At 47.1% G+C, this 115,343-nt stretch carries 93 protein-coding genes, 11 tRNA genes, 3 rRNA genes and 2 other RNA genes (2 of these 109 cut by a window edge); 97 read left to right on the top strand and 12 right to left on the bottom strand.

Features of this window, described 5'->3' with window-relative positions; translation table 11 throughout:
- The 48 genes from fba to MHB84_RS12215 all read left to right on the top strand — a co-directional run.
- On the top strand, positions 1-327 hold the end of the coding sequence (fba, locus tag MHB84_RS12450) for a class II fructose-1,6-bisphosphate aldolase (protein WP_024628780.1). 528 nt of this gene lie to the left of the window's left edge; the window shows 327 of its 855 coding nt (coding positions 529-855); its start codon lies off the left edge, out of view; its stop codon occupies positions 325-327.
- Positions 328-476: 149 nt separating this feature from the next.
- Entirely contained in the window at positions 477-1,730 is a 1,254-nt protein-coding gene (locus tag MHB84_RS12445; protein ID WP_063567653.1) for a UDP-N-acetylglucosamine 1-carboxyvinyltransferase, read from the top strand.
- Between the two features lie 469 nt (positions 1,731-2,199).
- Positions 2,200-3,525, top strand: a complete 1,326-nt coding sequence (gene rho, locus MHB84_RS12440) for a transcription termination factor Rho (protein ID WP_076292185.1) — start codon at positions 2,200-2,202, stop codon at positions 3,523-3,525.
- 99 nt (positions 3,526-3,624) lie between these two features.
- Positions 3,625-4,899 carry a radical SAM protein gene (locus MHB84_RS12435; RefSeq protein ID WP_076292184.1) on the top strand — a complete coding sequence of 425 codons (1,275 nt, stop codon included), beginning with the start codon at positions 3,625-3,627 and terminating at the stop codon, positions 4,897-4,899.
- Between the two features lie 103 nt (positions 4,900-5,002).
- On the top strand, positions 5,003-5,200 hold the full coding sequence (rpmE, locus tag MHB84_RS12430; RefSeq protein WP_024628775.1) for a 50S ribosomal protein L31: 198 nt from the start codon (positions 5,003-5,005) through the stop codon (positions 5,198-5,200).
- 149 nt (positions 5,201-5,349) lie between these two features.
- An RNA gene (ffs, locus tag MHB84_RS12425) (signal recognition particle sRNA large type) lies at positions 5,350-5,617 on the top strand.
- Between the two features lie 173 nt (positions 5,618-5,790).
- Entirely contained in the window at positions 5,791-7,551 is a 1,761-nt protein-coding gene (gene dnaX, locus MHB84_RS12420) for a DNA polymerase III subunit gamma/tau (RefSeq protein ID WP_076292183.1), read from the top strand.
- Positions 7,552-7,599: 48 nt separating this feature from the next.
- Complete coding sequence (locus MHB84_RS12415) at positions 7,600-7,911, top strand: YbaB/EbfC family nucleoid-associated protein (protein WP_024628773.1); 312 nt, start codon at positions 7,600-7,602, stop codon at positions 7,909-7,911.
- A 34-nt stretch (positions 7,912-7,945) separates the two neighbouring features.
- Positions 7,946-8,545: a recombination mediator RecR gene (gene recR, locus MHB84_RS12410; RefSeq protein WP_062329683.1), complete on the top strand. Its 600-nt coding sequence runs from the start codon at positions 7,946-7,948 to the stop codon at positions 8,543-8,545.
- A 296-nt stretch (positions 8,546-8,841) separates the two neighbouring features.
- Complete coding sequence (locus MHB84_RS12405; RefSeq protein WP_076292182.1) at positions 8,842-9,117, top strand: DUF2508 family protein; 276 nt, start codon at positions 8,842-8,844, stop codon at positions 9,115-9,117.
- A gap of 38 nt (positions 9,118-9,155) precedes the next feature.
- Positions 9,156-9,425 (top strand): pro-sigmaK processing inhibitor BofA family protein, encoded by a 270-nt coding sequence (locus tag MHB84_RS12400; protein ID WP_063567659.1) that lies wholly within the window; start codon positions 9,156-9,158, stop codon positions 9,423-9,425.
- Positions 9,426-9,785: 360 nt separating this feature from the next.
- A 16S ribosomal RNA gene (locus tag MHB84_RS12395) occupies positions 9,786-11,337 on the top strand.
- A gap of 105 nt (positions 11,338-11,442) precedes the next feature.
- Positions 11,443-11,559 (top strand): 5S ribosomal RNA (gene rrf / locus MHB84_RS12390).
- Between the two features lie 37 nt (positions 11,560-11,596).
- Positions 11,597-11,673 (top strand) — tRNA-Ile (locus MHB84_RS12385).
- 22 nt (positions 11,674-11,695) lie between these two features.
- Positions 11,696-11,771 (top strand) — tRNA-Ala (locus MHB84_RS12380).
- Between the two features lie 138 nt (positions 11,772-11,909).
- Positions 11,910-14,835, top strand: a 23S ribosomal RNA gene (locus tag MHB84_RS12375).
- The 16S, 23S and 5S rRNA genes sit together here with 10 tRNA genes alongside, the layout of an rRNA operon.
- An 85-nt stretch (positions 14,836-14,920) precedes the next feature.
- A tRNA-Ser gene (locus MHB84_RS12370) sits at positions 14,921-15,012 on the top strand.
- A gap of 47 nt (positions 15,013-15,059) precedes the next feature.
- Positions 15,060-15,136: transfer RNA gene (locus MHB84_RS12365), tRNA-Met, on the top strand.
- A gap of 9 nt (positions 15,137-15,145) precedes the next feature.
- Positions 15,146-15,221 (top strand) — tRNA-Val (locus MHB84_RS12360).
- 5 nt (positions 15,222-15,226) lie between these two features.
- Positions 15,227-15,302 (top strand) — tRNA-Thr (locus MHB84_RS12355).
- A gap of 9 nt (positions 15,303-15,311) precedes the next feature.
- Positions 15,312-15,389 (top strand) — tRNA-Asp (locus tag MHB84_RS12350).
- A gap of 20 nt (positions 15,390-15,409) precedes the next feature.
- A tRNA-Phe gene (locus tag MHB84_RS12345) sits at positions 15,410-15,485 on the top strand.
- A gap of 9 nt (positions 15,486-15,494) precedes the next feature.
- Positions 15,495-15,580: transfer RNA gene (locus MHB84_RS12340), tRNA-Tyr, on the top strand.
- Positions 15,581-15,587: 7 nt separating this feature from the next.
- Positions 15,588-15,660: transfer RNA gene (locus MHB84_RS12335), tRNA-Lys, on the top strand.
- A gap of 161 nt (positions 15,661-15,821) precedes the next feature.
- Positions 15,822-17,018, top strand: coding sequence for a PucR family transcriptional regulator (locus MHB84_RS12330; RefSeq protein WP_076292012.1), 1,197 nt, complete (start codon positions 15,822-15,824; stop codon positions 17,016-17,018).
- 103 nt (positions 17,019-17,121) lie between these two features.
- On the top strand, positions 17,122-18,246 hold the full coding sequence (locus MHB84_RS12325; protein WP_076292011.1) for an ABC transporter ATP-binding protein: 1,125 nt from the start codon (positions 17,122-17,124) through the stop codon (positions 18,244-18,246).
- Positions 18,247-18,534: 288 nt separating this feature from the next.
- Positions 18,535-19,473: an HPr(Ser) kinase/phosphatase gene (hprK, locus tag MHB84_RS12320; RefSeq protein WP_076292010.1), complete on the top strand. Its 939-nt coding sequence runs from the start codon at positions 18,535-18,537 to the stop codon at positions 19,471-19,473.
- 126 nt (positions 19,474-19,599) lie between these two features.
- Positions 19,600-20,637, top strand: a complete 1,038-nt coding sequence (lgt, locus tag MHB84_RS12315; RefSeq protein WP_076292009.1) for a prolipoprotein diacylglyceryl transferase — start codon at positions 19,600-19,602, stop codon at positions 20,635-20,637.
- A 6-nt stretch (positions 20,638-20,643) separates the two neighbouring features.
- Positions 20,644-21,294 (top strand): pyrophosphatase PpaX, encoded by a 651-nt coding sequence (gene ppaX, locus MHB84_RS12310; RefSeq protein ID WP_076292008.1) that lies wholly within the window; start codon positions 20,644-20,646, stop codon positions 21,292-21,294.
- Complete coding sequence (locus tag MHB84_RS12305; protein WP_076292007.1) at positions 21,291-21,812, top strand: acyltransferase; 522 nt, start codon at positions 21,291-21,293, stop codon at positions 21,810-21,812. The genes ppaX and MHB84_RS12305 overlap by 4 nt, the downstream gene beginning before the upstream one ends.
- A 493-nt stretch (positions 21,813-22,305) precedes the next feature.
- The gene (locus MHB84_RS12300) at positions 22,306-23,499 is read left to right on the top strand and encodes an ATP phosphoribosyltransferase regulatory subunit (RefSeq protein WP_076292006.1); all 1,194 of its coding nucleotides are present in this window, start codon (positions 22,306-22,308) and stop codon (positions 23,497-23,499) included.
- A gap of 1 nt (position 23,500) precedes the next feature.
- Positions 23,501-24,160, top strand: coding sequence for an ATP phosphoribosyltransferase (hisG, locus tag MHB84_RS12295; RefSeq protein ID WP_064641175.1), 660 nt, complete (start codon positions 23,501-23,503; stop codon positions 24,158-24,160).
- Between the two features lie 106 nt (positions 24,161-24,266).
- Positions 24,267-25,571: a histidinol dehydrogenase gene (gene hisD / locus MHB84_RS12290; protein ID WP_076292005.1), complete on the top strand. Its 1,305-nt coding sequence runs from the start codon at positions 24,267-24,269 to the stop codon at positions 25,569-25,571.
- On the top strand, positions 25,564-26,193 hold the full coding sequence (hisB, locus tag MHB84_RS12285; protein WP_063566514.1) for an imidazoleglycerol-phosphate dehydratase HisB: 630 nt from the start codon (positions 25,564-25,566) through the stop codon (positions 26,191-26,193). Before hisD ends, hisB begins: the two co-directional genes overlap by 8 nt.
- 3 nt (positions 26,194-26,196) lie before the next feature.
- On the top strand, positions 26,197-26,820 hold the full coding sequence (gene hisH, locus MHB84_RS12280; protein ID WP_076292004.1) for an imidazole glycerol phosphate synthase subunit HisH: 624 nt from the start codon (positions 26,197-26,199) through the stop codon (positions 26,818-26,820).
- 308 nt (positions 26,821-27,128) lie between these two features.
- The gene (gene hisA / locus MHB84_RS12275) at positions 27,129-27,863 is read left to right on the top strand and encodes a 1-(5-phosphoribosyl)-5-[(5-phosphoribosylamino)methylideneamino]imidazole-4-carboxamide isomerase (protein ID WP_024634114.1); all 735 of its coding nucleotides are present in this window, start codon (positions 27,129-27,131) and stop codon (positions 27,861-27,863) included.
- A 67-nt stretch (positions 27,864-27,930) separates the two neighbouring features.
- A complete protein-coding gene (gene hisF / locus MHB84_RS12270) occupies positions 27,931-28,692 on the top strand; it encodes an imidazole glycerol phosphate synthase subunit HisF (RefSeq protein ID WP_076292003.1) in 762 nt (253 codons plus the stop codon).
- On the top strand, positions 28,685-29,413 hold the full coding sequence (gene hisIE, locus MHB84_RS12265; protein ID WP_076292002.1) for a bifunctional phosphoribosyl-AMP cyclohydrolase/phosphoribosyl-ATP diphosphatase HisIE: 729 nt from the start codon (positions 28,685-28,687) through the stop codon (positions 29,411-29,413). The genes hisF and hisIE overlap by 8 nt, the downstream gene beginning before the upstream one ends.
- Before the next feature lie 11 nt (positions 29,414-29,424).
- Complete coding sequence (hisJ, locus tag MHB84_RS12260) at positions 29,425-30,249, top strand: histidinol-phosphatase HisJ (protein WP_076292001.1); 825 nt, start codon at positions 29,425-29,427, stop codon at positions 30,247-30,249.
- Between the two features lie 309 nt (positions 30,250-30,558).
- Entirely contained in the window at positions 30,559-31,506 is a 948-nt protein-coding gene (locus tag MHB84_RS12255) for a ribose-phosphate diphosphokinase (protein WP_076292000.1), read from the top strand.
- 291 nt (positions 31,507-31,797) lie between these two features.
- Positions 31,798-34,050, top strand: a complete 2,253-nt coding sequence (locus MHB84_RS12250; protein WP_076291999.1) for a helix-turn-helix domain-containing protein — start codon at positions 31,798-31,800, stop codon at positions 34,048-34,050.
- A 335-nt stretch (positions 34,051-34,385) separates the two neighbouring features.
- The gene (locus tag MHB84_RS12245) at positions 34,386-35,987 is read left to right on the top strand and encodes an extracellular solute-binding protein (protein ID WP_076291998.1); all 1,602 of its coding nucleotides are present in this window, start codon (positions 34,386-34,388) and stop codon (positions 35,985-35,987) included.
- A 136-nt stretch (positions 35,988-36,123) separates the two neighbouring features.
- Complete coding sequence (locus tag MHB84_RS12240) at positions 36,124-37,020, top strand: ABC transporter permease (protein ID WP_076291997.1); 897 nt, start codon at positions 36,124-36,126, stop codon at positions 37,018-37,020.
- A 62-nt stretch (positions 37,021-37,082) separates the two neighbouring features.
- A complete protein-coding gene (locus MHB84_RS12235) occupies positions 37,083-37,955 on the top strand; it encodes a carbohydrate ABC transporter permease (protein ID WP_063566505.1) in 873 nt (290 codons plus the stop codon).
- 95 nt (positions 37,956-38,050) lie between these two features.
- Positions 38,051-39,805 (top strand): hypothetical protein, encoded by a 1,755-nt coding sequence (locus MHB84_RS12230; protein WP_076291996.1) that lies wholly within the window; start codon positions 38,051-38,053, stop codon positions 39,803-39,805.
- 192 nt (positions 39,806-39,997) lie between these two features.
- Complete coding sequence (locus tag MHB84_RS12225) at positions 39,998-41,731, top strand: tetratricopeptide repeat protein (protein WP_076291995.1); 1,734 nt, start codon at positions 39,998-40,000, stop codon at positions 41,729-41,731.
- Positions 41,732-41,901: 170 nt separating this feature from the next.
- The gene (gene trxB, locus MHB84_RS12220; protein ID WP_063566502.1) at positions 41,902-42,861 is read left to right on the top strand and encodes a thioredoxin-disulfide reductase; all 960 of its coding nucleotides are present in this window, start codon (positions 41,902-41,904) and stop codon (positions 42,859-42,861) included.
- A 160-nt stretch (positions 42,862-43,021) separates the two neighbouring features.
- A complete protein-coding gene (locus MHB84_RS12215; RefSeq protein ID WP_076292022.1) occupies positions 43,022-44,053 on the top strand; it encodes an AI-2E family transporter in 1,032 nt (343 codons plus the stop codon).
- Between the two features lie 178 nt (positions 44,054-44,231).
- On the opposite strand, the gene MHB84_RS12210 is transcribed toward MHB84_RS12215, so the two are convergent.
- The 4 genes from MHB84_RS12210 to MHB84_RS12195 are packed head-to-tail and all read right to left on the bottom strand — an operon-like array spanning position 44,232 to position 47,666.
- Positions 44,232-44,834 (bottom strand): response regulator transcription factor, encoded by a 603-nt coding sequence (locus MHB84_RS12210; RefSeq protein ID WP_076291994.1) that lies wholly within the window; start codon positions 44,832-44,834, stop codon positions 44,232-44,234.
- The gene (locus tag MHB84_RS12205) at positions 44,831-45,964 is read right to left on the bottom strand and encodes a sensor histidine kinase (protein ID WP_076291993.1); all 1,134 of its coding nucleotides are present in this window, start codon (positions 45,962-45,964) and stop codon (positions 44,831-44,833) included. Before MHB84_RS12205 ends, MHB84_RS12210 begins: the two co-directional genes overlap by 4 nt.
- Positions 45,965-45,973: 9 nt before the next feature.
- Positions 45,974-46,711 (bottom strand): ABC transporter permease, encoded by a 738-nt coding sequence (locus MHB84_RS12200; RefSeq protein WP_076291992.1) that lies wholly within the window; start codon positions 46,709-46,711, stop codon positions 45,974-45,976.
- Position 46,712: 1 nt separating this feature from the next.
- Positions 46,713-47,666, bottom strand: coding sequence for an ABC transporter ATP-binding protein (locus MHB84_RS12195; protein WP_076291991.1), 954 nt, complete (start codon positions 47,664-47,666; stop codon positions 46,713-46,715).
- A 362-nt stretch (positions 47,667-48,028) separates the two neighbouring features.
- Here MHB84_RS12195 and MHB84_RS12190 point away from each other — a divergent pair, with 362 nt between their 5' ends.
- The 7 genes from MHB84_RS12190 (at position 48,029) to MHB84_RS12160 (ending at position 54,764) form a co-directional block, all read left to right on the top strand.
- Positions 48,029-48,979: an ROK family glucokinase gene (locus tag MHB84_RS12190; RefSeq protein ID WP_063566497.1), complete on the top strand. Its 951-nt coding sequence runs from the start codon at positions 48,029-48,031 to the stop codon at positions 48,977-48,979.
- Between the two features lie 51 nt (positions 48,980-49,030).
- On the top strand, positions 49,031-49,930 hold the full coding sequence (gene rapZ / locus MHB84_RS12185; protein ID WP_053782949.1) for an RNase adapter RapZ: 900 nt from the start codon (positions 49,031-49,033) through the stop codon (positions 49,928-49,930).
- A gap of 13 nt (positions 49,931-49,943) precedes the next feature.
- On the top strand, positions 49,944-50,930 hold the full coding sequence (locus MHB84_RS12180; RefSeq protein WP_053782950.1) for a gluconeogenesis factor YvcK family protein: 987 nt from the start codon (positions 49,944-49,946) through the stop codon (positions 50,928-50,930).
- 6 nt (positions 50,931-50,936) lie between these two features.
- Positions 50,937-51,875: a DNA-binding protein WhiA gene (whiA, locus tag MHB84_RS12175; RefSeq protein ID WP_076291990.1), complete on the top strand. Its 939-nt coding sequence runs from the start codon at positions 50,937-50,939 to the stop codon at positions 51,873-51,875.
- Between the two features lie 254 nt (positions 51,876-52,129).
- Positions 52,130-52,399, top strand: coding sequence for an HPr family phosphocarrier protein (locus MHB84_RS12170; protein WP_017691248.1), 270 nt, complete (start codon positions 52,130-52,132; stop codon positions 52,397-52,399).
- Positions 52,400-52,546: 147 nt separating this feature from the next.
- The gene (locus MHB84_RS12165) at positions 52,547-53,302 is read left to right on the top strand and encodes an SIMPL domain-containing protein (protein WP_076291989.1); all 756 of its coding nucleotides are present in this window, start codon (positions 52,547-52,549) and stop codon (positions 53,300-53,302) included.
- A 364-nt stretch (positions 53,303-53,666) separates the two neighbouring features.
- Positions 53,667-54,764 (top strand): PdaC/SigV domain-containing protein, encoded by a 1,098-nt coding sequence (locus tag MHB84_RS12160; RefSeq protein WP_076291988.1) that lies wholly within the window; start codon positions 53,667-53,669, stop codon positions 54,762-54,764.
- A gap of 191 nt (positions 54,765-54,955) precedes the next feature.
- Here the strand turns inward: MHB84_RS12160 and clpP are convergent, their stop codons facing one another.
- Both clpP and MHB84_RS12150 read right to left on the bottom strand, forming a co-directional pair.
- Positions 54,956-55,552, bottom strand: coding sequence for an ATP-dependent Clp endopeptidase proteolytic subunit ClpP (gene clpP, locus MHB84_RS12155; protein ID WP_072735760.1), 597 nt, complete (start codon positions 55,550-55,552; stop codon positions 54,956-54,958).
- A gap of 179 nt (positions 55,553-55,731) precedes the next feature.
- Positions 55,732-55,806: transfer RNA gene (locus MHB84_RS12150), tRNA-Arg, on the bottom strand.
- A 483-nt stretch (positions 55,807-56,289) separates the two neighbouring features.
- Between MHB84_RS12150 and MHB84_RS12145 the strand changes: the two genes are divergently transcribed.
- The 13 genes from MHB84_RS12145 to MHB84_RS12085 all read left to right on the top strand — a co-directional run bounded on the left by MHB84_RS12145 (position 56,290) and on the right by MHB84_RS12085 (position 71,270).
- Positions 56,290-57,315 carry a sugar-binding transcriptional regulator gene (locus MHB84_RS12145; protein ID WP_076291987.1) on the top strand — a complete coding sequence of 342 codons (1,026 nt, stop codon included), beginning with the start codon at positions 56,290-56,292 and terminating at the stop codon, positions 57,313-57,315.
- A gap of 103 nt (positions 57,316-57,418) precedes the next feature.
- Positions 57,419-58,426 carry a type I glyceraldehyde-3-phosphate dehydrogenase gene (gap, locus tag MHB84_RS12140; RefSeq protein WP_056695277.1) on the top strand — a complete coding sequence of 336 codons (1,008 nt, stop codon included), beginning with the start codon at positions 57,419-57,421 and terminating at the stop codon, positions 58,424-58,426.
- 149 nt (positions 58,427-58,575) lie between these two features.
- Positions 58,576-59,757, top strand: coding sequence for a phosphoglycerate kinase (locus MHB84_RS12135; protein ID WP_076291986.1), 1,182 nt, complete (start codon positions 58,576-58,578; stop codon positions 59,755-59,757).
- A 33-nt stretch (positions 59,758-59,790) separates the two neighbouring features.
- Positions 59,791-60,543 (top strand): triose-phosphate isomerase, encoded by a 753-nt coding sequence (tpiA, locus tag MHB84_RS12130; protein ID WP_076291985.1) that lies wholly within the window; start codon positions 59,791-59,793, stop codon positions 60,541-60,543.
- Positions 60,543-62,087: a 2,3-bisphosphoglycerate-independent phosphoglycerate mutase gene (gene gpmI / locus MHB84_RS12125; RefSeq protein WP_076291984.1), complete on the top strand. Its 1,545-nt coding sequence runs from the start codon at positions 60,543-60,545 to the stop codon at positions 62,085-62,087. The genes tpiA and gpmI overlap by 1 nt, the downstream gene beginning before the upstream one ends.
- 240 nt (positions 62,088-62,327) lie before the next feature.
- Positions 62,328-63,614, top strand: a complete 1,287-nt coding sequence (gene eno / locus MHB84_RS12120) for a phosphopyruvate hydratase (RefSeq protein WP_076291983.1) — start codon at positions 62,328-62,330, stop codon at positions 63,612-63,614.
- Between the two features lie 216 nt (positions 63,615-63,830).
- Positions 63,831-64,064, top strand: coding sequence for a preprotein translocase subunit SecG (secG, locus tag MHB84_RS12115; protein WP_024629498.1), 234 nt, complete (start codon positions 63,831-63,833; stop codon positions 64,062-64,064).
- Positions 64,065-64,515: 451 nt separating this feature from the next.
- Positions 64,516-67,293 carry a ribonuclease R gene (gene rnr / locus MHB84_RS12110; protein WP_076291982.1) on the top strand — a complete coding sequence of 926 codons (2,778 nt, stop codon included), beginning with the start codon at positions 64,516-64,518 and terminating at the stop codon, positions 67,291-67,293.
- A gap of 180 nt (positions 67,294-67,473) precedes the next feature.
- Positions 67,474-67,956: an SsrA-binding protein SmpB gene (gene smpB / locus MHB84_RS12105; protein WP_024629496.1), complete on the top strand. Its 483-nt coding sequence runs from the start codon at positions 67,474-67,476 to the stop codon at positions 67,954-67,956.
- Positions 67,957-68,625: 669 nt separating this feature from the next.
- Positions 68,626-68,990: a transfer-messenger RNA gene (ssrA, locus tag MHB84_RS12100) on the top strand.
- A gap of 121 nt (positions 68,991-69,111) precedes the next feature.
- Complete coding sequence (locus tag MHB84_RS12095; RefSeq protein WP_076291981.1) at positions 69,112-69,381, top strand: hypothetical protein; 270 nt, start codon at positions 69,112-69,114, stop codon at positions 69,379-69,381.
- Between the two features lie 465 nt (positions 69,382-69,846).
- Positions 69,847-70,209, top strand: a complete 363-nt coding sequence (locus MHB84_RS12090; RefSeq protein WP_076291980.1) for a hypothetical protein — start codon at positions 69,847-69,849, stop codon at positions 70,207-70,209.
- A 440-nt stretch (positions 70,210-70,649) separates the two neighbouring features.
- Positions 70,650-71,270 carry a polysaccharide deacetylase family protein gene (locus tag MHB84_RS12085; RefSeq protein WP_076291978.1) on the top strand — a complete coding sequence of 207 codons (621 nt, stop codon included), beginning with the start codon at positions 70,650-70,652 and terminating at the stop codon, positions 71,268-71,270.
- A gap of 89 nt (positions 71,271-71,359) precedes the next feature.
- Here MHB84_RS12085 and MHB84_RS12080 read toward each other — a convergent pair whose 3' ends face one another.
- Positions 71,360-72,082 carry a hypothetical protein gene (locus tag MHB84_RS12080; protein WP_083679138.1) on the bottom strand — a complete coding sequence of 241 codons (723 nt, stop codon included), beginning with the start codon at positions 72,080-72,082 and terminating at the stop codon, positions 71,360-71,362.
- A gap of 199 nt (positions 72,083-72,281) precedes the next feature.
- On the opposite strand from MHB84_RS12080, the gene MHB84_RS12075 reads away from it, so the two are divergent.
- The 3 genes from MHB84_RS12075 to MHB84_RS12065 all read left to right on the top strand — a co-directional run bounded on the left by MHB84_RS12075 (position 72,282) and on the right by MHB84_RS12065 (position 76,033).
- Entirely contained in the window at positions 72,282-73,535 is a 1,254-nt protein-coding gene (locus MHB84_RS12075) for a mechanosensitive ion channel family protein (protein WP_076291977.1), read from the top strand.
- 223 nt (positions 73,536-73,758) lie between these two features.
- Complete coding sequence (locus tag MHB84_RS12070) at positions 73,759-75,009, top strand: macrolide family glycosyltransferase (protein WP_076291976.1); 1,251 nt, start codon at positions 73,759-73,761, stop codon at positions 75,007-75,009.
- A 169-nt stretch (positions 75,010-75,178) separates the two neighbouring features.
- Positions 75,179-76,033 (top strand): aldo/keto reductase, encoded by an 855-nt coding sequence (locus MHB84_RS12065; protein WP_076291975.1) that lies wholly within the window; start codon positions 75,179-75,181, stop codon positions 76,031-76,033.
- Between the two features lie 168 nt (positions 76,034-76,201).
- On the opposite strand, the gene MHB84_RS12060 is transcribed toward MHB84_RS12065, so the two are convergent.
- On the bottom strand, positions 76,202-77,353 hold the full coding sequence (locus MHB84_RS12060) for a glycosyltransferase family 2 protein (RefSeq protein WP_076291974.1): 1,152 nt from the start codon (positions 77,351-77,353) through the stop codon (positions 76,202-76,204).
- A 114-nt stretch (positions 77,354-77,467) separates the two neighbouring features.
- Between MHB84_RS12060 and MHB84_RS12055 the strand changes: the two genes are divergently transcribed.
- The 5 genes from MHB84_RS12055 (at position 77,468) to MHB84_RS12035 (ending at position 84,759) form a co-directional block, all read left to right on the top strand.
- On the top strand, positions 77,468-79,288 hold the full coding sequence (locus MHB84_RS12055) for an extracellular solute-binding protein (RefSeq protein ID WP_256716945.1): 1,821 nt from the start codon (positions 77,468-77,470) through the stop codon (positions 79,286-79,288).
- Between the two features lie 81 nt (positions 79,289-79,369).
- Complete coding sequence (locus tag MHB84_RS12050) at positions 79,370-80,296, top strand: ABC transporter permease (protein WP_076291973.1); 927 nt, start codon at positions 79,370-79,372, stop codon at positions 80,294-80,296.
- A 30-nt stretch (positions 80,297-80,326) separates the two neighbouring features.
- The gene (locus tag MHB84_RS12045) at positions 80,327-81,211 is read left to right on the top strand and encodes a carbohydrate ABC transporter permease (protein ID WP_072735774.1); all 885 of its coding nucleotides are present in this window, start codon (positions 80,327-80,329) and stop codon (positions 81,209-81,211) included.
- Positions 81,212-81,260: 49 nt separating this feature from the next.
- Positions 81,261-83,594, top strand: a complete 2,334-nt coding sequence (locus MHB84_RS12040) for a helix-turn-helix domain-containing protein (RefSeq protein WP_076291972.1) — start codon at positions 81,261-81,263, stop codon at positions 83,592-83,594.
- A 34-nt stretch (positions 83,595-83,628) separates the two neighbouring features.
- Positions 83,629-84,759 (top strand): glycoside hydrolase family 88 protein, encoded by a 1,131-nt coding sequence (locus MHB84_RS12035; protein ID WP_076291971.1) that lies wholly within the window; start codon positions 83,629-83,631, stop codon positions 84,757-84,759.
- A gap of 121 nt (positions 84,760-84,880) precedes the next feature.
- Here the strand turns inward: MHB84_RS12035 and pdxA are convergent, their stop codons facing one another.
- The 4 genes from pdxA to MHB84_RS12015 all read right to left on the bottom strand — a co-directional run bounded on the left by pdxA (position 84,881) and on the right by MHB84_RS12015 (position 90,098).
- Positions 84,881-85,882 (bottom strand): 4-hydroxythreonine-4-phosphate dehydrogenase PdxA, encoded by a 1,002-nt coding sequence (pdxA, locus tag MHB84_RS12030; protein WP_076291970.1) that lies wholly within the window; start codon positions 85,880-85,882, stop codon positions 84,881-84,883.
- Positions 85,879-87,174 carry a four-carbon acid sugar kinase family protein gene (locus MHB84_RS12025; protein WP_076291969.1) on the bottom strand — a complete coding sequence of 432 codons (1,296 nt, stop codon included), beginning with the start codon at positions 87,172-87,174 and terminating at the stop codon, positions 85,879-85,881. The genes pdxA and MHB84_RS12025 overlap by 4 nt, the downstream gene beginning before the upstream one ends.
- Positions 87,175-87,235: 61 nt before the next feature.
- Positions 87,236-88,222, bottom strand: coding sequence for a 2-keto-3-deoxygluconate permease (locus MHB84_RS12020; protein ID WP_064641229.1), 987 nt, complete (start codon positions 88,220-88,222; stop codon positions 87,236-87,238).
- A 166-nt stretch (positions 88,223-88,388) separates the two neighbouring features.
- Positions 88,389-90,098, bottom strand: coding sequence for a PrpR N-terminal domain-containing protein (locus MHB84_RS12015; protein WP_256716944.1), 1,710 nt, complete (start codon positions 90,096-90,098; stop codon positions 88,389-88,391).
- A 174-nt stretch (positions 90,099-90,272) separates the two neighbouring features.
- Here MHB84_RS12015 and MHB84_RS12010 point away from each other — a divergent pair, with 174 nt between their 5' ends.
- The 21 genes from MHB84_RS12010 to MHB84_RS11910 form a co-directional block, all read left to right on the top strand.
- On the top strand, positions 90,273-90,740 hold the full coding sequence (locus MHB84_RS12010; RefSeq protein WP_076291968.1) for a MarR family winged helix-turn-helix transcriptional regulator: 468 nt from the start codon (positions 90,273-90,275) through the stop codon (positions 90,738-90,740).
- Entirely contained in the window at positions 90,724-91,578 is an 855-nt protein-coding gene (locus MHB84_RS12005; RefSeq protein WP_076291967.1) for a class I SAM-dependent methyltransferase, read from the top strand. Before MHB84_RS12010 ends, MHB84_RS12005 begins: the two co-directional genes overlap by 17 nt.
- A gap of 142 nt (positions 91,579-91,720) precedes the next feature.
- Positions 91,721-92,425, top strand: coding sequence for a PspA/IM30 family protein (locus MHB84_RS12000; RefSeq protein WP_179087236.1), 705 nt, complete (start codon positions 91,721-91,723; stop codon positions 92,423-92,425).
- A 45-nt stretch (positions 92,426-92,470) separates the two neighbouring features.
- The gene (locus MHB84_RS11995; RefSeq protein ID WP_076291965.1) at positions 92,471-93,502 is read left to right on the top strand and encodes a TFIIB-type zinc ribbon-containing protein; all 1,032 of its coding nucleotides are present in this window, start codon (positions 92,471-92,473) and stop codon (positions 93,500-93,502) included.
- A gap of 23 nt (positions 93,503-93,525) precedes the next feature.
- Positions 93,526-94,305, top strand: a complete 780-nt coding sequence (locus MHB84_RS11990) for a TPM domain-containing protein (RefSeq protein WP_076292018.1) — start codon at positions 93,526-93,528, stop codon at positions 94,303-94,305.
- 71 nt (positions 94,306-94,376) lie between these two features.
- On the top strand, positions 94,377-95,393 hold the full coding sequence (locus MHB84_RS11985) for an SPFH domain-containing protein (RefSeq protein ID WP_076291964.1): 1,017 nt from the start codon (positions 94,377-94,379) through the stop codon (positions 95,391-95,393).
- Positions 95,394-95,593: 200 nt separating this feature from the next.
- Complete coding sequence (locus MHB84_RS11980) at positions 95,594-95,821, top strand: DUF896 domain-containing protein (RefSeq protein ID WP_063566529.1); 228 nt, start codon at positions 95,594-95,596, stop codon at positions 95,819-95,821.
- A gap of 129 nt (positions 95,822-95,950) precedes the next feature.
- Positions 95,951-96,913, top strand: a complete 963-nt coding sequence (locus MHB84_RS11975) for a ring-cleaving dioxygenase (RefSeq protein ID WP_076291963.1) — start codon at positions 95,951-95,953, stop codon at positions 96,911-96,913.
- A 62-nt stretch (positions 96,914-96,975) separates the two neighbouring features.
- Positions 96,976-98,064 (top strand): low temperature requirement protein A, encoded by a 1,089-nt coding sequence (locus MHB84_RS11970; protein ID WP_076291962.1) that lies wholly within the window; start codon positions 96,976-96,978, stop codon positions 98,062-98,064.
- Between the two features lie 222 nt (positions 98,065-98,286).
- On the top strand, positions 98,287-101,073 hold the full coding sequence (locus MHB84_RS11965; RefSeq protein WP_076291961.1) for a glycoside hydrolase family 3 C-terminal domain-containing protein: 2,787 nt from the start codon (positions 98,287-98,289) through the stop codon (positions 101,071-101,073).
- A 101-nt stretch (positions 101,074-101,174) separates the two neighbouring features.
- On the top strand, positions 101,175-101,363 hold the full coding sequence (locus MHB84_RS11960; protein ID WP_024629467.1) for a hypothetical protein: 189 nt from the start codon (positions 101,175-101,177) through the stop codon (positions 101,361-101,363).
- Positions 101,364-101,550: 187 nt separating this feature from the next.
- Positions 101,551-101,721: a hypothetical protein gene (locus MHB84_RS11955; RefSeq protein ID WP_175380898.1), complete on the top strand. Its 171-nt coding sequence runs from the start codon at positions 101,551-101,553 to the stop codon at positions 101,719-101,721.
- Positions 101,722-101,891: 170 nt separating this feature from the next.
- Positions 101,892-103,265 (top strand): alpha-L-fucosidase, encoded by a 1,374-nt coding sequence (locus tag MHB84_RS11950; protein WP_083679141.1) that lies wholly within the window; start codon positions 101,892-101,894, stop codon positions 103,263-103,265.
- A gap of 155 nt (positions 103,266-103,420) precedes the next feature.
- Complete coding sequence (locus MHB84_RS11945) at positions 103,421-104,287, top strand: sugar phosphate isomerase/epimerase family protein (protein ID WP_076291959.1); 867 nt, start codon at positions 103,421-103,423, stop codon at positions 104,285-104,287.
- A 259-nt stretch (positions 104,288-104,546) separates the two neighbouring features.
- Positions 104,547-105,605 (top strand): Gfo/Idh/MocA family protein, encoded by a 1,059-nt coding sequence (locus MHB84_RS11940; protein WP_076291958.1) that lies wholly within the window; start codon positions 104,547-104,549, stop codon positions 105,603-105,605.
- A gap of 275 nt (positions 105,606-105,880) precedes the next feature.
- Entirely contained in the window at positions 105,881-107,293 is a 1,413-nt protein-coding gene (locus MHB84_RS11935; RefSeq protein WP_076291957.1) for an alpha-L-fucosidase, read from the top strand.
- Between the two features lie 313 nt (positions 107,294-107,606).
- Positions 107,607-108,587, top strand: a complete 981-nt coding sequence (locus MHB84_RS11930; RefSeq protein ID WP_024629462.1) for an ABC transporter permease — start codon at positions 107,607-107,609, stop codon at positions 108,585-108,587.
- A 15-nt stretch (positions 108,588-108,602) separates the two neighbouring features.
- Positions 108,603-109,511: a carbohydrate ABC transporter permease gene (locus tag MHB84_RS11925; protein WP_256716943.1), complete on the top strand. Its 909-nt coding sequence runs from the start codon at positions 108,603-108,605 to the stop codon at positions 109,509-109,511.
- Between the two features lie 128 nt (positions 109,512-109,639).
- Complete coding sequence (locus MHB84_RS11920; protein ID WP_083679136.1) at positions 109,640-111,277, top strand: ABC transporter substrate-binding protein; 1,638 nt, start codon at positions 109,640-109,642, stop codon at positions 111,275-111,277.
- Between the two features lie 196 nt (positions 111,278-111,473).
- Positions 111,474-113,696, top strand: a complete 2,223-nt coding sequence (locus MHB84_RS11915; RefSeq protein ID WP_076291955.1) for a helix-turn-helix domain-containing protein — start codon at positions 111,474-111,476, stop codon at positions 113,694-113,696.
- 44 nt (positions 113,697-113,740) lie between these two features.
- On the top strand, positions 113,741-115,343 hold the 5' portion of the coding sequence (locus MHB84_RS11910; RefSeq protein ID WP_076291954.1) for a glycoside hydrolase family 3 N-terminal domain-containing protein. Its footprint extends 710 nt past the window's final position; 1,603 of the gene's 2,313 nt are visible here — the first part of the coding sequence; its start codon is at positions 113,741-113,743; the stop codon falls past the right edge of the window.

Here is a 115,343-nt window from a genome sequence, read left to right as displayed (position 1 = left end):
GGTTCTGTACATGGTCCTTACCATGGCGAGCCTAACTTGGGCTTCAAAGAAATGGAAGAAGTTCGCGATGCAGTTAACGTTCCATTGGTATTGCATGGTGGTACAGGTATCCCTAAACATGATATCGACAAAGCGATTTCTCTGGGAACTTCCAAAATCAACGTGAACACTGAGAACCAAATTTCGTTCTCCAAAGTGGTTCGCGAAGTGCTTGCAGCTAAACCAGATGCTTACGATCCACGTACATTCATCGTACCAGGCCGTGATGCAATCAAAGAAACCGTTAAAGGTAAAATTCGCGAGTTTGGTTCCAACAACAAAGCGTAATTTTTCTTTACCAGTTCCATACAGTGTAAGTGGAAAGAACACCGCCTAGCCGGTGTCTTTCCATTTTCACGCCTTATTTCTACATCGAAAGCCAACAGCACGTATTGCCGTTAACCGGCTGCAAAACACGTAGGGGGACATTAAGCTTTATGGAAAAATTGATGATTAGTGGCGGACGTCCGTTACAGGGAACTGTAACTATAAGCGGCGCCAAGAACAGCGCCATCGCGCTTATTCCTGCAGCATTGCTTGCCGAGTCAGAAGTCGTGCTGGACAACCTGCCGCTTTTGAGTGATGTGGCGGTTTATGCAGAAATTTTGGAGGAACTCGGAGCTCGTGTACACTGGGAAGGCAGTCAGATGAAGATCGATCCTTCCGATATTAAATCCATTCCCATGCCGAATGGTCCCGTGAAGAAGCTTCGGGCTTCGTATTATATGATGGGGGCACTGCTTGGGCGTTTTAAAGAAGCAACCATTGGTTTGCCTGGGGGCTGCAACTTTGAGCCTCGTCCGATTGATCAACATATCAAAGGGTTTGAAGCGCTTGGCGCAACCGTAACGAACGAACATGGCTCCATTCATTTGCATGCCAAAGAGCTGCGCGGAGCAAAGATTTATCTTGATGTAAGCAGTGTAGGTGCAACCATTAACATCATGCTGGCGGCTACTCGTGCCAAAGGCTCTACAATTATCGAAAACGCGGCTAAAGAGCCTGAGATTATAGATGTAGCAACACTTTTGAACTCAATGGGTGCCAGCATTAAAGGTGCCGGTACCGAAACGATCCGTATTGAAGGTGTGTCGGAGCTTAAGGGTTGCCGTCATTCTATCATTCCGGACCGTATACAAGCAGGTACGTATATGATCGCTGCGGCGGCGACGCGTGGCGACGTTCTGATCGACAATGTCATTCCCAAACATCTGGAGGCTTTGACGGCAAAGTTACTGGAGATGGGCGTTGGCATTGAAGAACTGGATGAAAGTATTCGTGTAATTGGCAAACCAAGCTACAATCATGTAGACGTTAAGGCACTCGTATATCCCGGTTTTCCGACGGATTTGCAGTCCCCGATGACCAGTGTGTTGACACAGGCAACGGGTGTGAGTGTCCTGAGCGACTTTGTATATAGCAATCGATTCAAGCACGTTCCTGAGTTGGTACGCATGGGCGCGAAAATCCGTGTGGAAGGGCGTTCAGCTATTATTGAAGGCAGTGCATTGAATGCGGCCAAGGTAAAAGCATCCGATCTTCGCGCTGGAGCAGCGCTGGTGATCGCAGGTCTCACCGTCAGTGAAGGTGTGACCGAAGTGACAGGCGTGGAGTTTATTGATCGTGGGTACGATCATCTAGTAACCAATCTGCGTCTGCTAGGTGCAGATGTGTGGCGAGAAACCGATTAATTCTGTATTGTATGACGAGTTTTACGGTATTCAAGTGATTATTTTTACAGAACTGCATATCCTTTCAGTAATTGGGTAAACCTGTTTTAATAGAGTTCTCAGTCTCTCCGGGATAAGACGAAATGTTCCTGTTTCCTTTACCGGAGGGTCTTTTTTTGAGTCAGACTTCATATGGCTTTAAGAACATCATTTCTTTTTCCCCAAACCCCGGTTTTGTTTGAACTGCGCTCCATAGCCGGTCTGCCCGGATCGAACGCCTCACGTATTCGTGTTCACTCACTAGCGGATCTTGCCGAAAGTTGGCTATCCCGCCCGGAAACTTACACTCAAAGACAAGTATTTGCATTATAACGGTTACATTCCGTACAATGGACAGAAGAGAAATGCAGAACGATGCTGCTCTTATAGCCGGAACATCAAGCGAAACTATCCATTTCACGGACTTATTAATTGAATAGGTGGTTATTATATGGATCTACAAATTTCCGATTTGGAAGAAATGAAACTAACGGACCTTTACAAACTGGCCAAAAAATATCAAATTCCCTACTACGGCACTTTAAAAAAGAAAGAATTGATCTTCGCTATATTACGTGCACAAGCTGAACAGAGTGGATTGATGTTCATGCAGGGTGTGCTCGAAATTCTACCTGAAGGTTACGGATTCCTTCGTCCGATCAATTACCTGCCAAGTACGGAAGACATCTACATCTCAGCCTCACAGATTCGCAAGTTTGACCTAAGAACAGGTGACCTCGTATCAGGTAAGTGTAGAACACCTAAAGAAAACGAGCGATACTTCGGTTTGCTGCAAGTCAACGCTGTAAATGGTGAGAATCCATCGGCAGCTGCGGAAAGACTTCACTTCCCGGCATTAACCCCATTGTACCCGCAGAAGAAACTGGTTCTCGAAACATCCCCCAACCATTTGTCCACACGCATTATGGATGTGCTCGCCCCGGTAGGACTGGGACAGCGCGGATTGATCGTAGCACCTCCCAAAGCGGGTAAAACACTTCTCCTCAAAGAAATCGCCAACAGCATCTCAACCAACAACCCAGAAATTGAACTATTTGTCCTGTTGATTGATGAACGTCCGGAAGAAGTTACGGATATGTCGCGTTCGGTTAAAGGGGAAGTTGTGGCTTCTACGTTCGATGAGCTGCCAGAAAACCACATCAAAGTTGCGGAATTGGTGCTGGAACGTGCGCTCCGTCTGGTTGAGGCGAAAAAAGATGTTGTTATTTTGCTGGATAGCATTACACGTCTTGCTCGTGCATACAACCTGGTCATCCCACCGTCCGGACGGACACTTAGTGGTGGTATTGACCCGGCAGCATTCCATCGTCCGAAACGTTTCTTCGGTTCTGCACGGAATGTAGAAGAGGGTGGAAGCCTGACGATCCTGGCTACAGCATTGATTGATACGGGATCACGTATGGATGATATCATTTATGAAGAGTTTAAAGGTACGGGCAATATGGAGCTTCATCTGGATCGTAAGCTGGCAGAGCGTCGTATTTTCCCAGCTATCGACATTCGTCGTTCCGGTACACGTCGCGAAGAAGTGTTGCTGAGCAAGGAAGAACTTGATACAATCTGGGCGATTCGTAAAAACATGAACGATTCCCACGACTTTGTCGAAGGTTTCTTGAAGAAGCTGCGTAATAGCAAAACGAATGCTGAGTTCCTTGCGGCGTTTGATACAGCTGGCAGCAGTCCGACCAGCAACTCCGGATCGACTACGACTCGGCGCTCGCCAAGACAGACTGCGGCGTCCGGTACAACCACCTAGATTTACGTCTTTGATTTAACTCGAATTTTGCAGCGTTGCTGCTGGATTAACAATATACTCGTCGTTTGGCTTTAACCCATTAGATGTGAGGAGAACATCATGTATTTAGTATACGCAGATGAAAAAGGTAATGTATTTGATCACCCATCCCTGTACGGGCTTGCCCGCAGTGGAGATATGATCGTTGAAATTATGGAGGATGAGCTGATTCCTTTACCGGAAGGTGCAACGCTGGTTGGACTGCCGAGTACACGTCCGATTGGTATGGACCCGGATACTGGCGAAATGCTGCCAATGCCTAGTGATACACAGGCCGTTGGGGCTTTGCTTCCGCAAGGATTCACTCGGTTGTGTCTGCCGGGGTATGTAAAAACCGATAAAGAGTACAAACTGCCTTTGTTCGGTTACTCGGCTGTTGTGTGGAAAGATGGTCAGTTTTACGTCACTGCCCGGATGTCGGATCATCCAGATCAATGGAATCCGCTGAACTGTGATCGGGATGACGTACGTGCGGGTGTTAAACGTTTAACGAAGCAATATCCCGAAAATCGTCTTTATACCCATTTGTCCAATTGTGCGCTCGGATATGAATGTCTGACTTCATCCAACACCTTCCTGAATCGTTGGGAAGGCGGAGTTCCAGTATCCTATTCCTGCAACGCAGGCTGTTTCGGATGTATTTCCGAGCAACCAGATGATAGTGGCTTCGTTTCCCCGCAGACCCGGATGAATTTCCGTCCACGTGTGGACGAAATCGTTGAAGTAATGCTGGAGCACTTGAAAACGCCGGAATCGATTATCAGCTTTGGCCAAGGTTGTGAAGGGGAGCCTTCCACACAGGCCAAATTGATTATTGAAGCTATCCGTGAAGTGCGTTCTATTACCGACATGGGATATATCAATATTAATACCAATGCCGGTTTGAATGATCACATGAGAGGTATTGTTGATGCAGGGCTTGATCTAATGCGTGTAAGTACAATCAGCGCACTGGATGACCACTATAATGCATACTACAAACCTCGCGGATATACACTTGCCAATGTAGAAAAATCGATGAAATACGCTGCTTCCCAGGGTGTGTATACATCAATTAACTATTTGATCTTCCCAGGAGTAACGGATCGTGAGGAAGAGATTGAAGCGATGATTGAGTTTGCTCGGAGAACCGATTTGCGTCTTATTCAAATGCGTAACCTTAATATAGACCCGGAGAGCTATCTGGAATTGATTCCTCCAGCACAAGGTGATATTTTGGGCATGAAGCAAATGATTGAGATCTTTGAGGAAGAGCTGCCAGATGTCGTTATAGGCTCCTATACGCACGTTCCCCCAGCTGGAATGGCACGTCCCAAACGTCTGATCACCTCATGACAATAATGGATTGCAACCGGCATTAGGCCGTGTTATAATCTTCGATGTTGTGCCATTTACTCTGGGTCCGCTTGAGGCTCAGGGCGGAAAGAGGTGAAAGGTAATGAAAGCAGCAATTCATCCTAAATACACGATTGGTCAAGTATCTTGCGCTTGCGGGAATACTTTTGAAACTGGTTCGGTTAAAGACGGACTTCGTGTAGAGATTTGCTCCGCGTGCCACCCGTTCTTCACAGGTAAACAGAAGTTTATCGATGCTGGCGGCCGTGTTGATCGTTTCAAGAAAAAATACGGAATCTAATTCAGCAATTCCTTGGGGATTGTCTGACTATTACATCCAAATCACCTCTGCCGTTCCGGCAGGGGTTTTTATATGTTTTTATATGATTATATTGCTGCTCATTTCGCTCTGGTTGCAATTTAGACAACCTTAAGTTATACTATTTCTTACCGTGCTAGATGGGGAGGTAGCGGTGCCCTGTAACTCGCAATCCGCTACAGCGAGGTTGAATTCCTGCTAGAGGTTTTGTCGATGTGAGGTTTGGTCCCTTAACGTGGTGTTGACGGTTGGGTCCTCCGCAATGAGTACTCATGAACCTGGTCAGGTCCGGAAGGAAGCAGCCATAAGTGAGATCACTCTTGTGCCGGAGGGTCGCCTAGCCCGAGCTGTTGTTAAGGGGTGCCGCTTGGATCGCAAATATCGATAGCAGGTGCACGGCTTACCATTTAAATGTAGAGACCTTTGCAGTTGTATGTATGCAGAGGTCTTTTTGATATGTCTAAAAAAACCACGTATGATGAGTCAGATAAAGTTTGGATTCACCCCGGAATATAGTATAATGGGGGAACGACAAAGGACTCGAATGCGAAGTGGAAGGAAGGTAACGCATCATGGAGCATATCGCGTTATACCGGGCTTGGCGTCCCCAGTCGTTTCAAGATATGGTGGGACAACAGCATATTATTCAGACCTTGCAGAACGCGATTCGTGAACAGCGGACTTCCCATGCCTACTTGTTTAGCGGGCCCAGAGGAACAGGGAAGACGAGTGCCGCCAAGATTTTGGCCAAAGCTGTAAACTGCGAGCGCGGGCCTGCGCCTGAGCCTTGTAACGAATGTGAAGCTTGCCGTAGGATTACGACTGGTGCTGTGATGGATGTGCAGGAAATTGATGCCGCATCCAACCGTGGCGTTGAAGAAATCCGCGATCTTCGGGAAAAGGTGAAATACGCCCCGACTGAAGTCCGGCAGAAAGTGTATATTATTGACGAAGTGCACATGCTGACGACAGAGGCATTTAATGCGTTGCTCAAAACATTGGAAGAGCCTCCGCCACATGTGATGTTTATTTTGGCAACAACAGAACCTCATCGTCTTCCGGCAACGATTATTTCTCGCTGTCAGCGATTTGATTTTCGCCGGGTGTCCCTGGAAGAACAGACAGCACGACTTACGCTGATTTGTGAACAGGAAGGCATGGAAGCCGATCAGGATGCGCTCCAGTATATCGCCCGCCTGTCTGATGGAGGGATGAGGGACGCACTTAGTGTCCTGGATCAGATCTCTTCCTTTACAGATGGAAAGGTAACCTATCAGCAGGTTATGGATATGACCGGAGGCATTCCTTCCGAACAGTTTGCAAAGTTGGCTGCTTCTCTGCTCAAAGGCGACGTAGGTCATATTTTGCAAATGATCGAAGGGTTCATGCATGAAGGTAAGAGTGCGGACAAGTGCATGGAAAATTTGCTTTATTATTTCCGTGATTTGCTTATGATTAAGATGGTGCCGGATGCAGATAAACTGACGGATCGGGTGCTTAATCCAGAGTCGTTCCGTGATATGGCAGAATCATTCACCAAGGAACAGCTGTTCCAGATGATTGATACCCTTAACCGGTACCAGAGTGAGATGAAATATGCAGTTCAGCCTCAGACGCTATTTGAAGTAGCACTTCTTAAACTGTGCAGTATTCCTGCTCAAGGGGCGTCATCAGGTCAGATGGCGGGTTCGGTCGGTGCGGCTCCTGCTGTAACCACACCAGCGGATGGTGGGGAGATCAACCGACTGAAGCAACAGCTTGCTGAACTGGAGAAAAAGCTGGATCGCGCGCTTAAGGGCGGTTTGTCTGGTGGGGAGGCTGCATCAAGTGCTCCTTCACGCCCGGCAACACGAGCTCCGGTGTCGAGAGGCAATTCGCCAGCGAAGCTGCCTGCACAGCTTGATCAGTACGTTGCACGTAAGGGATCTCCTGAGTTTGCGGAGGTTAGCAAGAAGTGGGGGCAGATCCTGCAGCGCGTCAAAGAAGAGAAAGTAACTGTTCACGCCTGGTTTATGGATGGTGAACCGGTATCGCTGCTGGAAGACAATGTTCTGGTGGCGTTTAAGAACAACATCCACCGTGAAACTACGGAGAAGCAGGCTAATCGCGAAGTAATTGAACGGGTGCTGTCTGAACAGCTTGGACGTTCAGCACGTCTTGTGACGATGATGCTCAAAGATTGGACTGGAGCGATGGAAGGAGCTACTGAAACGCCAAAGGAGGACTTTAAGCTTGAACCTGAGCATGAAGACGGCGGTTCAGGCAACAAGCAGCCTTGGATTGATGAAGCCATCCAGCTCTTTGGTGAGGACCTTGTAGTGATCAAAGAATAGATATACATGCGCTTGGCGCGATAACTATACCAAAGGAGATGAATATTCATGAACAACATGAACCAAATGATGAAACAAGTGAAGAAAATGCAGGAGCAAATGCTGAAGGCACAGGAGGAACTGGCGGACAAAACAGTCCAAGGTACTTCCGGTGGCGGTGTTGTAACTGCTGAAGTTAATGGACATAAGAAATTGCTGGCTATCACTATCAAGCCAGAAGCGGTTGATCCAGAAGATGTAGAAATGCTGCAGGATCTGGTTATGACAGCAGTCAATGACGCAATGACCAAAGCCGATGAAATTGCGAACCAGGATATGGGTAAATTCACAGGCGGCATGAAAATTCCGGGATTATTTTAATTAAAATTGATCCTATCAAAGGAGACGCAATCGATTGTATTATCCCGAACCGATAGCGAAGCTGATTGACGCCTTCACCCGTTTGCCGGGTGTTGGCCCCAAGACTGCAGCGCGACTAGCTTTTCATGTGCTTAACATGAAGGAAGATGACGTTATTGATTTTGCCAAAGCACTTGTCAGTGTGAAGCGGAATCTTCATTACTGTTCGGTGTGTTGTAATATTACGGATACTGACCCGTGTCGGATCTGTCAGGATAAGTCCAGGGATGTCTCGGTAATCTGTGTAGTTCAGGATTCCAAAGATTTGGTGGCTATGGAGCGTACCAAGGAATTTGATGGATACTATCATGTGCTGCAGGGTGCAATCTCTCCTATGGAGGGAATAGGTCCGGATGATATCCGTCTGAAGGAACTTTTGACCCGTTTGAGCGATGAGCGCGTTAAAGAACTGATTCTGGCTACAAATCCGAATATCGAAGGTGAGGCCACGGCGATGTATATTTCCCGTCTGGTCCGTCCGTTTGAGATCTCGGTGACTCGGATTGCCCATGGATTGCCTGTTGGGGGCGACCTAGAGTATGCGGATGAAGTGACTCTTTCCAAGGCGCTGGAAGGGCGCAGGGAGATGAGATAGCAATGCGTGTTTCTTAATAAGAACATGCGTTTATAATGATTGTTATCCTAAAAAGAAAAGAATAGATGAGTTTGGATTACTTAGAGAGCCTACTAGGCTCTCTTTTTTTGTTTTAATTCCCTTTCTAACGTTGCTTAATGTGAAGTCTCTCGTTTCTACTGATGTATGGTAATGAATTCATAGAATGTCGTTGAGATTAAAATAACGATTCAATAAATTATTTAGCTCAGTTCTAAGTTTGTCCTTTCCCTGATATGTATGAGAATATGCTGTGCTGATCAGGAAGGGGATGGCTTATGTTTACATGGCGAAATGTAGGAAGATCGGTGGAGAGACGTGAAAGAATGCTCAAGGAGATGGAAGAGGACCAGATTTATTCAGATATACAGAAAGCCAAGGCAGAGTGGGAACGGGCTGTTAGACAGTTTGAAGAGGCACAGGGGCAGGATGAGATCGATTATGCGATCTATGTACTGGAGGCCGCGGAGCGTAAATATCAGATTCATTTGAAGCGCGCTAAACGTGTGGGGATTAATAAGGCAGTTATAGGTGATCGGGGAGTGAGTATGTAGGTGGGGGTGTGACATTCAATTATGGAGGTGTTGAGAGTATGAAGAGTCTTATATTAGGCAGTGTGCTTGTTGTGTCGTTACTAGGACTGATAATCATCTTATTTAGAAAAAGAATTGGGCTATCTTTTTTTACATCATTCGGGATTCATCTCGTACTGGCTGCAGTGGGGATATATGTTGTTAATTATTCAGGTTGGATCACCGGAACTTACATTCCGCTGAACCCTGCCACAATAGGTACTGTAAGCATTCTGGGTTTGCCGGGTGTTGGTTTATTATTGGGTTTGAAAATTTCTTTGTTTGGGTAGTTGACTCCATCAATGTTTATATGGTACATTATATCTCGTTGCTTTGCTTGCTTGGTTAAATGCTTTTGACGAAATGATTGAGTTCGATAAGAACTCGAAAAAAGAATTTCAAAAAAAGCTTGACTGAAACAAACGAAGTATGGTATATTATAAAAGTCGCCGCTGAGAGAAAATGGTGACGAAAAAGCAAGAAAATTATCAAGTTTGATCTTTGAAAACTGAACAACGAGTGAGTAAACATTCTGCTTGCAGAATGAACGCGAAAGTTTGAGACAAGCCTTGGCTTGGATCGACTGGAGCATAAAATGAGATTTTTAATCTCGTCAGTTTCAAAATGAGCTTATCGCTCTTTTCAATACTTTATTGGAGAGTTTGATCCTGGCTCAGGACGAACGCTGGCGGCATGCCTAATACATGCAAGTCGAGCGGACTTGATGAGAAGCTTGCTTCTCTGATAGTTAGCGGCGGACGGGTGAGTAACACGTAGGCAACCTGCCCTCAAGCTTGGGACAACTACCGGAAACGGTAGCTAATACCGAATAGTTGTTTTCTTCTCCTGAAGAGAACTGGAAAGACGGAGCAATCTGTCACTTGGGGATGGGCCTGCGGCGCATTAGCTAGTTGGTGGGGTAACGGCTCACCAAGGCGACGATGCGTAGCCGACCTGAGAGGGTGATCGGCCACACTGGGACTGAGACACGGCCCAGACTCCTACGGGAGGCAGCAGTAGGGAATCTTCCGCAATGGGCGAAAGCCTGACGGAGCAATGCCGCGTGAGTGATGAAGGTTTTCGGATCGTAAAGCTCTGTTGCCAGGGAAGAACGCTTGGGAGAGTAACTGCTCTCAAGGTGACGGTACCTGAGAAGAAAGCCCCGGCTAACTACGTGCCAGCAGCCGCGGTAATACGTAGGGGGCAAGCGTTGTCCGGAATTATTGGGCGTAAAGCGCGCGCAGGCGGTCATTTAAGTCTGGTGTTTAATCCCGGGGCTCAACCCCGGATCGCACTGGAAACTGGGTGACTTGAGTGCAGAAGAGGAGAGTGGAATTCCACGTGTAGCGGTGAAATGCGTAGATATGTGGAGGAACACCAGTGGCGAAGGCGACTCTCTGGGCTGTAACTGACGCTGAGGCGCGAAAGCGTGGGGAGCAAACAGGATTAGATACCCTGGTAGTCCACGCCGTAAACGATGAGTGCTAGGTGTTAGGGGTTTCGATACCCTTGGTGCCGAAGTTAACACATTAAGCACTCCGCCTGGGGAGTACGGTCGCAAGACTGAAACTCAAAGGAATTGACGGGGACCCGCACAAGCAGTGGAGTATGTGGTTTAATTCGAAGCAACGCGAAGAACCTTACCAGGTCTTGACATCCCTCTGATCGGTACAGAGATGTATCTTTCCTTCGGGACAGAGGAGACAGGTGGTGCATGGTTGTCGTCAGCTCGTGTCGTGAGATGTTGGGTTAAGTCCCGCAACGAGCGCAACCCTTGATCTTAGTTGCCAGCACTTCGGGTGGGCACTCTAAGGTGACTGCCGGTGACAAACCGGAGGAAGGTGGGGATGACGTCAAATCATCATGCCCCTTATGACCTGGGCTACACACGTACTACAATGGCCGGTACAACGGGCTGTGAAGCCGCGAGGTGGAACGAATCCTAAAAAGCCGGTCTCAGTTCGGATTGCAGGCTGCAACTCGCCTGCATGAAGTCGGAATTGCTAGTAATCGCGGATCAGCATGCCGCGGTGAATACGTTCCCGGGTCTTGTACACACCGCCCGTCACACCACGAGAGTTTATAACACCCGAAGTCGGTGGGGTAACCGCAAGGAGCCAGCCGCCGAAGGTGGGATAGATGATTGGGGTGAAGTCGTAACAAGGTAGCCGTATCGGAAGGTGCGGCTGGATCACCTCCTTTCTATGGAGAATCGTTTCCCGCGTGGAAACATTCAAATACAAAATCTAGCCAGGTCGGCTAGTTACTCACTCGTTGCTCAGTTTTGAGAGCTCAAACTCTCAAACGTTTGGTGGCGATAGCGAAGGGGTTCCACACGTTCCCATCCCGAACACGACCGTTAAGCCCTTCAGCGTCGATGGTACTTGGACCGCAGGGTCCTGGGAGAGTAGAACGCCGCCAAGCGTAAACCCATTACGGGTTTCAATATGATATATAATGTGGGCCCTTAGCTCAGTTGGTTAGAGCGCACCTCTGATAAGGGTGAGGCCGGTGGTTCGAGTCCACCAGGGCCCACCATGTATACCTTAAAATCTAATATGGGGCCATAGCTCAGCTGGGAGAGCGCCTGCCTTGCAAGCAGGAGGTCAGCGGTTCGATCCCGCTTGGCTCCACCAACAAGATTTTACAAGCTTGTTCTTTGAAAACTAGATATCGAAACGAAAATTGCGAATTAGAACATTCCTTTTTAAGCTGGACTTGTGTAAACAAGTTTCAATAAAAACGGTAGATTGCATTTGCTCATCTGAGCAATTGGTTAAGCTACTAAGAGCACACGGAGGATGCCTAGGCGCTAGGAGCCGATGAAGGACGTGGCGAACAACGAAACTGCCTCGGGGAGCTGTAAGCAAGCTTTGATCCGGGGGTGTCCGAATGGGGAAACCCAGCTGGGGTAATTTCCAGTTACTCATAACTGAATACATAGGTTATGTAGAGGCATACCAGGGGAACTGAAACATCTAAGTACCTTGAGGAAGAGAAAACAATAGTGATTCCGTCAGTAGCGGCGAGCGAACGCGGAGAAGCCCAAACCAGAGAGCTTGCTCTTTGGGGTTGTGGGACATCTCACATGGAGTTACAAAGGAACCGGTTAAACGAAGAGGTCTGGAAAGGCCCGCCAAAGAAGGTAAAAGCCCTGTACTTGAAAGTCTGTTCTCTCCGAGATGTATCCCGAGTAGTGCGGGGCACGTGAAACCCCGTATGAATCCGGCAGGACCATCTGCCAAGGCTAAATACTTCCTAGCGACCGATAGTGAAGCAGTACCGTGAGGGAAAGGTGAAAAGCACCCCGGAAGGGGAGTGAAATAGAACCTGAAACCGTGTGCTTACAAAAAGTCAGAGCCCGTTTTAGGGGTGATGGCGTGCCTTTTGTAGAATGAACCGGCGAGTTACGTTCCCGTGCAAGGTTAAGGTGAAGAGCCGGAGCCGCAGCGAAAGCGAGTCTGAATAGGGCGACATAGTACGTGGACGTAGACCCGAAACCGGGTGATCTACCCCTGTCCAGGGTGAAGGTGCGGTAACACGCACTGGAGGCCCGAACCCACGCACGTTGAAAAGTGCGGGGATGAGGTGGGGGTAGCGGAGAAATTCCAATCGAACTCGGAGATAGCTGGTTCTCCCCGAAATAGCTTTAGGGCTAGCCTCGGAAAACAGAGTCGTGGAGGTAGAGCACTGATTGGGTGCGGGGCCCGCAAGGGTTACCAAGCTCAGTCAAACTCCGAATGCCATAGACTTACTTCCGGGAGTCAGACAGTGAGTGCTAAGATCCATTGTCAAAAGGGAAACAGCCCAGACCATCAGCTAAGGTCCCCAAGTGTGTGTTAAGTGGGAAAGGATGTGGAGTTGCACAGACAACCAGGATGTTGGCTTAGAAGCAGCCACCATTGAAAGAGTGCGTAATAGCTCACTGGTCGAGTGACTCTGCGCCGAAAATGTAACGGGGCTAAACACACCACCGAAGCTATGGCTTGATGCTTTGCATCAGGGGTAGGGGAGCGTTGTATAAGGGTTGAAGGTGTACCGTAAGGAGCGCTGGACATTATACAAGTGAGAATGCCGGTATGAGTAACGAAAAGATCAGTGAGAATCTGATCCGCCGAAAGCCTAAGGGTTCCTGAGGAAGGCTCGTCCGCTCAGGGTAAGTCGGGACCTAAGGCGAGGCCGAAAGGCGTAGTCGAAGGACAACAGGTCGAAATTCCTGTACCACCGTAAGCCGTTATGAGCAATGGGGGGACGCAGCAGGGTAGTGACGCGGACTGATGGATGTCCGTCTAAGCAGTGAGGCTGATGTGTAGGCAAATCCGCACATCATAAGGCTGGGCTGTAATGGGGAGCGAAAATTATAGTAGCGAAGGTCATGATCTCACACTGCCAAGAAAAGCCTCTAGCCAGGTGATGGTGCCCGTACCGCAAACCGACACAGGTAGGCGAGAAGAGAATTCTAAGGCGCGCGGAAGAACTCTCGTTAAGGAACTCGGCAAAATGACCCCGTAACTTCGGGAGAAGGGGTGCCCCGGTAGTGTGAATAGCACGAGGGGGCCGCAGTGAAAAGGCCCAAGCGACTGTTTAGCAAAAACACAGGTCTGTGCGAAGCCGTAAGGCGAAGTATACGGGCTGACGCCTGCCCGGTGCTGGAAGGTTAAGGGGAGCGGTTAGGAGCAATCCGAAGCTGTGAACCGAAGCCCCAGTAAACGGCGGCCGTAACTATAACGGTCCTAAGGTAGCGAAATTCCTTGTCAGGTAAATTCTGACCCGCACGAATGGCGTAACGACTTGGGCGCTGTCTCAACGAGAGATCCGGTGAAATTTTAATACCTGTGAAGATGCAGGTTACCCGCGACAAGACGGAAAGACCCCATGGAGCTTTACTGCAGCTTGATATTGAATTTGGGTACGATCTGTACAGGATAGGTGGGAGCCTTTGAAGCAGGAGCGCAAGCTTCTGTGGAGGCACCGTTGGGATACCACCCTGATCGTATCTAGGTTCTAACCTGGTACCGTAATCCGGTGCGGGGACAGTGTCAGGTGGGCAGTTTGACTGGGGCGGTCGCCTCCTAAAGAGTAACGGAGGCGCCCAAAGGTTCCCTCAGAATGGTTGGAAATCATTCGAAGAGTGCAAAGGCATAAGGGAGCTTGACTGCGAGACCTACAAGTCGAGCAGGGACGAAAGTCGGGCTTAGTGATCCGGTGGTACCGCATGGAAGGGCCATCGCTCAACGGATAAAAGCTACCCTGGGGATAACAGGCTTATCTCCCCCAAGAGTCCACATCGACGGGGAGGTTTGGCACCTCGATGTCGGCTCATCGCATCCTGGGGCTGAAGTAGGTCCCAAGGGTTGGGCTGTTCGCCCATTAAAGCGGTACGCGAGCTGGGTTCAGAACGTCGTGAGACAGTTCGGTCCCTATCTGTCGTGGGCGTAGGAAATTTGAGAGGAGCTGTCCTTAGTACGAGAGGACCGGGATGGACGTACCGCTGGTGTACCAGTTGTTCCGCCAGGAGCACCGCTGGGTAGCTATGTACGGAAGGGATAAGCGCTGAAAGCATCTAAGCGTGAAGCCCCCCTCAAGATGAGATTTCCCAGTATGTAAGACCCCTTGAAGACGACGAGGTAGATAGGCTGGGGGTGGAAGTGCAGCAATGCATGGAGCTGACCAGTACTAATCGGTCGAGGGCTTATCCAATATGCAAGTTGTAAATCGCACATTTCGTTTCGGATCTAGTTTTCAGGGAGCAATCCTTGTAAGCATTGTTCATGATTGTCTATTTGGAGAGATACCCAAGTGGCTATAAGGGGACCCTCTGCTAAGGGGTTAGACTGCGTAAGCGGTGCGAGGGTTCGAATCCCTCTCTCTCCGCCATCTTTACCTTAAGATGGACAAGCAATCAAGATCAATATTATTAATATGGCGGTGTAGCTCAGCTGGCTAGAGCGTACGGTTCATACCCGTGAGGTCGGGGGTTCGATCCCCTCCGCCGCTACCATATTACCCAGGAGGCTTAGCTCAGCTGGGAGAGCATCTGCCTTACAAGCAGAGGGTCGGGGGTTCGATCCCCTCAGCCTCCACCATATACGCCGGTGTAGCTCAACTGGTAGAGCAACTGACTTGTAATCAGTAGGTTGGGGGTTCAAGTCCTCTCGCCGGCACCATTAATGCCTGGAACCGTGGTGTAGTTGGCCTAACATGCCTGCCTGTCACGCAGGAGATCGCGGGTTCGAATCCCGTCGGTTCCGCCATTAATCTAAAAATTTAATAAGGCTCGGTAGCTCAGTCGGTAGAGCAGAGGACTGAAAATCCTCGTGTCGGCGGTTCGATTCCGTCCCGAGCCACCATGTAATCCTGGAGGATTAGCGAAGTGGCCAAACGCATCAGACTGTAAATCTGCTCCCGTACGGGTTCGGTGGTTCGAATCCATCATCCTCCACCAGTTTTTCGAGTCATTAGCTCAGTTGGTAGAGCACCTGACTTTTAATCAGGGTGTCGAAGGTTCGAGCCCTTCATGACTCATCTTTTAAAAAGAGTGATTGATCATTAATTTGATTAATCACTCTTTTTTGTTGTAGATAAATAAATTAATAATGTGGAAACTCTAATAAAGACTGAAAAAGGCGATGCTGCGCAAGATATGATAAAATAATAGAAAAAAGCAGAGTGGTGGCGTTCATTATATGAAGCTCATACCTGATCTAAAACAACAAATCGAAGCAATTATAGGTACTACATTGGACGAATCCGTGATAACTATAGAAGAATGGAATCAATATGGATTAAGCTCAGCTTATCGTAGAACTGTTCCAGTGGCTCATAATACTCTTACAAAAGAGGCCGAAGGTTTCATAGGTGATGATGAGAAGATGGTTGGTTTGGCTAAGGATGTAAGCAGTTGGCGTACACAAGACCTTATATATTTTAAAGTCGGGATGAACGAGGAAGAAGGTACTCTTTTATATTGGGCATGTTCTGTTGATGCCGTTACGCTGGAAGTTCAGCGTTTAATTGAACTTCTCATTAGTAGTCATAAGGAATCTTTAGATGAAGAACAGCCTGTGATATATGAAAATGATAGAGAACAACAGCTTGCTGAATTGGGACAATGGCTTCGCAAACAGATTGAGCAAACAGTCCAGCAGGAGCCTATTCCAGATCGTTTTTCACTGGATGGAGAATTGAATACAGAGAAAATCCCATTTCTACTTCAATGTGAGACACCTGATGCCCATCGCATACGTTCGAAGGAATTGAATAAGTTGCTCGAAAGTTATTTCGGTGAAGAGATTATACTGATTCCTGTGGGAGCGCAGGAGTGGGTGTTTCTAGGTGATGAACAGATTGTCACTGGCGAAGCTGAAGAGGATACGACGGAAGCCAGAAAGGATTTACTGAATGCCTTTTGTCAGGGGCTCTATGAATTGGTGGCCAGTGAATGGGCGGGCGTATTTCATTTGTCTGCATCCTTACCATGTACCCCTGCAAAGCAGCTATCTCCTGTCACGGCACTTCTTCAAGAGAGTGTGCACTTGGGCAGGGCTTTCCATGTCGCACAACACATCCATCTCCCTTGGGATCTGCAACTCGAACGTTTGGTAGATAGCATTCCTGTGCAACAACGTCTTCGTTTTATACAGGAAACGGGCAAAGGTACTGTGTTATTTAGTGATAGTGAGACACTGGCTACGCTGGAGACCTTCTTCAATCTCGATTGTAATGTGAGTGAGACGGCAAAGCGACTCTTTATTCATCGTAATACTTTGGTATATCGTTTGGATAAGATCAAACAGGAGATCGGATATGATGTCAGAAACTTCGAAAGTGCTGTTCTGGTAAGGCTTTTACTGCTTATGTACAAAGTGACGAAAAAGCTTTGATATTTTTGTGCAGTTTGCGAATAGTCAAACATCATGCAAATGGGTTAATATAAAACTACAAAATGTATTCGATTACAAAATGATCTCTGAGGAGGCAACAATCATGGCTGGTGTACGTTTAGAGCATATTTTCAAAAAATACCCGGGTTCTGATAAAGCAACAGTAGTTGATATTAACCTGGACATTAAAGATAAAGAGTTTCTGGTACTGGTAGGTCCGTCCGGTTGTGGTAAATCAACAACACTGCGTATGATCGCAGGCCTTGAGGAAATTTCTGAAGGTAAACTCTATATCGGTGACCGTGTCGTTAATGACGTTGCTCCTAAAGACCGCGATATCGCGATGGTATTCCAATCCTATGCCTTGTATCCGCATATGAGCGTATACCAAAACATGGCGTTTGGTCTGAAATTGCGTAAAGTGAAAAAAGATGAGATCGACAAACGTGTACGTGAAGCAGCTAAAATCCTGGATATCGAGCATTTGCTTGAGCGTAAACCTAAGGCATTGTCCGGTGGTCAACGTCAGCGTGTCGCTTTGGGACGTGCGATCGTCCGTGATCCACAAGTGTTCTTGATGGATGAGCCTCTCTCCAACTTGGATGCTAAACTTCGTGGTCAAATGCGTGCTGAGATCACTAAACTTGCGAAACGTTTGGAAACAACCGTTATCTACGTAACGCATGACCAAATCGAAGCAATGACAATGGGTGATCGGATCGTTGTTATGAAGGATGGTATCATCCAACAAGCAGCTTCTCCAGAAGAGCTTTACAACCACCCTGCTAACCTGTTCGTAGCTGGTTTCATCGGTTCCCCGACAATGAACTTTATCTCGGGTAAATTGGCTGAGCAAGGTGCTAGCCTGCATTTCGTAGCTCCTGGTGTGGACGTTGAAATCCCACAAGGTAAAGCACAAGTGCTGAAATCAAGAGGATACATTGGTAAAGAAGTCATTCTGGGTGTTCGTCCAGAAGACATTCACGAAGAGCCAGTATTCCTGGAAGCATCGCCGAACTCTGTATTCTCTACACACGTAGACGTAACAGAGAACTTGGGTCACGAAATGCTCCTCTACTTGAGCGGTGTAGGTAACGACACTACAATCGCACGTGTAGACGGACGTTCCAACACTCGTGATGGTTCCACAGTTAAAATGGCAATTGACATGAACAAAGTTCATATCTTTGACAAAGAGACTGAAGCAAACGTTCTTCTTCAAGACTAATAGTACTGAGATTCATCGGTAACGATGGAATCTATCAGTTAACGCAATTATACATTGTAATCTGAGCCCCTTCCGTTATTGCTGGAAGGGGCTTTTTTGATTAATGGGCGGCCATGGTTCACGATTGCATTCAACACTGAATTCATTTAAGATTATTTGAAGGCTGGTTTTGTTTTGTAAAATCTGTAACCTGAAACAAACAAAATGAATGCGCTAATAATGGAATGGAATTGACGCAAAAATGCTGATGTACATAGAGAGGCAGCGAATGCTGAAAGGAAGAGACAAATGGCGAAAAAAGTGAAAGTATCTGAATTGGTACAGCAGTTCCAGCTTGAGGTCGTTTCCGGAGCTCAAGGTTTGAAGAGAGTCATTACTGTAGACGACTTAAACCGTCCTGGCCTCGAAATGGCCGGTTATTTTGAATACCATCCACAAGAACGGGTACAGCTGCTTGGGAGAACAGAGCTGGCCTTTTTTTCCATGTTGCCTGAGGCCGAGCGTCGTGATCGGATGCAGCGCCTATGCACGGAAGAAACACCTTGTATCTTGGTGACTCGTGGACTGGAAGTACCACAGGAACTGATCGAAATCAGTGAGGAGCAGAATCTGGCCGTGCTTCGCAGCAACATGGCTACAACCATTTTATCGAGCCGTATTACCGGATTCCTGGAGCGTAAGCTTGCGCCAACGGCAACGATTCATGGCGTACTGTGTGATGTGAATGGAGTCGGTATGCTAATTACGGGCAGTAGTGGTATTGGTAAGAGTGAAACGGCACTTGAATTGGTGAAGCGTGGACACCGTTTGATTGCGGATGATGCAGTTGAAATCCGGCAAACATCAGACTTCCAGCTGCACGGAACAGCACCAGAGCTCATCCGTCACCTACTTGAGATTCGGGGAGTCGGGATTATCAATGTGATGACATTATTTGGTGCAGGGGCTGTGCGTAATAATAAACGGATCACCCTGGTAGTGCGTCTAGAGGCTTGGCAGCAGGATAAGCAGTATGATCGCCTCGGTCTGGATGAGGAGACAACACGTATCATCGATACAGATGTACCTCTGGTAACCATTCCTGTTCGTCCGGGACGGAACTTGGCTGTAATTATTGAAGTTGCGGCGATGAACTATCGTCTTAAGCAAATGGGACTTAACGCTGCGCTGCAATTTACGAACAAGCTGACAGCAACGATTTCGGAAGACATGGAAGACATGGACTAAGAAGAGAAGGCTCTATTATATCATTAAAGGCCAATTGTTGATGTGTTCTACTCCTGTATAGCGTGTTGGAGACATGCAGCAGTTGGTCCTGCTTGTGAATGAGTCAATTTATAGGAGTGTGAATGAATGGATACATTATTACTGTTGAACCCCATTGCGTTCTCCATTGGAGCGTTAAAGGTTCACTGGTACGGGCTTATTCTCGGTACAGCGGCACTTGTAGGTTTGCTGCTCGTCATCCGGGAAGGCAAACGGTATAACATTCCGCAGGAAGTGTTTATGGACATGGTCCTGCTTGGTGTGCCTTCTGCCATTATCGGTGCCCGCATATACTACGTGGCATTTCGATGGGACGATTATAAGGATAATTTCTGGGATGTCTTTAAAATATGGAATGGTGGAATCGCGATATATGGCGCACTGATTGGTGCGATCATATGTGCAGTCATTTTCTTCCGTCGTAAAGGGTATAACTTCTGGCGTATGGCCGACATCTGTGCGCCTGGACTGATCGTTGGACAAATGATCGGACGCTGGGGTAACTTTGTAAACCAAGAGGCTTATGGTGGTCCAGTAGAAGAATCATTTTTGAGAGACAAGCTTCATTTGCCAGACTTTATCGTTAATCAGATGAATGTGGAAGGTGTATTCCATCATCCTGCATTTTTGTATGAATCGATGTGGAGTCTTGTTGGTCTGGTCATCTTGCTGGTGCTTCGTCGTCAGAAGTTCCTGCGTGCTGGTGAGCTGTTTATGTCCTATTTTATCTGGTACTCGATCGGTCGTTTCTTTATCGAAGCGCTTCGTACCGACAGTCTGGGATTCCAGGCTCCGCAATGGGTTGCCTCCATGGTTAATGGGTTATGGTCACCGATGACAGCTATGGGATTCGAGCAAGGATATCTTGATCCGGCCTACGGTAACGTAAGAATTTCGCAGTTGCTGGCTATTGGGATCATTATTGTTGCGATAGTCTTCATCGTTGTGAGAAGAATGACAGGCAAGGCAGATGTAAGGTATAGCGATCCAATTGTATCTTCCAAAGTTCCTTCAGAATCATCGGATGATATGGTGCACACAGGCCCGGTTGCAGGCAAAGAGGACACGGTAACTCCAGTCTCGACCAAAGAGGATCTGAAGCAAGCTGAAGAGAAAAAGGAGTAATGCAACATGGTTGACACGGTTTTGTTTGATCTGGATGGAACGATTATTGATACGAATGAACTAATTATCAACTCTTTCCTTCATGTGATGAAGGATTTGCAGTTATCTACCCCTTGGACACGCGAACAGATCATTCCTCATATGGGGGGGACACTGGAGAATCAGATGCGTACGTTCTCTGGGAAAGAGGATGTTGCGGAGTATGTCAAAGGATATCGGGCGTATAACGACGTTCATCATGAGGCGATGGTTCAGCCGTTTCCTCACGTGATTGAGGTCGTTGAAGCTCTTCATGAGGCAGGAATCGTGATGGGTGTTGTCACAACGAAGATTCGTCCATCTACACTTAAGGTGCTGGAGCGTTTCGACCTGTTGAAGTATATGAAATCGATTGTGACAGTTACGGATGTAACCAATCCCAAACCGCATCCTGAACCAGTCCTGAAGGCGATCGAAGAGTTGGGTGCGGATCCTTCCAAAACATTGATGGTGGGTGACAGCCCAGTCGATATTCAATCGGCACAGAACGCGGGTGCGCTTTCGGCAGGCGTATCCTGGTCCCTTAAGGGAGAGGCCGTATTGAGCGGCTATAACCCGGATTACATTTTGCACGACATGAAGGACTTGCTTAAGCTGATTGAAACGGAACGTTCATGAGAAAAGTAACCCGCTATCCCGTAGAAGGCCATAACGCACTTTGGCATATCTATAAGACTGTGAGTCCGTGGAAAGGCGTGCGCAATTTTATCTGGATTCAGTTGTCACGGTACTGCCCGATTCTATCGGTCAAGAATTGGATCTATCGTCGCATGCTCGGCATGAAGGTGGGTAAACATACGGCTTTTGGATTGATGGTGATGGTTGATGTTTTCTTTCCGGAGAAAATTACGGTAGGCGAAAATTCCGTGATTGGCTACAATACCACGATCCTGGCTCACGAGTATCTTATTAAAGAGTACAGACTCGGTGAGGTGATTATCGGGGAAAATGTACTGATCGGTGCAAATTCAACCATCCTGCCAGGTGTGACCATCGGAGACGGTGCGGTTGTAGCTGCAGGAGCAGTTGTTCATAAGGATGTAGCTCCGGGAGCTTTTGTTGGAGGGAATCCACTTCGTGATCTGTCTCGCTCGAATGCATCAGCGGAGGAGATTGTCATAAAGGCTGATGAGTAATGATTTTGGTTGACGGCCGAGACGGCCCACGGATATATCTGTAAAAGATCATCACAAAGAATACACGGACGAAAATTAACCTGAATGGGTTCAGTCAAGGGGAGTGCAATAAGTCGAATTGACTGGAGTAAGGAAGCTGCTGATGGCAGCTTTTTTCGTATACAAATAGTTAGACTCATGTTCAGCAATGGGATCAAAATGGAGGATATAGTACAAGCCCCCAAAGGGGCTGTATTGTTGACGATGGATAGTCATTCATGTTATCATATCCCATATCCTTTAGTTTGTTAGCACTTTACCATGTTAAAGAAAAAAGATAGAAGTAAGTATAATTAAGAATAAGTGAACACGTACTAAACATTTTCTGAAGGCTGCCTGGCAGCAACAATAAAAATTCAGGTTACAAGATAGAATGGGGATTTACATTACATAAATCCTGTTGAAATAGAACGTCTACCAATCTTAAATTACTGACTCGGGGTGAATAATACCAATGTCCAAACCAAAAGGCTTTGAAAAACCGACAGGTTTTCGTGACTATACACCACATGTGGTGACCAAGCTGCGAACCATTGAGCGGAATGTATTGGAATGCATGGAACGCTGGGGTTACCGTCAAATCATTACGCCAACGATTGAATACTACGATACCGTAGGTGTAGCGAGTTCCACATCGGATCGCAAGTTGTTTAAATTATTGAACAGCCGCGGGACTACGCTCGTACTAAGATCAGATCTGACAGCTCCGATTGCACGGGTGGTCTCTTCTCTATTAAAGGATGAGGAGCTTCCTCTGCGTTTGTCCTATCATGCGAATGTGTTTCGTTCCATTGAAGAGGAAGCGGGGCGTGAGGCGGAATTTTTTCAAACAGGTGTAGAGCTTGTCGGTGATGATTCGCCAGAGGCAGATGCAGAAGTTGTAGCACTTGCGATCGCTTCTTTGCAGGCAGCGGGTGTATCTTCCTTTAAAATTGCGATGGGTCATATGGGATTTCTGAACGGGTTACTGGAAGAAGTCATTCCGGGCCAAACGGTACAACAGGAGCAGTTGAAAGAAGGATTGCTGGGACGTGATTATGTCGGTTATCGCCAATCCATTGAAGCATTGAATCTGGAACCGAAACTGAAGGAGCAGCTTGAAGCCATTTTGCGTCTGCGTGGCGGTAAAGAAGTATGTACACACGCAGCAGAGCTGAGTTCAAGTACTGAAGCAGCACAGTCCATTGCACATCTCTGTGCAGTATTCGAAGTGTTGGAAGCGTACGGTGTTTCTGAGCATGTGCTGATTGATCTGACGATGATTGGTGATTTCTCCTATTATACAGGCATGACGTTTGAAGGGTATGCGGCAGAGCTCGGATCCCCGGTATGCAGTGGCGGACGATATGATAATCTGTTACAACAGTTTGGCCGTTCATTACCGGCTACAGGATTTGCACTCAAAACAAACCGTATTATCGATGGTGTTCATGGAATTACGATGGAAGAGAAGAAGCCTGTACTTATTCAATATACTTCGGAACACCGAGCTGAGGCTCTAACAGAGGCGGCGAGACTACGCAGCATTGGTCAGAATGTAGTAACATACCTCCTTCCTAAAGATGGGGCAGAGGCTCTAACAGGAAACAAATCAATTCAGGCTGAGCAGGTTATCACGTACGGATCTGAAAATGGAGGGGAACGCTAAGATGTCGGATATTTTGAAGGTAGCTATGCCGAAGGGCCGAATCTATAAGAAAGCCTCCAAACTGTTCCGTGAAGCAGGGCTTGATATTCCGGTAGACGTGGACGATACGCGCAAGCTGGTCATCGAAGTGCCGGAAGCGGGGATGGAGTTCATCATGGCGAAGCCCGTAGACGTGCCAACGTATGTGGAGTATGGAGTAGCGGATATAGGGATTGTGGGTAAAGACGTTCTGCTTGAGGAAAATCGGGACGTGTACGAATTGTTGAACCTGGGAATCGCCCAGTGCCGCATGTCTGTTATTGGACTACCGGACTGGACACCTGGCATTCAGCAGCGTGTGGCAACAAAGTACCCGAGAATCGCTTCCCAGTATTTCCGCGAGCAAGGACAGCAGGTGGAAGTTATCAAACTGAATGGTTCGATCGAACTGGCGCCGCTGATCGGGCTGGCTGACCGAATCGTCGATCTGGTAGAGACGGGACAGACGCTGCGTGAGAACGGACTCGTGGAGATGACGGGCATTCTGGATATCACAAGCCGCCTTATTGCCAATCGGGTCAGCTATCGGATGAAGAACGCACGAATTCAGGCATTATGCGATGCTCTCCAACAGGTCATTCCAGCCTCGAATGAGGTGTCGGCGGGGATTTTTCGAGGATAAATCAAGCATGTAAGATGGACGGAAGTAACTAATCGCTGATTGATTATATAGCATAAACGGGTTTTAGTCGCATCACAGGCACTACAGGGATAGGGAGGATGTACGCATGAAAATTGTACCTGCACGGGAATTTGATCTGAAGCGGGAAGTGGAATATGGTACACCGGAGCAAAATGAAACGGTACGGCGCATTGTCAGCGACATTCGCCGGGAAGGAGATGCGGCACTGCTGCGTTACACAGAGCAGTTGGACCGCACGAAGCTGACGGCCGCGGAGCTGCGCGTGCCGCAGGAAGAGCTGCAGGCAGCTTATGCAGCCGTAGAGCCTTCCTTCGTGACGGCGATCCGTCAGGCCGCCGCTAACATTCGTGCTTTTCATGAGAAGCAGAAACGCAACTCATGGATGGATTGGCAGCCGGACGGCAGTCTGCTGGGCCAGGTGATCCGGCCGCTGAAGCGGGTCGGCGTGTATGTACCTGGCGGCAAAGCAGCGTACCCTTCGTCGGTGCTGATGAATGTGATTCCGGCACAGGTGGCTGGCGTGCCGGAGATTGTGTTGGTGACGCCGCCGTCAACGAACGGCGGCGAAGGCATTAACCCGTACATTCTCGTGGCTGCTGCGGAAGCAGGCGTGAGCGAGATGTATAGGGTTGGCGGCGCTCAGGCGATCGCCGCCCTCGCTTACGGCACGGAGAGCATTGCCCCGGTCGACAAGATCTGTGGACCGGGCAATATATACGTGGCGCTCGCGAAGCGCGAAGTGTACGGCGCAGTCGATATCGATAGTATCGCCGGGCCGAGTGAGATTGTGGTGCTCGCCGATGAAACGGCGAATCCGGTATATGTCGCCGCCGACCTGTTGTCGCAGGCGGAGCATGACGAGATGGCATCGGCCATTCTCGTCACAACCTCGGCTGTGCTGGCGGAAGCCGTGCAGGCCGAAGTGCGGCAGCAGCTAGAAGTGCTGCCGCGGCGTGATATCGCTGCTGCTTCCGTGGAGCAGTATGGCGCAATTATTGTGGTCGATTCCATCGATGAGGGAATCGATGTGGTGAACAGGCTCGCACCGGAGCATCTGGAGATCATGGTGCAGGAGCCTATGGCTTACGCTGGCCGAATCGAGAATGCCGGAGCGATCTTCCTCGGCCCGTATAGCTCGGAGCCGGTAGGGGATTATTTTGCGGGACCGAATCACATTATTCCGACAAATGGAACAGCCCGATTCAGTTCACCTGTGGACGTGGATGATTTTATCAAAAAATCGAGTTTGATCTATTACAGCAAGGAAGCATTACTCCAAAATGGATCGGCTATTATAGAGCTGGCCCGGCATGAAGGGCTCGAAGGACACGCCCGTGCGATCTCTGTACGGTTAGAACAGGAAGGAAAGGCGGAATCGGATAATGGATAAGCAGAATAATGGTTTGGACCTTCAGAACAAGGGTGCTGTACGTCAGGCAGAGGTAGACCGCAAAACAAATGAAACGAACATTCAGCTTTCTTTTGCCGTAGATGGAACCGGGCAATCCGAGATTGAAACGGACGTACCTTTCCTGAATCATATGCTCGATCTGTTCACAAAGCATGGACAATTCGATTTGAACGTACAGGCGCGTGGCGATGTTGATATTGATGACCACCACACGGTGGAGGACATCGGGATCTGTCTGGGACAGACTCTTCGTGAAGCATTGGGTGACAAGCGGGGCATCAAACGTTATGCGAGTGTTTTTGTGCCGATGGATGAGGCTCTCGCTCAGGTAGTCATCGATGTCAGCAACCGCCCTCACTTTGAGTACCGCGCACAATACCCGTCTCAGCAAGTGGGCAGCTTCTCAACCGAGCTGGTACATGAGTTTCTGTGGAAACTGGCGCTGGAAGCGCGCATTACATTGCACGTTATCGTGCACTACGGACAAAATACGCACCACATGATCGAGGCGATCTTCAAAGCACTGGGACGTGCATTGGATGAGGCAACAACGATTGATCCACGTGTAACGGGTGTGCCTTCCACGAAGGGAGTGCTGTAGACGATGGCGATTGCAATTGTCGATTACGGTATGGGGAACCTGCACAGCGTCGGCAAAGCAGTCGAACGTCTTGGCTACGAAGCGCTGGTCACAGGTGACCGGGATGCGATTCTTGGTGCAGATGGTGTGATATTGCCAGGTGTAGGTGCATTTGGCGATGCCATGGTTCACTTGAGAGAGAGTGGTTTGGACGCAGTGGTGAAGGAAGCGGCAGCTGGACCAACACCGCTACTCGGCATCTGTCTGGGCATGCAGCTGTTGTTCAGCTCTAGCGAGGAGCATGGCGAGCATGAAGGATTGAATATTTTGCCGGGTAAAGTTGTGCGATTCGCACCGGGAGAATTAAAGGTTCCGCATATGGGCTGGAATCGATTGCAGTTCCTGCACCCGGAAAATCCGCTATTCGCGGGGCTTGAGGCAAGTCATGTCTATTTTGTCCATTCATATCATGCACGTACGGACGTAGAGAGCGATCTATTGGCAGTAACGGATTACGGACATCCGGTTACGGCGATTGTTGGCAGAGGCTCCAATTTCGGCATGCAGTTCCACCCGGAGAAGAGCGGGGAGCTGGGGATGAAGCTGTTTGGAAACTTCCTGGCGTTGACTGGACGACCTAATGCGTAACCATAATTCGCGATCCTATGATTTTTTAATTTCATCCTTATAAAATAATACGTAGCTAAACTTATATAAAATCTAATCTATATAAATTGAACTAATCATTTACACGATAACGGAGAGGACAGAAATAACCTGAAGAAGCGAGGCGTTCGCCTTTATCCCCGGATTTTCCCCTTTAAATAAGGGATTCAAAAAAAATCTGGGGATAACAGCGATCGGAAGGTTGTTCTGTCATCGGAGTGGCAAGTGTAAATATTCTCTAGTTTCAATTTATATAGAGCACAAATATGAATATATTCAGGAGGCCTTGTATGTCATCTTTTATCATATATCCGGCAATTGATATCCGGGACGGCAAATGTGTAAGACTGGTGCAGGGAGATTACAATCAGGAAACGGTATATAACGATGACCCGGTTCAAGTTGCTCTTTCCTGGGAGAAGCAAGGTGGTACATACGTTCATCTGGTAGATCTGGACGGTGCAAAAGCAGGTCATCCCGTGAATGATGAGCTGATCGGGCGTATCGCTTCGGCCGTAAACGTGCCTGTTCAGGTCGGTGGAGGCCTTCGTACAGTGGCTGATGTAGAACGCCTGCTGGGTCTCGGCGTGAGTCGCCTTATTATCGGAACAGCTGCGATTGAGGATCGTGCTTTTACAGAAGAAGTACTGGGACGATATGGAGACAAAGTAGCTATTGGTATCGATGCACGCAATGGCTATGTGGCGACACGTGGATGGCTGGAGACATCGGAGGTCCAGGCTGAGGTACTGGCAAAGGAGTTGGCGGCATTCGGTGCCGAAACCTTCATCTTCACAGACATCTCTCGTGATGGTATGATGCAGGGCCCTAACGTGGAAGCGATCGTATCTCTTGCGAAGGCAAGTGGCCGTACGGTGATTGCTTCCGGTGGAGTTAGTGTTATGGATGATCTGCTTCGTTTAAGCAAACATGCGGAAGATGGTGTCGGAGGAGCAATCGTAGGAAAAGCGCTGTATACTGGCAGTATTGATCTGTCTGAAGCGGTACGTGCGGTAAATAAATAATAGCGATACTATATAGGCTCAAATAACATTTGCACGATAACGATCATCAGGAGAGAGGAAGAGGAGCATGCTGGCAAAAAGAATCATTCCTTGTCTGGACGTGAAGGACGGCCGGGTTGTCAAAGGCGTTAACTTCGTCAATCTCCGCGATGCGGGTGATCCGGTGGAGCTGGCGGCGCTATATGACCGCGAGGGTGCGGACGAACTGGTGTTTCTCGATATCTCCGCTTCGGTGGAAGGCCGCGAAACGATGGAAGAAGTGGTGCGGCAAACCGCAGGCGAGATCGCCATTCCTTTTACCGTAGGCGGAGGGATCTCCAAGGTGGAAGACATGAAGCGCATTCTGCGTGCAGGAGCGGACAAGATTGCGATAAATACGGCAGCTGTGCTTAATCCTCAGCTGATTGCAGAAGGAGCACGCCGCTTTGGTTCCCAGTGTATCGTCGTTGCAATAGACGCCAAGTATAATGAGGCTTGGGGCGAATGGGAAGTGTACACGCATGGTGGACGTAAACCTTCAGGAATTAAGGCGCTGGACTGGGTTAAACAGGCGGAGACCTTAGGCGCTGGCGAAATTCTGCTGACAAGCATGGACGCGGACGGAACGAAGGACGGATTCGATCTGAAGCTGACTGCAGCGGTATCCGAATCGGTACGTATTCCGGTCATCGCTTCAGGCGGTGCAGGAAAGGAATCCCATTTCTATGATGTGTTTACGACAGGCAAAGCGGATGCAGGTCTAGCAGCAACGATATTCCATTACAAAGAAATCGCCGTTCCGGCGTTAAAACAACATTTGAGAGAGCAAGGGGTGGAGATCCGTGACTAATGTAAGCAATGAGATTAAGGAGCAGTTATCCTTGGAGCAGGTTGTGGAACACATTCGTTGGAGCGATGGTTTGGTACCTGCCATTGTGCAGGATGCAGAGACACGCCAAGTTCTGATGATGGCTTATATGAATCGTGAATCCCTGAAATTGTCGCTTGAATCCGGTGAAACGTGGTTCTGGTCACGCTCGCGTCAAGAGCTGTGGCACAAGGGCGCAACTTCAGGCAACGTACAGACGATTACTTCATTGAAATACGATTGTGATGGTGACACCTTGCTAGTTGAAGTAAAACCGAATGGACCTGCTTGCCACACCGGAGCGGTGACGTGTTTCCATAATGAAATCGTGGGCTTGCCAGAGCAATCAGCAGACCAGGCTTCAGGCGATTTTAGTGCAACTACTGCAAGTGCTAGCTCCGGAAGTCGTTTTGAAGTACTGGCTGAACTGGAATCGGTCATTGCAGAGCGTGAACGTGAGCGTCCGGAAGGTGCATATACGACGTACCTTTTCGATAAAGGCGTTGATAAAATTCTGAAAAAAATCGGTGAAGAAGCGTCCGAGACGATCATTGCCGCCAAAAATAAAGACAATGACGAGCTTCGTCTTGAGGTCAGTGACCTGATGTACCACTTGCTCGTTCTGTTGCAAGAGCGCAAGCTGCCGCTGGATGACATCATGTCAGAGCTGAGCCGTCGCCACGAGCGGCCACGCCGCGATTAGGAGGCGAGCCTGTGCGTATAGACTATCATACACACCATGAGCGGTGTGGTCATGCGGTTGGCAAGCTGGAGGCTTATGTACAGCGTGGGGTGGAGATTGGGCTGTCGCAGATCGGGCTGTCGGATCACATGCCTTTGCTGCATGTAGACCCCGCTCACTATTATCCTGAGATGGCAATGCCCATGGATGAGCTGCCGCGTTACGTGGAAGAGTGTTTTTCTCTGAAAGAGCGGTACCGTGGTCAGATCGATGTGCGTGTCGGCCTGGAAGGCGACTATATTGAAGGCTGGGAGACCGAAATCCGGGCCATTATTGAACGCTACCCATGGGACTATGTGATTGGATCGGTTCATTTTCTCGGGGAATGGGACATTACGGATTTTCGCCAGACCCATCATTGGGAAGGCAAAGACGTACTAGGAGTCTATCGTCAGTACTATGATGCTGTGAGCAAAGCGGCAGCGACGGGAATGTACGATATTATGGGTCATACAGATGTGATCAAGCGCTTTGGCTTCACTCCGGCACCAGAGCAGACTGAAGAGCGTATAGCCCTTGAAAACGCAGCACTACAAGCTATCGCAAAAAGTGGCTGTGCTATGGAGCTCAATGCATCAGGATTATCGAAGCCCTGCGCAGAGATGTTCCCTGGTCGCCGGATGTTAACGGAGGCCATTCGATTGGGAATTCCGCTGACCCTTGGCTCCGATGCACATGATCCGCTGAAGCTAGGGGATTATCTACCTGAGGCCGAGGCGCTCTTGCATGAGCTGGGCTGTACGGAGGTAGCCGTTTTTGAAGGCCGACAGCGCTCGTTCCTTTCTTTAAATGTATAAGGCAGTGGAGTATAATGAGGGTAGGAAATAACCTTTTTAGAGGTAGTTCAAAAATGTCCGCTTTTGATTACGAAGGATGCCTAATGGCATCATCAGCATCGAAGCTGGAATTCAGCCGAAATAAGTGGGAGGCTTACGAAGAATGTTTCCTTCGGAAACTTTGTGGTTGCTCACGTAGTTTTGCCTACGCTCCGCTACTCCATTTCTAGCTTTATCCCATCTTCTCGGTACTGAAAACCGGCCTTTTTGAACATTCACTTTTAGACTGATAAAGGATTATATTGGGACTTCAACCCTCGGGAGGGCATTATGCAGCATTCGTTACGTATTTTTTCCGGTTCATCGAACCCTAAGCTGGCAGAACAGGTATGCGACAAGCTGGGTGTACAACTAGGCAAGATCAAACTGTCCCGGTTCAAGAGCGGAGAAATATACGTTCACTACGAAGAAACGATCCGCAACTGTGATGTGTTTCTAGTTCAATCATTATCTCATCCGATCAATGAGTTGTTCGTAGAACTGCTCGTCATGATTGATGCAGCTAAAAGGGCTTCTGCCCGTACGGTAAATATTATTGTTCCTTATTACGGATATGCCCGTCAGGAACGCAAGTCTGCTCCGCGTGAGCCGATCTCTGCCAAGATGGTTGCGGATGTGTTAACTACTGCTGGGGCAAACCGGGTAGTTACCATTGATCTGCATGCAGCGGCAATTCAAGGATTTTTCAATATTCCTGTGGATCACATGACATCATTGGATCTCATCAGTGATTATTTGCTGAGTAAAGGGATTGAAAATCCGGTGGTTGTTTCCCCTGATGCGGGACGAGCCTCGATGGCAGAGAAACTGGCGAATCGTCTGGATTCACCTTTTGCCATTATGATTAAGAAGCGTCCAAGCCACAATGAATCGATTATTACGCACGTTATTGGGGATGTTGAAGGTCGAACTCCAATTATTATTGAGGATCTGATCGATACCGGAACGACAATTCTCAATGTTGTTGAAGGGTTGAAGGAGCGAGGCTCCAAAAACGTATATGTATGCGCAACACATGGTCTGTTCTCGGACGGAGCACTAAGTAAGCTCAATCACCCGTCTATAGCCGAGGTGGTAGTCACAGACTCCATCGCACTGCCGGATGACCATCCCGAATGCTTCAAAGTGTTGCCCGTAGCTCCAATGCTTGCGCGTGCTGTTCGCATTATTGTGGATGGTGGCTCCATGGCGACATTGTTTAAAGATTCAGGGATTTAATCATGACCACAGATTTGTGCGAATTCAGGTGTATTGTACCGTGTTTGAGTAGTTTGCTGCTCAGCACGGTTTTTATTTTTTATGATGGATTAGGATAGAGATGCGGATGAGTCAAGGAGAAAGAGGGAATCGATTACTCATTTGCTGCCTAGGGGCTTGTGCTATAATAACTTAAAATTGATTTTATGGCTGCGTATATAGGGAATTCAATCCCAGAGATGTAACTGATGTGATGAACAGTAGAACCACGGCTATTATACAACGGTGTCGTGGAGTGAGGAGTGGGGTTTATTGTCCCGGACTTGGTATTATCGTTTACTGTTTTCTTATTTTCCTATTTTCTTTCTTACCATGACCGTACTCATTTTTATCGCTTTTGTTTTCATTAATGACATCTCCAGGGAAGAAACAAGGAAAGCAGACCGTATCTCCTCCAGCTATTTGGTGGACAGTCTGGATCGGACGATCCGGGATATTGAGTTGTCGGTTATGGAAGCGGTGCAGAGTGAGCAGGCCTATAAGTACTATTTTAATAGCCAGAACCAGGTGGGCGAAGAAACCGTGTATAGCATTGCTCAAAGCTTGCGCGAGCTGACGAGTTCCAACCCTTGGATCCAATCCATTTATTTGTATGACAAGAAAAATGAAAGCGTTTTAACCTCAAGTGGTTCTAAGGATGTAGACAGCTTTTCAGACAAGGCGTGGATCGACCGAATCGACTCTGGTTCTCTTACTTCAGGCTGGCAGCCTGTCAGGGAATTCGATGCAGGAGTTAATCAGCGTACGCCTATTCGGGTGTTGACGGTGGATAAGGATATGCCCTTGCCATTTGGCTCCGATGGGGCGCTTGTCATTAATATCAAGATGAGCAGCATCGAGCAGAGCATTGATAGTATGGTTAATGGGCAGCTTTCATTCATGAGCATTCTTGACCGTGACGGTCAGATTGTTTACGATGCGCATTCAGATCGTGAAGGTGCTGTAGAAGGCCAAGAGCTGAACACTCTTTCGCTGGAAAGATTGGGTTGGACGATCTCCAGTGGGATCAAGGAGGGGAACTTATATGGTTGGGTCTCGGTGGTTTCCTATGTATGGGTGATTATTGCGGTTGTTACCGTCATTTGTGCGATCGTTTATATTATCTATATCACTCGTCGCAACTATAAACCCATCCAGATTATTATGAATCGGATTGAGGCGCATCAGATTCGGGTGCTAGAGCAATCAGGCTCACGGACCGATGAGATGAAATTGATTGATGGCGTGTTGGAAAACCTAATAAACCATATGATGGATTCGGATAAAAAGAGCAGGGAAAACGTGCTGCTGCAGCGCAGCAAACTATTTAACGATCTGCTGAATGGGGAGAATCTGGATCATGCGGTAGAGCGATTAAAGGATCTTTCCCCGTTAACTGGCGTGGATACTTCGTCATGCTTCGCTGTTGTGGTTGGCGAAATCAACCGATATGAGAAGGGATTCCAGGAACGGTTTACGAGAGGTGAGCAGAATACACTCAAATTTGCGTTAATGAATGTGCTGCAGGAGCTCTCACGCAATGCGGGTATGCAATGCTGGACAGAATGGGTCAGCTCGGATCAGATTGCGATTCTTTTCCTGTCCACAGACGGTAACCTGGATATGACGGAGCAAATTCGCTTAGTTGCGGAGGAATGCCGATCCTGGGTTGAGCAGAATCTGCGTATATCATTGAGTTTCGGTATCGGACCGATCGCGGAGGGCATCAAGGCTATTCGAGAATCATACGTGGCGGCTGAGACTGTGATGCACCGCAGATTGCTGAGAGACGGTGATGTTGCTCTGGCTGGATATGGAGAAACTCAGCAGCAGCTGCTTGATACCTATACCTATTTGCAGATGATTGCTGATTTTGTTAAACGGTTTCGGATGTCGAGTAGTCAGTGGCGTGATCAACTGGAAGAGATCTTTGCGGCTTTTGAACGTGATAAGCTGCCAGATGATGAGATTCACTCCTTGATTCAGGCGATGCTACAGATGCTCAGCCGGGAAGTAGCGGTCATGTCCGAACAGCTGCAGGAAAAATTATCGGAGGAAAACATAAACAAGTGGTTGATGCTGATGAAAGAAGCGGAGACACTTGAAGGTGTGAAAGACATTCTGTTTGATGACCTGACGGACTTGTTCAGAACTTATGTGTCGGTAACCGAAACCAAGAGCTACAAAGCGATGGTCAATGAAATGAAAAACTATATCGAGGAACAGTTTGCGAATCCTGATCTTTCGCTGAAACATCTGAGCGATCGATTCCAGATTACCGGCAAACATGCAAGTTATTTGTTCAAGACAGAGTTCAATATGAAGTTTGTAGACTTCCTTACAGAATTGCGGATGAAGGAAACGGAGCGTCTTCTGCGGAGTACGGATCTTTCCCTACAGGACGTTGCCTTGAAGGTGGGGTATGCCAATGGAATAACCTTGGGACGTGTATTCAAACGGGTTGAGGGTATTACACCGGGAGACTATCGCCGTATGAAACGTGAACAACACGATCCCGAGTCGTAATTCAAAGGCTCATGCTACGCATTATACCGTGCTAAGCACAGGGTGGAATTCATGCAGGTTTTTCTCAGGAGAAGCCATGTAGGAGTCCGCCTTTTTTTGCTGCTAGTGTATGCCTGTATTCCGTCTTGGAAGCTTGCGCTTATGCAAGAAACCCTTGATTTACGCCAGTTTTCGGGTCCTTTACGAATATAGTCAGTCTGCGAAAATCGTCGCTCGGGATAAACCATTATCCTTATGTAAGCGTTTCCGAAACGAGTTTATTGCCAGAGCACGGAAAGATGTGGAATACTCTGGGCAAGCTTTAAACATTCACGCAATGCTAAGGAGATGACAAAATGACAGGAAAAGCAACCAAAGGGAGTCTAAAGAAATGGATGGGATTGGCGCTTACTATGGTAATGGGAGTTTCCTTGCTAGCCGGCTGTTCATCTGCATCGAATCAGGAATCAGAAGGCAGTGCATCAGGTAGCGGCGAGCGTGTCACTTTAAAAGTGGAGGTGTTTGACCGCGGGAATAGTCCTTCGCCTTATACCATTACGAATAACTATTTGTCCAAGCTGATCCAGGAACGGTTCGGCGACCCGAATAACATTGATATACAATTCGTACCGATTCAGCGCTCGGAGGAAGTAACCAAGCTGAATGTCCTAATGGCGAGTAATACGGATGTTCCGGATATTGTATTTGTTTATGACTCAAGTGTATTTTATCGTTACGCTGAACAAGGTGGTCTGACTGATGTGGGAGAGTTGATTGATCAATACGGACCGAACCTGAAAAAATTCCTTGGCGAGGACACCCTTAAGTTTGGTCAATTAGAGGGCCAGCAGTTCGCAGTTCCTGGCAAACGTGCCATCACAGGCAGATATAGCTCTTATATTCGTCAGGATTGGCTCGATAAACTGGGATTGCCAGTACCGAAGACGACGGATGAATTGTATACCACTTTGAAAGCATTTAAAGAGAAGGACCCTGGTGGACTTGGCAGCAAAAACATTCCAATGGGAATGGCACTGGCGCCAGCTCAGTTCGAAACATTAATTTACTCATTCATTAAGCCGATCAGCGGGGATCTGACTTATGCCCAACGTTATGAATTGCCTCTCCATGAAGGCTTCAAGGATGCGATGAAGTTCATGAACAAGTTATACAATGAAGGTTTGATCAGCAAGGACTTCAGTTTGGATGAAGATAAGGCTCAACTGGTGAAGGATGTACAGAACGGTAACATTGGCTATTGGTCTGAGGATGTCGACGCCATTTTCTATGCGGATGGCACTCTGGATAACTTGCTTAAAAATACGCAGGGCAGTAAGGTGCTTCCGGTCGATGCGTACACCAACGCAAACGTAGACAACAAACATATCAAATCCCGTTACGGTTCAAACGGCATGTACATCATGATTCCGAAGAGCAGCAAACGTTCAGTGGAAGCAATCAAATATTTGGATTGGATGGCATCAGAAAATAACCTGATTGATATTTACAGCGGCGTGGAAGGAGAGAACTACGATCTGGTAGACGGAATTCCGGTTGTCAAAGAGGATGCTTCACAGGAAGCGAAAGATCGTCTGTTCAACGCAGGGGATACAGCTATTATTTCAAACGGTAAAAATATCGGTGATCAGGCTACCAACGAAAAAGCGTGGGTCATGGGCTTCCCGCAAAACAATCAGGAAATGCTTAAACAGTCGATTAATATTGCTAACACCGACACGGTAGGACCCATCATTTTTGACAAACCGATTCAGGCAGAGATGAAGTACAGTACAGCGCTCAAAGATAAGCTTAATGTCATTATCGTAAAAACAGCAATGGCTAAACCCGAAGAATTCGACGCAGTGTATGAACGGGAAATGAATGATTTCATGTCCCTGGGCGGCACAGAACTGAAAAAGGAACTGGATCAAGCGGTTCAGGAGCTTGCTACGAAATAATAGTCGGAGATATGAATCTATGAACGTACGAATCCAAAGAACACAAGCTTGAAATTGCATCATTCATGAAGGGACTTGTGCCGTCGGCTGAGGTTAAGGCGGCACAGTGTTTCTTCGTTGTTAGGAGGAGACCGACTTGACCGCATACTTGAAGAGGTATTGGCAATTATACGCGTTGATTTCACTGCCCCTCATCTATTTCGTGGTGTTTCGCTACGGACCGATGTATGGCGTTCAGATCGCATTTAAGGATTTTAATCTGTTTCAAGGTATTAACGGCAGTGAGTGGATCGGTTTTGATGCCTTTCGTGAGGTATTCGGGATGCGAGATTTCTACACCACGTTGCGCAACACCTTTATGCTGAATTTTCTTGATCTGATCGTTTCGTTTCCTGCTCCCATTATATTAGCCATCATGCTCTATGAAATCCGGTTTAAATGGTTTCAAAAAATATCGCAGACGATTCTGTATATCCCTCACTTTATTTCGTGGGTCATTATTGGGGGCATTGTGTACCAGTTATTCGGTAACCAATCCGGTATGGTAAACGGTGTACTTGAAAGTATCGGCTTAAATCCGATTCCATTTTTGACGGAGAAAAATCCCTGGCTCGTGACTTACCTGTTCACAGGTGTCTGGCAAAGTGCAGGTTGGGGAACCATTCTGTATCTGGCTGCGCTGACGGGTGTTAATAAGGAACTGTTCGAAGCGGCAGAGATTGATGGAGCGACACGGCTGAAGAAAATCTGGCATATAACCCTGCCAAGCATCAAGCCTACCATCGTAACCCTGCTCATTCTTAATTTGGGTCATATGGTCAGCATCGGCTTTGATCGTCCTTATATTATCGGGAACACGGCAGTACGTGAATACTCCGATGTGCTCAGTACCTTTGTATACCGGGTCGGGCTGGAATCGGGACAATATACGCTGGCAACCGTCGTTGGGCTGTTCCAGGCAGTCGTTGGACTTATATTTGTACTCGGTTCGAACTATATATCGAAAAAGACAACAGGTGAAGGAATTCTTTAAAACAACAGAAGGTACGCTAAGCTGCTTTATATGTATACCATCAGTAAAGGAGTTGTGCGCATATGAGTGAACGCACCTCAAACCGGATTTTTGATACCGTTATCATCCTGTTTATTAGCTTGTTCGTCGTGTTCTGTCTCGCTCCGTTTCTGCACACGATTGCCATATCATTAAGCTCCAATCGTGCCATTACATCGGGTGAAGTCACCATTTTTCCTAAGGAGTTCAATTGGGATGCGTATGTTAAGGTGTTCTCCGATCATTCGATGCTGTATTCCTTGGGATATACGACCCTGTTAACGATTGTGACAACGGTGTTATGCATGGTGTTCACAATCGCAGCTGCATACCCATTGACCAAGAAAAAAATGAAGGGCCGCAAGCTTTTCATGTACGTGATCATCATTACGATGTTCTTTAGCGGGGGGATCATTCCCGAGTACTTGCTCATTCGTGACCTGCACTTGCTTAATTCGCCGTGGGCGCTAATTCTGCCAGGTCTGGTCAGTCCGTTTAACCTGATTATCCTGATCTCATTTTTCAATGGTATACCAGAAAGTCTGGAGGAGTCCGCTGAAATTGACGGCAGTTCACATCTGCATACACTGTTGAAAATCATATTACCGCTGTCAATGCCGGTCATGGCAACTTTGGCGTTGTTCTATGCTGTTGGCCGCTGGAATGGCTTTCAGGATTCCCTGATGTACATTAATGATCCTAAGCTGTATCCACTTCAGCTCAAACTGTTCCAAATGGTGCAAAACAACATGGTGAGTGAGCTCACACAGATGGAAGGTGCCAATCGCGCTCCATTAACCCCTGAAAGTCTCAAGGCGGCCACCGTTATTTTTGCAACCGTACCGATTCTGCTCGTCTATCCATGGCTGCAAAAATATTTTGTTAGCGGTGCCATGCTTGGAGCAGTTAAGGGCTGATCATAGGTTTTCTTAAGCCAATCGTGATTAACCAGATGACAAGAATTATTGCGCCGAATATTCCGTTCATCGGCATTTGTTTGGAGGGACTGGACATGTACAGACAACTGGTGGAAAGCAATGACAGAGCAGTGCAAAAAGGGATATCGCGGCAAGCGCTTGATCCGGACAGCCGCTATTATGGAGGAACGATTGACCCCTCTACAGGTATCGCCTGGGTCAACCATACGACCGGAACACCTACGGACATGTGTTACTGGGGAGCTGCACTCGCAAATCCGGATTCGATCTATTATCGGGATGAAGATCTGTTAAATCGTCTTCAGCTTGCATCGGAGTACGTACTCCGGAATCAGCATGCAGACGGCTCCATCTCTCCTGGTTGGACCAATTCCCATTCTCCACCGGATACCGCATTTCTTGTCGTGGGATATGCCCAGTTATATCAACTTCTTCAGCAGCAGGACTGGGAGCCATTGCAACCTGTACTGGACAATGTGCGCCTGTTTCTGGAACGAACTGTTCCAGTCTTGCTGACTGGAGGCTGTCATACGCCGAATCATCGCTGGGTGCTATGCGCGGCGCTCGGTTTCCTGCATCAATTGTTTGACCTGGAGGAAGCTGTGCAGCGTGCAGAGCAGTGGCTGGCTGAAGGTATGGATATTACGCCTGATGGGGAGTGGACTGAACGAAGCAACGGAATCTACAGCGCGGTTAGCGACATCATGCTGATTCATGCGGCACGCCTGTTGAACCGCCCTGAATTGCTGGACCCGGTGAGACTCAATCTTCGCATGATGGTGTATTTAGTACATCCAACAGGTGAGGTTGTTACGGATTACTCAGGTCGCCAGGATCTGGGGAGCGTGCATGATTTATCACCGTATTACTTGCCGTATGCCATTATGGCCCGGTTGGACGGTGATCCGATCTTTGCCGGCATGGCGGATTGGGCTGGAGAAATGTTAACAGATCCCGGCGTCTGCTCGGTCAATGCGCTCGTCCGGCTGCTGCTGGAGCCTGATCTTCAGCAGCAGGCAGGTAAGACACGCGAACAGCTGCCTGAGCTGTACGAGATCATACTGAACGAACGATTTGTGCGAGAGGACTATTTACAGCGAATGGATTCGGCAGGTCATCATGGACACATCTCACACAGCCGGTTGCATACGGACTTCGGCGCACCTGTAGCACGTATTCGTTCCGGTAATACAAGTGCGACTGTAATGACGGAGGTGCCTTCATTCTTTGCCCTTCGTCATGGTGCCGTACGTCTACTGGCCGTTCAGTTGGCCTCCTATTTTAATCCAGGATATGTGCCGATGCAGCACATGTCTCGATTGCCAGCAGGTTACCTTCTAACGGGCGAACAGAAGAAAGGCTATTACGGTCCGATCCCGGATAGTCAACTGCCTGAGACGGCGGGAACAGCTATCAGTCCGTGGTATTTGTTGCCCCATCAGAGTCGAGATCTCACCCATGAACAGACGTTCCTTGTACAGACGGAAGTGTTACGAACGGAAAATGGCTGGACCCTGAAACTGGCGGGAGAGCAGCCGGAGCCGCTTATGGTGCAGCTTTCTTTCGTGTTCGGAAGCGAGGGCGAGCTTTCCCATGGGGAATTGCTTGAGACAAGTGAAGGCCATTATCTGTGGAAGAGCGGCACGTTGCGTTATTCCTGTGGAGATGACTGGATTGAGCTGATCGGAGGCGAGGTAGGGCATTTGGCAGCAACCGTACGTGAGGCAAAGCTGCCTAATAAGTGTAAGGTTGTACTGGTTAACTTTATGACTCCTTTCCACAAGACAGTTCATATCTCTCTTTCGCCATCCATGGCTTTAAAGCTGTAATTCTGATGAATCTCTCCTTAAGGAAGAGTACATGAAGCAAAAAGATGACATTTCATTCGAAAGGGATGAGAAGTGTCATCTTTTTTGCGCATTTTTGGCATAAACGACATGAAACTACATATTGAGAAGTGGGCCTTAAGATGTGGTATACTGGAGAGTATGAATGAAAGCAAAGAGGAGGTGCCTTGGAAGATGAAGGGCAAGCTACTGCGGGCTGAGGGACACCTTGCCAATGTAATACCGATTCACTTGGATGCTTCTTTCTTTTTTGAGAGAGCTGTCCGCTCGCTGGACCGTAATCACGTCGACAAGGCATTAAAATATTTTCGTAAAGCTGTTGAATATGAGCCGGAAAATCCGGTGAATCATTGTAATATGGCGGGTATATTATCAGAGAAGGGGGATTACGAGGCTTCCAATGCCGTTCTTGCGCATGTGCTCGACGTGGTAGATCCGTCCATGACGGAATGTTATTTCTACATGGCGAACAATTATGCGAATATGGATCGGTTTGAAGAAGCTGAGCAAGCGCTTGTTACGTATTTGGAGGAGGATACCCAAGGTCAGTTTATGACGGAAGCCGAAGAGATGATGGAGCTTCTGTACTACGAGCTGGATCGACCAGCCAAACTGAACCGGATCAAATCACGTAAGGGTGTCGTTGAACACGATCAGGCGCGGGAATTGTTGGAACAAGGGAAGTTTGCACAGGCGGCTGAGCTGCTGGAAGGCATGTCACCCGAGTATCCTGATTATTTAGCTGCTCGCAACAACTTGGCGCTTGCCTATTATTATATGGGGCTGTTTCCCAAGGCGAAAGAGACGATTGCCGAGGTACTGGAGCAGGAGCCTGGTAATTTGCATGCACTGTGTAATCTGGCGATCTTTCATCAGAACGAGAATCGAGCCGACCAAGTGCTGCTTCTGATCAAAAAATTGCGTGTCATCGTGCCTTTCCAGCACGAACAGGTCTACAAGCTGGCTACCACGATGGGTATCCTAGGTCAACATGATACGGCTTATGTACATTTCCGTCGGCTGTTGAAGGATGAAGAAACCGCTGCGGATCCGGCTCTCGCACATTATGCAGCAGTCGCAGCTTATAATACCGAACGTTACGATTCCGCTGAACGTCTGTGGCGTCATGTGGGCAAGCTGGATCCGGGTTCGGAAGTATCCCGGTACTATCTGTCGGGTCTTGAGGCAGTGAAACAGGGAGAAAAAGATCCGGAGAAACTAAGTTATCACTATCATCTGCCATTTGACGAGCAATTCAGACAATGGGAGAACTATGGCAATGGCATACCTGAAGAGATGAAAAATGATCCATTGATCCGTTCCTCTTTCTTCTGGGCGTTGCGACATGGGGATCGGGCTACCAAGCTCCAGGTCATTCATGCTCTTGGCATGATTGGTGATTATGAGGTGCAGCAGGCACTGCAATCCTTTATCGAGGAACCTGGTGAAGATCAGGAATTGGTGGAAGCCGCTCGTTCCGTGTTAAACGGTCTTGGTTCAGAAGGAGCTGAGCAGGATGATTCTCCTGTTCTGCGACCGTTAACTGCATTGAGCCAACGAACCATTCCGAAGATGGAATCGTTGACGGAACAAACGGAGGCGAAAGCTTCTTCGCATTGGCAGGCGGTCGTGGACCGTGCATTACAGATGTCTGAAGCCAAAGCCGAATTGCAGCAAGAAATGGAGCGGCTGTGGAAAGACTATGTATCTCGCGTGCACCCGGAAGTACCTGGCACAAAGCAAATTGAAGGTTTGGCTGCGGGATTGGAATATCTGGCTGCTAAGATTCATAGTCGTCCAGTGACCTACCAAAGCATAGCCGACCGGTACGGCATATCAGCTGCCACCGTCAGCAAATATGCACGGCAAATCAATAAAGTGTGCAATTCCAACCCACCGGTCCAGTAAATGTTCCTTGAAAATCTCGCTTTGGGATAGACTTCATTGCGTGAAGGATACATAAGCCTGGAAAACGGGTAAACTTAACGAATAGGTCTCGACATGCCTGTAGGATATCATCATAGCAAGTTAATCGCCACTCAACACACTCTCAACCTTATTAAGGAGGCTGTATCTATATGTCTAAATACAGAACGATTGTGATCGGAACCGGACCTGCGGGTCTGACAGCAGCGATATATCTGGCTCGTGCTAATCTAAACCCACTGGTTATCGAAGGTCTCCAGCCGGGTGGTCAGTTGACGACGACAACGGAAGTTGAGAATTTTCCTGGTTTTCCGCAAGGCATTATGGGTCCGGAACTGATGGACAATATGCGCAAGCAAGCGGAGCGTTTTGGAGCTGAGTTCAAAAATGGTTGGGTGGAAGAAGTGGATTTCAGCAAACCGCCCTTCAAGGTTAAAGTTGGAGGCATCGGTGAACTGGAAGCCGAATCGATCATTATCTCTACCGGCGCTTCGGCCCGTTATCTCGGCATTCCCGGAGAGCAGGAGAATGTGGGACGTGGGGTAAGTACATGTGCCACCTGTGACGGATTCTTTTTCCGTGGTAAAAAGATCGTCGTTGTTGGCGGTGGAGACTCCGCAATGGAGGAAGCCAGCTTCCTGACCCGTTTTGCAACAGACGTTACCTTGGTTCACCGCAGGGACGAATTACGTGCCTCGAAAATTATGCAGGATCGGGCTCGCAGCAACGAGAAGGTGAAATGGGCTTTGAACCGCACACCGCTCGAGGTTGTGCCTGAGGCTCTTGGTGTTAAAGGGCTTAAGGTACGCAATAACGAGACTGGACAGGAAGAATTGCTTGAAGCGGATGGCGTATTCATTGCCATTGGGCACACACCGAATACGGGTTTCTTGAGCAACCAGATTACTTTGGATGAACACGGCTATGTTGTCGTTAAACCGGGTACAACCGAGACCAACATTCCGGGTGTGTTCGCCTGCGGTGATGTTCAGGATACGAAGTATCGTCAAGCCATTACAGCAGCAGGTTCAGGGTGTATGGCTGCAATGGACTGCGAGAAATTTCTTGAAGGCAGTATTGTGCATGACTGGAGCGAAACACTGGATAAGTAAGCATGAAAAGGGCATGGTTTGGCATAAATTAAGTAGAAGAGACAACGGGAAGTCTCATGATGTGAGAAGCCGGAAGGCTTCTCTTTTTTTGAAACCAAAGTGGGCATGAGATCGTATACATAATGGGCATATTAGCTGTGAGGTGAAGACTTTGGGGGAAATGATAAAAGATTGGTTACAAAATGCAACAGTGCGGCGTTTTCTCATTCTGCTGTTGTTTTGTTTGGTTCTATTCAGCATGGGGAGTATGCTGCACATGATTTTGCTGTTATTCCTGGTGACGTATGTCATGAACAGGTTGCAGCATTTTATCACAGAGAAGTTGAATCGTTTATTTCCGGTTAACTATAAAGTTGTAGTCATCCTGCTCTATCTTATCGTTATTGCAGCCATTGTACTGGGCATCTCCAGGTATTCACCACGGATTGTGGATCAGGTCGTTCAGTTGACGAATGAGATCATGAAGTTTCTTGATACTGCTGACGGAGATAATTTTGCTTCCAAAATTGCAGGTTATCTTCAATCGTTCGATATCAAAAACTATACCAACGATGCTTTAAAGTATATTTTTGCGTTAAGCAAATGGTTGGAGTTCATTCTGCTGGTCATCATTCTGAGTCTGTTCTTCTTGTTGCAGAAGCGGGAGATTTCCAAGTTCACCGCCAAGTTCAAAACAAGCAAGATCGGCTGGTTCTATAATGAAGTGGCTTATCTTGGAGATAAGTTTGTATCTTCTTTTGGTAAAGTGATCGAGGCACAATTGTTGATTGCGGTCTTTAATACAGCTTTGACGATTCTGGGATTATGGATACTCGGTTTCCCATATTTGTTCGCTCTGACCATTCTGGTATTCATGCTGAGTCTGGTACCCGTTGCGGGGGTTATCATCTCACTGATTCCGCTGTGTCTAATCGGTTATCAACTGGGTGGGTTACAGCTCAGTGTGATCGTGATCATTATGATCGTCATCATTCATGCGTTGGAGACGTACTTCCTGAATCCGAAGCTGATGGCGCACAAAACCAAATTGCCGATGTTCTACACGTTTATCGTACTGATTCTGTCTCAACATTTTCTGGGGATCTGGGGGCTTATCATCGGTATTCCGATCTTTGTCTTCCTGCTCGATATTCTGGACGTCAACAAGATGGAAAAAACGGAAGAGCCTGTACGAGTGGAAACGAAGTTGTGACCAGTAGCTGAATAGCTGCTGAAGGATAGGTTTAGGTACAGGTAACGTTCATAAAAGTAGAGAAAAACGCCTCCCGTTCCCGGAAGGCGTTTTTCTCTGCCCATATTCACTGGATGATGTATGTAAGTGGATGTATTTAGTACATTTGTTGGTACTTATGAACCGAGCGCGCTATTCTCTACAACCATCCTTTCTGCTCTGCAATGCTGACGGCTTCCATACGGTTCTTGGCATCAAGCTTGTTAAAAGCTTCAGACAGGTAGTTGCGCACAGTACCATAGGAAAGATGAAGCGAGGCAGCGATATGATTGGCATTCATACCCGTGGCTGCGAGCTTAAGCACTTCTTTTTCACGTTCAGTTAACGGATTCGTTTCTTTGGCGGCACCAAAAACGAGCTCTGGGGAAACCTCTCGTCCACCATTCATGACCCGACGAATAGCTCCTGCCAAACGATCGCTCGGCTCGTCCTTAAGCAAATATCCTTGTACTCCAGCCTGGATGGCACGCTCCAGGAATCCCGGACGGGCAAAGGTAGTGAGGATAATAATACGACAGGGCAGTCCGAGTTGTTGTATGCGTTCCGCTACGTCCAGGCCGCTCATCACAGGCATCTCAATATCCATAAGACATATATCCGGATGGAGGGAACCAACTTGCTTCAGAGCTTCGTCTCCATTACCTGCTTCACCGATGACCTCAAAATCATCTTCAAGGTCTAACAGTGAGGCAAGTGCACCTCTCAGCATGCGTTGATCTTCAGCAATCAAAATACGAATCATGCTCGAATTCCTCCTTGGTGTTCAGTGGCGATCAAGGGAAAAGAAAAGACAAGAACAGTTCCTCCAGAGTCCGAGGAAATATGGAGGGAGCCGTCGATAAGGTTCAGTCGTTCAGACATGCCTTTTAGGCCATTGCCTTGATGTTCACCAGGACTAATGCCATTACCGTTATCTTTAACCCGTATACTTATGCCATCATGCGTTCGTTCCAGCTTAATTACACAGCAAGTGGCTTTGCTGTGTTTTACAATATTCGTTACGGCTTCAAGCAGACAGAGGCTCGCCATGTTCTGGGTTAGATCGGGAACATCATGAAATAGGCCCTGTTCTCCTATTAATTGAAGCTCGATATCAGCACTCTTCAACATTTCTTTGGCATCGGCAAGTGCTTCAACCATGCTGATTGCCCGCATGTCAGAGACAAGCTGGCGTACTTCCCGCAATGCCGCGCGGGAGGTGCGCTCAATCTCCCGTGCTTCCTGTAAGGCACGTTCGGGATTTTTGACAATGAGTTTGGCAACCAGCTCACTCTTCAGTGTGATCAGCGAGAGCGTATGTCCCATGGTATCATGCAGATCCCTGGCAATTCGCATTCGCTCTTCACGTTTGATTAGTTCCTTGATATGCTGCTGGGCTTCATCCAGCTGGGCCTCCAGCTTTTGTCGATCCAGCATGGAACGGATCCCGAAGGGTGAAGCAAGCATAATAAGGTAAAATGGTGCAAAAAAAATGAGTTGATAAGCGCTAAGGTATTGAATTTTTAAAGCAATTGGAATGGTCTGGACAATGGCGAATATGACCAAAAACATTCGGAACTGACGTTTTTCCGTGTACCATCCGATAAAATTGGCTGTGAAAAATCCGAGGAAAAACATATTGGGATCGATCACCAGGCTTAGTACCAGAACGCAAAGCATCTGTAGGCTAAGCCAATAGGAAAAGAGTGAGGCACCTGATGTCATGTAGAGTTGCCGATAAGTCAGGATAAATACGATGAAGGAGGTTACGCCGATGTACGACTCATGTCCCTGTGCATTCCACAAATAATAGATTGGCATAGCCAGATAGATCATCCATATATACGGGTAAAAGCCATATCGCTTTGGGAAAAGCTCGAAATGCTGAAGCATATTTGAAGATTACGCCTCCCTTTGTTTATTACGGATATATGTGGATAGTAACATAAAACCCACCAGATATGCTGCCAAAAGTAGGATATCGCGCAGGGCAGGCACGCCTCCGGCTATAATAACCCACGCTCCATTGCCAAAGCTATGGGAGGGCAGCCAGTTGCCGATCTGTCGTAGCCAGCTCGGCATAATGTCAAGAGGCATCCACATCCCACCCAGCAAGGCCAGAGATAGATAGAGAGCGTTGCTCAATCCACTGGCGGTGTCCACCCGTCGGAATGTTCCTATACAGGTACCAAGTGCAAGAAAGGGGAGAGAACCAGCCAGAATCCAAAGGGCGGAGCCGATCCATTGAGCAGGAGGAAGTGATACACCATTAATCAGGAATCCAGCTGTAAAGATGACGATGATGGAAAACAGGTGCATTATCGTTTGTCCCACCATTTTGCCTCCAAAATAAATCGAGTTGGGTAACGGAGTCACTTGCAAGTAAGCGACCCAACCCTGTGCTCTTTCTTGGACAAGTCGGATACCGAGTGTCATGATCGAGGATCCCATGATGCTGAAGCAGGTCATAGACATCAAGTAGTGGGCATTCCATTGTTCTGAATCTGTTGTTCCTGTAGTGAAGATGCGCGTATAAAGAAAATAGAAGGCGACGGGCATCATCAAGGACCAGAAAATAAAGTAGACATTGCGGGACATGCGGAGCATTTCAACACGAGATTGAGCGAGAAGCATCAACATATCAAATTTCCTCCTTCATGCTTTCCATCAGGTTTGCATAGGCATCGTCCAGCTGTCCGGTTTCAATTCGGATGTCACTAACGGGAATCCGGCGTTCAATGAGGTGACGGAGCAGCACATCTGTATTTTTGGTGTGAAGAATGCAACGATCTTTGTGATATTCGATCCCGTCTACATCAGGCAGCTCTTCGATTTGTGCACGGACATCGACTACGGATGCCATCTCCGTGTTGGACACATCATCATTGGTGAACATGCTATGCGTAGTTGAAAAGGAAATCGTTCGTATGGTGATTCCGGCCTTGATATTCCCTGGTGTTCCGTCTGCAACAATGGTACCTCGGTTCAAGAGAATGATTCGATCCGCTATTTCATCTGCTTCATGGAGGTAGTGCGTTGTGAAGATTACGGTTTTACCCTCCTGTGCCAGCTGGCGGATTCGTTCCCAGAAATGTCTCCTTGTTTCCGAATCCAGTCCGACTGTAGGTTCATCAAAGAATAGAATTTCGGGATTACCTGCCATGGCGAGGGCAAAATTTAGGCTACGCTTTTGTCCGCCGGACAGCTTCTCTGCTCTTTTATTTAAGTCGGCTGGAGGGAGTCCCGTCAGTTCTTCGATATGGTCTGCATGAAGCGGTGCGGGATAATAGCTGCGTACCATGCTTATAATCTCTCGAACGGTAAGCCCATCCATTACACTCACATCCTGCAGCATGACACCAATTTTCTGTCGAACCTGTGTGTGATTCGGTTTTTGGCCAAGCACAGTCACAAGTCCTGATGTAGCAGTGGACAAGCCGAGCATCATTTTCATGGTTGTTGTTTTGCCGGCGCCATTAGGGCCAAGGATCGCAACAACCGAACCACGGCTGATCTCTAAGGAGATATTGTTGACAACTTCTTTGTTGACATACCTTTTGCTTACCTGTTCAAGCTTTATAACGGGTGAGCTCATCTTGAATCACGTCCTTGTTCTGTTCTATAAGATATTTCCATCTTATCGAACTGCCTTAGACGTGATTAGTAAGGAATGTCATGAGATTCAGATGACAATTGTCATCTTTTACGCATGGAACGAGTGGATATGCAATATCATGAGTTGAGGCCTCCTCCTCTATGGAGGAAGGAATAAAGCCTGCGTTTTTAATAGAGACAAATGAGGTTGTATACGTATTCAAAGATAGCCTGTGATGTTGTTCACAATAGCGAGGAAGCTAATCGCAGCAAAGGTCTTATCGTCTTGACCCAGGCGTATCCTTCAATTATAGTTGGTACGTAGGATTAAACTATTATAGATAGATAAAGGTGGCTTGTAGCATGTCTGAGAAAATCTACGTTGGGGTCGATCTCGGCGGAACAGCAATCAAGGTCGGTATATGTGATGAACACGGTCAGCTTATGCATACGTATGAAGGACCGACTGAAGTGGATAAGGGCGTTGACACGGTCATTGCCAACATCGAAAAGTATGTCCGTCATATCGTTGCCGAATCGCCTTACAGCTGGGAACAGCTTGAAGGTGTAGGAGCAGGAGTGGCTGGGTTCACCAATGTACGCGAGGGAATTATCGTTCTTGCCCCTAACATTGGATTTCGGAATGTAGCCATTCGTTCGATTTTGGAAGAACGTCTGGGCAAGCCAGTCAAAATAGATAACGATGCAAACGTGGCTGCACTGGGTGAAGCTTGGGCAGGTGCTGGCAAGGGCGTGGACAACTGTGTATGCTATACGCTTGGTACAGGCGTTGGTGGTGGACTGATCTTGAACGGCAAGATCTATCAAGGTTTCTCCGGTATGGCTGGTGAGCTTGGTCATGTCAGTGTTGTTCCTGATCTGGAAGCAATTCAATGCGGATGCGGCAAAATGGGATGCGTGGAAACTGTATCTTCAGCAACCGGAATTATTCGTATGGCCAAAGACGCTGTAGAGCGTGGAGACCATACATCACTGGCACTCGTGGATAAGATTGCAGCTAAAGAAGTATTTGATGCTGCTAAAGCGGGCGATGAAGTTGCTCTTCGTATCGTCAATCGTGCAGCATTCTATCTGGGCAAATCGATGGCGGCTGTAGCGGCTGTGATTAACCCTGAGATGTTCATTATCGGTGGCGGTGTATCCAAAGCGGGTAATATTTTGTTTGATGAAGTACGGACTGTGTTTGCGAAACTGACACCTGAACCGCTGCAAGAAGGGGTTAAAATTCTTGAAGCAACGCTTGGCAACAATGCAGGTATTGTTGGCGCGGCTGGTCTTCTCTTGCGTTCCTAGTAACCTCGTAACAGTATAATCCGACAGCAATATGATAAGGAGGGGACATTTATGCTTGAAGGTGAAGTTTCACCGGGCACAGGCGCCACGCTCATTATCATTACGGGCATGTCCGGAGCAGGCAAGACGATTGCAGTACAAAGCCTGGAGGATCTTGGTTTCTTCTGTGTGGATAATCTTCCGCCGGTATTGATTCCGAAATTCGCGGAGTTGATTGAGCAATCGAACGGCAAAATTGGCAAGGTCGCACTGGTTATCGACCTTCGCGGTCGTGAGTTCTTTACGGCTTTGTCCGAGTCACTGAACTATATTAAAGATCATTTTACCATTCATTGTGAAATACTATTCCTGGACGCGACAGACTCTGTATTGGTCCAGCGCTATAAGGAGAGCAGGCGCAGACATCCACTGGCTCCTGAGGGCATGCCGCTTGATGGCATCCGGCTGGAACGTAAGATGCTGGAGGAACTCAAAAATTCCGCCACTCAGGTACTGAATACCAGTACGATGAAGCCTGCTCAACTGAAAGAGCGCATCATATCCCGCTTTTCTCATCTGGAAAGCCATATGCTGTCGGTAAATATTACATCGTTTGGGTTCAAATACGGTATTCCGATCGATGCGGATCTGGTGTTTGACGTTCGTTTCTTGCCAAATCCGCATTATATTGAACATTTACGTCCGAATACGGGACAGAATAGTGATGTATACGAATATGTTATGAAATGGCCGGAGACGCAGGCGTTTCTGACCAAGCTGCTGGATATGCTGCATTTTCTGATTCCGCAATACCGGAAGGAAGGCAAAAGCCAGGTTATTATTGGAATCGGCTGTACCGGAGGCAAGCATCGTTCGGTAGCAATATCGGAATATTTGGGCAAAATGTTGGGAAGCAGCGAAACTGAGGCTGTTACCGTGAGCCATCGCGACGCCGACCGGGACCGTCATTGAAGAGGGTGAAGGGATGAAAGAAGCCGGACCACGAAGAGAACGTCCGAGAATTGTAGTCATGGGCGGCGGAACCGGATTATCCGTGATGCTGCGCGGTTTGAAGGAAAAGCCGCTGGACATCACGGCCATCGTGACGGTGGCGGATGACGGAGGAAGTTCGGGCATCCTGCGTAATGAGTTGCAAATGCCGCCTCCGGGCGACATTCGTAACGTACTTACAGCGCTGGCTGATGTAGAACCGTTGTTGTCGGATATGCTGAATTATCGCTTCAATACAGGCGCGGGGCTTGCAGGCCACAGCCTGGGTAACTTGATTTTGGCTGCAATGACGGATATATCGGGCGACTTCGTGACCGCTGTGCGGGAACTTAGCCGCGTGTTTGCCGTTCGGGGTGAGGTATTGCCCGCAGCCGGGCAGGCCGTTATACTGCATGCAGAGATGGAGGACGGCTCGATTGTTACGGGCGAGTCCAAGATCCCTGAAGCTGGCTTACGGATCAAACGCGTTTTCCTTGAACCGGATCACGTGGAGCCGTTGCCAGAGGCTGTTGAGGCTATTCGTCAGGCAGACGCCATTCTGATTGGGCCAGGTAGTCTCTACACGAGCATTCTGCCCAATCTGCTTGTACCTAAGCTGGCTGAAGCTGTCGTTGAGGCTGACGCAGTAAAAATGTTTATTTGTAATGTGATGACACAGCCGGGAGAAACGGATAATTACACGGTGAGTGACCACCTCAAGGCGGTACATGAACATGTAGGACACCAAATTTTCGACTATGTCATTGTAAATAATGGTGATATTCCGCTGCAGGTGCAGAATAAGTATGCGGAAAAAGGAGCTAAACCGGTTGTGCTGGATATGAATGTGCTGAAGAGTGCCGGCTATCAAGTCGTTGCGGATACGTTGGTCCTATTCCGAACTTATCTGCGCCATGATGCCGACAAGCTGAGCCATCACATCTATCAACTTGTACAAAATTGGATGTTACGGAAGAGGTGAAGTCCCATGTCGTTTGCAGCACAGACCAAAAAAGAACTAACGATGATCGAAAGCGAACCGTGCTGCGAAAAGGCGGAACTTTCAGCCCTCATCCGTATGCTTGGTGCGGTGCAGTTATCGAATAAAAAAGTCATCTTGGATATTTCGACGGAGAATGCCGCCATTGCAAGACGGGCATACTCTCTGCTTAAAAAGCATTTTCAAGTGCATACGGAATTGCTTGTCCGCAAAAAAATGCGGCTGAAAAAGAACAATGTATATATTGTTCGGATTCCAACCATGGTACAGGAGATTCTAAAAGATCTGTACATTGTTTCCGAAGGATTTCTGTTTACTCCCGGGATCAGTGGAGAACTGTTCAATAATAACTGCTGTAAACGTGCTTATCTTCGAGGCGCATTTATGGCAGGAGGCTCAGTCAACAATCCCGAAGGTTCATCCTACCACCTGGAGATTGCGTCCATGTATGAGGAGCACTGTCAGGCCCTAGTGGACCTGGCGAATGAATTTCATCTCAATGCCCGGTGTATAGAACGCAAAAAAGGATTCATCCTATACATTAAGGAAGGCGAGAAAATCATTGAGCTGCTCAGTATCATTGGTGCACATCAGGCCCTTTTCAAGTTCGAGGATGTGCGTATTATGCGAGATATGCGTAATTCCGTCAACCGAATCGTCAATTGTGAGACAGCGAACCTGAATAAAACGATTGGAGCAGCCGTCAGACAGATCGATAACATCAGACTGTTGCAAAAGGAAGTTGGTCTGGAGTCGTTGCCCGAAAAGCTTCGTGAAGTGGCTGAAGTCAGACTCGCCCATCCGGATATCAACTTGAAGGAAGTAGGCGAACTGCTTAAAGGTACAGTCAGCAAGTCTGGAGTGAATCATCGGCTCCGCAAAATTGATGAGCTGGCAGAAAAGGTTCGTACCGAGCGTTACGGTTAAATTAAGATTAAGGTAGTCTGGGAATTGATTGTTTTGGTTTTCGCCAAAAGGTCAGTATAAAGTCAGCCCATAAGGATCAGGAGAGCTGCTCAGGTGTAATGAGGTGATGTAAAAAGGCTAAAATGGGTCATAATAATGACATCCCAATCACCCTGAGTTTTTTCTTCTAGTGTCCTGCTCTGGTTATATGGTATAATGTTATAAATATAATTGTGTATTTAATGTCCAGATTTCATAATAGGGGGTAAGTTTCCATGACAAAGCACCCGGTAGTTGTCCGTTTGAAAACGGGTCTCCATGCCAGACCTGCGGCACTGTTCGTTCAAGAAGCGAATAAGTACTCATCTGAAGTGTTCGTCGAGAAGGACGACAAAAAAGTAAATGCAAAAAGTATCATGGGGATCATGAGCCTTGCAATCAGTACTGGTACGGAAATCCAGATTAGTGCAGAAGGCGCGGACGCCGAACAGGCTGTAAACGCTTTAGTTAGTCTGGTAAGCAAGGAAGAGCTTGAGAACCAATAAGATATGATTTGAACCCAATGAAGAAGTCCCGAAAGGGGCTTTTTTGCGTTTTAAGGCTGTCAAGTGCAACATTATGGAATTAAGCCCGTCTGTTAGGTATCAAATCGATTTGAGTTTGAGATGTTAAAACTTAAGGAGGCTAACGTAATGGGTAAATTATGGTTGAAACCGCTGGGCGCGGTGATGGTTGCAGGTACATTGCTTGTAGGAGGTACTGCGTGGGTAGCACCTAGTAATTATGCGTATGCTGCTGAGGTACAGGGGGTACAGCAAAACGTGATCAACGTTGTGGGTACAGGTGAGATTCAAGTGAAGCCGGACATCGCTTATCTTTCCATTGGAGTGAACAGTACAGCAGATACTGCAGCCTCCGCTCAAAAAGCGAATGCAGCGAAAATTCAAAAAGTTAGCAATCTGCTGAAAAGTACGTGGAAAATCAGTGCGGATGATATTCAAACCAGCCAGTTCTACGTACAGCCTAACTACACGTATAGTGAAAAAGACGGACAGAAGATCAAAGGGTACACAGCTCATCATACATTGACTGTAACGTACCGGGAGATGGACAAGATTGGTGAACTCCTGGATGCTGCATCCCAAGCTGGTGCCAATAATATTGAGAATGTGCGTTTTACGGTAGAAAAACCGGAGAGCTTTGAAGCTCAAGTGATTGAAAAAGCTGTTGCCAATGCTGATGTGAAAGCTGGAGCTATTGCAAAAGCAGTTAAACGTCAACTGGGTGCTGTTCTCTCCGTGAGCCAAGGTGACGCTAATGTACCTGTGTTCTATGCAAGTGAGGCTCTGATGTCCAAAGCAACAGCTGATTCTGCTGGTAGCACAGAAATTGAAACAGGACAGGTTAAAGTAAGCACAACGCTGAATATTACGTATGAAATGAAATAAGTAAAGTAAATGAAGGCTGGATGTCCGTTAAAGTTATGCTTGAGCGGGCGAAAGGCAATAATGACAAAGACGTTGTCCATCGGACAGCGTCTTTTTTGTTATAAAGGCGGACTTTGATGAAGTTTGGAAAGAAGAGGTGAAATATGACGAAATGAATTGCTGGTTTTTGGTATCTTTTTTGTCCATTTGTTCGTAACAAAACCTTCATTATAGGCATCTGGATCGAACAACATTGTAACTGGGGCTGTAAACCTTTCCGGAATTGGGTTAATTATAATAAAGAGGTGAGCGTATGAGGCATACGATCAAATCAGGATACATACGCAATGACACTCAATTTGAATTCGAGAGAGGAGTTTTATATATGACATCATGGAAAAAATGGACAAGTGCACTACTGGCGGCAGGAATTATTGTGGGGAGCGGGACTGTATGGCAGGATAGTTCTGTACAGGCAGCTTCAGTATCGACGAAAGTGACAACACCTACTGAGGTAACTCTGAAATCGGGAGGAAAAACGCTTACTCAAAAAGGACTGCTTCAAGGTGGCTCCACTTGGGTTTCGCTTACCGCAGTGAAAGATGTAGCAGGTGGAAGTTTGAAATATGATGCTAAGACTAAAGAATACTCCTTAACGGCAGCTAATAATACGATGACCATCAGCCTGATTGATGGGGCACCGAGTGTTAGAATTAATAACTACTATCCACAAGTGGAAGCGAAGCTGATTAATGGCCGATTGTATATTCCGTTTTCTGCAATGAGAGATTATTTGGGTGTTCAGGGCAGCTGGGATGGAAAAGCCAAGACACTGACGCTGAGTAAAGTGAAGCAAAATAGCGTAACAGTCAAAGCGGCAACAGTGAAGGTCAGCATCAAGAACGCTGAAGTCGATATTCAATATCCTCAGGTGAGCGGACTGGCTAACGATAAAGCAGAAGCGGCTATCAACAAGGTGCTGAAAGATGAAGTCGATGCTTTCGTAGCGGATTTTAAAAAACAAACCAAGGAATTTGGTGACGCAGCAGCGAACCGTCCATACGCATTTGAGAGTTCTTATGTTGTGACGTATAACGAAAATGGTGTGCTTGGGCTCATTACGCAAAGTTATCAAGATTATGCGGGCGCACATGGCATGACGTTCCGTACAGGTCACACCTTTGCTCTGGATTCCGGTAAAGAATTGAGTCTGGATGATGTGATCCAAAATAACAAAACCGTACGTGAGACAGTAAGTAAAAAAGTGGGAGATCAGCTTAAAGCAAGTGGTGGTTACCTTGAAGGCTATAAAGGTCTGAATAAAGATCAGGATTTCTATGTAACACCAACAGGTGTAGTTGTATTCTTCCAGTTGTATGAATACACAGCTTATGCGGAAGGCTTCCCGGAATTCCCGTTCACATACAAAGAGCTACTTCCTAAAGGCACAGAACCGTTCAGTGGCTTAACAGCAGACAAGTAAAGTATTAGATTTTCTATGAAAGTTAAGTGAATCGATTGAATTTGTATTATGCACTCTTAAATTATCATCAAAAAAAGGACGCCCTCGTCATATTGACGAGAGCGTCCTTTTTTCATACAGCCAACTCAACTGAGCGTTGCCGTTTGAGTTGGCTATATGGTATATCCGTTTAATTGGCGATTCGGCTCGGCTTAGATGCCTTGGGAACCTACGTTTTCGATAACTTTATCGATGATACCGTAATCAGCAGCTTCAGCAGCACTCATAAAGTAGTCACGATCTGTATCTTTCTCGATACGCTCCAGCGGTTGGCCTGAGCGCTCAGCGATGATGCGGTTCAACGTATCACGCATTTTCAGGATGCGGCGGGCACGAATTTCGATGTCCGAAGCTTGACCTTGCGCACCACCAAGTGGTTGGTGAATCATGATTTCGCTGTTAGGCAATGCAAAACGTTTACCTTTGGCACCTGCGTTCAACAGGAATGCACCCATCGAAGCCGCCATACCTACACAGATGGTAGATACATCCGGTTTGATGAATTGCATAGTATCGTAAATCGCCATACCGGCTGTAATGGATCCGCCTGGGCTATTGATGTATAAGTGAATGTCTTTCTCCGGATCTTCCGCAGCTAGGAACAACATCTGTGCCATGATGGCATTCGCCACAACGTCATTTACATCACTGCCAAGGAAGATGATACGATCCTTCAGCAATCTGGAATAGATGTCATAGGCGCGCTCACCGCGGTTGCTCTGTTCAACGACCATTGGAATATAACTCACGTGAAAAACCTCCTCGGAAATGTAAATGTTAAATTGGTGTTTATATATAAACTGTTACCGTATTACCCACATCATAAACAATTTCAAACAAAAAGTCAAAGAAAGTCAAACTAAGTTTGAAAAAAAAGAAACCTATTCGGTTTCATTGGTTAAGAGTGTTATGAGCTACTAATTAAGAATGGCGCGCCCGCCAAGAATCGAACTTGGATCTCAGGCTTCGGAGGCCTACGTCATATCCATTGGACCACGGGCGCACATTGATTATTGCTGCGAGCATAGTTGCTTAAAAGCAGTTTTGAAATAAAAGTTTCAAATATGTGACAGCAATAATGATTATAGCTCATGAACAATTGAATTGCAAGCAGATGTTCGCTGTTTTGGTTTGGAATACCCTGAAAATGATCATGATGAAGATAAGTGGATAAAGAGCGCAAATAGGTAAATGCTAAAAGAGGTTTTGGACATGCCATATGAAAGACAATAGCAAGCAATATGTAGATGAGAATTTTACTTTGCTTCTATATATGGTATCGAACAGGTTGTTCTCGATCATGGGAGATTGACATTGTGAAAATAGGCGCGTACAAACGCCTGAAACGTGTCGAAATAACGCTTCGAAACACTTGCATGTCGCGTCAGTTTTAGGTAGAATAGACGTGGGACTTAAAAAGTTAACCCGGGACGTTTTAGGGCCATGAAAGAGAGCTTGGAACGAGAAGCTTGCGGGAGTGGAAAGCATGCGAACGATTTTAGAAGTGCAAAAGCAGCTTCTGCCTGATCTCATGGATGTCTTGAAGAAGAGGTATACGATTCTGCGCCAGATCATGTTATCGGATGTGATCGGACGAAGAACGTTAGCTAATTCCATGCAGATGACCGAGCGGGTTCTGAGGGCTGAGACCGATTTGTTAAAGGCTCAGGGACTTATTGAAATTGACAGTGCAGGGATGAAGATCAGTGAGGCAGGGCATGAATTGCTGCAGCAGTTGGAACCCGTCGCCAAAGAGCTGTTCGGATTATCCGAACTGGAAGAGCGCATCAAGCAAGCCTACGGTCTGCAAAAGGTAGTTGTGGTTCCTGGCGATTCGGACATTTCTCCATTTGCCAAACGGGAGCTGGGCAGAGCCGGAGCGAAGGCTCTGGGTAATATTATGAGTGATAACGATGTTGTCGCCGTTACTGGCGGTTCAACAACGGCTGAAGTCGCAGAGCAACTGACTCCGCCAACTTCGCTGAAAGGTGTCTGGTTTGTACCGGCACGCGGTGGGCTGGGAGAAAGCCTCGAAATTCAGGCCAACACGATAGCATCCACGATGGCAAAACGGGTAGGAGCCCAATACAAACTCCTGCATGTACCGGATTTGCTTAGTGATCATGCCTACGAATCACTAATCCAGGACCCGAGTGTTCAGGAGATTCTGCAGCTGATCCGAAAATCCCGGATTGTCATTCATGGAATCGGTGATGCCGTAGAGATGGCACGGCGCCGCAAACTTGCGACAGAGATCATAGATGAACTCCAGGAGCAAGGGGCCGTATCGGAATCCTTCGGTTATTACTTTAATGATCAGGGTGAGGTGGTACATACCATGCTTACGCTGGGCATGCGACTCCAGGATATTGAACGAACCGATGTCGTGATTGGGATTGCAGGTGGCAAGAGCAAGGCTGCTGCCATACATTCTGTTCTTCGATTTGGTCAGGAAGATATTCTGATTATTGATGAGGCTGCTGCTGAAGTCATCGTCGCTGAAATGGAATAAGGTTTTATGCACCACAACCATTGTTGTCTTGACGGACTTCACCGTCTGTCTTGAATATATAAGCTTCATAAAAAATTAATCAAAACTTGGGAGGAACTTACTCATGATTAAAGTAGGTATTAACGGTTTTGGACGTATTGGTCGTTTGGCATTCCGCCGTATTCAAAATGTAGAGGGCATTGAAGTTGTAGCAATCAACGACTTGACTGATGCTAAAATGCTGGCTCATTTGCTTAAATATGATACAACTCAAGGTCGCTTCGATGGCGATGTTGAAGTACACGATGGCTTCTTCAAAGTGAACGGCAAAGAAGTTAAAGTATTGGCTAACCGTAACCCAGAAGAACTTCCTTGGGGCGACCTGGGCGTAGATATCGTTCTGGAATGTACTGGTTTCTTCACAACTAAAGAAGCAGCTGAGAAACACTTGAAAGGTGGAGCTAAGAAAGTTGTTATCTCCGCACCAGCTACTGGCGACATGAAAACCATCGTTTACAACGTAAACCATGAAATCCTCGACGGTACTGAAACTGTAATCTCCGGCGCATCTTGCACAACTAACTGCCTGGCACCTATGGCAAAAACACTGCAAGACAAATTCGGAATCGTTCAAGGTTTGATGACTACAATTCACGCTTACACTGGCGACCAAAACACATTGGATGCTCCACACCCTAAAGGTGACTTCCGTCGTGCTCGCGCAGCAGCTGAAAACATCATCCCTAACACAACTGGTGCTGCTAAAGCAATCGGTTTGGTTATTCCAGAACTGCAAGGCAAACTCGACGGTGCAGCTCAACGTGTACCAGTAGCTACTGGTTCCCTGACTGAGCTCGTGACTGTATTGGGTAAAAAAGTTACTGCTGAAGAAGTTAACGCAGTAATGAAAGAAGCTTCCGATCCACAAACTTTCGGATACACAGAAGACGAAATCGTATCTTCCGATATCCAAGGTATCACTTTCGGTTCCCTGTTTGATGCAACTCAAACTAAAGTTCTGACTGTTGGCGACCAACAATTGGTTAAAACTGTAGCTTGGTATGACAATGAAATGTCCTACACTGCTCAACTGGTTCGCACTTTGGAGCACTTTGCAAAAATGATCAAGTAATATCTGCAATAACATAGAGCGGAAACAGATGCTATTGTTTCCGCTCTTTATATATCAACATTTTGCAAATTTCTCAAAAACACCAGGATTGACAAGGGATTTGGGCCCTTGATTGATCCACCAAATACATGGGTGCGGAGGAAATACAGATGAACAAAAAAAGTGTACGTGATATCGAATTGACAGGAAAACGGGCTTTTGTCCGTGTAGATTTTAATGTGCCGCTCGAAGATGGTAAAATTACAGATGACAAACGTATTCGTGCCACGCTTCCTACGATTAACTACTTGATCGAAAAAGGCGCTAAAGTTATTTTGGCAAGCCACATGGGTCGTCCAAAAGGCGAAGTGGTTGAATCCATGCGTTTGACTCCAGCTGCTGAGCGTTTGTCCGAATTGCTCGGTAAAAAAGTCGTTAAAGCGGATGATTCCGTTGGCGAAACAGTAAAAGCTCAAATCGCTGAACTGAACAACGGCGACGTATTGTTGCTTGAGAACGTTCGTTTCCACGCAGGCGAAGAGAAAAACGATCCGGAACTCGCTAAACAATTTGCAGAACTGGCTGACGTATTCGTTAACGATGCATTCGGCGCAGCTCACAGAGCACACGCTTCGACAGAAGGTATCGCTCACCTGTTGCCAGCAGTATCCGGTCTGTTGATGGAGAAAGAACTTGAAGTGTTGGGCAAAGCAATCTCCAACCCTGAGCGTCCTTTCACAGCAATTATCGGTGGTTCCAAAGTTAAAGACAAAATCGATGTGATCGACAACCTGTTGAACATTGCAGACAACGTAATCATCGGTGGCGGTCTTTCCTACACATTCATGAAGGCTCAAGGTTATGAAGTAGGTCAATCCCTGCTGGATGAGTCCAAACTGGATGTAGCTCTGGGCTTTATCGAAAAAGCGAAAAAACTGGGTAAAAACTTCTATCTGCCAGTTGATATCGTTATCTCCGACGACTTCAGTGCGAACGCAAACACGAAGATTGTTGAAGTTGGCGACATTCCTGCAGATTGGGAAGGTATCGACATCGGTCCTAAAACACGTGAGATCTATGCTGACGTTGTTAAAAACTCCAAACTCGTTGTATGGAACGGACCAATGGGCGTATTCGAAATCGAGCCTTTCTCCCACGGTACTCGTGCAGTAGCGGAAGCTTGCGCTGAGACATCGGCATACACCATCATTGGTGGCGGTGACTCCGCAGCAGCAGCTGAGAAGTTTAAATTGGCTGACAAAATGGACCACATCTCTACAGGTGGCGGTGCATCGCTCGAGTTCATGGAAGGCAAAGTGCTTCCTGGCGTAGTTGCATTGAACGACAAGTAAGCTTTAAGCTATAGCATGAAGGAGTTGAAAACCATGAGAACACCGATTATCGCAGGTAACTGGAAAATGTTCAAAACGGTTTCCGAATCCAATGACTTCATTCAGGAAGTTAAAGGAAAAGCGGAAGTTGAAGGCGTAGAGACTGTTATCTGCGCACCGTTTACGAATCTGCCATCTCTGGTAGAAGCCGTTAAAGGCACAAACATCAAAATTGGTGCACAAAATCTTCATTTTGAAGACAACGGTGCATTCACAGGTGAAATCAGCGGCGTTATGCTGAAAGACCTGGGCGTGGATTATGTCATTATTGGTCACTCGGAGCGCCGTCAATATTTTGCGGAAACCGATGAGACTGTCAATAAAAAGTTGCATGCAGCATTCCGTCACGGATTGACTCCAATCTTCTGCCTTGGTGAGACGCTTGAAGAGCGCGAAGCGAACCAAACAAAAGACGTATGCAAAGTGCAAACAGAAGCTGCTTTGGCAGGTCTGTCTGCAGAGCAAGCGGTACAAGTGGTTATCGCTTATGAGCCAATCTGGGCGATTGGTACAGGCAAATCCTCCACTTCCCAAGATGCGAATGAAGTTATTGCTTACATCCGTACACTGGTGAAGGATCTGTACAACGAGACGGTTGCGAGTGCAGTTCGTATTCAATACGGCGGCAGTGTTAAACCTGAGAACGTAACAGAATACCTCGGACAAAGCGACATCGACGGCGCGCTTGTTGGCGGTGCCAGCTTGCAGCCGGCTTCGTTCATCGCGCTTGTTGAGGGGGCGAAGTAATGACAGCTCCAAAACCTGTAGCACTGATCATTATGGACGGCTTTGGTCTTCGTAACACGGAGGAAGGCAACGCGGTAGCGCAAGCCAAGAAACCGAACTATGACCGTTTTATGAGCCAATTCCCACATACAACTCTCACTGCTTGCGGTGAAGCTGTAGGTTTGCCGGAAGGGCAAATGGGGAACTCCGAGGTAGGTCACCTGAACATTGGTGCCGGCCGGATCGTATATCAGGATTTGACTCGTATCTCCAAATCGATTCGTGACGGTGAATTTTACGATAATGAGACACTCGTTAAAGCTGTTCGCGAAGCGAAACAAAACGGTAAAAAGCTTCACTTGTATGGTTTGTTGTCCGATGGCGGCGTACATAGTCACATCGACCACTTGTTCGCTATGCTGGATCTTGCCAAAAAAGAAGAAATGAATGACGTATACATTCATGCCTTCATGGATGGCCGTGATGTTATGCCAGATAGCGGTAAAGAGTTCATGCAGAAGCTGATTGCCAAAATCGAGGAAGTCGGTGTAGGACAAATCGCAACGGTTCAAGGTCGCTACTATGCGATGGACCGTGACAAACGTTGGGAACGTGTTGAGAAATCATATCGTGCCATCGTTTATGGTGATGGACCGAAATACACTGATCCACTCAAAGCGGTTGAAGAATCGTATGAAAAATCCGTATTTGACGAATTCGTTGAACCAACGGTTATCGTTAAAGCGGATGGCCAGCCGGTAGGTTTGGTGGAGAGCGGCGATTCCGTCATTTTCCTCAACTTCCGTCCTGACCGTGCGATCCAACTGTCGCAAGTATTCACGAACCAGGATTTCCGTGGTTTCGACCGTGGTCCGAAGTTCCCTGTGGGCTTGCACTTCGTGTGCCTGACCTTGTTCAGCGAGACCGTTGAAGGATATGTGGCGTACTCGCCTAAAAACCTCGACAACACGCTGGGTGAAGTTCTGGTACAGAATAACAAGAAACAATTGCGTATTGCAGAAACCGAGAAATACCCGCACGTAACCTTCTTCTTCAGCGGCGGCCGTGATGTTGAGCTTCCGGGCGAAACACGCGTGCTGATCAACTCACCAAAAGTTGCAACGTACGACTTGCAACCGGAGATGAGCGCGTATGAAGTAGCTGACGCATGTGTTCGCGAGATTGAAGCAGACAAACATGATGCCATCATTCTGAACTTTGCTAACCCTGATATGGTTGGGCACTCCGGCATGCTGGAGCCTACGATTAAGGCAGTAGAAGTAACAGATGAATGTATGGGCCGTGTTGTAGATGCAGTACTCGCTAAAGGCGGCGTTGTGTTGATTACTGCGGATCATGGTAACGCGGATATGGTGTTCGATGAGCAAGGACGTCCGTTCACGGCTCACACAACGAACCCAGTTCCATTCATCGTTACAGATGCTAACGTTACCCTGCGTGAAGGCGGAATCCTCGCAGATATCGCTCCAACGATTCTTGACTTGATGCAATTGCCTAAACCGGAAGAAATGACAGGTACATCCGTCATCGCTACCCGTAAATAAGTTGCTTAGCCACAATATATGAAATTGGGAAGTTTGGCGTTTACCCTGAACGAAGGCAGCAGAAATAGTCTGAAGAAGCGGAGCGTTCGCCTTTATCACATGATTTCAACTTATGACGATAAGTTCAAAGAAATCAGGGGATAACAGAGATCGGAAGACGATTCTGCTAACGTAGTGAAAAGGGAAAACACAAGTGGTCCTAATTTTTAATAAATTTAAATTTAAAGGAGATTATCACTCATGACTATTATTTCTGACGTGTACGCTCGCGAAGTCCTCGACTCCCGCGGTAACCCTACAGTTGAAGTTGAAGTATACCTGGAGTCCGGCGCAATCGGACGCGCTATCGTTCCATCCGGTGCATCCACTGGTGCCCACGAAGCTGTTGAGCTTCGCGATGGCGACAAATCCCGTTACCTGGGTAAAGGCGTTCTGCAAGCTGTTAAAAACGTAAACGAAACAATCGCTCCAGAAGTAATCGGTATGGATGCATTGGATCAACTGGGTATCGACAAATTGATGATCACTTTGGATGGTACGCCAAACAAAGGTAAACTGGGTGCTAACGCAATCTTGGCTGTATCCATGGCAGTAGCTCGCGCAGCTGCTGACGCTCTGGACCTGCCATTGTACGTTTACCTGGGCGGATTCAACGCTAAAGCACTGCCAGTACCAATGATGAACATCATCAACGGTGGTGAGCATGCTGACAACAACATCGACGTTCAAGAGTTCATGGTTCTTCCAGTTGGAGCTCCAAGCTTCAAAGAAGCTCTTCGCGTAGGCGCGGAAATCTTCCACAACCTGAAATCCGTACTGAGCTCCAAAGGTTTGAACACAGCTGTAGGTGACGAAGGTGGTTTCGCACCGAACCTTGGTTCTAACGAAGAAGCAATCACTACAATCATCGAAGCTATTGAAAAAGCTGGTTACAAACCAGGCGTTGACGTATTCCTGGGTATGGACGTTGCTTCCACTGAGTTCTACAAAGATGGTAAGTACACACTTGCTGGCGAAGGTAAATCTTACACTTCTGCTGAGTATGTTGACCTTCTGGCTTCATGGGTTGAGAAATACCCAATCATCACAATCGAAGACGGTATGTCCGAAGATGACTGGGATGGTTGGAAATTGCTCACTGAGAAATTGGGAGACAAAGTACAACTCGTTGGTGATGACCTGTTCGTAACGAACACAGAGCGTCTGGGTAGAGGTATCGAAGAAGGTATCGGTAACTCCATCCTGATCAAAGTTAACCAAATCGGTACATTGACTGAAACATTCGATGCAATCGAAATGGCTAAACGTGCAGGATACACTGCTGTAATCTCCCACCGTTCCGGTGAGTCCGAAGACAGCACAATCGCTGACATCGCTGTTGCAACTAACGCAGGTCAAATCAAAACGGGTGCTCCTTCCCGTACGGACCGTATCGCGAAGTACAACCAATTGCTCCGCATTGAGGATCAACTGGGTGAACTGGCTCAATACAATGGTCTCAAAGGTTTCTACAACCTCAAAAAATAAGTTGTCTTACGACAACTCACGGGCAAGCCGGGTAACCGGCTTGTCTTTTTTATTAATTTTATTTTAATTACTTAAGATTAAGGGCTTGAAAATGTTTGCTGTATCTCAGTAATTGATGAAATGCCACTACTTGTATCACGTTAATAGCTGTGTTACAATTAAAGTAACTGTTTTTATGGTGAGATGTTATGCCCACATGGGTAGGAGGTGGAAAGAATGGATATTGCTTTGAAATTGCTGCTCGTGGTGTTTTCGATCGGTCTAATCACTGTAGTATTGCTGCAGCACGGGAAAAGCGCTGGTTTGGCGGGTGCCATCTCCGGTGGTGCGGAACATCTTTTCGGTAAAACGAAAGCGCGCGGACTGGATCTTTTCCTGCAACGTGCAACAGTTGTACTGGGTGCAGGATTCTTCATTTTGTCTATCATCGTTACGGTTGTCTCCAAGTAAGAGCTGGAGTGCCTGATGTAACGCGATAGTTTCGAGCATGAACGCTTGAATGATTAACCTTCGTTTCGAGAAGAAACGGAGGTTTTTTAATAAATTCATCCATGACCAGTCTTTTCCAATGAACCACATGATTCCGATCTTCGATTTCTTCTCACTTCTGTTCGGTAACCTTCCTACATATTCGCCCTGTTCTGGGCCGATTCTTTTCTGTCTTTTCGAGAGCAAAACACATGTAGCATAAATGCTGTTATGATGCATGAAAGCGCGGTTATGCAAGGGGCCATGAATGCTTGGTTTATTTTGCAGGGTACGGATGCGCCGGATTGAATTCGTGTATACTAGGGTATGAGATAGTGAGGCCTGTGTTAAATGGCTTTTCTATTTGTAAGGTTTCCGATACATAGAGAGATGAGACAAGATTACACTTTTATGTTTCCCGAGGTGAATATTAATGATAACAGAACAACAATTGCTCGACTTTATGCGGGAAACCGCTTATAAACCGATGACTTATCAGGAACTGGAACAGCACTTCGAGATTGAAGATGCGGCTGATTTCAAAGCCTTTTTAATTATGCTTAATACGCTGGAGGAATCCGGCAAAGTTTTGTTGACCCGCAATAACCGCTACGGTATGCCAGAACGTATGGATTTGGTGCGCGGACGTTTGCAGGCTCATGCAAAGGGGTTTGCTTTCCTCATCCCTGAGGATCGGGAACATCCGGATGTGTACATCCACGCCAATGACATGAAAAGCGCGATGAACGGAGATACGGTGTTTGTTAAGGTTACTTCTCAAGGGCCTTCTGGTGGGCGTTTGGAGGGTGAGATTGTCCGTATTGTTACCCGTGCGGTCACGCAAGTGGTCGGTGTATTCCAAAGCCACGAGGTTTATGGTTTCGTCATTCCGGACGATAAGCGGATTAACCGAGATATCTTCATCCCACGTACGAACTTTAATGGAGCTGTAGATGGGCAAAAAGTTGTTGCAAAAATTATCAGCTATCCAGAGGGTCGGGCAGCAGCAGAAGGTGAAGTAATCGAGATCCTCGGTCATAAGGATGAACCGGGTATTGATATTTTGTCCGTAATCCGTAAACATCAGCTGCCTGAAGCCTTCCCCGATGAAGTGGTGGAAGAAGCGGAAAAAGCACCGGATGCCATTACGGAAGAAGAAATTATCCAGCAAGGTCGCCGTGATCTGCGTGGACTTAATATCGTTACGATTGATGGCGAAGACGCGAAGGATCTGGATGACGCTGTCAACGTGGAGAAACTGCCTAACGGTAACTACCGTCTGGGTGTTCATATTGCCGATGTAGGCTATTACGTGCAGGAAAACTCCAAGTTGGACCAGGAAGCTTACAACCGTGGATGCAGCGTGTATCTGGTGGACCGTGTTATTCCTATGCTTCCGCAACGGTTGTCCAACGGGATCTGTAGTTTGAACCCACAAGTAGATCGCTTGACCCTTTCTTGTGAGATGGAATTCAACGACCAGATGAAGGTTGTGAAACACGACATTTTCACAAGTGTGATCAAGACCAAAGAGCGTATGACGTATTCCAATGTTCGTAAAATTCTTGAAGGTGAAGAGCCTGAATTGTTGGAGCGTTACAAGGACCTGGTGGATGATTTCCACTTGATGAAAGAGATTGCCTTGAAGCTTCGTGCGATGCGTATGCGCCGCGGTGCGGTTGACTTTGATTTTGAAGAATCCAAAATCATCGTGGATGAAGAATGCAAACCAGTGGATATCGTGAAACGGGAGCGTTCGATTGCGGAGCAAATTATTGAGGAATTCATGCTGGCAGCCAATGAAACAGTAGCGGAGCATTTCCACTGGTTGAAGGTTCCGTTCATCTATCGTGTGCATGAAGATCCAGATCAGGAAAAACTGCAAAATTTTCTCGCCTTTGCGGCGAATTTCGGACACCACGTCAAGGGACGTGGCAACGCGATTCATCCACGGGCGCTTCAATCCCTTCTTGAGGATATCAAAGAAACGAAAGAACAGACGGTTATCAGTACAATGATGCTGCGTTCCATGAAACAGGCGAAGTATGATTCTGAGATGTCCGGTCACTTTGGTCTGGCGGCAGAGTTCTACAGTCATTTCACATCGCCGATCCGTCGTTATCCCGATCTCGTCATTCACCGTGTTATTCGGGAAGTAATTGAGAACAATGGGGCTTTGCCTGAGAACCGTCAAGAGTATCTGGCTGCACGTATGGCCGATATTGCACAGCAATCTTCGGAACGTGAGCGTGTGGCGGTTGAAGCTGAGCGGGATACAGAGAAAATGAAGAAAGCCGAGTACATGCTCGATAAAGTCGGCGAAGAGTTCGAAGGCATGATCAGCAGTGTTACCAGCTTCGGTATGTTCATTGAACTGGAGAATACGGTAGAAGGTCTGATTCGCCTGAGTGCGCTCACAGACGACTATTACCATTTTGACGATCAACATATGGCTCTGATTGGCGAACGCACCTCCAAGGTCTTCCGCATCGGTGATGAGGTGAAGATTCGTGTGGCGCGTGTGAGCATGGAAGAGTACACGATTGACTTTGAAATGGTCGACATGAAACCTCGCGGTGAACGTCCTGGTGGCTTCAGTGGTGGACGTGGCGGTAAAGGTGGACGTCCTGCTGGTGGCGGCGGACGCGGCGGCGCGAAGAGTGGTTCCGGTGGATTCAGTGGCTCGCGTGGTGGTAAAGGCACCCCTACTGGTGCTGGAGGCAGCCGTGGTGGCAGATCTGCCGATGAGAGCAGCAAAGGCGGACGTGGCGGTCGTAGCGGAGCTTCGAACACAGTAGGAAGCGCAGGTGGCAAAGGTGGCGGCAAACCGAGAGGTGAGCGTCGTGCTGGAGATACTGGCGGATCAGCTGGCCGGAGCAAGGGAGCGGTAAGCTTTGGTTTTGGATCTGGCAAAGGTGGTTATAGCTCTACCGCAGGTGGTCAGGAAGGCACTTCAGCTAGTGGACAAGGGAATGCTCTGAACAGCGGCAGCAGTCGTGGTGAAGGAAGCTTCAAATCCGGTAAAGGCGGAGGTAAAGGTGGCAAAGGCGGTAGTGGACGCAAAAACACCTCACCTAGCGGTGTGTTTATTGGAGAAGGAGCTACACCAGGCGGTGTTCAGGAAGGTGGAGCACCACGTCGTAAGCGCAAAAAGAATAAAGGTGCACCTGCCAACGGAACGGCGGCTTTTGTACGGAAGAAGAAAAAGTAAACGCGTTTCGCTGAACATGAAATGAGTGTAATGAGAAGGGGCGGCGCAGACCGCCTCTTTCTTGATTTTAACAGCGGTCCTTGCTACAATTAAGGTCTGGCATGTGGTACCTGAGGAAATGTGTGGTGCGCTGCTGTAGAGCATAGGTACCGGCTTATTTTACGGAGAAGGAGTGAGGACATGGGCAAGAATGATGGACAGAGTAAAGTGCTTGCACAGAATAAAAAGGCTTCCCATGACTACTTCATTGAAGATACGTATGAAGCGGGCATGGTGCTTACCGGAACGGAGATAAAATCTCTTCGTAACGGCCGTGCGAATATTGGCGATGCATTTGCCACGATTCGGAACGGTGAGATTCATATTCACAATATGCATATTAGTCCTTTTGAACAAGGGAACCGTCATAATCCAATTGATCCAACCCGTACGCGCAAACTGCTGATGCATAAAGTGCAGATTCACAAACTGCTAGGGCTGTCGAAGCAGGACGGATACAGTATAGTGCCGCTGAAGATCTATATTCGTAACGGGTATGCGAAGCTCTTGCTTGGACTGGGTAAAGGTAAGAAGCAGTATGATAAGCGGGAGTCTGCCGCAAAACGCGATGCACAACGTGATATTCAACGGGTACTGCGCGAGAAGCAGAAGGTGGCTCGTTGATTGGGATTTGCGGATTGCTATGTGTTGATTTGCTCATGGTAAGTTAGTTAGTGATGCAGGTTATGTTAGAAATTAGGATCTCAGGTTTTACCCGTAGTTGGGTGGAGCTTGGGATTTTTTGTTTTGATTAGAGGTTCCTTGTTAAGGGGAAGCGGTGTAATGAGTTTGGCGCAACACGCTCATTTGCCGAGCGCCAGTCAAATTATTGTGCCGGTTATGATATGAGATACACCAGTTGTTGCCACGTATCCTGTCTATTAAGATGTTAGGTTAGTAAAAGTTAAAACTGTATGGTTTATTGGCAAGGTTGATGGAGTAAGTTTGCAGATGGCTGCGTAGTTTGTTCGGATCGTGGGTAAGATAGTTAAGTGGAACTGTTTGTGAATCGTTGGCATTCGGTACTCAACTTTACTTCCCTTGAGGGACGCGGTATAATATGTAGACGCTTGAGCTTCATATGTGTGTTGGTTAAACTTGCACAGTTGCTCAGTCTGCTGGAACGTCTTCCAGCAATCTGTACTATATCGGTGATTGTTGCTGTGTTATGATGTTCTAGTAGCAGACAGGAATGCCGAGTTTGAAAGAAGCATCTTTTTACCTTGGAGGAAAAAGATGTGCAGCACCTTTGCTCCGTATTCACGGATTAATCCTGGAGCCCTTCTTATATGAGGGGGCGTTTATGGATTCGACGGGGATAGTACGAGCATGGGTAGCGGGTAGTGGGGACGCGTCCACTTCATCAACGCTAAAGCCTATTAAACGGCAAACAACAAACAAACTACGCTTTCGCAGCCTAAGAAACTGTGTGCGTGCTTCTAACCTGCATCGCCCATGTGACAGGATTAGGGGCTAACAAGTAGTGGGATACGCTGTCACATCTCCGCCTGGGGTGTGCTGAAGAAGACAATCAGGCTGACCCAACGTATAGCCGGTTACGGGGCGATACTCGGGTGACATCAAAACTGTGACTACACCCGTAGAAGCTTATGTGTCGTTATCTTCGGACAGGGGTTCGACTCCCCTCGCCTCCATTAGAGTCAAAAACCACCAACCAGCGTTCTGGTTGGTGGTTTTTCTGTTTATGATATAATCTTTGTGAAATAAGCTGATGCAAGCCCGATATACTCTGTAATCTCCCAAAGGAGGCAAAAAAGCATGAACCAAACGCAGCAACAGATCCGCGAGTTTGTTGCAGGGATACAAGCATATGTCTCGCCAGTAAATGTGATTAATCCTTGGAGAGATTATGTGACGGGCTATGATATCGGCACCGAAGCGGTGGGCTATCAAGGGGCGAGGTTCTTCGGCGTACCTTTGACGTCCGAGTGGATGGTTACAGGGAATCACTCGCTGGTGAATCACCAGATGATTTTTTCAGGTGAGGCCGGGCATCCGAACAAGCCTGCCCAGTATCGTCAAACCTAACCGGAGTCAGGAACTGTATGGATTCGCAGAACCGGCAGTATCCATCATATGGTGCGAAGTGTTATCCAGTCTAAGGTGGAAACCAACGGACTTTATTTTTTGGAACATCTATCCCTTTCATCCTTATCAATCTTCTGAAAACAGGATGACGAATCGAACGCCGACTTTGGCAGAGTTGGAGGATGGTGTTTATTTCGCCAGACAGCGTATGCAACTCAATTCTGATGCTCAGATCGTGGCTATTGGCAGAAAGTCAGCAGACACGTTAAGCTCCCATCTCATTAAACATCACCATGTTCCTCATCCTGCAAATGGAAGGGCAGTACAATTCCAAAAAGCAGTAAGGTCAATTATCTAGCCCATTTTGAACTGGAGGAATGTAAGGCTAACATATGCACCTTATCGTCCAAGTGCTGTACACATAACGTAATGCCCTATCATATAAAGATTGGTTGGTGAAGCTGAATGAGTGAAAAATACTGGCTTGTGGTGCAATATCCGCTGAAGAGTGCGCAGGGCAGTAAACGAGATTATTGGTTGAAGGAAAAGGTGATGGAATATCTGGAAACCGTTCTAACTCAGGCGGATTTGGGAGAGGTGGATGGATGTGATCTGGGTAGCCGTGTGGCTGATCCAAAGGAATATGTAATGAACATTTTTTGTGTGGTAACGGACGAGGATCGGAGCATAGCGCTAATTAAAAAAGTGCTGAGAGAGAGTCGGCTGGATTACACACGTATCCAAATCGCTACGATGCCATACGGCATAGAAGGAAGCTACACACTGAAATATGCCTCCAAAAAAGGCGTTACCGAATTCTCGCTTTGATCACGATTCGCTGTTTCTTACCATAACGTACTGTCAGTAGCAAGAATTATGCTCGTACATATCGTAATTTTGCTCAAAAGTATGCACATATCGAGGTAGATGTTTATCAGCGTCTTTTGTGTATTAAGAACCTCCGCATCCCGCGCATCACTCTCCATCCGGCACAAACCACAACTTATTTTCTGTACCTCCAAAATTTTATAAATCAGTACTCCTTGCGGGGTATAATTGGTGCGGGACTGATGATTACGACGGTGCCAACGGTAGTCATCTATCTGCTGTTGAACAAACAGGTGCAGAAGAGCATGATCGCAGGTGCGATCAAAGGTTAGATTAGAAGAGCAGGTAAAGGTGTGATCTCTGAACTAGACCGGAGTATATAATCATGGAATAATAAGGGAGAATGTAGACAGACAGTTGCAGAGAGGGGGCATTGCTTTATGGTTAATATCGCGTTGGTAGAGCAGGAATCTGTTCGGGAAAAGGTTGTGGCGTTCACGTTTGATGATGGTCCTCATCCGATATATACACGTCAAGTGCTTGAGATATTCCGCAGTGCGAGTGGGCGGGCGACGTTTTTCATGATTGGCAAAGAGATGAAGGCTCACCCGGAGATTGCGGCGGAGGTGCACCGTGAAGGGCATGAGATCGGAAACCATACGTACACGCATCCGGACCTGACAAAGCTGACGCTGAAAGCAGCCGGAGAGGAACTGCAACGTGCAGAAAGTCTTGTTCAAGAAATTACGGGGCAACCTACCCGCTGCTTCCGCCCGCCTTATTTTGGCGTAAACGATGACATTCTGTCTCTGGCGGCGGAGCGCGGATATCAAACGATTGGTGCGGTAAACGGTGATGCGAAGGATTGGGACAATCCCGGCGTTGAGCACATTCTAGAGCATACCCGGTCTGCGGTGAAACCCGGGAGTGTGTTAATATTCCATGACGGGTATGGGGATCGCTCCGAGACAGTGGAGGCGGTTCGAGTGTTGGTGAATGAACTTGTCGCGGAAGGGTACCGATTGGTCACGGTAAGTGAATTGTTGAGATTTTCTAAGTAATCGATAAACAGAGAATTATTGATTGGGCCCATCATTCATTGGAATGATAGGGTCCTCTTTCTTGTCCAGTATCGACCAGCCCCAGAAGTTTAATTATTGAACAAGGGTTCCGTGCGAAGCAAATAGTTACCCCGTACTTCCGCCGTCCAATTAGCAAAGACCTCTCTCCATTGAACACTGTTAAAGAAATCGTCTACGGATTGGTTATCGGAATCCCAGTCAACAAATATGTTGAGAGGTGTGATTCCTCCAGCCCAAATCCCATTACTGACGTCCGTTCCCTTCTCTCTCACTAATAAGATTGGAATGCCGAATTGAAAGGCCATGGCAGGCTCGATTTGAGAAAAGGTCGACCCTTCCCAGAACGGAGTGGTCGTTGGGGGCTCCCCTACATTGGATTCAAGAATTTGAACATAAAATCTGCGGAAGTTGATTGCGAGCAATCCATAGCTTGAAAAAACCAGGCGTCGTATATTCGTTAGAATGTTTTCCGGGTATTGTTCACTAACGGGCAATGTGCGGGGGAAGAGCAGTGCATCTTCAATTTCCCTAATCAGACGGTTCAAAAATTGCTCTTGCGGGCCATTTACCGTGTTGGTTGTACTCAAAAATATAGGAATACGAAAAGCACGGTCTACACATGCATCTATAGCGGATGTTGTGTCCTTTTCATTATGAATGGCCTTATTTGGATTTGAGGAAGATGTTCTTAAATTACCGCGTACGGGTGGAAGCTCCGTTACCATGCTTACGGGGGAAAGCTTTTTCATGGCAATAGGCTGAGTCTTAGCTTTATTTTTTGGATTACTCAAGGTTCACATCTCCAATGCAAGAGTCTGGTTTATATTTAGCCCAGTCTATGCACATTAGCCCATTTATGTGACGTGATACTCATGAGAGGAGCATACCCTTTACCCCATCAACCGATTACTGTAATTTTTTGAAATTTTACTTCGTACTAGAATGTAATTTATAATAATAAGTTAATATAAACCGCGTCAGGAGGATACAATGGACTTTATCAAAAATCAACTAGACGGAACTGGCATGAGTGAACAAACCATTGGATATCTTTCGAATTTGATCATGGTGTTATTTATAGCTGTGGTCTCCATACTGGCCAATTTTATAGCCAAAAAAATCGTACTGAAGATTATTATCCAAATCATCAACAACAATCGGTACACGTGGGATAAAATCATCGTGGAGAAAAAAGTGTTCCACAACCTATCGCATCTGGTACCGGCGATAATCATCTATTATTCTGCGTATGTCTTCCCGTCCTATCAAGCTTTGATTGAAAAAGCAGCTTTAACTTATATGATCGTCATAACCATCACGGTATTAAATGCGTTACTTAATGCCTTTGATACCATATATCGTTCTTATGAAGTCTCCAAGATCAGACCCATTAAGGGATACATTCAGGTAGCCAAGATCATTCTTTTCATTATTGGAGGCATTATCGTCATCTCGAGCCTCATTGGACAGAATCCATTGATTATTCTCAGTGGACTCGGCGCTTTATCAGCTGTTCTGATGCTCGTCTTCAAGGACTCCATATTGGGACTGGTGGCAGGCGTGCAATTATCATCGAATGACATGGTGCGTGTTGGTGACTGGATTGAAATGCCCAAATATAATGCCGACGGCGACGTCATCGATATTACATTAAATACGGTAAAGGTTATGAATTTCGATAAAACGATCACGATGATTCCGAGCTACGCGCTCATCTCGGATTCTTTTAAAAATTGGAGAGGCATGCAGGTATCTGGTGGCAGAAGGATTAAGCGAAGCGTCTATATTGATACAAGCAGCATAAGCTTCTGCACCAAGGAAATGATTGGGGAATTTCAGAAGATCCACTATCTTACGGATTATCTCGCGACAAAATTAAATGAAATTAACGAATATAATATGGAACACCATATTAATACGGAAAGCATTGTGAACGGTAGACAGCTTACGAATGTGGGTGTATTCCGAGAATATATCCATCAATATTTGAGGAATCATCCGAAAATTCATAAGGATATGACGTTGATTGTGAGACAGTTAGCGCCTGGTGATAATGGTCTACCACTTGAAATCTATGCCTTCAGCAATGATATCACCTGGGGTGTGTATGAATCTGTTCAAGCGGATATTTTTGACCACATCTTCGCCGTTGCGCCGACATTTGGCCTTCGTGCTTTCCAAAATCCAACAGGTCATGATATCGTGCAACTAAAAGAAAACCCCCAGTATTCGAGAGGATATTGAGATATGTTATTTACCTAATCCAAAATGAATATCGACAGAGGAAGCACCGTAAAGGTGCTTTTTTTGTTCAAAAAGTGACATATACACTATTTACAAAAATGGAAATAATTAATAGTATAATTATATGGGCATGATTTCCAGATTTTATTTTAGACGTATTATCTTGAAGCTAGAAATAAAATGTCCCGCTTGAAGATTGGAAAATTTAATGGAGGTGAATTTCGTGGCACGTGTATTAGTTGTAATGATGCCTGCAGAAGGTCATATCAATCCGACGCTCGGAATAATCAAGGAACTGATAGAGAACGGCGATGAAGTCGTCTACTGTTGTACGGAAAAATATCGGACGAAGATTGAAGCATTAGGCGCACAATTTAAAGCATACTCCTTCAACGAGGCAACCTTGCTTAACAATCCAGATAGGAAGCCATTTGAAATCAAGCACCCTTACCAATTTTTATATATGGTTTTGAAAAAAATTATTCAACGGTTTATTCCAGATGTTCTGAATCTGATCGAAAATGAAACCTATGATTATTTAATTTTTGACTCCTTAATAGGCTGGGGAGGACAAATTTTAGGTGAAAAGCTGGGTATCCCAGCGGTATGCTCAACCACCACTTTTGTTTTTGTGGAGCCTCTCGGATTCGGTAATAAAAATCAACTGAAGGATGACGATGAGGAGGTCAAGAAGCTATATAACGGCATCATCGAGATGTCCCAGCAATTAGCTTCCCAGTTCAATGTAGCTGTTCCTTCTCTGTCAGAACTTTCTGGGCATCCAGGACAACTGAAGATTGTTTATACAAGCCGCTATTTTCAACCCATGGGGGACAAGCTGGACGAAAGCTTTGTGTTCACGGGCCCATCTATTACACCTCGTAAGGATGCACCATCCTTCGCAAAGGAATCTCTGCATGCCGTTTATAAACAGGCGGTTTATATTTCGATGGGAACCATTTTAAATAAGGATCTTGATTTTTATAGGCTGTGCTTTACGGCTTTCGGTGATTTGTCTGTGCAGTTTATATTGTCTTCAGGGAAGGACACTGATTTGGAGCCGATTGCTGATCTCATTCCTGACAATTTCATCATCAGACCCTATCTCCCACAATTGGAAGTGTTGCAGGGGGTAGATGCTTTTCTGACACATGCGGGCATGAACAGTACAAGCGAAGCATTGTATTATAATGTACCCTTGGTCATGCTCCCGTTAACCTCGGATCAGCCGCGTGTAGCAGGCCGGGTGCAGGAGCTCGGAGCAGGGGTCATCGTGGATAAAAATAACCTTACACCCGACGTACTGAGAAACGCGGTATTAGAAGTGCTCGGCAATGTCTCCTACAAAGAACATGCTGAGGTTATTGGGAAAACGTTACGCGATGCTGGCGGGTACAAGCAGGCTGCTATGGCCATTCAGAACTTTATGGGTAATCGGTCGTTATCGGCCACGCCGATCTCTTCGCATGAATAAAGAGGCAACTTGCCTCTATTAAAATTAGAAGAGAAAGCCACCACCCCATATAACGGGGTGGTGGCTTATATTTGATTCATCCGCGTATGGAGGGGTAGAATAAACGGAGAGGGCATATCACCTTTTCCATATCGTTTTAGTATATCTTTCGCAAAGGAGAGTTTACCAGATGAATCATACAATTCCGGAATATACGTTGAATGATGGCTTAAAAGTACCTGCCATTGGCTTCGGTACCTATAGCTTAAAAGGCGAAAAAGGCGTTAAATCCATAGCTTCGGCGATGGATGCAGGTTATCGACTGATTGACACAGCGTATAACTATGAGAACGAGGCGACTGTCGGGAAGGCTATTAAGCAGAGCTCCGTTTCCAGAGAAGACCTGCTCATTTCATCTAAACTGCCAGGGCGTTACCATGCTTTTGAAAAGGCGATTGTAGCCGTCCAAGAATCTCTATACAGAGCAGATCTGGATTATTATGATCTATATCTGATTCACTGGCCGAATCCCAAGCAGGATATGTATGTGGAAGCGTGGCAGGCACTCATTGAGGCGAAAAAACGCGGATATATCCGTTCCATCGGAGTTAGCAATTTCCTTCCGGAACACAATGAACGCCTGATTAAGGAGACGGGAATAGCGCCAAGTCTGAATCAGATTGAGCTGCATCCATTCTTTGACCAAGCGGATCAACGGGAGAAGGATTCGCAGCATGGCATTATTAACGAATCGTGGAGTCCAATTGGTCGTGGTAATGATGCTGTACAAGATATCGTAAAAGATGAGCAGATCCTTCGTATTGCCGAAGCTCATGGCAAAACGGGTACGCAGGTTATTTTGCGCTGGCATACCCAGCTTGGGTCAATTCCTATTCCTAAAGCTGGCTCGCTTCAACACCAGCAAGAAAATATCGATATTTTCGATTTCGAGCTGAGCGAGAAAGAGATGGAAGTCATTTCTTCATATAATCGTAAAGATGGACGACTGTGGAATCAGGACCCGAGTGAATACGAAGAATTTTAAATTGCTGAATTTGAATACGTGCCATACACCGTAAGGTGGGGAAAATGAGTATAAAGGAAACATAGCCTCCTATTCTACAGAGATGTAGATAGGAGGCTTTTTGTTGTATTAAAAAAGTGGATGCAATTGGAGCAGGAGTAATATGGGCGAAGTTAGTGATACAGCTAACTACTCAACCAATTCCTTAGATCTCTGCGCCATATCCTGTAAAACGCGAGCCACCCGACTTTTTCTGCCTTTTGCTTTTCTCTGTATTCTTGCGAGCGATCTTTTATACGCTTCCACATCTGTTTGAAGCGCGAAGTGTTTGGCAGCAATCCGCAATGTTTTCTTTAACAATCGTGCGGAAGAACGTGTTGTTCTGGACCGGAAGCCTCTGCGCAAGATTCGCAGCGTTTTTTTGTAGGTTTGGAGGTCAGCTGATGGTGGTACTACGCAGAATAAATTGAGTGCGGAATCATTGAATCCATAGGTTTCGAGCATGATTTTCAGATTTTCTGTATTGAGCACTTCCCCTCGGAAATGTGTAGGATGTTCTTGATGATAACCTACGACCTCCTTCATACAGTAGAAGGGCACTTTCAAACGATGCAGTCTGTAGCCCAGATCCCAGTCTTCAAGCCCATACAGTACAAACCTTTCATTGAAACCTCCAACTCGATTCAGAAGGCTTCGGCGAATGGAAACACACCGCGTGACGAGCAGCATCCATGGAGCCACATCGGTGCTGGCAAATTGTTTGATGACACCAGGCGGTATTTTGGTTGGGAAAATCACTTTGGACAATGTATCTGTCTGATGAATGATATCTTCCGGTGTGACCAGTGGGACGATTTCATTCGCTGCATCAAATTCAGGACGCCATAAGTTTGAAGGGGTAAGGATTGAACGGCAATGATCTTTTTCCGATGGCGAGAAGTCTGGATAGTAGTGGGTATAAGCATCGGCAAAGGAATGTGGAAAACCCGAAACGACGGCTCTGGGATTTTTACGATGATATTGACGCACGGTTCGAATAAATTCGGGTAATGCCAGAAAGTCAGCATCACAGAAGATAACATATAGCCCTTTGGCATGCTGAAGTCCCAAATTCCGGATCGCTGATCTGCCACGTTGCTCCGTCTGCGATACGTAGGTCAAAGGATATGAAGACTGGAATGCTTGGATCTGTTCTTTCGTTCCATCAGTGGAACCGTCATCAGCTACGATGACTTCGAAAAGGTGCTTCGGGTAGGTTTGTGTCTCTAAGGCTGCCAGAGTAAGCGATAACTGATGGGCCCGATTATAGGTTGGGATAATGATGCTGTAGCGGATCGCCATTCCTGTTTCCTCCTTCACGTTGTTGGACGCTCCTTATGAAAAAAACGAACACGCTCAATTAAGAAGTGATATTAGTTTATTCCATATATGTGGCAGCGACTGGTCAAACACCTTATGATTTTGGAAACGGGCTTGATCGATCTCCTTCTTGCGCTCACGCTCACCGTTCAATCTGGAAATATGATCTTGATCTCTTGCATTCATGTGCAAATCCTGCGCAGCACAAGGAAATATCAAATTTTGGATATGTCGGCAAGAATGGACGATAGCCAATATAGCGGGCAAACGGTAACTTTATGGAGAGCGATGACAGAGCTGCTTATCCACGATACACATTCAATGGGGGGACGTGAAGTGATGAAAAGGTCATGGAGAAAACGACTGACAATTGGTATCTGCCTAATGATGAGTATTGCTGCTCTTGGGGGCTGTTCAGGGGGAAATGGAAGTACAGGTGAAGCAGGAGGAGATGGACCTACCCCCATTTCAATCTGGATGTCGATGAATACCAATGCTTCCATCACACTCAAGAGCATGAATGAAATTACGGCGATTAAGGAATGGGAGAAGAAAACCAATACCAAAATCGAATTCCAGCATCCCGCTGTGGGTGCCGAGACCGAACAGTTCAATGTCATGATAGCCTCAAATCAGCTGCCTGATGCCATGTTTGTCAATGGAGATTACGCCAAGCTATTCAATGATGGTATCATCATTCGACTTAACGAACTCATTGATGAATACGCTCCCAATTTGAAAAAGATCCTGGAAGAGAATCCTGAGGTTGCCAAACAGTTAAAAGCCGACAACGGAGATATCTATGCAATACCGCATCTGCGTCTAGGGGAATACAAAACCTTCGGCGGTACGTTCATCCGTCAGGATTGGTTGGATGAGCTAAAGCTGGAGAAACCGGAAACGCTGGAGGAGTGGGAGACGGTACTCAAGGCCTTCAAGGAGAAAAAAGGCGTAGCAGCGCCGCTATTGTTTGGCGCACCACCCAAAATGAGCACGATGGGACCAGCCGCACCGACATATCTGGAGGCTTACGGCATCACTAATAGTACGTTCATGAAAGATGGCAAGGTGGTCTATGGGCCAATCGAGCCGGAATATAAGGAATTTCTCACGATGTTCCATCGCTGGTATCAGGAGGGATTGGTTGATCCCGATTTTGCTACTAATGACCAGAAAACATACGACGCCAAAATTTTGAGCAGTCAAGCTGGTGCATTTTTCACCTTTATTGGTGGAGGTGTAGGCCGCTACCTGCCCGCTCTGCAGGAAACGGATCCGAACGCCAACCTGACTGCCACACAATATCCGGTGCTGAATAAGGGCGATGAACCACTGTTTACCGGACGTTCCTGGGAGTGGAGCAGTAGCGGTGTTGTGCTCACCAATAGCAACAAACATCCGGAGGAAACGGTCAAAGCACTCGATTATTTCTTCAGTGAAGAAGGACATATGCTGAAAAATTTCGGTGTGGAGGGCCTCACCTACACGATGAAGGACGGTTACCCGACCTATACTGATGAGATTTTGAAAAATCCGGACGGCCTGTCGGTTGCTCAAGCCATGGCCAAACATTTTATTGCGAACTATCCCTTCGTTGGGGAGGATGACGATCGGTACAACGAGCAATATTACCAGCTCCAACAGCAGAAGGATGCGGCAGTTCTGTTCTCCAAATACAGCGAGAATACATTGAAGGTGGGCCTTCCTCCGACAAGTCTGACAACAGAAGAATCTACGGAGTACAGCAAGATTATGAGTGATATTGGAACCTACCGGGACGAGATGTTCGTCAAGTTTGTCATTGGGGTTGAGCCGATTGAGAACTTTGACAAGTTTGTAGATCAGATCAACAAGTTTAACGTGAAACGGGCTATTGAAATTCAGCAAGCTGCCCTGGATCGGTATAACGCCAGATAAGGAAGAGATGTCTAAGGGTAATGAAGCCTTTTTACGGCTTTGCTGCCCTGGACGCCCTCTTTGGAATGAAAAAGGAAGGGGATGAAGGAGTTGTCGCACAAGTTTTCCTTGTTATGGCTCAATTACAAAAAGAATAAAGCCATCTATTGGATGGCTCTCCCCGTCGTTTTATATTTTCTCGTCTTCAAATACCTGCCGATGTACGGAGCCATCATTGCGTTCAAAGACTACTCGGTGGGCAAAGGCATATGGGGCAGTGATTGGGTCGGATTGCAGCATTTTCGTGATTTCTTTCAGAGCTATTATTTCTGGCGAATTCTGAAGAATACTCTTTTGCTAAGCTTTTATCAGCTGTTGTTCGGTTTTCCGGCTCCCATTCTTCTTGCTCTTCTGCTTAATGAGCTCAGACATGAAATCTTCAAACGTACGGTGCAGACGATCTCGTACATTCCTCACTTTATTTCCATTGTTGTCATCTGCGGCATGATTGTGGATTTTTCTTCCCGAGATGGACTGTTTAACACCATCATTGGTTATTTTGGCGGTCAGAGCAGTGCGCTTCTCAGTGATCCGGCCAATTTTCGTACCATATATACCGCCTCATCGATCTGGCAGGAGCTTGGTTTCTCCAGCATCATTTATTTGGCTGCGCTTAGCGGCATTAACCCCGAGCTCTACGATGCTGCCAACGTGGACGGAGCGAGTCGGCTTCGCCAGGTGTGGCATATCACGCTTCCCGGCATCATTCCGATGATTATGATTCTCCTCATACTCCGCATTGGAGGATTGATGGAGATTGGGTTCGAGAAAATTATTCTGCTCTATAATCCGAATGTGTATGATACAGCAGATGTAATCTCGACGTTTGTCTACCGCAAAGGGATTAGTGAAAGTGCTGAATTCAGCTATACAACCGCGGTGGGTCTCTTCCAGTCAGTCATTAACTTTGCGCTGCTAATCGGTGCCAACCGTCTGTCCAAGGTGATATCCAATACGAAACTGTTCTAGCCAAGAACGAGGTGAAAGGAGGGATTTCTTTTGCGAATGAAAAGGTCCATTGGAGAGCGGTTGTTTGGCGGTGCGAACGCGATTCTGATGACAGGGCTGATTATCGTAACCTTGTATCCGCTGCTGCATGTGCTGAATGCATCGCTTAGCGACTCAGGTCAACTCATGGCCCATAGAGGCCTGCTGCTTTTCCCCAAAGGAATTACAATGGAGAGCTACAAGCTGGTGCTAAGCAACCCCAATATTCTGTCCGGATACCGGAATACAATATTCATTGTGGTGGTGGGCACGGCGCTTAATCTGCTGTTCACCATTCTGGGTGCGTACACGTTGTCCCGTAAAAGCTTTATGCTCCGCAATCCGATTATGCTGGCGATTGTGTTTACGATGTTTTTCAACGGCGGAATCATACCGTCTTATCTGTTGATCAATAACACGCTCCATATGGGGAACAGCCTCTGGGCTCTGATTGTACCCGGTCTGATCAGCAGCTATAATCTGATTATTATGCGAACTTCCTTTGCGGAAATCTCGGAAAGTCTACTAGAGTCGGCCCGTATAGACGGGGCAGGAGAGATGCTCATTCTGTGGCGGATCGTCGTACCATTGTCCATGCCCGTCATTGCGGTGATGATTCTCTTTTATGGCGTCGGTCACTGGAATTCATGGTTCAGTGCGATCCTGTATATTCGGGACCGGAACCTGTTTCCACTTCAACTGGTGCTGCGAGAGATTCTGATTCAGAACAGTACAGACTCGATGACCACAGGAGCGACCGCTATGGACAAAGAGGCCATCGGGGAAAGTGTAAAATACGCAACCGTCATGGTAGCGACCCTGCCTATATTGTTCATCTATCCGTTTCTGCAGAAATACTTTGTTAAAGGTGTTATGATCGGAGCAATCAAAGAATAGAGTTGCCTTATCAAGCCATACCAAATAACAAACGGTGAGGAGGAGACACATGAAGAGAAAAAGCATCCTGTTATCCTGGGGCATTTCTTACATGGTCATTCTGCTCATACCGATTGTGATCGGTGCTGCTGTTTTTGCCGAGTCTCGCATGTTGCTTGAGGAAGAAGTTAATCGTTCCAACATGGTGCTGTTATCTCAGGTACAGGAAACCATTGATAACCAGATTGGTGATATTGGCAGCATTAGCAATCAATTAATGGCTGACTCTCAACTCATGAGCTTCATTAATCATGCATCTGAACAGGATGCCCGCTGGAGAGTCATGGGGATTGATCTGATCAAAAACCTGAAATCTACACGCGTCGGAAACGGCTTGATTAGTGAACTATACATTTATATCAAACAACCCGATATCGCGTTGTCCTCATCTTCACTTATTCAAAAAAATTATCTATACGACATGTTCTATCAGGGCACCAATGTAACCGAGGAAGCATGGACCGGGCTTATGCATGATTCCGGTAAGAGCATGTACCGAAAGATGGAGGTTCGGAGTGAAGATCGACGGATTGAAGACACGCTGGTCTATATTCAGCCGTTTCCTATTCAAAATGGCGCTGACAGCCCTGCGACCTTCGTTGTTAACCTGGACCCCAACCGATTCCAGCAAGCCATTGATAACGTACGTTTGGAAAAAGAGAGCACCGTGTTCATTCTGGATCACGACGGTCAAACGTTATTTTCTACCGGATCACTTGAAACCCCTTACATGAATGGGGAGGACCTTAATCTTTTCGATGATGCTGGGAAAAGAACGGAAACGATCGATTGGAACGGAGAATCCGTGACCATATCGCAGATTTCTTCCAAGATCCAGGACTGGAAGTATGTATCCATCATACCTACCCGAATCTATGCCAAGAAGCTGACGGTAATCCGCGATATTACGCTTGGAGGCGTTGCCGCAGGACTTATCCTTGGCGGGGTGGCAGCCTGGTGGTTCACCAGACGGAATTACCGTCCGCTGGGACGGATCATGAACATTATCTCGGATAAGGTCAAATGGAAACTGGAGCAGCCAGACGATGAATATGGCATTTTGCAATCTGTTCTGATCCAAGCTTGGGAAGAGCAGGATCAATTTGCGAACAGGCTTAAGGATCAGCAAAGCGTTATACGGAGCAGTCTGCTCTCCAAATTGATGAAGGGAAGGGTACAGGTGGGTGAGGAGTTTGCATCGACCTTGGAACGTTCAGGTATTCGATTTGAGTCGGAGTCGTTTGCTGTATTGCTCTTGCATATTGAGGATGTTGAAGGGCTGTTCCGTTCCAGAGTACGTGAGCAGGACCAGGAGGAGAAGCACCAATTTGTGCACCTGATTCTGACCAATGTACTGGAGGAGATGATCGGCTCAATCGGTCATGTATATTCTGCGGACATTGATGGAAGAATTGCATTCCTGATCAATATTCGGGAGTGTGAGGAGGATACCAGTCATCGGTTAATTCGTGCAGTCGAAGAAGCTCAGCGTTTCATCGGCTCCCGATTCTGCGTGTATTTCTCTGTTGGCGTTAGCCATGTTCATCACCGTATTGCGGAGATCGCAGATTGTTTCCGGGAATCGGAAGAAGCGCTGGAATACAGGCTGATTCTGGGGATCGGTCAAATTATTGACCCGAACCGAATTCGTCGGCCCAAGGAGGAGCTGTATTACCCTCTTGATCTGGAGAGACAGCTCATCAATTATATCGCTACAGGCAATTATGCCCGTTCCACGGAAGTGATGAACGAAATTCTCATGACTAATTTTGCGGGAGAGCCCTTGTCTGTTGAACTGGCTCGCTGTCTAATGTTTGAGTTGATTGGTACCTTTCTGAAAGCTACCGAACAGATCAAGACAGATGACCAGAACGAGATGACACAGCGCAACGATCTGATTCGGCAATTGTTTGCATGTGAGACCTTTGAGGAGATCGAGTCCGAATTGCTGCGGATACTGGAGACGGTATGCCAGACGGTGCATGAGCGCAAGCGTTCCCGCAGTGAGGAATTGAGGGATCAACTGGTGGAATTCATTCATGAGAGTTATGCAGATGTCAATTTGGGTTTGACCCATTTATCCGAGCGGTTTCGTTTTCATCCAACCTATGTCTCCAAGTACTTCAAAGAACAGACAGGGGTCAACGTAATCGATTACATCAACCAATATCGAATTGAGCAATCCAAGAAAATTCTACAGGCAGAGGAACTGACGATCCAGGACGTATCCGAGCGGGTGGGTTTCTTGAACAGCAATTCGTTCATTCGTGTCTTTAAGAAATATGAGGGAATTACACCCGGCCAATATAAGCAAAATAGCAGACTTGTCCAGCAAGAGGGTTGAAGAATATGACTTGCCTAGAGGAGGAACTGGTTCCATGTGGAAAAAAGCTATTGTAGATGCACTTCATGTCACCCGACGTAATATAGATCGATTTGATGGGCGCTTTCCCCATGTTAGTAATGGTGATGAGCATTATGTGCTTAACGATAATACGGAGTGGACGGCAGGGTTCTGGTCAGGCATCCTGTGGTTATGCACGGAGTATACTCAGGACCAGAGGTTTCGTGAGGCTGCCGTGGATAGCGTCGATAACTTCCGTCGGCGAATGGAGCAGAAAATCATTTTCGATCATCATGATATTGGCTTCCTTTATTCGTTGTCTTCTAAGGCACAATGGATTGTGGAGCATGACGCCGCTGCAAGGAAACTCACGCTGGAAGCAGCTGATATGCTGATGAAACGCTGGCGGGAGGATGCTGGACTGATTCAGGCTTGGGGGCGGAAAGGTGATGTGAATAACGGAGGGCGAATTATTATCGATTGCCTGCTCAATCTTCCACTGCTGTTCTGGGCGTATGAGCAGACCAATAACGAGGAGTATCGCCGCGTCGCCGAGCTGCATGCGCTGAAAAGCCGCCGTTTCCTCGTTCGTGGAGACGACTCTAGTTATCATACCTTTTATTTTGATCAGGCTACCGGAGAGGCCATTCGAGGGGGGACGCATCAAGGCTACAATGATGGTTCTACCTGGACTCGCGGACAGGCATGGGGGATATATGGTTTTGCACTGTGCAGCCGCTATCTGCAAAGTGCAGAGATGCTGGAGACAGCCAAACGTCTTGCCCGTTATTTCATTGCTTATCTTCCGGAGGATGAAGTAGCGTATTGGGATTTTGATGCCCCGCAAACGTCAGATACGAAACGGGACAGTTCTGCATCGGCTATTGTTGCCTGTGGTCTGCTGGAAATTGCCGGGCGGCTTGATGAAGCCGATCCTGAGCGGGAGGTTTTTCAGAACGCAGCGGAATCGTCCATGAAATCCTTAATTAATCACTACTCCACGCAGGGCTCGGATACAGCCGAGGGTCTGCTGAAGCATGGTTCATACTCCGTAAGAGGTGGAGATTCACCTGATGATTACACGATCTGGGGCGATTATTTTTATCTTGAAGCGTTGATGCGTCTGGAACGAGGTATTCCTGGCTATTGGTACGATCGTCCATAAAGTGATTATGAACAAGTTCCTTGCCGATGAATCAAAATATTCTGACCCAAAAGAAAAAGCAGCGATTCTTCCGTGACGACAGAATCGCTGCTTTTTAATCTTTATATGTGAATACGTGCTGTTAAATTTGCGTTTTGGGCGCAAGCTCAATGGCGGAACGGATGGCGGCCAACATGCTTTTGTCATCGGCAATGTTTTTGCCTGCGATGTCAAAGGCTGTTCCATGGTCTACCGAAGTACGGATAATGCCGCCTTTGAGACCTACCGTAATGTTCACACCTTCTTCAATGCCCATGACCTTAATTGGTGCATGTCCCTGATCGTGATAACAAGCCACAACGATATCAAAATCACCACGGCCAGCGCGGAAGAATAACGTGTCCGCTGGAAGTGGACCAACGACGTTAATGCCTTCCTGTTGCGCACGTTCGATGCCGGGCTGCAGTTTTTCTTCCTCTTCACCATTACCGAACAATCCGTTCTCACCTGCATGCGGGTTGATACCACAAACAGCTACACGCGGATTTTCGAAGCCGGCTTTTTTCAACGTATCATGAGCAAGTTTAACCACAGTGTATGTTCTTTCCGGGTTGATGCTCGCAATGGCATCAATCAGGCCCATATGTGTCGTAAGGTGAATTACTCGCAGATTGGGTGTAGTCAGCATCATGGAGAAATCTTCTGTATCGGTCAGATCGGCCAAAATCTCGGTGTGACCTGGATACAAGTGCCCACCCAGGTGCAGGGCTTCCTTGTTCAGAGGCGCCGTGCAGATGGAGTGAATGTGCTGTTTTTTCGCTAGATCAATGGCTTTCGCCAGATACTGAAATGCTGCATCTCCCGCAACGGCAGATACTTTTCCATACTCCAGATCGGCAGGAATGAGATCCAAATCAATAACGTCCACAGTACCGAATTCATACTTGGCTTCGGATGGCTCATGAATAGCATGTACCTTCAGGCTCGATCCGATGACAGGCAGGACACGCTCCAATATTTTTGCATCGCCAATGACGAGTGGATTGCAATTGTTGTAGACCTCCTGATGGCCCAATGCTTTCATAATGATCTCGGGCCCAATACCTGCTGCATCGCCCATTGTAATTCCTACGGTTGGTTTCATACGGTAACTCCTCCTTTTAATTTCTCAATCGCATGGATGAAGACGTCGGGCTTGCCGAACCCGCCCGCTTTGGTGATCACGTGCAGATCCTCAATTCCAATAAATTTCGATATCGGTACACCAATTTCAAGCTCATCAAGCAGCTCAAAACCGCTGATATTCCACTTCATACAGATTTGCTTAGCTGTATCTCCGCCCGTCATGGATACACCTTTGAAGTACCCATTCTCCAGCAGCTTGGCACAGATTTCACCTATGGCCCGTACAATTTCATTGCTGACCTCGGTGTGATTAAGTCCTCTGACTTCACCTGTAGCACGTGCTAGTTCAATATCTACCTGTTCGGCGGTTGAATAGAGGACAACGTCATTACCTTCCACGGCTTTGGCCATCACTTCCTCATACACACGATCGATTTCTTGCTCACGATCTGCCGATCCCGATACGGCTTTGAACGAGTGGAACGGGATGGATGATACGTTGGTTTTCTGTAGCAACTGCTTGAGCTGCTCACGAGAGTTTTTGTTCACACTCCCTACAACAGTGAGGATCGGACCTGGATTTGCCGGAATGTTTAATTCCGCAGACTTGGCTCCCAAACCGTAATGAGTGGGAAGGTAGTTCGCGATCCCTGCTGAGCCTGCCCAGGCAAATGAATAATCCAGCTCACTGGTGATACTCAGAACTTGCTCCAAATGCTGCTCATCTGTCGAGTCGACGAGGATATAGGGAATGCCGTTTGCCTTAAAGGTTTCCAATTGCGTCTTCATATGATCTGTACCCGATTCAAGATCACTCACCGTAATCTCGCCCACTTCATACTTGGTCTGGAGCTTGAGCAAATCCGGAAGATATGAAAGGGTCACAGGTGTCTTCGGATCATTCGCAATCTCGGTATCGGCCAGTGGAACCCCGTTCAGATAATGTGTGCCATTAAGAATGGTGCGGTTGTTCTTGGGATAGCCCGGGGCAATCATCATGAAGTCCGGTTTGACCACATCGTACAAAGCGTCGATCTCGATCCCGATGTTTCCGCGCATGGTTGAATCCATTTTTTTGAAAATGGTGCCAAAGCCGTTCCTTAACAGCAGTTCGGCTGCTCGACTAACCCGCTGATACGCATCCTCCGGTGTGATGGAACGGCTATCGGTATCAAACACGACCGCATCGTAATTACGAATGTTATCTTCGTCCATGTTGAATAGTACGCTTGTCTTTAATCCATGACGGGCAAGCTGCACCCCGCTGTCATTGGCGCCGGTCAAATCATCTGCAATAATGGCTAATTTCATGCAGTCATCCCTCCTTGAAAATCCAAATTAAATATAAGTCCGGTCAGCTAAATTAATGCATTTATGTGGATGGTCTTTGATTGTATTTCTCGACACCGCCTGATTTCTCCAGCCTTTTGGAAAGGAATCCGATGAAGATCGGCAGTAGAATGGCAGTCGTCACAACACTCGCAGCAATTTGTACTGTAGCAATCTCGGCAATCGGGGCAAAAGAAGCATTTGCCGCCACGATGGCAGCAGGTGTACCTACAGCGTTACCGGCTGTGGAACCTTCCGAAGCTCCGACAATGGGATTCCAGCCAATGGCTTTGAAGAGCAGGTAACCGACGCCGCCAGTAATCAATACAGTAATTACACCCAGCATAATGCCGCTAAGTCCGCCTTGAATGATGGACGAGAAGTTGATTCCCATACCCAGTGAAAAGGCGAAGAATGGAACGAGCTTGTCGCTGCCTTTGTGCAGCCATTCAGCAAGGTTGCGATCCAGGTTACCGATAACAACACCGACGATCAGTGGAAGCAGTACGGCTACAAAAGCCATCGGGGAGAACATGCCGTTGGCGAAGCCCATCGCACCGAAAATAGAGAGTGCAACCATGGTGAGGAACGGTCCATCGCTGAGTGCGAGGAATGGATAAGCAGCCTTGTCATCCTCTTTGCCGTATTGTCCGGCCAGCGCGATGTACAATCCACCATTGGAATTCGTCATTGCAGCGATAATAGCAAGCGGTGCCAAACCAAGGAATAAACCATTGGAATCCGCAAAATAGATGGCGATCAAACCTAATATTGCACCAACTGCCCACTTGAACACAAGCAATGTAACGCCTTTACCAACCGAAGAACCGGCTGTCTTGAACGTAATTTGTGTACCAGCAATCAACAGGAACAGGGCGATCAATGTACTTGAGCTATTCACGAACAGGGCTTCCGTGAAACCCCCGATTCGCAAAGCATTCGGAAAGAATGTGTTAATGGTTGCACCGAGCAACAGGGGAACAACCATCATACCGCCAGGAATACGATCTAATGTTGCTTTAATGTTCATAGTAGTGGCTCCTTATGAAGTAATCGTTTTTATAAAGCGTTTGCAGGGACTATGTTATCCCATATTGTTTATTTTAGCAACACTTAATTATTGTAAATTTTAAGTAATAGTTATAAGTGTTTAAATATGCAACACATATAAGCGTAAAAAAAGCGTAAACCTAAAGTTACTCTTTAAGTTTACGCCATAACGTGGCACGGTTAATCCCTAAGCGTTCGGCCGCCTTGGATTGATTATTGTTTTCCTCATGTAGAACGAGTTGAATAATCTCTTTTTCGATTTCTTTCAGCGTACCACTGAGTTTCATCGTATTGGATGAGGGTTGTTCACCGAGCAGATGTGATAAGGTCTCAGCTGAGATCACGTAGTCCTGTTCGTTCAGTGCAGCCTGTTTGATAAGATGCCTCAACTGGTTCACTGTCATATACGGAACTTGATTTCTAATTAGCTGCAACGCATCCTCTTTCATCTTCACCGCAACCGTTCCATACTTCTGGTAGTAATCACTGAGGAAATGCTGGATTAGTGGCGCAAGATCCTCCTGCCTGTCTACAAGGCTCGGCATAATGATCGTATTCAGCTCGACATCCAGCGTTCTGTTTGGATTCAATCCCTTCTCCCCCAGGATGAATACCCCGATCTGCCTCTGTAGACAGGTCTGAATGAATGAGATCAATTCCTCATCCTTCGAGCCATCTTCCAAATGATTAATTTCCACGTTGCGAACTTTGGAGAGGGGGATTTTGTGCAAATGGCCTGGAGGAACCTGAGCAAGCTCGATTTGGAGCATCAGCCCACCGCTGGAGTACATCTGATGAATATGTTTTACCAGAAAAGACTTGCCCGAATCCGCTTCACCTAGTAGATAAATGGGTTCATGGTTCTCGTAAACCGCCCGAATATTTTTCAATACGGCCTGCATGGCAGAGGATTCGGCAACGATCGGCTCCATGGATATATCGGTATATGCCGTTATGCCGAATTGTGCAAAAGCATAGGGCTGTCCTTTTTCAAGGGAGTATACTTTATAGGTTTTGTTATTTAACGTTGTTTCATAGGCCGTTACCGTAAGTTGGTAATCATCCACGATGAACACATTTTGAACTTGGGATTGATGGAAATCCAGGTTGGTATTGGTGAGATAAATGTGATTATCGGTGAGTGGATTCTGCTCAAAATCGGTCAAATTCTCAAATACAACCTCGCTCTGCTCGTTTAAAACAAGAAGATTAGGATGCTCTTGGGTAACCAGATTGTTCAGTATGACGGATATCGCGTGATTTTTACTTAAGTACCGATATACTAACTGTGCATCTTCAAGCGCTCTGAGGATGGATTCCTTGCCAGACTGGATCAGCAATCCTTCCATTCCATAGGTTTTGGCTGTATTCACGGTGATAACATCGCCAACAATCTGACGGTACCCTGACGCTTTCAGCTCCAGTAACAGCCGTGCCACATCCTCGGAACTGCGTATAGTATACACCTTTAAAGGCAGTTCCATTAGATCGATAATCGACTGTGCCCCTGAAGTAATGTTGGCAAAGCCAACGATAGCGGTTTGGCCGTTGAACTGGCTTGCGAGCGTTAGCGAACGAATCATGTCATATCCGGACAGCTGCACATCAATGACGGGAATGGTTACGGCTTCCTTGATTAGTTGGGCAGTACCGCCGCGGCTAATCATAATCTCCGCTCCGTTTCGTTCAGCCTGTGCCGCCAATTCGGCGCCTTTCATCAGGTCGCCCACCTCATATTGAATGGCCAACTGGGGGAATAGCGGAATACATTCTTCTATAATAGTAGTCATGGATTCGTAAGGGGCGATAATATGAACTCGTGTACGCATAATTTTCCTGCCTTTTATAAAAATCATTCATAGTTCCTGCTGGTACATCAGACCAGAGGGCTTTCCTTATTATAGCCAACTTGCAGAGGAATGGCATCCCTGCGCCAGCGGAGTTAGTAAAGCAACCAAACAAAGCGCGAAAAATAATTTATTTGCTTTGCGCAAGCAAATAAATTATGATCAGATTGGAGGTGATCATTTTTGGCAAGTAATCGAGATGAGCTGGAGAAGTTGGCTTACGGTACGTTAAGAATAGTTAAAGAATTTACGCATGCACAAAACCTTCGGTCAGATCTGGACCGTCTAACGTTTGAGATTCTATTGTTTGTCAAGGAACAAGGAGCTGTGAGGATCACGGATATTGCCAGCAAACTAGATTTGAATCCCTCATCAATCACCCGGAGAATTCAGGGATTGAAACTGTCTGGTCATATCGTTGCGGTCTCAGATCCGAATGATTTACGGTCCAGTTTGGTTACCTTATCTCCATTGGGAGAAGAGGTATTATCTGATTTCCTGAAAGTGAGTATTGATGGTTTGGCACATATCTTGCGCGATTGGAACGACAGTGAGGTTCAGATGTTTGCCGAACAGTTATTAAACTATGCGGATTCCATGCGTACATGGCGTCTGGCTAAAGGAGCGGACTCAAATGTCGGCCAAAAATGAAAACCCTGACCAAAGTAAGCAATATGCTAATTCGGGTAAATTCAACGCGAGAATTCATTTGCATAAAACATACAGCACGAATCCATATCCCTGGCCTCTTTGGGTCTTTGATCAATTTCCAAAGAAGGATTATCTCAGGGTTTTAGAGTTGGGTGGTGGAAACGGATTATTGTGGATGGCCAATGCCGAGCGCATTCCTGATCATTGGGATATAACCATTACAGACAAATCGTCGGGGATGCTTCAGGACGCCCAGCGCAATCTTGCTCATCTTGGGGAACGTGCCCAATGGAGTGTCATGGATGCAGAGAAAATTCATTATCCCGATGAAAGCTTTGATATTGTAATTGCGAATCATATGTTATATCATCTTGGGAATTTGGAGAGGGCATTGTCCGAAATCGGGAGGGTGCTTAAGAAGAGCGGGACCTTTTATGCAAGTACCATCGGTTCACGAAATATGGCCGAGATGAAAGAGTTGGTAAAAGAATTTAATCCTGATAGCCAATATGACAGTGTTCTTGGCATGATTGAGTCGAAATTTTCCATGGAGAACGGAAAGCAACAACTTGAAAATGCCTTTACTGATGTGCAATTACATGTGTATGAAGACTCGCTTTCCATAACAGACTCAGACGCAATCGTCGAATATGTATTATCCATGAATGGGTTGGAAGGAAATGAACAAGTCATGAGTCTTCAGGAAGCGCAAGCGTTTAAAGTCTTTTTAGATGGGAAAATGAAAGAATCAGATGGGAAGATACACATTAGCAAGGCTTCTGGAATGTTCTCTTGTACAAATGCCAGAATTGTTCATTCTTCAACTAATCCATCCTAATTTATGAATTGAGTTCTAAAGACGGCGTTCTCCGAAAAGCGGGGGGCGCCATTATTGTATTTTGGGAATAAGGGAAATGAAACCTTCAACCTCATATTCATGTATTATAGTACATATGAACTGATCGAAGGAGGAACGAATGATGGGAATCTTATCGAGGTTTAGGGACGTGATGAAAGCGAATGTGAACCATGTGCTGGCTCGGACGCAAGATCCGGAGAAGACGGTGAATGAATATATGCGGAGCTTGAGCAGTGATCTGGGTCAGGTGAAGGCAGAGACGGCTGCGGTTCTCTCGGATGAGAGCCGGGCGAAGAGGGCTTTGGATGAATGCAGTGCAGAGATTAAGAAATTACAGCGGTATGCAGAGAAATTTGCGGAGTCCGGTGATGAAGACAAGGCACGTGGTTTTCTGGAAAAGAAGGCAGAGCAGGCTGAGAAACGGAATGAATTACAAGCTGCCTATGATCGGGCTTCTGCCAAAGCCAAAATGATGAAGCATATGCACGAGAAGCTGGTTGCGGATATGGGGCAATTGGAAGCTCGGCATACGGAGCTGAAGGGCAAAATGGCTGCTGCCAATGCGCAACAACAGGCCAATGAACGGAACGCTTCCGCTGCCAATGCGAGTGCTGCTCTAAAGGCGATGGAAGACAAGGCGAATCAGGCGCTTAACGAAGCTGAGGCTTTGGCTGAACTTCGTGCTGGGGCACAGGAAGATGATTTGGATGTACTAATTGCGCAGTTGGAGCAGCAAATGAATGCCGAAGCGGGTAATAATGCACAGGTGACGCCGACTCCAGAGGAAGAGCTTGCAGCAATTCAGAAGAAATTGGAAGATAAATAAAGATATATTAAGGTAATACATTTCGTTAAACATTGAGGTGAGCAAATGCCGGTAATCGAGTACAAGTGTCCCAACTGCGGCAGTGGAATGCTTTTTGATAGTGCAACTGGAGCGTTGTCCTGCCCCAGCTGCGGACGACAGGATAACATCGAACAGATCCCCGATCCGCTGAAGAAACAGGTGTTCACGGAGAATGAGGTCAAGGAGTATCACTGTAACAGCTGCGGCGCGGATATTGTAACTGAGCCGGAGACAAGTGCAACGACATGCAGCTTCTGTGGAGCCGCCGTTGTTCTGAGTGATCGACTGACGGGAGATCTGGCACCGGCCATGGTCTTACCCTTTTCGATCAGTAAGGATGAGGCCAAGCAGGCGTTCAAAAAATGGTGCAGAAACGGCTTACTGACACCTAGCGGATTCATGACAGCTGACCGGGTCAAGAGCATTACCGGGATATACGTGCCCTTCTGGTTATATGAGTTACATAACAAAATCGAAGTTCATGGCCGTGGCACAAAAATTAGAACCTACACGCAGGGTGATTATCATTACACGGAAACACAGCATTTTGATATTTACCGGAGAATCCGGCTGAACTATGTGAATCTGCCCATTGATGCATCGGAGAAAATGAAAGATGAACTGATGGATAAGCTGGAGCCATTTCCGTATAACCAGTTAAAGCTTTTCAAAACCCCGTATCTCGCCGGGTATATTGCGGAAAAATATAGTTATACGCATGAGGAGCTGTACCCACGCGCCAAGGAAAAAACGAGCTCTTATATCGATTCTTATATTGCATCAACAGTTTCAGGTTATAACAGTGTCAGTTACACAGATAAACAGATCGATACTTCGTTAAAAAATGCAGACTATGTGCTGCTCCCGGTATGGATGGTTTACTATGACTACAATCGTTCGCAGTATACCTTTGCCATGAATGGTCAGACAGGTAAAGTGGTGGGTAAACCGCCTATTAGCAAAGCTAAAGTTGCCGGATGGTTTGCAGGGATTTCAGCCGTTTCCTTGTTGTCATTGAAACTGGTCTCCTGGATGATGGGAGGTGGATTCCTGTGAGAAAAGGAAAACATTTGGCATGGATGGCTACGCTCATTTTATTTGTGATTACCCTCGCTTCTCCATTGATTCCAATGTCAGTAGCATCGGCAGCAGATAGCAAGGACCTGATTTACGATGAAGCTAATCTGCTGAACGAGCAGGAGAAAAGTGAACTGAACGCATTGGCGAATGAGTATGGGGCGGAGAGGCAGACGGATTTTGTTATTCTGACAACGAATAATACACAGAATCAGGATGTACAGCTGCTGACCGAGGATTTCTATGATGAGCACGCTCTTGGGTATGACAAAGCGAATGGAAATGCGGTCATTCTGACGATGGACATGAATAATCGGGAAGTGTATTTGGCTGGATTCTATAAAGCTGAAGATTATCTGGACAACGGTCGGCTGCAATCAATCCGAAGCAGGATTACCTCTGAATTATCTAGTGGGGATTACAAACTCGCTTTTGAGAAATATATTAAGCTTTCCTATAAATATATGGGGTATGAACCTGGTGTGAACCCGAACAATATTTTATTTAACGGTTGGTTCCAATTAGGAGTATCTGTATTAATCGGAGGCGTTGTTGTTGGTATTATGACTTACCGTTCTGGCGGACGTGTGACGGTCAACCGGGCGACCTACGAGGATTCGAATACTTCCAGTGTAATCGATCGTCAGGATCGGTATATCCGTACTACCGTAACCAAACGCAAAATTGAGAAGAACAATAATAATGGTGGCGGAGGTGGCGGCGGGGGCGGAGGTACCAGCCGAGGCGGTCATTCGCACAGTGGTAGTAGAGGATCTTTCTAGCAGGGAAAACAACAATTCAACTTATGTCATGATGATGCAATATGCTTACTATAGAAGGGATGGGAACGAGTATGGGATTTTTCAAAAATCAATTTTCAAATGTGGTGGAATGGGAAGAGTTCAGAGATGATATGATTTTCTGGAAGTGGAGTAACCGTGAGATCAAGAAGGGAAGTAAATTGATTATCCGTTCGGGGCAAGATGCGATCTTCCTGAATAACGGCAAGGTGGAAGGGATTTTTGAGGACGAAGGGTCGTTTAATATCGATTCCGAGATCATTCCGTTTCTGTCTACCTTAAAAGGATTCAAGTTCGGATTCAACAGCGGCATGCGGGTCGAAGTGCTATTTGTGAATACGAAGGAGTTTACGGTTCGGTGGGGTACGCAAAGTCCGGTATTGATTCCAACTCCTCAACTTCCAGGTGGAATGCCGGTTCGTGCGAATGGTACGTTTAATTTTAAAGTGAGTGACTATGTTACATTGATCGATAAAATTGCGGGTATCAAGCAGAGCTATCTGGTCGAGGATGTTAAGATCCGGATCACGTCTGTGCTGGATCAGTTGCTAATGAAATGGATTAGCCGTGAGGGTAAGGACATGTTCAACCTGCAGGCGAATGCTTCGGATATTGCCAAAGGAATTCAGGAAGATCTGGATATGCAAATGATGGACATCGGGATCGGAATTACAGGCTTCCAGGTGATGAGCTTCAATTACCCGCAGGAGATCCAGGATATGATTACGAAGACCGCTTCACATGAAATGATCGGCAATTTGCAAAAATATCAGCAGGTCAGCATGACTGATGGCATCTCATCCGGTAAAGTTAAAGGCGGCGGCGCTGCTTCGGATATGGCGGGCATGATGATGGGAATGAACATGGCGAATGAAATGATGAAGAACATGAATCAGAACCAGAACAACCAGAGTCAGAATTCGGATCAAAAACCTGCGGCTAATCAAAACAGCGATGCAGGTGCATCTTCTTCGTCTGGAGACAATAAAAAGCCGAACTTCTGTCCAAACTGTGGCGCCAAGAATGAAGGTGCAAACTTCTGTCCAAACTGTGGTCAGAAGTTGGGTTAACCTATATCTAAATATAAGAAGGGCTTACTCTAAGATCATACTTTGGAGTAGGCCCTTTTTTCCATTCTATTTTAAATGGTAGAAAACGGTTGACAACGGAGCATAAATCATTTATCTTTAAATTAAGATATTTAATTTGAATATAAATTACACACAAAAAACAAATATCTTAATTCCGATTACGAGGAGAGATCAAGATGATGATTCCAACATTGACCAGAATAAATGAACTTTCAAGAAAAGCTAACGCGGCAGGGTTGACGGAGATGGAGAAAGCAGAACAAATTCGTCTGCGCCAGGAATATCTGCAAACCTTTCGCGGTTCGATCAACGATATTCTGCTGAATGTAACCATCTATGATCCAAACGGCGATGACGTCACTCCGGATAAACTGAAACAGGAACAGGCCCAACAAAATAATAACTGAATCAGTTCGGTATATTATCTTAATATTAAGATAATATACGTCTATAAATATAAATAAAACACCTATAAGACGATCTACAAATAACCCTTCCCATACAAAAATGATCTATAAACCTAGGAGGAAATGATGATGACCATTCAAACTGCAGGTATTCACCATATTACAGCTTTTGCGGGAGATCCGCAGGCTAATGTCGACTTTTATGCTGGTGTCTTGGGACTTCGGCTTGTGAAAAAAACAATCAACTTCGATGCACCAGACGTTTACCATCTGTACTTTGGGGATGAGAACGGAAGTCCAGGTACCATTATCACATTCTTCCCATCAGCCGGATCACCGCGAGGCAAAATTGGTGGCGGTCAGGTTGGCATCACCTCATATGTGATTCCGCCTGGGACTATTGGCTTCTGGCAGGATCGGCTGGAGCAGTATAACATTGAGGTAACCAAAACAATTCGTTTTAACGAAGAGCTGCTGCAATTCGAAGACAGCGAGGGCTTGCGTCTTGAACTGGTTGAACGGGAAGAGGGCGCAGCCAGCACCTGGGTGCATGAAGGCATTCCAGTGGATAAAGCCATCAAAGGATTTGGAGGTGCCGTGCTGTTCAGCGTCAATCCGCAGAGAACGATGGATGCGCTGAACAAAATACTCGGATTCACCAAAGTAGATGAAGATGAGGAGTATGTACGATTCCGGTCCGTCGGAGATATCGGTAATGTCGTGGATGTTCCTGTCACCCGGATGGCTTTGGGGGCAGGCGGAGCAGGGACGGTCCACCATATTGCGTGGCGTGCCAAAGATTTTGCAGAGCACGAGCAGTGGAGAGAAGCTGTACAACAGTACGGCTATCAACCAACCCCAGTTCGGGACCGTCAATATTTTAACGCAATCTACTTCAGAGAAGCGGGCGGAATCCTGTTCGAAATTGCTACCGATCCTCCTGGATTCGCGAAAGATGAGCCTGCGGAGTCGCTTGGACAGAAACTCATGCTGCCTGAGTGGTTTGAGCCATATCGCGCCCAAATTGAAGGCAATTTGCAGCCCATCCAGGTAAGAACGGTAGAGCCTTCGCATTCTATGATGGCACGTTAAACAAGAGGAAAAAACAAGCAATCTTTTTGATAAGAGTTTAACCCCAAAAGGAGCATTGAAGGATGATGGAGAAAAAGGTTACCTGGCTGGAGCTGTTCTATGATTTGCTTTTTGTAGCAGCGGTCTCCAAAGCGGGACATGTCCTGCTGCATGCCGAACACGGCGTGATTTCGTTTGAATATTTGATGAAATTTGTTTTAATTTTTATTCCTGTCTGGTGGGCATGGGTCGGTCAGACCCTATTTATTAATCGTTATGGTCAGGATATCTTCATTCATCGAGTATTCCTCATCCTTCAACTCCTGTCTGTTCTGGTGATGACGGCGAGTCTCTCGGTTCATTTTGATCAATACTATCTTCCCTTCTTTGCGGGTTATATCGGTTCGAGGGCATTGACAGCCATTCAATATTTTATGATTCACAATTCCAAAAGCGAACATCAACAAAAAGCCGCCCGTTATCTGGGTGTATGCTTCATTATCGGCATATTGATCTCAACAGGTTCCCTGTTCTTTGATTCGTGGCTGCGATATGCGATTTTGTACGTGGGAATTGCCGTGGATATCATTCTCCCGCTCATTGGGCGCAAAAATCTGGTGAAGGTGCCGATACACACCCATCATTTATTGGAACGTTTCGCTCTGTTTACGCTTATCCTGCTCGGTGAGTCGGTTGTCAGTATCATTGCTGTGCTGCAAATGGATCACTGGGATGTACGATCTGTTCTGTTCGCGGCATTTACATCCATATTTGTGATTGCGATATGGTGGCAGTATTTTGATAATGTTGAGAAAAAGGTCAGCAAAGAGATCCAAACCGCCGGGCAAACAATCATCTACGGCCATTTGTTCATCTATATATCCATGAGCATGATTGCCGCCTCCATTCAGCTGTTATACCTGGATGAACTTAATTATGGTTTCATGTTAGCCTTTGTATTTGGTTCAGCTCTGCTGTATTTTCTGTCCACCTCGCTGGTGTTCCACCGATACAGGCATGCTCATCTGCGGCTGCGTCCACGTCACTTGGTGTTTATGCTGGGGATAATGGCTGCGTTTATCGTTGTGGATCTGATCTATCAGGTGCCTAATTATGCAATCGTGGGAGAGAACATGGTGTTCTTCCTTGTCTACGCCAAATTAACGACCTAATGCATAGGTCACACAAGATTAAAAGTCACGGACGAATAACGTTCGTGGCTTTTTTAGTTGGATAATTACAAAATCATGTCCACTGTGAGAAAAAACGTTTAACCTGATTTATTTTCTACTATAGAATCTGTTAATATGAGACTAGATACAAGTGAATCTACCAGATTAACGAATATACATAGTGATTCGTGGAGATGGAGATGACAATCAGGAGGGAAATCATTGAGCACACATCAAATCGGAGTTCCATTGGAAGGGTTTGCAGAGTTTAGCCGCACGGTTGCCGCTGAAGGCGCAGTGCTTTTGAAGAATGAAGGACAAGCGCTTCCAATCCAAAAAGACGAAAACGTTTCAGTGTTTGGACGGATTCAAGTCAACTATTATCGCAGTGGTACAGGCTCAGGCGGCAGCGTTCATGTGGCGTATACAACCAATTTGCTGGATGGTCTGCGTAGCAAAAAAGGACTTACAGTTAATGAAGAATTGGCAGCTGTCTATGAAAAATGGATTGAAGAAAACCCGTTTGATGACGGTGGAAAAGTATGGGCGGCAGAGCCTTGGAATCAGAAAGAAATGCCTTTAACGGACGAAGTGGTATCCCAAGCCAGAAGTAAATCCAGCAAAGCAATTGTGGTGATTGGACGAACAGCAGGCGAAGATCAGGATAATGTGGATGCACCAGGCAGCTACCGGTTGACGGAAGATGAGAAAGCGATGCTGAAGCAGGTCACGAATCATTTTGAACAAACGATCGTCGTGTTGAATGTCTCGAACATCATGGACATGAGCTGGTTGAATGATGAAAGTTACGTTCATCCGATCCAAAGTGTCATTTACTCGTGGCATGGCGGTATGGAGGGTGGTAATGCGATCGCCGATGTACTGGCCGGAGACGTTACACCAAGTGGTAAATTGACTGATACGATTGCATATTCCATTGAAGATTATCCTTCCACAAGCAATTACGGGAATGAGTTTAAGAACCTTTATCAAGAAGATATCTACGTAGGCTATCGTTATTTCGAAACGTTTCGACCTGAAAAAGTACAATTTGAATTTGGATACGGCTTGTCCTATACCACATTCACAACCAAGGCTGAAGACGCAAAATTGATCTCTCAAGACGGAGAAAATAGCATTAAGGTGAATGTAACCGTAACCAATACGGGCACGACCTATGCCGGTAAAGAAGTAGTGCAGATCTATTATGAAGCCCCACAAGGTCAATTGGGGAAACCTGCAAAAGCTTTGGTGGCATTCGGCAAAACGAATCTGCTTCAGCCGGGTGAGTCTCAGCGTCTGACTGTGAGCTTCCCTGTAGATTCCATGGCTTCCTATGATGATGCTGGCGTAACAGGACATGCATCGGCGTATGTACTTGAGGCAGGAACATATCGTTTGTACGTGGGAACCAGTGTCAAAAATGTGGAGCATGTCAGCATTGATGGCCAAGATGGCTACGTCGTAGAAACGATTCAACTCGTGGAACAGCTCCAGGAGGCAATGGCACCGACTGAAGGCTTTACGAGAATGAAGCCGGGAGCGCGCAAAGATGATGGTTCTTACGAGTTGATCTTTGCAGATGTACCTACACGTCAAGTATCCATGGCTGAACGAATTGAACAAAGCTTGCCACAAACGCTGGAGCAAACCGGCAATCAGGGCTACAAGCTAAGAGATGTAAAGGATGGCAAGGTTAGCCTGGAAGCGTTTATCGCCCAATTAAGTGATCAGGATCTGGCAGCGATCGTAAGAGGCGAAGGTATGAGCAGCCCACTAGTTACATCGGGTACAGCTTCCGCATTTGGCGGCGTGAGTGACAGTCTGTTCAATTACGGAATCCCTGTTGCATGTACTGCGGATGGCCCATCCGGTATTCGTATGGATAGCGGGGAGAAGGCTACACAAGTTTCCATTGGAACTTTGCTGGCCGCAACATGGAATGCAGAACTCGTTGAAGAGCTGTATGTGATGGAAGGCCAGGAATTGCTGAGAAATCAGGTGGATGCACTGCTCGGGCCTGGATTGAATATTCGTCGTAGTCCGATGAACGGACGTAACTTTGAGTATTTCTCAGAAGATCCGCTGATTTCCGGTGTATTTGCTGCTGCTTGCACAAGAGGAATCATGAAGGGTGGCTCTAATGCTACGCTGAAGCATTTCGCCTGCAATAATCAGGAGAAACATCGCAGTAAAGTGGATGCCGTTGTATCTGAACGTGCATTGCGTGAGATCTATCTGAAAGGGTTCGAGATTGCCGTGAAAGAAGGCGGTGCGAACTCGATCATGACTTCCTACAATCCGATTAATGGACATTGGGCGGCTTCGAACTATGATCTGAACACGACCATTCTTCGTGGGGAGTGGGGCTTCCAAGGTATCGTGATGACCGACTGGTGGGCTATTATGAACGATGGCGTTGAAGGTGGACCAGCAGATCGGAAAAACACCAACTGGATGGTTCGCGCTCAAAACGATTTGTACATGGTTGTACCTAACTATGGCGCAGAAATCAACGGCTGGGATGATAACACGATCGAATCTCTGGAAAATGGGACGTTGACACGTGGCGAGCTTCAGCGCTCGGCTATGAATATTTGTGAGTTCATCATGAATGCACCTGTCTTCTCCAGAAAACATGAGATTGTAGAGAATGTCGCTTCATTCCAAGCGAATGCTTCACTTTCCTCAGAGCAGGCACAAGCGCTGGCTGATAATGCACAGGTCAAACCTGTTGTGGGCGAACCTGTTTACATGAAAGTCGATGAAGCAGGTCAATACCGGATTATTGTACAGATCATGTCTCCTGAGCCGGAATTGGCTCAAAGTGCATGTAATGTCATTCTCAATGATCAATTGATGACGACCATTCAAACCAATGGTACTGAAGGTAAATGGATCAGACAAAAACTTGTTAAAGTGGATTTGGAAGCAGGCTTGTACGAATTGAAGCTGGACTTCACCAAACCAGGTCTGCATATCGACTGGATCGAATTCAAACAAGTGTAACGCAGGATCGTCTGATCTGTTGTAACTGAACATGACGACTGTTATGATTGTGTTATGAGATCCGGAATTTCTGAACAATCTGGTCAGGAGTGTTGCGAAGGATGAGAAGGTATAATTTTTGGAGCCCCATTCTGCTGATTGCGGTTGCGCTGATTGTCAGAGGCCTGGTTACGAATCTGGGCGTTCTGTTCGGCATGTCGCATGATGCAGCAAGTAATATCGCAATTGTTGCCATGTTGATTGCTGCACTGATCATGTTTAATCGAATGACAAAGGCAAAGCGAAAGTGAACTTATAATATTCGATATCGATCAAGAGAGAGGCACCCTTAGGGGTGTCTTTTTTGTGTATTGACGTTTCATTCATAACGTCTTAGACTGTTTATGAATAAAAACAATAACATTTTTATGATAACGAAAATAACAAATGTGATTACTCCAATGGCTAACCCATCATTTTCAGAAAGGAGACCCATTCATGAAGGTTATGGCGGCATGGTTTGTAGGCAAGCATGAAAAGGCAATGGATGTGTTGAGCAGGATGTGGGGAAAGCAGGAGGGTTCGTGGATCGTTCCGCTGAGATTGGTGAAGTCTTCGTGGAACAGGGATCGAATTGCAATCAGAAAGCTGACTTTCAACGACAGATGAACATAATTAAGGACCGCTGGAGATGCTGTGCTCTGTCGGTCCTTTATGGCATTTGACGGAAAGCGGACAGAGAACCAGCATGAGAGGAGAGGAATCCAGTAAATACAACTGATTGGGTGAAGGCAGCAGCACAGGTCGTGCCATCAGAACGTCAGCTGAAATGGCAGGAGATGGGGTTCTATGCATTTATTCATTTTACCATGAATACGTTTACAGATCAGGAGTGGGGAACCGGGAATGAAGATCCCGATATCTTTAACCCTTCTCATCTGAGTGCCCGGCAATGGGTTCAGGCGTGCAAATCTGCCGGTATGACCGGATTAATCCTCACATGCAAGCATCATGACGGGTTTTGTTTATGGCCAAGCCAGTACACGAATCATTCGGTAGCCGCCAGCCCTTGGCGAGATGGTGCGGGTGATCTGGTGAAAGAGGTTGCCGATGCCTGCCGTGAAGGCGGGTTGAAGTTCGGTATCTATCTATCTCCTTGGGACCGTCATGAAGCATCCTACGGAGATTCAGAGCGATACAACGAATTTTTCAATAATCAGTTGCGTGAGCTGTTAACCCAATATGGTGAACTTTTCTGCGTATGGTTCGACGGAGCATGCGGAGAGGGGCCAAATGGGAAAAGGCAGATCTACGATTGGGATTCCTATTATGCACTGATCAGGGAGTTGCAGCCAGAGGCTGTAATCTCGGTATGTGGACCGGATGTTCGCTGGTGCGGCAATGAGGCAGGTCATACCCGGACTTCGGAATGGAGCGTCGTACCTGCCTACTTGCAAGATAATGAGAAGATCCAGGAGCAATCGCAGCGGGTGGATGATGGTGAGTTTGCGAGCAGAATTAATACACAGGATGCCGATTTGGGGAGTCGGGAAGTGATCCGGCAGCACGAGGGCAAGCTCATCTGGTATCCCGCAGAAGTGAACACATCCATCCGTCCGGGTTGGTTCTATCATGCGAGCGAGGACGATCAAGTCAAATCGCTGGAGGAACTGCTTAGCATCTATGATGGAGCGGTTGGGGGCAACGCTAATTTTCTACTAAACCTTCCACCAGATCGAAGCGGCCTTATTCACGAACAGGATGTTGAGCGGCTGCAGCAACTCGGAGACTTTTTGCGCAGTACTTATCGGCAAAGTTTGGCTGTTGGGGCGAGCATTCGCGCATCGGATACCATGGGTCAAGAACATGCCGCTACCCAGGTATTGCGTGAGGAATCGGATACTTTTTGGTGCCCATCTGAAGGAACTGAACTGGCTTGGCTGGAGGTAGAACTGCCGGAGGAAACGCGGTTCGACCGAGTCGTTCTCATGGAGCATATCCGTTTAGGTCAGCGAATTGAACGCTTTACGCTGGAGGCAAAGGAAGAGAGTGGTGATTGGCAGGAGCTGTATCGCGGTACGATTGTTGGTCACAAACGAATCTGTAGTTTCGAACCTTTTACCGCCAGAACCATTCGTCTGACCATTCATGAATCCAGATGGTATCCAACGTTGTCCTGGCTGGGTGTATATCTGAGCAAACAGAGGTCATGAAGCTGGCGATTGAGCCGTAACATTTGTAGATAAGCCAATTTTGGATTCATCCCATGGAAAATAGAGTAGCAAACGATTATTGGTAATTGTATGATCTTATGGAAAAAGGTATATGTAAGGTAGAGCCACACACCAGCAGGAGAGGATGAGAGGATATGAAAGTAGGACTCAGCACATACAGTCTGCAACAGGCACTGGATGCCAAGGAACTGACTGTACCCGACGCCATCCGTTACATCGCCGAGCAGGGCGGAGAACATGTGGAGATTGTTCCGATCGGGTACAGCCTGATCGACCAGCCGGAATTAATTGACCAGATTCGAGAGGCTGCGCAAGACGTGGGAATTGATATTTCCAATTACGCAATAGGTGCTAACTTCGTTACAGGAGAAGGCCCGGATGCACTTGAAAATGAGATTGCTACTGTTATGAAGCATGTAGATGTCGCTGCGGCACTTGGCGTTACGAGAATGCGCCATGATGTTGCGTTTCGTCCTGCACAGGAAGGTACTGTCGCCCAGTTTGAGGCCGATCTGCCTGTTCTGGTGAAGGCCTGTCAGCGAATTGCTGATTACGCTGCGGGTCACGGCATTACCACAAGTGTGGAGAATCATGGTTACTATGTGCAGTCCAGTGAGCGTGTCCGGCGGTTGGTGCATGAGACGGCACGTGAAAACTTCAGGACAACGTTGGATATCGGCAATTTCCTGTGTGTGGATGAAGACCCGGTTAGCGCTGTGAAAAACAACATTCCTTATGCATCCATGGTGCACGCCAAAGATTTCTATCGAAGACCTTCCTATCGCAATCCCGGAGAGGGCTGGTTCCAGACCGCACACGGCAATTACCTGCGCGGAGCGATTGTGGGCCATGGGGATATCGACATGCCGGAAGTATTCCGTGTGTTGAAGCAGTCCGGTTACGACGGATTTATCTCTGTAGAGTTTGAAGGTATGGAAAATTGCAAAACAGCATCCCGAATCGCGATGGATAACGTCCGCCGCTTCTGGGAGGAAGCATAAGCTGCTACTTACTACTATATAAGTGGAATCAATTTTTATATGTAAGGCTGAAGTAACAGAGGTGAAGTTTGGAACTGTAGGAGCGGTAGCGTCCGCCTTTGTCTGCGGATTTCAACTGCTGAGAGCAGTTGATACAAGAAATCTGTAGACAACAGCGGCCGAGAGTCCAAACATTCACCGTAGTTACGTTAAGCCGATTATCATATGTTCTGACTCAACTGATATGACCATCATTCAACAGATTATGGAGGGAAAATCCATGTCCAAACTTAAAATTGCCGTTATCGGTGCAGGATCAATTTCCGATTTTCATTTACAAGCGTATGACAGTAATCCTGAAGTTGAAATATACGCCATATGCGACCTGAATGAAGCACGTGCCCAGGAAGCGGCGAAAAAATATAACGCTACTCATGTATTCACGGATTATAAGGAGCTCCTGGCACTACCTGAAATCCATTCGGTCAGCATCTGTACCTGGAATGATACACATGCCGAGATCAGCATTGCAGCTCTGGATGCGGGGAAAAACGTACTTTGCGAGAAGCCGCTCTGTCAGACGGTAGAAGATGCGTTAGAGGTGGAGAAGGCTGTTCACCGCAGTGGAAAGCTGCTTCAGGTTGGCTTTGTACGCCGCTATAGCGACAATGCGCAGATTCTGAAGAAGTTTATTGATGAAGGCGAGCTTGGAGAGATCTATTATGCCAAGGCATCCTGTCTGCGGCGTTTGGGCAATCCGGGCGGATGGTTTGCAGATGTGGAACGTTCTGGCGGCGGTCCGTTGATCGATATTGGCGTTCATATTATTGATATCTCCTGGTACCTGATGGGCAAACCGAAAGTGAAAACCGTCTCCGCGAATGTCTCCAATCGATTGGGTAACCGTGCCAATATCCGTAATCTATCGTTCTACCAGGCTGCGGATTATGATGCGAACAAAAACACAGTGGAGGATATGGCCAACGCACTGATTCGTTTCGAGAACGGGGCAAGCCTGCTGATGGATGTAAGTTTCACACTGCACGCGAAGCAGGATGAAACTTCGGTCAGACTCTATGGCGATAAAGGTGGCGCTGAACTGGAACCGGAAATTTCACTGATCGGTGAGAAATTCGATACCATTTTGAACATGACGCCACAGGTGGATTTCAAATCCCTTGATTTCGCAGGTTCTTTCCGTAATGAAGTCAATCATTTTATCGATAGTACCCAAGGACGCAAAGAGACGCTAAGCCCCGTTGAGGATGGCGTTGAAATCATGAAAATCCTCTGTGCCATCTACGAGTCCGCACGAGAAGGACGCGAGATTTCACTTTAAAAAGGTGTATTGCAATCTGAAGATGGCACCGCAATCAAAGTGACGAGGCATAACATGTCTTTCTTAGTTGAACGAAACATTTACACAATAACGGAGAGGGCAGAACGAATCTGAAGAAGCGAAGCGCTCGCCTTTATCCCCGGATTTTCCCCTTAGGAAAGGAATCAAAAAAATCTGGGGATAACAGCGATCGGAAGATTGTTTTGACCGCGCAGTGGTCCAGTGTAATGCTATTTATACAGCGTATGACATCCAATCCAAAGGAGATGAACGGGATGAGCGAAACCAAAGATACGGTGCTGGAACAGGAAGAGCAGGTGGTCGAAGCCGGGGTGCACAACTTTAGCAAAGAAGAGGAATGGGTGAAGCCTGAAGATCCATTGCTGAATGAACGCCTGGAGTGGTTCAAGGATCAGAAGCTGGGGCTAATGATGCATTGGGGTCCCTATTCTCAGCTTGGACTCGTGGAGTCCTGGGCGTTAAGTGACGAGGATGGCGATTGGTCACGCAATGATATCGACTGGACTGACGATATGGAGCATTTCAAGCAGGAATACTTTGATCTCAACAAAACCTTCAATCCGATTCGCTTTCAGCCTGAAGAGTGGGCACAGATGGCCGCTGATAATGGGTTCAAATATTTCCTGTTCACCACCAAACATCATGATGGTTTCTGCATGTGGGATACACATACCACCGATTATCGCATCACGGGCAAAGATACTCCTTTTCATACCCATAAGTATGCGGATATTTGTCGGGCGCTTTTTGACGCTTTTCGTGCCAAGGGGCTCGGGATCTCGGCTTACTTCTCCAAAGCGGACTGGCATACGCCATATTACTGGACACCTGGCATGGAGCGGGGAAGCCATATGTGGCGTGGACCATCCTATGATCCGAAAGCGTATCCATGGCTGTGGGAGAAATTCGTGGAGTTCACGCATGAGCAAATTATGGAGCTGCTGACCAACTATGGACGAATCGAATGTCTATGGCTGGATGCAGGCTGGGTACGTGAAGGCCGTCACGGTCAGGATATCCGATTGGGCGAAGTGGTGGAGCGGGCACGTCAGACAACTCAGCCGTGGCTCCTCGCAGCAGATCGCACAGTAGGCGGACCGTATGAGAATATCGTAACTCCGGAACAGACCATCCCTGAGCATCCAATGAATATTCCTTGGGAGAGCTGTATCACGGTGGGCAATTCCTTTGCGTTTGGATATGATGATCAGTACAAGTCAGCAAGACAGTTGGCACATATACTGCTTGAGGTAGTATCCAAGGGTGGTAACCTAGCGCTGAATGTTGGACCACAACCGGACGGGCGTCTTCCAAAAGGGGCGGTACGAAGTATTAAAGCCCTCGGAGAATGGACCGGTACTCACGGTGAGGGCATCTATGGCACGCGAATTTGCGGACCATACTTCACAGGAGATTGGGCCTTTACACGTAAGGAAGATCTCAACGTATCGTATGCCTTCCGTTTGTATAGAAACGAGAACGAAGCAGTACAATCACAGGTAGTCATTCCATATGTGGAAAAGGTGGAGCGAATTGAACTCGTCGGCACAGACGATGTGCTGTCATTCCAACGGACGGAAGATGGACTTGTTGTAGAGTTGCCACAAGCGGCAGTTACGGAAGTAGCACCTATCACGCTGACGTTCAGATTGTTTACAAACCAATAAACCTACATTTCAAATCCCGAGGGGCTTCTACAGTCCTTCGGGATTTTTTGGGTTGATGATTTTTGCGATATACCTGTGCTAAAGGACGATTTCCCCTTGTCCAGCAAGGGTTTTGGGAATAAGGAGAGGTGGGAGAAAATTGCAAATTGATAAAAGAACACTGCTCAAGGTACTATCGATTTAAGAAAGCGTTACCTGACATTATTACTCACACCGATGACGCTAATACAGAAAAATGAGTCAAAGAAAAGGATGTTTAAGGGATGTAAATGTAATGTATTATTACACTTAAGGTGTAGAAGGAGTGACGCGAATGAGTCGAGCTACGGAAAGCATACCTGCACCGGTGGAGCTCCAGCAAGGAAGGAATTACGCAGAACCCAAGCGACAGCATCCATTTATCAGAAGCCTCAAGAAGCATTGGGAGCTGTATCTACTGGTGCTTCCTCCCGTATTGTATCTGTTGATCTTCAAGTACATTCCAATGGTTGGTGTACAGATTGCCTTCAAAGACTTCAGTGTCGTTAAAGGAATCTGGGGCAGCCCTTGGGTTGGACTGAAACACTTTGAAGCCTTTTTCGAATCCCCGAACTTCTGGCTGCTGATCAAAAATACGATTGGGATCAGTTTCTACTCGTTACTCGCCGGATTTCCCATTCCGATCCTGCTGGCGCTTGCGCTGAATGAGATCCGAACAGGATACTTTAAAAAGACCGTCCAGATGGTCACGTACGCTCCGCATTTTATCTCCACAGTCGTCATGGTATCCATTATCATTCTGATGCTGTCACCGCATGTGGGTGTTGTAGACAAGCTATTTACCTTCCTGGGTTTCCCGATGACCAACTTTATGGGCATTCCCGAATACTTCAAATCCATCTATGTGTGGTCGGGTGTATGGCAGGGCATGGGCTATTCATCGATCATTTATATCGCGGCTCTCGCTGGCGTTGATCCATCCCTCTATGAGGCAGCGAAGATGGACGGCGCTTCAAGGCTTCGTAAAATCTGGCATATCGACCTTCCAACGCTCGTACCAGTCACCGTCATCATGCTGATTCTTAGCTTGGGCAGCATTATGGGCGTGGGCTTTGAAAAAATATATCTAATGCAGAATCCGCTTAACACGAGCGCTTCAGAAGTCATCTCGACGTATGTGTACAAGGTCGGTCTGATTGGGGCCAACTTCAGCTTCTCCTCGGCGGTAGGATTGTTCAACTCCGTGATCAACCTGATCCTGCTGGTTATCGTCAACGGCATTTCCCGCAAAGTATCCCAGAACAGCTTGTGGTAAAGGAGGAGCTCATCCATGTTCAACCTGATGAATCGTAACCGGATCAAGGACCCGCTCGGTGACCGTATCTTCATGACATTCAACTATATCTTTCTGTTCGCTATACTTCTAACGGTGTTTTACCCGCTCTTGTATATCATCAGTTCTTCATTCAGCTCCTCGCGTGCCGTTACATCCGGTCAGGTGTGGCTGTACCCGGTAGACTTTAACATTAAGGCCTACATCTCTATTTTCAAAAGCCAACAGCTCATTCTCGGTTTCTACAACACGATCATCTATACCGTTGTAGGCACATTTATCAATGTGGCGCTAACGGTCATGCTCGCCTATCCGCTATCGCGCAAGTCGTTTTACGGACGAGGTGCCATTATTATTTTCATGATGATCACGATGTTCTTTGATGGCGGTCTGATTCCAACGTATCTCTTGATGAAAGACCTTCATCTGCTGGATACACGCTGGGCGATGTGGCTGCCAGGGGCGCTCGCAGTGTTCCAGGTTATCGTAGCGAGAACCTTCTTCCAGTCTTCCATCCCGGAAGAGCTGGGGGAGGCGGCGGAAATGGACGGATGCCGGGACATCCGGTATTTGATCAGCGTAGTTCTTCCATTATCAAAACCGATTCTGGCGGTCATGACCCTGATGTATGCGGTGGGCCACTGGAATGCGTACTTTGATGCCCTGATTTATCTTCGTTCCGAGAAGTTGTTCCCGCTCCAATATGTGCTGCGCAATCTGCTAATTCTTAACGCGGCAGACCCAGCAATGTTGGCCAATACGAGCCAGCAGCTAAGAGATCAGGGGTTCGAACAGGTCCTGAAATACGCACTGATCGTAGTTGCCAGCATTCCTATTCTCATCATGTACCCGTTTGTGCAGAAGCATTTTGTTAAAGGGGTTATGGTTGGCTCGCTCAAAGGATGATCTTTGTCATCTGCTTCCGTTACGCCACTTGAAAGGAGGTGGGGGAACACTCCGGCTTCCGGGATAAGGTTTAACACGAGTACGTAATCAGAATGTTATGCCGTTTTCAACAAAAAGGAGGAGTCAGATTGAAAAAATCTTGGATTTCGATGTTGTTTCTGGTCTTTGCTTCGATGGCTTTGTTGTCCGCATGTGGTTCATCCGAGGATGCGGGTACAGGGAGCGACGGTAGCGGGGAGAGCGGTGGCCCGGTAACGATGACCTTCTTTGCCCCACAAGGTAAAGCGTCCATGGAAGAAAATGAGTTCACCAAATTTATCGAAGACAAGTTCGATGTTACCCTGAAATGGGATCTGGCCCCGACGGACGCTCTGCAAGACCGCAGACAGTTGCTGCTGGCGAGTGGCGATTATCCTGAAGTGTTCCTCCATGGCAAGTTCACGACCTCAGACCTTCAAACGTACGGAAAACAGGGCGTGTTCCTCCCGCTGCAGGATCTGATCAAGCAGTACGGTCCGAATCTGACCAAGATGATGGAGGAGAAGCCGTACTTCAAAGAAGCGGTAACTGCGCCGGATGGCAACATCTACGCTCTGCCGATTTTCAATGAATGTTACCACTGTACGTACGCTCAGAAATACTGGATTAACACCGAGTGGCTGGACAATCTGGGTCTCAAAATGCCTACCACGACCGATGAACTTTACACGGTTCTGAAGGCATTCAAGGAACAAGACCCGAATGGCAATGGCAAAGCCGATGAGATTCCACTCACCGGTGCACCCAACAAGTACGTATGGAATGGCAACATCGATGCCTATTTGATGAACAGCTTTATCTATAATGACAACGATAAATATTTGATTGTGAATGATGGAAAGGTTGACTTTGCAGCGAACAAGGAAGAGTGGAAAAAAGGGCTGGAATACATGCATAAGCTGTATTCAGAAGGCCTGATTGATCCGGCTTCCTTCACACAGAACGATCAGGCAATCGGGCAGTTGGGTAACAAGGAAGGGGATGAGGTGGTCGGCTCTATAACGACAGCGCTGGTCAGCTACCTTGTGAACACGTATGACAAAGATATCACCCGCCACCAGCACTGGGACATCGTGCCTCCACTGAAAGGGCCGGATGGTGTGCAGACGACAGGCGCTACGCAAAGCGTAGGTGAGTTCGAGTTCGCCATCACCAATAAAGCGACCGAAGCACAACAGATCGCAGCGATCAAAATTGTAGATTACATGTTCAGTGAAGAAGGTGCCCTGTATGCAGAGTACGGTCCGACAGAAGGAAAGGGCTGGAAGAAGGCGGATGCCGATGAGAAAAACATCAATGGTGAGCCTGCCAAATACAGCTACTATAACCTGCCTGAGCGTGACCCAAATGTTGTAGTCAACGAGAGTTGGTCACAGATCGGAGCACATGACTTGTCCAATACGTTCCGCAATCTGTTTGCAGAAGGTCAGAATCCACTGGAAGCGGAGGGTTACGGTACACGTCTGGCGCAAGCAACCAATGTATATGAACCTTATGCGCCAAAAGAAGTCTATCCTGCGAACGTATTTATCCGTCCTGAAGATACAGAAACCGCTGCGCAGCTCACGACGGCCGTTAAGGATTACGTGATGACCAATATGGCTCAATTCATTATCGGCAGCAAGAGCATCGATAAGGAATGGGACGCGTACGTAAAAGGTTTTGATGGTCTGGGACTCAGCAATTACCTTGAGATTTACCAGCGTGCGATTGAGAAGAATCAATAAAGATTAATGGTTTCATGAATGAGGCTGTCCCGATGTCAACACAGAAATCGGGATGGTCTTCTCCTTTTGACAACCCCACTTCATCCGATATAATTTACTGAATATTTATGGAAAATTAGCGACCGGATTGGCGCGGTTGTCATTCCAGCTTATGCAAAATGCTCATACGTATAAACAGTGGTGGGGGGCCTCGGAGATGAACAACAGTTGGTTTAGACGTTTGCTGCTATCGTATTTGCCTGTTTTTTTTATCGTGACCACAATCCTGTTTATCATTTTCTTTCAGGTATTCAATGAACAGAACCGGAGAGAAGCACTCAAGGCCAATGAATTTCTGGCGTCACAGGTAACGCAATATTTGGACAATTCACTACGTTCCATCGACTTCAAGGTGCTGCGTGATATTTTGACCAATCCCAACCTGAAAAATTATTATTCGGTAACCGGAAGCGAGGATGTGTATGCCGGAATTCAAGCAGTCCAGGTTATTGATGAATTAAAAATAGAGTATCCGCTGATTGATTCCATATATCTGGTGAGATACAACGACGATACGGTATTCAGCAACGGCAAGGCGGTGCCGATTGAGGAATTCCCGGATGCAACGTTTATTAAAGACAGTCGTGCTGCGGCAACGCAAAAGTGGGTGGGGGCGAGATCCTTTAAGGCATTTCCAACCGAGGAAGGAAAACAGGTCATTACACTCATTCGCGGTGTCGGAAACGGCACGGGCCTTGTCGTTGTTAACGTCGATCTGCCGACCTTGCAGAAATCCATCATGCAGATGTATGACCCTGAATTCACTTTCGTGAATATCTTCAATCGCTCGGGCGGCAATCTGTGGGACGGAGCAATGCAGGGTGGAATTACAGCAGTTTCTCCCAAAACAGACTCAGGTGAAGTGTTCTCCGAGTTTACATCCAGCTACAGTGGCTGGAAGGTACAGACGGGGCTGAACAATGGCAAGATCGTCAAATTTGCCCTGAAGTTTTATAATATCTGGTTTGTTTTTGCCGTTGCCGTTGTCCTTATTGGTGTGGTGTGGGTGATCTATGTGACACGTAGAAATTACAAGCCCATCCAGCAGATTGTCACGTTGATTGAGACGGTGGCTTCGCAGAAACAGCCAGGGGCGGGTTATACGAAGGATAACGAGTTTCGTTTTATCCAGACTACGCTGGAGCGAATGATCGATCAAACCAAGCAATATCAGGAAGAGCATGAAGAGAACCTGATTTTGCAGAAGAAATATTTCTTTCAGGAGCTGCTGGAGGGTACGCGGGACTTTACCGGCAATGAACTGACAGCGGAGATGAGCAGGTTCAAGCTCCCGCAGTTAGAGGATCGATGGGCTGTAATGGTGGTGGAGATCGATCAGTATTCCCGATTCATGGAGGAGTACCACAATCAGGATCAATCCCTCCTGAAATTCGTGTTATCCAGCATTCTACAGGAGAGTGCAAGGCACGAGGGCACCGAAGTGTGGGCTGAGTGGATATCGGATCAGCGTCTGTATGCCATACTCTGGATTCCCGAAATGGAGAAAGGTGAGGAGACCGAGCAGAGACTGCTCTCCGGTTATCTTGACAGGGTTGGGCAGTATTTGAACTTCACCGTAACCATCGGTATTGGAAGAGTCGCAGTGGATGTCCGTGGTCTGAGAGCTTCGCTGAAGGAGGCGGTGCATGCCTTGGAATACAAGGCTGTGCTCGGCATGAATCGTATCATTCCATGCGGGGTGGTACCGAACTCAACGAATGATGTGTATGAATTCCTGAAGACGATCTCTTTGCTGGTACAGGCGATGCGACTCTCGGAAGATGTGTGGGAGAAGCATTTTGACCGCTTATTCGAACAGATCCATGAATCCGTGCTCTCCCGCCAGGAGATTATGAATACGGTCCAATTGCTGTTCCAGCACTATAACCGGGAGTTCGCAGAACTTCCACGAGAGTATCAGGAGCGATGGGCATCTGTATTTACACCACTTCTTCCTAGGTTGGAAGGTTGGGAGACGTTGGATGATTTACGCGCGCTGTGCTGGGAAGGCTTCCGTGAGCTGGCTGATGAGATGCAGACGCTTCATTGCTCCAGAAAACATCGATCTCATATTCTTGAAATTCGCAAGTATATTGAACAGAACTACAACAACCCCGACCTGTCACTAAATTATCTAAGTGATCTATTTGATATCAATCCGAAATATTTAAGCAAGCTATTTAAGGACGAGATTGGTGAGAAGTTCGTGGATCTTCTGATTAGTCACCGTATTGAGAAGGCGAAACAGCTCATGCTGGAGACGGATAAGGCCATTCAGGAGATCAGTGAGGAAGTTGGGTATACGAATTACAATTCCTTCAATCGGGCGTTCAAGAATGTGGTGGGTGTTGCGCCTAGCGACTACCGAAAAGCCATGTGAGCCCATGCACCAGACTAAGCCGAACTCATAAGGAGAATATGCATATGGACTATAAAGATGCTTCGCTTTCCGTTCAGGAGCGGACCCAAGATCTGCTCGGGCGGATGACCACGGAGGAGAAGATAGGGCAGCTGATCCAGCCGATGGGGTGGAAGACTTATGTGAAGGAAGCAGATGGTACGGTTCAGGTTACGGATGAGTTTAAAAAGGAAATCGCAGAGGGCGGGATTGGGTCTTTATATGGAACACTTCGTGCTGATCCCTGGACGGAAGTGACGCTGGAGACTGGCCTGACGCCTAGGCAGGGAGCTGTTGCCACCAATGAAATTCAGCGGTATGCCATGGAGAACTCCCGGCTGGGCATTCCCATTTTGTTCGGGGAAGAGTGTTCTCACGGGCATATGGCCATTGGGGCAACTGTATTCCCGGTGCCGTTAGCAGTAGGAAGTGCTTGGAACACGGAATTGTACCGCAAGATGTGTGAAGCGATTGCTGTGGAGACTCGGAGCCAGGGAGGAGCGGCAACATATTCGCCTGTGCTTGATGTAGTACGGGACCCGAGATGGGGACGGACGGAGGAATGTTTTGCCGAAGATCCATACCTGATCGGTGAATTGGCGGTTGAAGCGATAAAAGGTTTACAGGGTGACCGGCTCGATTCTAATCGGACGATTGTGGCGACACTCAAACATTTTGCAGCCTATGGCAGCTCGGAAGGTGGGCGCAATGCTGCTCCGGTGCATATGGGACTACGAGAGCTGCACGAGGTGGATCTGCTGCCGTTCAAGAAAGCAGTGGAAGCCGGAGCATGTTCTGTCATGACAGCGTATAACGAGATTGATGGTGTGCCTTGTACGTCGAGTTCATATCTGCTGAATGATCTCCTACGCGTGCAATGGGGTTTTGACGGATTTGTCATTACTGACTTTGGTGCAATTCAGATGCTTGTCAATGGACACAACACCGCGGAGAACGGGGAGCAGGCCGTTGCTCAGTCGCTTAAGGCAGGGGTGGACATGGAAATGTCCGGGTACATGTACCGCAAGCATCTCGGGCAGGCCCTGTCGCAAGGATTGATTGAAGAGAAGGATCTGGATACGGCGGTAAGGCGGGTACTGGAGATGAAGTTCAGACTGGGCTTATTCGAACAACCTTTCGTTGATCCTGACTTTGCAGAGCAGGTGATCGGATGTGAAGAACATATTCAGCTGGCGAGAAAAGTCGCGCAGGAGGGAATCATTTTACTCAAAAATGAAGACAACACCCTTCCGCTCGGTAAAACAAGTACAAAACTGGCGGTCATTGGACCGAATGCGAACCACGTCTACAACCAGCTTGGCGACTACACCTCGCCGCAGCCGAGAGGACAGATCGTTACGGTACTGGATGGGATTACGCGCAAGCTTGGTGCTGACACCGGAAAGGTGCTGTACGCACCGGGCTGCCGGATCAAAGGGGATTCCAGAGAGGGCTTTGCGCAAGCGCTCGCCTGTGCTGAAGAAGCAGATACTATCATTATGGTGATGGGAGGGTCAAGTAGCCGGGATTTTGGCGAAGGGACCATTGATCTGCGGACGGGGGCATCCGTTGTTACGGATGATCCATGGAACGATATGGAATGCGGTGAGGGGATAGACCGATCGTCTC

This window comes from Paenibacillus sp. FSL F4-0087 (assembly GCF_038020215.1).
Classification (GTDB): domain Bacteria; phylum Bacillota; class Bacilli; order Paenibacillales; family Paenibacillaceae; genus Paenibacillus; species Paenibacillus taichungensis.
The sequence above is the reverse complement of the archived record's forward strand: the minus strand, read 5'-3'. Positions and strand labels throughout refer to the sequence as shown.

Coding starts and splice junctions, on each gene's coding strand:
- MHB84_RS12445 (WP_063567653.1), top strand. CDS start 477: ATGGAAAAATTGATGATTAGTGGCGGACGTCCGTTACAGGGAACTGTA.
- rho (WP_076292185.1), top strand. CDS start 2,200: ATGGATCTACAAATTTCCGATTTGGAAGAAATGAAACTAACGGACCTT.
- MHB84_RS12435 (WP_076292184.1), top strand. CDS start 3,625: ATGTATTTAGTATACGCAGATGAAAAAGGTAATGTATTTGATCACCCA.
- rpmE (WP_024628775.1), top strand. CDS start 5,003: ATGAAAGCAGCAATTCATCCTAAATACACGATTGGTCAAGTATCTTGC.
- dnaX (WP_076292183.1), top strand. CDS start 5,791: ATGGAGCATATCGCGTTATACCGGGCTTGGCGTCCCCAGTCGTTTCAA.
- MHB84_RS12415 (WP_024628773.1), top strand. CDS start 7,600: ATGAACAACATGAACCAAATGATGAAACAAGTGAAGAAAATGCAGGAG.
- MHB84_RS12405 (WP_076292182.1), top strand. CDS start 8,842: ATGTTTACATGGCGAAATGTAGGAAGATCGGTGGAGAGACGTGAAAGA.
- MHB84_RS12400 (WP_063567659.1), top strand. CDS start 9,156: ATGAAGAGTCTTATATTAGGCAGTGTGCTTGTTGTGTCGTTACTAGGA.
- MHB84_RS12330 (WP_076292012.1), top strand. CDS start 15,822: ATGAAGCTCATACCTGATCTAAAACAACAAATCGAAGCAATTATAGGT.
- MHB84_RS12325 (WP_076292011.1), top strand. CDS start 17,122: ATGGCTGGTGTACGTTTAGAGCATATTTTCAAAAAATACCCGGGTTCT.
- hprK (WP_076292010.1), top strand. CDS start 18,535: ATGGCGAAAAAAGTGAAAGTATCTGAATTGGTACAGCAGTTCCAGCTT.
- lgt (WP_076292009.1), top strand. CDS start 19,600: ATGGATACATTATTACTGTTGAACCCCATTGCGTTCTCCATTGGAGCG.
- ppaX (WP_076292008.1), top strand. CDS start 20,644: ATGGTTGACACGGTTTTGTTTGATCTGGATGGAACGATTATTGATACG.
- MHB84_RS12305 (WP_076292007.1), top strand. CDS start 21,291: ATGAGAAAAGTAACCCGCTATCCCGTAGAAGGCCATAACGCACTTTGG.
- MHB84_RS12300 (WP_076292006.1), top strand. CDS start 22,306: ATGTCCAAACCAAAAGGCTTTGAAAAACCGACAGGTTTTCGTGACTAT.
- hisG (WP_064641175.1), top strand. CDS start 23,501: ATGTCGGATATTTTGAAGGTAGCTATGCCGAAGGGCCGAATCTATAAG.
- hisD (WP_076292005.1), top strand. CDS start 24,267: ATGAAAATTGTACCTGCACGGGAATTTGATCTGAAGCGGGAAGTGGAA.
- hisB (WP_063566514.1), top strand. CDS start 25,564: ATGGATAAGCAGAATAATGGTTTGGACCTTCAGAACAAGGGTGCTGTA.
- hisH (WP_076292004.1), top strand. CDS start 26,197: ATGGCGATTGCAATTGTCGATTACGGTATGGGGAACCTGCACAGCGTC.
- hisA (WP_024634114.1), top strand. CDS start 27,129: ATGTCATCTTTTATCATATATCCGGCAATTGATATCCGGGACGGCAAA.
- hisF (WP_076292003.1), top strand. CDS start 27,931: ATGCTGGCAAAAAGAATCATTCCTTGTCTGGACGTGAAGGACGGCCGG.
- MHB84_RS12255 (WP_076292000.1), top strand. CDS start 30,559: ATGCAGCATTCGTTACGTATTTTTTCCGGTTCATCGAACCCTAAGCTG.
- MHB84_RS12245 (WP_076291998.1), top strand. CDS start 34,386: ATGACAGGAAAAGCAACCAAAGGGAGTCTAAAGAAATGGATGGGATTG.
- MHB84_RS12235 (WP_063566505.1), top strand. CDS start 37,083: ATGAGTGAACGCACCTCAAACCGGATTTTTGATACCGTTATCATCCTG.
- MHB84_RS12230 (WP_076291996.1), top strand. CDS start 38,051: ATGTACAGACAACTGGTGGAAAGCAATGACAGAGCAGTGCAAAAAGGG.
- MHB84_RS12225 (WP_076291995.1), top strand. CDS start 39,998: ATGAAGGGCAAGCTACTGCGGGCTGAGGGACACCTTGCCAATGTAATA.
- trxB (WP_063566502.1), top strand. CDS start 41,902: ATGTCTAAATACAGAACGATTGTGATCGGAACCGGACCTGCGGGTCTG.
- MHB84_RS12215 (WP_076292022.1), top strand. CDS start 43,022: ATGATAAAAGATTGGTTACAAAATGCAACAGTGCGGCGTTTTCTCATT.
- MHB84_RS12210 (WP_076291994.1), bottom strand. CDS start 44,834: ATGATTCGTATTTTGATTGCTGAAGATCAACGCATGCTGAGAGGTGCA.
- MHB84_RS12205 (WP_076291993.1), bottom strand. CDS start 45,964: ATGCTTCAGCATTTCGAGCTTTTCCCAAAGCGATATGGCTTTTACCCG.
- MHB84_RS12200 (WP_076291992.1), bottom strand. CDS start 46,711: ATGTTGATGCTTCTCGCTCAATCTCGTGTTGAAATGCTCCGCATGTCC.
- MHB84_RS12195 (WP_076291991.1), bottom strand. CDS start 47,666: ATGAGCTCACCCGTTATAAAGCTTGAACAGGTAAGCAAAAGGTATGTC.
- MHB84_RS12190 (WP_063566497.1), top strand. CDS start 48,029: ATGTCTGAGAAAATCTACGTTGGGGTCGATCTCGGCGGAACAGCAATC.
- rapZ (WP_053782949.1), top strand. CDS start 49,031: ATGCTTGAAGGTGAAGTTTCACCGGGCACAGGCGCCACGCTCATTATC.
- MHB84_RS12180 (WP_053782950.1), top strand. CDS start 49,944: ATGAAAGAAGCCGGACCACGAAGAGAACGTCCGAGAATTGTAGTCATG.
- whiA (WP_076291990.1), top strand. CDS start 50,937: ATGTCGTTTGCAGCACAGACCAAAAAAGAACTAACGATGATCGAAAGC.
- MHB84_RS12170 (WP_017691248.1), top strand. CDS start 52,130: ATGACAAAGCACCCGGTAGTTGTCCGTTTGAAAACGGGTCTCCATGCC.
- MHB84_RS12165 (WP_076291989.1), top strand. CDS start 52,547: ATGGGTAAATTATGGTTGAAACCGCTGGGCGCGGTGATGGTTGCAGGT.
- MHB84_RS12160 (WP_076291988.1), top strand. CDS start 53,667: ATGACATCATGGAAAAAATGGACAAGTGCACTACTGGCGGCAGGAATT.
- MHB84_RS12145 (WP_076291987.1), top strand. CDS start 56,290: ATGCGAACGATTTTAGAAGTGCAAAAGCAGCTTCTGCCTGATCTCATG.
- gap (WP_056695277.1), top strand. CDS start 57,419: ATGATTAAAGTAGGTATTAACGGTTTTGGACGTATTGGTCGTTTGGCA.
- MHB84_RS12135 (WP_076291986.1), top strand. CDS start 58,576: ATGAACAAAAAAAGTGTACGTGATATCGAATTGACAGGAAAACGGGCT.
- tpiA (WP_076291985.1), top strand. CDS start 59,791: ATGAGAACACCGATTATCGCAGGTAACTGGAAAATGTTCAAAACGGTT.
- gpmI (WP_076291984.1), top strand. CDS start 60,543: ATGACAGCTCCAAAACCTGTAGCACTGATCATTATGGACGGCTTTGGT.
- eno (WP_076291983.1), top strand. CDS start 62,328: ATGACTATTATTTCTGACGTGTACGCTCGCGAAGTCCTCGACTCCCGC.
- secG (WP_024629498.1), top strand. CDS start 63,831: ATGGATATTGCTTTGAAATTGCTGCTCGTGGTGTTTTCGATCGGTCTA.
- rnr (WP_076291982.1), top strand. CDS start 64,516: ATGATAACAGAACAACAATTGCTCGACTTTATGCGGGAAACCGCTTAT.
- smpB (WP_024629496.1), top strand. CDS start 67,474: ATGGGCAAGAATGATGGACAGAGTAAAGTGCTTGCACAGAATAAAAAG.
- MHB84_RS12095 (WP_076291981.1), top strand. CDS start 69,112: ATGAACCAAACGCAGCAACAGATCCGCGAGTTTGTTGCAGGGATACAA.
- MHB84_RS12090 (WP_076291980.1), top strand. CDS start 69,847: ATGAGTGAAAAATACTGGCTTGTGGTGCAATATCCGCTGAAGAGTGCG.
- MHB84_RS12085 (WP_076291978.1), top strand. CDS start 70,650: ATGGTTAATATCGCGTTGGTAGAGCAGGAATCTGTTCGGGAAAAGGTT.
- MHB84_RS12075 (WP_076291977.1), top strand. CDS start 72,282: ATGGACTTTATCAAAAATCAACTAGACGGAACTGGCATGAGTGAACAA.
- MHB84_RS12065 (WP_076291975.1), top strand. CDS start 75,179: ATGAATCATACAATTCCGGAATATACGTTGAATGATGGCTTAAAAGTA.
- MHB84_RS12060 (WP_076291974.1), bottom strand. CDS start 77,353: ATGGCGATCCGCTACAGCATCATTATCCCAACCTATAATCGGGCCCAT.
- MHB84_RS12055 (WP_256716945.1), top strand. CDS start 77,468: ATGATTTTGGAAACGGGCTTGATCGATCTCCTTCTTGCGCTCACGCTC.
- MHB84_RS12050 (WP_076291973.1), top strand. CDS start 79,370: ATGAAGGAGTTGTCGCACAAGTTTTCCTTGTTATGGCTCAATTACAAA.
- MHB84_RS12040 (WP_076291972.1), top strand. CDS start 81,261: ATGAAGAGAAAAAGCATCCTGTTATCCTGGGGCATTTCTTACATGGTC.
- MHB84_RS12035 (WP_076291971.1), top strand. CDS start 83,629: ATGTGGAAAAAAGCTATTGTAGATGCACTTCATGTCACCCGACGTAAT.
- pdxA (WP_076291970.1), bottom strand. CDS start 85,882: ATGAAACCAACCGTAGGAATTACAATGGGCGATGCAGCAGGTATTGGG.
- MHB84_RS12025 (WP_076291969.1), bottom strand. CDS start 87,174: ATGAAATTAGCCATTATTGCAGATGATTTGACCGGCGCCAATGACAGC.
- MHB84_RS12020 (WP_064641229.1), bottom strand. CDS start 88,222: ATGAACATTAAAGCAACATTAGATCGTATTCCTGGCGGTATGATGGTT.
- MHB84_RS12015 (WP_256716944.1), bottom strand. CDS start 90,098: ATGATTTTTATAAAAGGCAGGAAAATTATGCGTACACGAGTTCATATT.
- MHB84_RS12005 (WP_076291967.1), top strand. CDS start 90,724: ATGTCGGCCAAAAATGAAAACCCTGACCAAAGTAAGCAATATGCTAAT.
- MHB84_RS12000 (WP_179087236.1), top strand. CDS start 91,721: ATGGGAATCTTATCGAGGTTTAGGGACGTGATGAAAGCGAATGTGAAC.
- MHB84_RS11995 (WP_076291965.1), top strand. CDS start 92,471: ATGCCGGTAATCGAGTACAAGTGTCCCAACTGCGGCAGTGGAATGCTT.
- MHB84_RS11990 (WP_076292018.1), top strand. CDS start 93,526: ATGGCTACGCTCATTTTATTTGTGATTACCCTCGCTTCTCCATTGATT.
- MHB84_RS11985 (WP_076291964.1), top strand. CDS start 94,377: ATGGGATTTTTCAAAAATCAATTTTCAAATGTGGTGGAATGGGAAGAG.
- MHB84_RS11980 (WP_063566529.1), top strand. CDS start 95,594: ATGATTCCAACATTGACCAGAATAAATGAACTTTCAAGAAAAGCTAAC.
- MHB84_RS11975 (WP_076291963.1), top strand. CDS start 95,951: ATGACCATTCAAACTGCAGGTATTCACCATATTACAGCTTTTGCGGGA.
- MHB84_RS11970 (WP_076291962.1), top strand. CDS start 96,976: ATGATGGAGAAAAAGGTTACCTGGCTGGAGCTGTTCTATGATTTGCTT.
- MHB84_RS11960 (WP_024629467.1), top strand. CDS start 101,175: ATGAGAAGGTATAATTTTTGGAGCCCCATTCTGCTGATTGCGGTTGCG.
- MHB84_RS11955 (WP_175380898.1), top strand. CDS start 101,551: ATGAAGGTTATGGCGGCATGGTTTGTAGGCAAGCATGAAAAGGCAATG.
- MHB84_RS11950 (WP_083679141.1), top strand. CDS start 101,892: ATGGGGTTCTATGCATTTATTCATTTTACCATGAATACGTTTACAGAT.
- MHB84_RS11945 (WP_076291959.1), top strand. CDS start 103,421: ATGAAAGTAGGACTCAGCACATACAGTCTGCAACAGGCACTGGATGCC.
- MHB84_RS11940 (WP_076291958.1), top strand. CDS start 104,547: ATGTCCAAACTTAAAATTGCCGTTATCGGTGCAGGATCAATTTCCGAT.
- MHB84_RS11935 (WP_076291957.1), top strand. CDS start 105,881: ATGAGCGAAACCAAAGATACGGTGCTGGAACAGGAAGAGCAGGTGGTC.
- MHB84_RS11930 (WP_024629462.1), top strand. CDS start 107,607: ATGAGTCGAGCTACGGAAAGCATACCTGCACCGGTGGAGCTCCAGCAA.
- MHB84_RS11925 (WP_256716943.1), top strand. CDS start 108,603: ATGTTCAACCTGATGAATCGTAACCGGATCAAGGACCCGCTCGGTGAC.
- MHB84_RS11915 (WP_076291955.1), top strand. CDS start 111,474: ATGAACAACAGTTGGTTTAGACGTTTGCTGCTATCGTATTTGCCTGTT.